Here is a 115,343-nt window from a genome sequence, read left to right as displayed (position 1 = left end):
GAAAATGCAAATGATTTTTCAAGACCCATATGCTTCTTTAAATCCGAGAATGACAGTAGCGGATATTGTGGCGGAGGGGATTGATATTCATGGACTTGCTAAAAACAATAGTGAACGAATGGAACAAGTTTATTCACTATTGGAGACAGTTGGACTAAACCGTGAGCATGCGAATCGGTATCCACATGAATTTTCAGGAGGACAGCGTCAGCGGATTGGAATTGCGCGTGCACTTGCAGTTAAACCAGACTTTATTATCGCTGATGAGCCTATCTCCGCATTAGACGTTTCTATTCAAGCACAAGTTGTTAATCTGATGAAAAGGCTCCAAAAAGAAAAAGGATTGACGTACTTGTTTATTGCACATGATTTATCAATGGTTAAATACATAAGTGACCGAATTGGAGTTATGTATTTCGGAAAAATCGTTGAGCTTGCAGATGCGAACGACTTATATTCAAACCCCATCCATCCATATACAAAATCATTGTTATCAGCAATTCCATTGCCAGACCCAGATTATGAACGAAATCGAAAAAGACTTATTTACGATCCAAAAGAACATGGATATTCAGAAAATGAAGAGATAAAACTCCGAGAAATTAGACCAGGACATCTTGTCGCTTGCTCGGAAAAAGAATACAAAGAATATAAAGCAAAGTACAGCTAAATGGCCTAAAGGGCCATTTTTTATTTTGATTAGATTTACCATTAATATCAGAGGGGTTTATTAGAAGAATATAAATATAAAGACAAACCCACTCATACAATGGAATAAACAAAAAGATTATGAAAAGTTTGTCTAATTTTGTATGATTTTCTGAAAAATTCATATAAACTGTTAGTAATAAGTGGAAAGGAAGGAGGAAAGCATGAAAAAATTTATTTCTTTTCTATTGTTTATCGCTTTAATCGGATTAGGCATAGTATATGCAAATGATACAGGCTTTGCTGAAAATAAAATTTTCATGATGGAATCACATCCTACAAGTAAATTGGTCATAACAAAAAAAGAGATCCCAGAAATGGTGACCCGGTTTGAATTTGATTCAGGCTATCAATTTGAATATCCTGACGCAATTAGAGGAATTTATGTTTCAGCACATTCTGCGGGTGGAGACCGTTTTCCACGACTCGTCCAATTTATTGATGAGACTGACCTAAATGCAATGGTAATAGATGTTAAGGACGACTTCGGATATTTGACATACGTACCTCCACAGGGCTCGAAATTTCAAGGGATAAGTAAGGATTATATTAAAGATCCAACTGCCTTACTTAAAAAGCTTGAGGAAAAGCAAATCTATCCAATCGCCAGGGTTGTTGTGTTTAAGGATTCAGTATTAGCTAAGCAGAGACCGGATCTATCCTTTAAAGAAGGCGATAAGGTTTGGACGAATGGACGAGGGGAAGCATTTGTGAATCCTTTCTTAAAAGAAGTTTGGGATCACAACGTTGGGATTGCAATTGAAGCGGCAAAGCTTGGATTCCAAGAGATTCAATTTGACTATGTTCGTTTTCCAGAAGGATTTGAGAAGCGTGATGGTTCCTTAACTTATGGCATGGGGGAATACGAAAAAGCAAACCTAGATAGTGTGCAAAAACGTGTTGCTGCTGTGACGGATTTTGTAGCATATGCAAAAGAAAAATTAGAGCCATATAATATCAAAGTTTCAGTTGATATTTTTGGATATACGGCAACATTACCTGAAGCACCTGGAATTGGCCAAAATTTCTCTAAGATATCTGAGCATGTCGATGTGATCTCTTCCATGATTTACCCAAGTCACTGGACATCATATTTTGGTATTGCACGCCCTGACTTAGAACCATATCGTTTAGTTTCTGAATATGCCAAGGTTGAAAACCATAAGCTTAATCAAATCGAAACCAGACCTATATCGAGACCATGGCTTCAGGACTTTACAGCAAGTTGGCTAGGAAAGGGAAACTATACAGTCTATGGAAAGACAGAAATAGAAGCACAAATAAAAGGATTGCAAGACCAAGGGATACATGAGTTTTTACTTTGGAATGCCGCAAACACGTATACAAAAGGTGTGGATTACACGCCATAGTAAGAAAAGCGTTAGGCGCCTTGGTAGCAGAACATCGACTAACTACCGCCACGTCCTGTGGCGAACGTCGATGTCAGCACTTCCTCGAAAATGCTATGCATTTTCTTCGTGCGATGATTATTCTGTCGAAGACTTCCTTGTCCTGTGCAAGTCAAGCATAAGACGAGCGCTGACAGAAGGTGTCTTTTACCTTCCGAAGGGATTGGCTTAGACCAAAGAGCCGATGGCGCGTGAAGTTAGACAAAAAAATGGCTGGCCCAATCGACTTTGGGACCAGCCATTTTTTTATTTTTTTCGTCCGCCTACGTTTTTCCAACCATTTTTCACATGCGAATCACGGTTAACGATATCTGTTCCAGACTTACCGCCAAAAACTCGTTCTCCCACACCATTTGCCATAACACCCATCAAAGCAGTAATTCCAATGACTAAAACAGCAATTAGACCTAGATCCATTATGTAGCTTGCCATGAATATCCCCCTTAATGAAAACGTCTTCCTTACTTCTATTCTATTCCAAGTGAAGTATTATTAAAAGAGGGAATAATGAAAATGGGAACAAACTCTTTTCATTTGCATACACTAAGGATGTCCGATTAAAAATACAAGGAGTAGAGGTATGAATTGGTACGAAAAACTTAATCAGTATTTTCCCATTGAAGAAATGAAATCAAAAGAACATATGGAAACACTATTGAAGGAAAAAGGGGATATTTATTACAAAGATGAAGGTCCTTTCCATGTTCTGATGTATGCAGAGTTAGACAGTTTTATATTTATCGATTACCTTTTTGTTTCAAAAGAATCTCGAGGACAAGGCCTAGGACATAAGCTTATCGAAAAGTTAAAGAAAAAGGGTAAACCAATAATCCTTGAGGTCGAACCCGTTAACTATGAGGACTCAGATACTGAAAAAAGACTAAGGTTCTACAAAAGGGAAGGTTTTGAGCATGCAACCTCAATTGGTTACGAACGCAAATCATTGGCAACAAATGAACGTAACCAAATGGAAATATTGTATTGGTCACCTTCAAATCAATCTGAGGAACTTATTTATGAAGCCATGAAAAAAACATATGAAGAAATCCACAAATATAAAGATAAAGAATTTTATGGGGAATCTTATCAGGATGTTAGTCAAGTATTATCATTTAACGACAAAAATGATAATCGGAACATCTTAAAAAATGTGTGACTTTTGAGACAATAGGGACTAGTCATTCCTATTGCTTTTCTATTTAGAACTATAGATGTATCAAGGTTTTAATGATTTATAAGTTTTCTTCAAAATTGTCTATCTTTCTCAGAAAATTTGAGGTATAATAATTAAAGAAATTACTTAATTAAACTAATTTTAATTTAGTATACACATCCATGACCAATCATGCTGATTGTTAAGTAATAATCTACTTTTTAAGGGAGTGATAAGGTTAATGGTTACTCTTTATACTTCTCCAAGCTGTACTTCATGCCGTAAAGCGAAGTCATGGTTAGAGGAAAATCAAATTCCATATCAAGAAAGAAATATTATTTCAGATTCTCTTTCAATCGAAGAGATCAAAGAAATTTTACGTATGACGGAAGATGGAACAGACGAGATTATTTCAACTCGTTCGAAAGTTTTCCAAAAATTAAATGTAAATCTGGAGACAATGCCTCTTCAGGATTTATACAAATTAATACAAGAAAATCCTGGCCTTCTTCGTCGACCAATTATTATTGATGAGAAGAGACTTCAGGTAGGATATAATGAGGACGAAATCCGCAGGTTTTTACCAAGGAAAGTTCGTACCTTCCAACTGAAAGAAGCACAACGCTTAGTAAACTAACATCGAGAAACTTCTACTGTAAAAACGTAGAAGTTTTTTTGTTTAATAGGACATTTTACTCGTTTTCTGACGCGTTTCATATTATAATGGTACATAAAACAGAAGCTACCCGAAATGACTTAACCTTAATTCATGCTTCTTTTTGCATGGAAAACCGGGCTAAACAACTGTTTTTAAAAAATTAACCTTTTTTATTTCCATTCTCATATCTTTTAACATAAAATAAAAGTACAAGATATAGACTTTTTTCTTATCTGTAGGTTATTCTACAACAATTATGGGAAAAGTGAATAAAAGAGCATCTGGCTCGGGGGTATAACGTCCCTTCAAAATCTGAGCAAGAAGGGAGAGGTTCTGTAATGGAAATCGAACGAATCAACGAATATACAGTAAAATTCTATATTTCATATAATGACATAGAACAGCGCGGGTTTGAACGCGAAGAAATTTGGTATAACCGTGAGCGAAGTGAAGAGCTTTTCTGGGAAATGATGGATGAAATTCATCAGGAAGAAGAATTCACGATTGATGGTCCACTATGGATCCAAGTCCAGGCGTTAGAAAAAGGGCTAGAAGTTCTTGTGACACGAGCACAGCTTTCAAAAGATGGAAATAAATATGAGCTTCCTGTTGGTGACGATAAAATTCCAGTTGATGAAAAGATTGAATCTTTACTGGATCAACAATTTCATTCAAAATACGAGGATAAAGATTTTATTGAAGAATTTGAGGAAGAAACCTTCCAATTTTTAATTCGATTCCAAGATTTTGAGGATGTTATTTCGTTAGCACATCGTATCCAGCTTGAGGGATTAAGTAATTCCTTGTACTCCTTCGAAAATAAGTACTACTTATTTATCGATTTTAACGAGGAAATCTACACTGAAGATGAACTTGAAGATATGCTTAGCATTGTGTTGGAGTACGGGCAAGAGTCGGCAATGTCTATTCATAGAATTGAAGAGTATGGTAAAAAGATTATCCACGAGAATGCGTTAAATGAATTGGTTAAATATTTCTCGCTATAAGCTAAGTCGATTTCAGTTTTGGAATCGGCTTTTTTTGTGGAGAAATGTTCATAAATTTTAAATTGTACAACCTGTTTTTCTATGCTATTTTAAAGAAGCAACTGTTAAATATAAAAAGGAGATGATGCCGTGTTTGTTGCATTACGTGAAAACGGTGAATACCTATCACTGGTGGAAAAATGGGAGCGTTCCGATTTGCTTGAGCTTCGCAGCCATGTGACATTTCATTGTCCGGCATGCCAAAGCAAAGTCCAGCTTAAGGCAGGCTTGAAAAAGACTCCACATTTTGCACATCTAAAAGGAGTAGAATGTACGGTTAAAACAGAACCAGAATCCGAGTACCACCTCGCGGGAAAACGACAGCTTTTCCAATGGTTCCAGACCCAAGGCTACGATGTCAAGCTTGAGCCGTTTTTACCAGAGATTTCACAACGTCCAGACCTCCTAGTAACCACCTCTAACAAACGCTTCGCAATTGAGTACCAATGCTCCCAACTTGATTATCCCTTATTTAAAAAGAGATCCGATTCTTATAAGAAAGAAGGTATTGTGCCTATTTGGATTTTAGGTGCAAAATGGTTTAAGCGTATGTCTACCCACTCTGTAAAACTTTCACCATTTCAATGGCTCTTTGCCACCTCTTTCAATCAACCAATCCAACCGTGTATCCTTTATTACTGCCCAGATACTTCTACATTTCTTAAACTCTCTAACCTTCATTCATTTACAACAGGTGAGGTCTTTTGCTCGATTTGTTTTTATAAAGAAAAAGGGGTTTCCTTCTTAAACCTGTTAGAACCGTACAATCATCCATTTACTTTGCACCATGTATGGGGGAGAAAAAAACAAAAGTGGAGAGCAAGTTACTCCATATACAACTCCAACCATCTTTCCTCATTTTTGACCACACTTTATCAAAAGCGAATACCACCAGCTTATTTACCGGGTGAAGCGGGATTACCTGTTCCATCAAGCTACTGGTTTCACACACCACCAATGATTTGGCAAATGTGGATTTTGCTTGATCTCTTGCTTCAACTTCGTAAAGGGGAACCTTTCTTTTTTTCTACAGTAATGGAGGTCATCTCAAAGCGAATTGATTCAAAAGATATTGTGATTAGACAGTTGCCTTTGGTGTCTCATACTCAGTATTCACTAGCGGTTGAGGAGTACTTACAGGTATTGGTGAAAGCAGGCAGTCTGAAAAAAATATCTAAAACAAAATATGAAAAAACAAAGGATTTTATTATTCCAATGAGTTTGGAGGTAGCAAGTGCCATGGACGAAAAAATGCTGGCAAGTGTTGGTAAGCATGAAGAAAATGGATTGGTACAAGATAATATTGGTAGAGATCTGAACCGAGATTGAATTCAAAAAACTTGAACTTTTTGAATAAAAAAGGAGATAATCATTAGGGTATCGAATACTTTTTAGTGAATAGGAAATAGGAGGTTTTTTAAATGGCAGAACAATCAACTGTAAAGAAACTCCCGAATCGGAATGAAATTGCCGAGCAGGATACATGGAGATTAGAAGATATTTTTGCTTCAGATGCTGAATGGGAAAAGGAATTTACTGAAGTAAAAGAGATGATTTCTGGAATTGAAGAATTCCAAGGAAAGCTTGGTGAATCTGCGGATAAGCTTTATGAGGCATTAGCTTATCAAGATGCCATTTCTTTACGAATGGGGAAACTTTATACATATGCACATATGCGTAATGACCAAGATACTTCAAATTCGTTATATCAAGGTTTATATGATCGCGCAACAAATCTATATACACAAGTAGGAAGTGCACTTTCTTTTATCGTGCCTGAAATCCTTTCTATCGATGAGGAAACAATTAAATCATTCCTATCCGAAAACGAAGAATTGAAGGTTTATGAGCATGCTTTAAACGATATCAACCGTGAACGCCCACATGTTTTATCTGCAAAAGAAGAGGCATTGCTTGCACAAGCCTATGAGGTAATGGACTCTTCAAGCAATACCTTTGGCATGCTAAACAACGCTGATTTAACTTTCCCAACCATCAAAGATGAGAATGGGGAAGAGGTTGAAATTACACATGGTCGTTATATTAACTTCCTTGAAAGTTCAGATCGACGCGTAAGAGAAGAAGCATTTAAATCTGTCTATGACACATATGGCAAATTTAAAAATACGTTTGGCAGTACATTAAGTGGAACGGTTAAAAAGGATAACTTTAATGCGCGTGTTCGCAATTATAAGTCTGCTCGCGAAGCAGCCTTGAGTAGCAATAATATTCCTGAGACCGTTTATGATAATCTTGTGAATACGATCAACGAACATTTGCCGCTGTTACATCGCTATGTCGACCTTCGCAAAAAGGCACTTGGTGTGGATGACCTTCATATGTATGACCTTTATACGCCACTTGTAAAAGATGTAAAAATGGAAGTTTCCTATGAGGAAGCTAAGGATTATATCCTAAAAGGGCTTGCGCCATTAGGTGAGGATTATTTAAATGTTTTAAGAGAAGGTTTTGAGAATCGTTGGGTGGACATTCACGAGAATAAAGGAAAACGAAGTGGTGCATATTCATCAGGAACCTATGGTACAAATCCTTATATCCTCATGAACTGGCAGGACAATGTGAACAATCTATTTACATTAGCCCATGAATTTGGACACTCCGTTCATAGTTACTATACTAGAAATAATCAGCCGTATACGTATGGAAATTATTCTATCTTTGTTGCGGAAGTGGCGTCTACTTGTAATGAAGCACTCTTGGGAGATTATTTATTAAAAACTCTTGATGATGATCAAGAGAGATTATATATTTTAAATCACCAGCTTGAAGGCTTTAGAGGAACAGTATTCCGTCAGACCATGTTTGCTGAATTTGAACATATGATTCATATGAAAGCACAAGAGGGAGTAGCCTTAACACCTGATTTGTTTACCGAAATGTATTATGATCTTAATAAAAAATACTTTGGTCCAAATATTGTCGTAGATGAGGAAATAGGCTTAGAATGGTCACGTATTCCACATTTCTACTACAATTATTACGTCTACCAATACGCAACAGGCTTTAGTGCTGCAACTGCTCTAAGTAAGCAAATCCTAGAAGAGGGTAAGCCTGCTGTTGATCGTTATATTAATAACTTCCTAAAAGCAGGAAGCTCTAACTATCCAATTGAAGTACTGAAAAATGCGGGTGTGGACATGACTTCTGCAGACCCAATTAAAGAAGCATGTAAAGTATTCGAAGCTAAACTAGCTGAAATGGAAAAATTATTGGAAAAGCAATAAACAAACATCCAATTTGGATGCCTCAGAGAGTAGACAAAGTCAGTATTGACTTTGTCTACTCGTTTTTTACAGGATATCTAGAGTAAATTACTTTACCCAGACTGTCTTGAAAACGCTTGTCAGACTAAGCGCGCAGCCGATCGAAGACGCGAATAGAAGTTGCCTTCATGAGCGGACGAGAGAGGCAAGCAACGAAGTATGCGAGCGTTTGTCAACAAGTCTGGGGCATCCGATTTTGATGCCCTTTACTATGAGCGAAACCCCCTGAAACGATTTCGATTATTATAAATAACGAATGTGACAAGTAATGAAAGAAATAAAAGAGGGGTTGTGATATAAAGGGGAATTAATTTCATTAATCCCAATATATTTAGTCCAAACGTGATGATGATCATGAAAGTCCCAATGGTTAGCCCGATTCTCCTCATCTTTACATCCTCCATACAAATGAATGTCATTTCATCGTATTTTGACCTATACTTTATATTTATGTCCAAGCATCTACTTTAAGAATAGGAATTTGACAACTTTGTGAAAAAATGTACAAATAGTTGAAAATGGTTATCAACCTTGCTATTATGTAATCAAGAAGTAATCACACAAACAACACCCCTTTGTTTGAAGTGAAATTTCTCCCATCCCCTTTATTGAAATATATAGAAAAAAGACTTGGACCATTTTGGATTCCAAGTCTTTTTCGTTATTCTATATATCTCCAGAAGGTTCCGTATTTAACAGGAACTTGTTCCACTTTTTGCTTTAATATAAGCTTTTTCATTTCACGTTCGACTTCTGGTATAGGCAAATCGTACAGTACTGAAATTTCCTTCGAGGCAACAAATTTAAAATATTTTAAGAAATCCTCCAATGGCGGGGGAGGAGTGGGTTCTATTTTTTCGCCGAGCATATCGTAAATAATATGAACATACATTTCATATGGATAGCAACCGGTGATTTTCAAACCTTCCTCTTCAATGTTCTCATTAAAGAAAACAAGTGTCGGAATTTCCTCCACTTCCATTTCAGATGTGATTTTTAAATCGCATTGGAATGCTTTTGCAGCACTAGATGAATGAAGATCGCTTTTAAATTCGTTTACATCAAGACCAACCTCATCTGCACATGCATATAATACTTCAGCGTCTGAAATATCCCGTTTTTCAAGAAAAAGATTTTCTTGGAGTTTTCGTAAAAAACGGATTCCTGCTTTTTTTCCTTGTAGTTCTGCAGCTTTAATCGCAATGGAAACAGAATGAGGAGCAGAAATCGGATTTTCAAGCCATAGGGTTCCGTCACAAGACATTCCTGATCGACTAGCAGTGCGTTCCCACACTTGAGCCATATCAGCAGGTTTTTTCCTCTTTTGAATATTCAAGGAAGCAAGGCGGCCACTTAAAATATGGCGAATCGTAAAATACTTTCCATATTCAATTGTTAGCTTTTTTAAAATGGGTTCCAATGCCCAACAATCAGGACATAGTGGATCTACAAACATATAGATTTCCAACGGTCGATTACTAGATGAATGTTTGAATCCCATATTATCAGTTTGTTTCAAGACCTTACCCCCTTTCTACTCGCAAGGAGTGTATATCATATGTTGAATGTATTAACATTTTATCAATGGACGAGATTTAACTCAAATAAAGCGCACTTTTTAGGGGAATGAAATTTATGGAATCGAAATAAAGTTGCTCGAAATGAAAAAGCTCTCCCCTTGATGTGGGAGAACTTTTATTATCCGAGATAGGTTTCTGTTACTTTTCTTACATAGTTTTGTGTTTCTTTAAAGGGTGGGATTCCACCATATTTATCAACATTTCCTGGTCCAGCATTATAAGCAGCTAAAGCAAGAGATACATTACCGTTATAGCGATCTAGCATATTTCGGAGGTATTTTGTTCCTGCTTCAATATTTTGAGTTGGATCTGTGATATCGGTGACGCCCAATCCTCGGGCTGTTGCAGGCATTAACTGCATTAGGCCAGTGGCGCCGGCATGACTTTTTGCATTCGGATTGAAATTGGACTCGTGCTTAATCACAGAACTAATTAAACGTGGATCCACATTATGTTTTTGTGCCGCCTGTTGAATCAAGTCATCATAGTTACTGGATACAGGTGCAACTTGAGAGTTCGATATATTGAGTGGCATATAATGTTTGTTGCTATATAAAGATGAGAGATCAACTTTCGAACGAATACTTTCTGTTGGCGCACCAGATGAATTAGATAGCAGCTGTAACAGCATGTCCTTAAAAATGGACTCATCATTACTCACTGTCGGTGAATTTGTTGTTGAAACATTTCGTAACGCTTGAAGCTCCATTAGTACTTTAAAGTCTATTTTCAACTGTGTTCCTCTCCTAGTAGAATTTGTTTTTTACGATCATAAAACCTACGAATTTTATTATCTGTTTTACGAATTGGTATATTGTGTTGTAATAAAAGTTCATTAAAAATTTCTTTACCGATTACTTCATCCGTTACTTCATATTCTACCTCGAAATCGCAATGGTTTAAATAGTAACTCTTATCCAAGACGAGTAAGCCCTTTTTATATTCTACTTCAGCTCGTTTCGTTTTTAGAGAACCAAAAAATGTAACATCCATTGGATTAATAGAGAGTGTTTTTAAAATGGTAGAAACCTCACCATTGATGATAGGACCACCATCAAGCATTTGCTTGGCTTCTTCTACTGTTAAAACTTGATGCGTCTCTAGTAATCCACGGCGAACGGGCTGTTTTAATGTGAGTGTATATGTTCCATTCTTTTCACGAATTCGGAGGGCAGCCCCCTGGTTTTTTAAGGAAAACTGAGCTGTATCGAAATAAAAATTTTCTTGGATTACTTTTTTCTCATCGTCGATTGAGAAGGCAGAAAGTAATCGATGATATTCGTTTTCTTCTAGCAAATTTTTAAATTCAATTTCAAGCTCTTGTGACATTTTCATCGTCCTTTTCAACAATTTGTTTTTATTATATCATGAGGTGTGACTTTTTTAGGAATTGATTAGCAGTTTCTTTAACGAATCGATGTACATATGATAAAATAGGTGTGGATTTGGAATTGAGAAAAGGAGATTACTGATGCAGAAGCATATCGAAATTAGTCAATTTAATTATTCTAACGGCAGGTTAGAGCTTAAGGCGGAGCATACAGACTTTGACACGGACGGATTGAGTGCCACTGGTCAAATGCTGGTTGATTCCGATTCACTAGCATTCATTTACAAGCTTGAAAATGAGCAGGAATTTATATATGTGAGTTTGCCATCAGCTGTCTGGCCATCATTAAAAAATGTTATTTCCGAAAAACAAAAAGTAATTTTACACCTCGAAGACAACGAACTCGAATTGATTGATATCATTCCTGAATTGGAGTACCTTTTACAAAACATTGAAGGTAATGCCAACTATGGAGATGATATGGTCGAGCTCGTTGAGAAGACATTTTTATCCTAAGTTTAGAAAAACGGGGGACTATCATGAGTAAAGACTGGGATCTTTTTTTGGCTCCATACAAGCAAGCTGTTGACGAGCTAAAAATAAAGCTTAAAGGAATGAGAACCCAATTCGAAATGCAAGGTACCCATTCCCCAATTGAATTTGTAACAGGAAGAGTAAAACCCATCCCTAGTATTTTGGATAAAGCAATGAAGAAAAACATTCCGCTCGATAAAATTGAAGAAGAGATGCAAGACATTGCAGGCTTGCGAATGATGTGTCAATTTGTTGATGATATCAAGCGTGTTGTTGAACTGTTACGGATGCGAAATGATTTGGAAATCATTGAAGAACGTGACTATATTTCACAAAAAAAAGAAAGTGGATATCGCTCATATCATCTCGTGATCCAGTATCCTGTTCAGACCATTGATGGTGAGAAGAAAATTTTAGTAGAAATTCAGGTTCGCACTCTTGCAATGAATTTTTGGGCAACGATCGAACATTCTTTAAACTATAAATATAAAGGCAGATTTCCTGAAGAAATTGAGCATCGCTTACAGCGTGCAGCGGAGGCTGCTTTTCTACTTGATGAGGAAATGTCTAAAATACGTGGCGAAATCCAAGAAGCACAAGCTATTTTTTCTCGAAAAACGGATAACAAGGATTCTGCTAATTCTTAATAGATAGGGTGTAAAACATGAAATTTGCTGTAACTTCGAGAGGTGACTCGAACTCGAATACATTAATGCAAAAAATAAAAACATATTTAATGGACTTCGGGCTCACATATGACGAGGATCAACCGGATATTGTCGTAACTGTCGGAGGAGATGGAACTCTTTTATATGCTTTTCACCGTTACCGTAGCCGTTTAGATAAAACAGCCTTTGTTGGTATACACACAGGTCATCTAGGGTTCTATGCAGACTGGGTTCCAGAAGAAATAGAGAAACTCGTGATTGCCATCGCTAAAACCCCTTATCAGGTAGTCGAATATCCATTACTTGAGGTGTATATTCGCTATATTAACGGGGGACGGGAATCGAGATATCTTGCCTTAAATGAATGTACGGTAAAAAGTGTAGAGGGTTCACTTGTGATGGACCTTGAAATAAAAGGACAGCTTTTTGAGACGTTTCGCGGGGATGGATTATGTATTTCGACACCTTCAGGAAGTACGGCATATAACAAAGCGCTTGGTGGCGCCATTTTACATCCGTCAATTGAGGCTATCCAGGTTGCAGAAATGGCTTCAATTAATAATCGTGTATTTCGAACGGTGGGTTCACCTTTAATTTTACCGAATCATCATACGATTGTCATGAAACCAGTGAATGACGTGGATTTTCACATTACGATTGACCATTTAACCCTATTACACAAGGATGTTAAATCGATTCAATGCCGCGTAGCTCCTGAAAAAGTACGCTTTGCTCGTTTTCGCCCATTCCCATTCTGGAAAAGGGTTCGTGATTCGTTTATTTCGGATTAGTGAAGGGATATAGGACTGTGGATGCTTTTACATTAGAATGGACAATATCATCACAAGATACTGGAAAACTAGTTAGAGAGTTTTTAAAAGAGCAGGCTATTTCAAAAACAGCCCTAACCGATATTAAGTTCGCAGGTGGAGGGATTTTCATAAATGGCGACCCTGTTACGGTTCGCCATCGTTTAATGGAAGACGAGGTTCTGAAAGTGGTTTTTCCTCCTGAAAAACCAAGCCTAGAGCTAAAGCCTGAAAATTTACCTTTACAGATCGTTTATGAGGATCCTTATGTTTTGGTTGTAAACAAACCACCAAACCAGCAATCAATCCCATCCCGGGAGAGCCCTACTCGAAGCTTAGCGAATGCACTTTTGTATTATTATCAATCAATTGGTCTTGATGTGACGGTTCATTTAGTCAATCGCCTTGATCGTGATACATCTGGGTTGCTGCTCGTTGCAAAGCATCGACATATCCACCATCTCTTATCAGAGCAACAAAAAGCTGGAAGTTTAAAGAGGATTTATGAAGCCGTGATACATGGTAAATTAGAAAAGGATTCCGGGACGATAGATGCTCCAATTGGCCGGAAGGATGATAGCATTATTGAGCGGCAAGTGCGTAAGGATGGTCAGAGGGCGGTTACCCATTTTCAAGTGGTGCAGGAGTTTTGTGATTGTACACTTGTGCAACTTACACTTGAAACAGGGAGAACCCATCAGATTCGCGTTCATCTTTCTCATATCGGTCATCCGATTATTGGTGATGATTTGTATGGGGGATTACGCGTTGAGATTGAAAGGCAAGCACTTCATTGCCGAGAGGTACGTTTTTGGCATCCCATGTATCAAAGAGAAGTAGTCTTTTATGCAGAATTGCCGGAAGATATGAGAGAGTTATTGGAAAAAGCGACCCTGTGAGGTCGCTTTTGTGTTAAGGGTGGTATGACATAGGTTTAGAGGTATATCAGCGAGCCGAAAAGAATAGTTGATATACCGCAAACGACATCATCGGTATATCACCAAAAGGAAAAACGATAAATGATATACCACAAACCTGTCCAAATGATACCCAACAAACGAATCGCGTCGTACACTAAGAAACCGAACAAAAGGGGAATAGGAAGCGCTTGGCTTATTATCGTACTCCTAACCTTTTATCTAATTACTCCATATCCCTTACCCAATTTCACGAAACTTCTCTGACACAAGTGGCATAGAGGAAGGCACTGAGACAGTCTCCATCTCAGGATACATTAATGCTGTTAAGCTTCCTCCAAACACGCAACCGGTATCGATATTCACTGTATGATTTACCCACCTCGGTTCCATTACAGGCGTGTGTCCATACACAATCCATGATGAGCCCTTATATTGTTTTGCCCAATCCCGTCTTTCAGGTGTTCCATCAGGGTTGTTTTTGCCAGTAATATCTCCATACAACACAAAGGTTTTAACCTTTTTATCATTGCGTCCGATATAATCCTCACGAATTCCCGCATGGGCAATGACTAATTTTCCTCCATCTAGTCGTTCATGAAGCGGGGCCATTTCATACAATTCAATAAACTGACTTCGAATCGATTCTTGTTTCTTTTTATCCAAGACCTCATATTCTGCCACTGTTGTTTCCAAGCCATGTGTAGCCTGAACCTTATTCCCAAGAAAATATCGATATAGCTTATTACAGTGATTTCCTGGCACATAGTAGGCTTTTTTCTCCTGAACTACTAGCCTGTACACAGTTTCTATCACCTTTAATGATTCTGGACCACGATCTGTTAAGTCTCCCACAAATGCTAGTACGCGGTCATTATGTAACGGAATACCAGTTTCCCACGAATAACCAAGTTTAGTCGTTAATTCTTTTAACTCCTGATAACAACCATGAATGTCACCGATTACATCTATTTTCATCAATAGCACCTCTTTACAAAAAAATCACGTCACTCCTCCATCTATTATAAGAAGAATAACGTGATTTTATTTCAATAAAATCAAATACGCTGTTGGCGTATTTGTGCGATTTTTTGGCCCACAGGAGTGGGTCATAAAGACGTTGCCACAGGATGTGGCGTTTTTAGTCTTTGAACTTACTGTGAGATAAAGTGAAACTTCAATCTGTGGAAGTTTTACCCCACAGATTGATAGTTGAACCAATCAGGCTTTTGCTGGCATTTGCCCTCTATGAGGGCTTAGTGCCAGTTAATGCTGAAAAGTTCCTTTGAAAAATCGTGGCATCCGCCGAAGGCTACAACATCATACAGTTGGGGCTAATCCCAACTGTATGATGTTAGTCAAACATAAACTTCTTCGTTCTCGAACGAACATTCAGCACAATCCCGATTGCGATCATATAGGTGGCAAGGGAACTACCCCCATAACTAATGAACGGTAATGGAAGACCCGTGATTGGTAAGATTCCAACTGTCATTCCGACGTTTTGGAATACTTGGAACGTGATCATTCCGATCACACCTGCACATAAGTAACTGCCATATGGATCGTGACTTTCAAGTGCAATATGAATCATTCGATAGATTAATAAGAAGAATAAGGAAATAATAATACTTGTTCCAATGAAACCAAATTGTTCGGCAACTACCGCAAAAATAAAATCGGTGTGTCCTTCAGGAATCGAAACCTCTGATTCCTGGAATCCTTTACCTTGAAGTTGGCCAGAACCAATCGCTAGTAAGGAGCGGACTAATTGGTGCCCCTCGTTACCAGCAGTTTCAAAAGGAGCGAGCCAGCCATAAAAACGGCTCATCTGGTAATCCTGAATTATATATTTAAAGAAAAAGTCTGGAAAATTGAAGTATAGGAAAACACCTAACGAAATTGCAAAAACAGCTGAAAAAACGGCTGCAAAAATAATTCTCCATTTAATACCGGCTACAAGAATCATTGTTGCAATGATTGACATAAAGACCATGGTCATCCCCATATCCGGTTGTAACACTAAAAATCCAATCGGAGGTGCAGATGCTAGTAAAATCTTTCCAATAAGAAGAAGGTCATCCTTTACTGTATTAATTGGATAATTTTCACGATGATCCGCAATAATTTTACTTAACACAATGATGATAATAATCTTCATTAGTTCGGATGGCTGGAAGCTTGCAAAGCCAAAGTTATACCAGCTTGTTGCACCTTTTACTTTTGAGGCAAAGGGGATGTCAACAATATATTTTTCAACAAAAAGTCCAAATAATAAAATCATCCCAAATCCATATAAGTACCAGGAAATCATTTTAAAACGGTCAAAATCAATAACCATTGTCCCGATAATAGCGACTATTCCAATTACGTACCATTGAAGTTGTTGGGCTGCGAAATTTATATTTTTAAGCTTTTCAGGTAAAAAAGGCTGTGCACTTTGGATTGCAATGGCACTAACGATGGCCATTAGAAATAATATAAACAACAATGTATAATCAATTTTTTGTGGAGTATTTTCTTTATTCATGGATAAAAATCCTTTCTAATCAGGCACGAGTTTTATATCATAGAAAACAGGGTATAAATCATTATCCAATTTTTTAAGTTGAAGTCCGGCTTCATGGGCGCATTGCGCATTTTGATGAGCCAATTCTATCTTAGCTTATTTTTGAGTGATTGCAAATCATTACATCGTGCAAACTAAAAAATTAATGATATACAAATTGCCACAAAAAGTAAATGGTTGGATGTTACATTTTATGAAATGTATGTTAAGATTTTGTTTTTCAAGTTGTAAGGGGGGGGAAGAACATGTTACAACAAGAAGTAACTGAAAAAGAGCAACAGCAATTAGAAACTGAACAATTGCTGGCAGCGTTGGAAAATGAAAGTATTGACGAATTCCGAGAAGTATTCTTAGAAATTCATCCATATGAAAGATCAAAATTCTATGCAAAGTTACCAAAAGATGCTAGAATGCGCGTATATCTTTTTTTATCACCAACTGAAATGGCAGAGGTTTTTGAAAACCTTGAGATTGATGAGAATGAATATGAAGAGCTTTTATCAGAGATGGATCCAACCTTCGTCGCGGATATGCTTTCACAAATGTATGCCGACGATGCAGTTGACGTATTGAATGAATTAAACAAGGAACAGGTTGCAAGCTATTTGACAATTATGGATGATGAAGCTGCGGGGGAAATTAAACAGCTTCTTCATTATGAGGAATATACTGCAGGTAGTATCATGACTACCGAATATATTGCGATACATGCCAATCAAACCGTAAAATCAGCCATGTACATCTTGAAAAAAGAAGCTCCTCGTGCTGAAACAATTTATTATGTGTATGTAATTGATGAAGAAAAACGACTTGTCGGTGTCATTTCTATCCGTGATTTGCTTGTTAGTGATGATGATACCATGATCCTTGAAATCATGAATGACCGTGTTGTATCCGTGTCAGTTAGTGAGGATCAAGAAGAAGTCGCGCGAAAAATGAAAGACTATAATTTCTTAGCGGTTCCGGTTATCGATTTTCAAAATCATTTATTAGGAATCATTACCGTAGATGACATTATTGATGTTATCGATGAAGAGGCGTCTGATGATTACTCGAAGCTTGCGGGTATTTCAGATGTAGATTCAGCTGATAAAAATATTTTTACATCCGCTAAAAAGAGATTGCCATGGTTGATTATTTTATCTTTCCTTGGAATGTTGACAGCAAGCCTTATTGGGCGATTTGAAGCAACATTAGATCAGGTTGCTATTTTAGCTGTTTTTATTCCGTTAATTGCCGGTATGGCAGGGAATACTGGAACACAAGCTTTGGCTGTGGCCGTTCGTCGAATTGCGATTGGTGAGGATGAGGACGAAAATAAATGGCTATTAATCCTGAGGGAAGCTGGCACTGGTGTAATAACTGGGGCCGTTTGTGGAACGGTAATAATGTTCGTTGTTTATTTTTGGAAAGGTGACTTCTTTCTTGGATTATTAGTTGGATTTTCAATTTTAATTACATTGATTGTAGCAACTCTTGCTGGTGCACTTGTACCTTTACTTATGCATCGGTTAAAGGTCGACCCTGCAGTTGCGTCGGGACCTTTTATCACTACAATTAATGACATTATTAGTATTTTAATTTATTTTGGATTAGCAACCTTTTTTATGGGATATCTGGTTTGATAAATTAAAATATGAAATATAAGGGGGTAAAACATGGAACATGGTGCTTCATTAACATCATTAGTAATTGTGATGGTGGTGGCCTTTTTGACACCACTGTTATTACATAGATTTAAACTTCGGGTAATTCCTGTTGTTGTAGCGGAAATTATTATGGGAATTATTATTGGGAAAAGTGGGTTTGACGTGGTTGAACCTGATATGTGGCTTGAAACCTTATCGACATTAGGATTTATCTTTTTAATGTTTTTGAGTGGGGTTGAAATTGACTTTTCTGCGTTTGCAGGAGGCAAAAAGAAACAAACCCTACCGAGTGGTAAGAAGGCACCAAGTACTTTTCTCGTTTCCATCATTGTATTTGCAGGAATTTTTATTTTATCTCTGCTATTATCCTATTTATTTGTTTGGACAGGATTTACGGATAATGCTTTCTTAATGACATTAATAATATCAACGATTTCTTTAGGGGTTGTTGTCCCAACCCTTAAGGATGCCCAAATCATGAAAACAAATATTGGTCAAATTATCCTGCTTGTTGCAGTAGTGGCTGACCTTGTAACAATGATTTTACTTGCTGTTTTTGCCTCTATTTACGGAGGTGGAGAGAGCAATATGTGGCTCTTGTTAATCTTATTTGGTGCAGGAATAGTCCTCTATTTAGTAGGGAAGAGGTTCCAAAATCGATCCTTCCTTGAGACGATGTCCAAGGGAACCATTCAAATTGGAACAAGAGCAATATTTGCACTCATCATGATTCTAGTAGCTCTTTCTGAAACGATTGGTGCTGAAAATATATTAGGTGCGTTTTTAGCCGGTGTATTAGTCTCATTGTTGTCACCCAATCATGATATGGTGCAGCAGCTTGATTCATTTGGCTATGGATTTTTAATTCCGATCTTTTTCGTAATGATTGGGGTGGAACTTGATATTTGGTCGCTTTTCCAAGACCCGAAAATATTAATGCTTATTCCATTATTATTTATTGCTTTAGTTATTTCAAAGATGTTTCCAATTCTTTATATCAAGCGCTGGTATGATTGGCGAACGACAATTGGAGCCGGTGCTTTGTTAACATCAACATTATCTTTGGTCATTGCAGCTGCTACTGTAGGGGAGAAAATGGGGATCATTGATGATCGAATGTCTGGTGCCTTAATCTTAGTTGCGATTATTGCAAGTATTGTTTCACCAATTGGATTTAAAAAGCTTTTTCCGAAGCAAGTGGACGAAGAACCAGTCATTCGCGTTGCCTTTATTGGTGCAAACCAAATGTCCTTACCTGTGATAAGGGAATTAAACTCCAAACTGTATGATACGACGATTTATCATACAACCCAGGATAAGATTGATAAGAAGCATTCTGATTCTGTGTTTGATATTGTAGGTCTTGAAGATTATTCAATTGCAACTTTACAAGATTTAAATGTGTTTGATGTGGATATTTTAGTAACTACAACTGGGTCAGATCAGCAGAATGCTGAAATTGCGAAATTTGCGAAGGAAAATGGAGTGGACCGTGTAATTGCACGAATCGAATCAGGTTCACTTGGTGATGAACTCAAAGATCAAAATATTGAGGTATTTTCTTTACTAATGTCGACTAATACTTTACTTCGTGCGTTGATTGAAGTACCGAGTATCATGACAATCCTAACAAATCAGGAACAGTCCTTATATGAAATTGATATGAACAATACTATATATGATGGAACCATGCTGCGAAATTTCCCGTTTACGGGAGATGTCATCTTTGTTCGGATTTTTAGAGGCAAAGACTCAATTGTTCCGCATGGTGATACAGAGCTTCAGCTTGGGGACCGATTAATTGTGACCGGCTCTAGGGAGTATGTGGATGAGTTAAGGTTTGATTTAGAATTCTAATATGAAGGAAGGGCGAGCCATCAAGTGGTCTCGCCCTCGTTTTTTACCCAACAATATTATAGCCAGAATCAACATAGATTACTTCGCCAGTCACTCCGCGTGACAGATTGCTTAGCATGGCGATGGACATGTTACCGACATCTTCTTTTGTCACATTTCGCTTAAGTGGCGCCTTTTCTTCAATCATTTTCATAATATCATTGAAGCCTGGTACACCTTTAGCAGCTAATGTTCGAATTGGACCAGCTGAAATCGCATTGATTCTAACTCCATCTTTGCCAAGGTCAAATGTAAGATATCTTACACATGCTTCAAGTGAAGCTTTTGCAATTCCCATCACATTATATCCAGGAAGTGCACGTACAGCACCTAGATATGACATTGTTAGGATCGAAGCATCTTCTGCTAAATATGGTCGCGCGGCTTTTGCTGCAGCAACCAATGAATATGCACTCGTATCTTGTGCAAACGCATATCCATCTCTTGATGTATCGATAAAATCACCTTTTAGGTCATCTGCGTTGGCGAATGCCACAGAGTGTACTAATCCGTGGATTGTGCCTACTTTTTCACCAATTTCAGTAAAAGCTTGTGAGATGCTTTCATCGCTATTCACGTCACATCTTACAATCATTTCTGCAGGGTAATTGTATTTCTCTAATAATTTTTCTAATTTTTCACGTGAACGATCAAGACGATACGTATAAATGACTTTAGCACCAGCCTTATAAAGGGACTCAGCAACACCCCAAGCAATGCTTCTTTCATTGGCTACGCCCATAACGACAATATTTTTACCTTCTAATTGAATTAAATCTTCCATTGTTACCTCCATAATGCATCAAAAATGTTTTCCTCTTATCTTATTATACCTGGTTTTAGTATCTGATACTAACTATAACATTTTTTATTAGTTTACCCAAGTAGTTGTGAGGTAATTTGAACAAATTTTTTTGGCTCTATGATATATGAATTGCTTAGACAAGTGTATCAGTCAAAAGTTACTTGTATTTGGCAATTAAGAAATGTTGCTAATGGCAGTATACTTTTCGAATGGAAAATAAGGCTGAATATACAAGTAATGCATAAAATCTTGTATATTCAGCCTTTATTTAATTCATATGCTTACTCTATTAACGCTACCCGTTAGCTTAAGTTTATTTCTTCACAATATGTTCGAAATGCGAAACAAGCTTTTATTAATCCAATGCCATTTATAGGAATAAAAACAAAAATGTTTCGGACATAATATAAGAAATCTTTGAAAGGAGGAGAGATGGTTTGTTGTCTCCTGCTCTAGTTCGAATAGGTCACTTTGTTATTGCTTGGACATCTGTTCTCTTTCTTCCAAAAAAGACTTTTATAAGATATTCATCCTCTGCAATTCTTGCATCCTTACTTGTTTTAATTTTAAGTATTTTAGCTGTCCCCCTAAACTTGTGGAGAGTGAAAGGTGGTATAAAAACAAAAATATTTAATGATTTAAGTTTTATATTCGGACCATTTTTTATCGGCACCTTATGGATTTTTCGCATGACTTACAAAAATTTTAGTTTATATATGTTATAAAATATTCTAATGAATGTATTTCTTTCATACCCTGCTAGTACCATTTACCAAAAGTTAAAGGTATTTAAATTGATCAACTTTAAACCTAAGTTTATACTTCTTACTTACATAACTTTTGAAATTGTTATTTATGGTTATCAGCTGCTTTTAGATAAAGCAGAAAAACGATCTTATTACTACCTATTTTTACCAATTCTTAAAATGTCTTCTTACTGTTAATATTGATAATAGGTAAGGAAAGATAAGTCTTTACCTATTCGCTAGGGAGATACTGTTTCTCTCTAGTTTTTTTTGTCGTATTTTCTTTCATTTAAGGATAATTTTTCTTTAATTTATTCATCTATTTATAGGTATTTTTTATACTCTTTAAGAAAATAATTACATCAATACTATATAAGGAGATGATTTTGATGACAAATAGGAATGCCATTCGAAGTTTATTAGGTATAGATGTTCGTCCTCGATCTTCTAATAAGCACAGTTACGATGTCGATTCCTTTAGTAACCCAATTATTCATAAAAAAATAAATGGGCAAGTTATTGTTCCTCTTGATATTGACAGACTATGGGGAAAATAAATTTACTTCTTTAAGCAGATTAACGAATCAAGCCCCATATTTTTCTTCTTTTAAATATTGTTGGTACATAATTTATGAGATGGAACTAACCTGATTATCAAAATTGTAATGACTCACTATAAGATAGAAGCGCCACTTGGGCGCTTTTATTTTTCTGTTTCTTTTTTCTTGGCAATATATTCGAATTGTGAAATATTTTTTTAAAATTTGACATTTATCCCTGTCGCTTTATCCTTTGTTGAATATACTGTTATTGTTCCAATAACATGAAAGCAGCGTTTGACCATGGTAACCCATTACCTTAGAAGAGTAGTGGATTCCCACCTTAATCACAGTGAAAATCCTCATATAAAGATACCTCTAAGACTGTTACATTTGATGTAATGGTCTCTTTTTGCTTCAATTTTTTTATCGAGCTCCTTTTTAATTAAATCAAATTGTTACATAATACTTTTGTCGTATATTACTGCCAATGTGTTGAAAACGGACAAATTTCTCTATTAAAATAGTAACTAAGAAGTCCTTGGACATTTGTTTATTTAAATAATTAGTCTAGGGACTTTCTTTTTCCACCTTCATTAATGTCGCTATTTTCTTTCAAAGTTCCACTAATGTCAGTGTCAACAAAATTTATTCCTGAATAATATGTTATTGCAGTCACTGCAACATGATCATCATGGGATTCCAGCCAAATCTCACGATCAGTACTTCTTTCATTAGGACTATACCTTAGTGTATAGTCCTTTTTTTCGCTTTTTGTTTCTACTTCGATATAAAAGGAAAGTTTTTTCTTCTTCAACTATCCTCCCTCAATAAAGAAAGCAAAATCTCACGATTTCTCCGTTTTTCTTAGATTTTCATATTAGTTTACCTTCTAGTAATCACTTAATAGTTCGGTGAACATTACTGAAAAGGATAAAACTGGACTCTTTGAGAAAAAAGACTTATAGCCCACTAACCAATTCCTTACAGAAATTGGTGGATGAGTCAAAATATGATCGCACTGGTAGATGTCCACATTTCTCATGGAGGTCAACCCTCCCATGCCTCACAGAGTCTTCGCTCTCAAATTCCTTCGTTCAACCTTTCCATGAGGTGGATGTCAGCCAATGCTGCCCCACAGGGTCCTTTGCCCGTAATTTAGTTGCTTTGCCGACTAATCCGTGCTTCAAATGTACCCAAATCTAACGCTACTACTATTTTTTAAATCTAATCTAAAACAGAACCAAGCTACCATTTCAACCTTTTTAGCTATTGACAAATGAGAAATAACCTTTAACATTTTTTCTTCATTAAATTCAAATTGCTTTTTGCCTATGCTAAAGAAAATTCGGATCAATTTATTACATAAAGCAATAAGGGACTGCATTTTCTTTAATGGATTATCAGAACGTTGAGTATAGTAAACATGTAATGCTTTAAAAGCTGAATTTTTTGCAACGAGAATCATACACACCCTGAACAACAGAGCCCTCAGTTTCTTCCTGCCCCTTTTTGTGATCGTTGTTTTTCCCTTGTGCTTACCAGATGTATTTTCTTTTAAACTTAAGCCAGCTAGCTTAATAATTTGTCGTGGATGAGTATAATCATTGAGATCACCTACTTCCGCAAAGAAACCGGCAACCGTATCCCTTCTAATACCTCTAATGGCTAACATTTGTGGTACCCCTGGTATTTCATCAAGTAAAATATCTATTTTTGAATCTAATTCTTCGAATTTAAGCTGAATTAACTCATATTTATCTAGTAATGTTTTGAGCTCCAGTTTAGCCATATCAGAGCCTTTGCGAAGTCCGATGGACTTACAGGCTGCTTGCACTAACTCTCGAATCTTATTAAGCCCAACACTCCGGGTAACGGCTTTTCTTAAGTGAGTAAGCAGTTCTTGTTCAGAGAAGTTTATTATTTCATGCGGTAAAGCATATAGTTTTAAGAATTGTAATGCTGCCTTTCCTTCCCACTTCTTAAAGACAGTAAGAAATTCTGGAAAGTACCGAACTATCCAGTTATGAACCTGCCCTTGGACCGTTTGGAGGTCATCCGTTAAAAGAGCGCATTTTTTTCGCCACTCGGAGTTAGGCATAAACACCCTGTGGTATTGGAGGTTCGGCGTAGCTTCCAACTTTGACCAGTTGGGCAATTACTCTTGCGTCCTTTACATCATTTTTAGTTGGTGAATTATCACCAATTCCTTGGTTTTCTTTACATGCAAGGGATTTACAGCTACAAATTTAATATCATTTTCTTTTAGAATATGAGCTAGGTTGAACCAATAATGCCTTGTCGGTTCCATCCCAACCACTGCTTTATCCATGCTTTGTTTTTTCTTTATTTCTGAAATCCACTTAAGAAAATGATAGAATCCCTCTATTGTGTTTTCAAAATAGCAAGGTGATCCGAACTCAATTCCTCTAAAGTCCTGAGCACGTGCCACATGCTTGAATTTAGCTATGTCGACCCCTATAATAAGTATTTGAGAAGTAATTTGAGCAAGCTTCTTATTTTGGTTATAATTCATTTTAGGCCTCCTGGTATTTGAGTTTTTGTCCTTTTTGCTGGCCAGCTTCAGGACACCCTCATTCTACCAAGAGGTTATTTTATTGTTCAAATCTCATTTTCACTCATTACAGGAATGCTGCCCCGTTAATGCAATAAGCACTCCTTTGTAAAAATGCATTAATATAAGTTTATATACAGTATAGTGTTTGAATGACTATTCAAAGTCCTTAATAAACATACTGCCAAAACCTACATCAATTAACTGCCAGAAACAAGTTACTCCTACTGTCACTAAAATTGTAGTCTTCTAGGCGATTCAACGATATAATACAATATAATATTCATATAGGGGGGACTTACTTGAAATTAGATGAAATCGAGAAAATGACTAACGCAAAGCTTATAGATACAATTAAAGAGAAGCTAAATAAAGGGGAGGAAGTCCCACTAAAAAAATTGAAAAAAGCCATACAAGAAATATATTCAGAGGATTCAATCGAAAAAGCTTCATTACCCTTATATGAAAGTTTAATAAAAGATGCCCCTAAAATGTATGAGTACCATCGCTTAGAAATACTAGGGTTTGAATCAAGACTTCAACAAAGATGGTTAGACGCTTTATATACATTACAATCCATCATTACTATTGCAGAAGAAGTATCAATGTCCATCTTAGATGAGTATATTGAGGATTTTAAACATGAAGATGGAAAAATTGTAGTTCCTATAGAATTGGATATTTTAGCAAAATTACATGCAAGGGCAATTGTTATTGGTAAGGAAGTTTTTACATTATTAAAATCTGGATTTGCTGATGCTGCTATATCAAGATGGAGGGGTCTTCACGAGATTAATGTAATATTTACAATACTGACAGATACCTTAAAGGAAAATGAATCTTTGGGTAAAGAGCTGGCTTATCGTTTTTTAGATAGTGCTACAATTGAACAGTTTAAAATAATACATAGAGAAAACATTATTTCCAAAGAATTCGGAAAGGATTATAAAGAAATAAAGAGTGAAAAAGAAGATATAGAAAGAAAATATGGGAAAAGTTTCTCTAAGCCTTATGAATGGGCAAGACCACTATTTGAAAATAAAAGAATGGATCAATCCATTTATTTTAGTGATTTAGAACAAACAGCTGAAATAACTAACCTTACTTCATATTATAAACAGGCTAATAGCCAAATCCATTCGACAGCATTTGGGTTATATAGAAGTCTTGGAAGTATCTATAATGAAAAAATTGATACAATCGGAGCAGTTTTTGGTCCCTCAAATTATGGCTTATCAATTCCGGGTCAACTTACAGTAGGGTCTGTAGCGGGTAGTACAATTTCATTTTTATTGGTGAATCCTACTCTAGATAAATTAATCATTTCAAATATTTTACAGTTAATGGTAAAGGATGCTCAAGAAAACTTTGATAGAATACAAAATGAAATTTTGAATGAAGAATTATCACAGTTGGATGAATAAGAAAAAAAGTTGATAGTTTAAGAAAGGCTCTTTTCTAAAAGATTGTTGCTATTAAATAGGATTCTTTCAGTATAATAAAAATGGATAATATTCTAAAACAAGGTGAATTAAGTGTTGAATATTGGCGACATCATTTTTTAGTTATTCACAATTTTAGTACCTATCTTTTTTATAGTGATTACTGTATTTTTTGTTCGTTCATCGAAAAAACGTAAAAAACAATTAGATAGAATAGAAGAAAAGCTAGATAGAGCGTCAGTGCAAATAACAAAAAAATAGGTTTAATAAGCTCGGCTTAAATAGTCGAGCTTTTATGCACTTTCCCTGATGTTACAAACAGTAGTAAAAATCACTCGTTGACAAGAGAAAAGAAGCATTTCCTTAAACGCTTTCCTGAAAAGGCATCTTCTTATTAAGGTCTAGGAAATGAAGCCAGAATAGGAAATTATCAAGATATTTGGTTGCTACGCCTCGAAAAGAAAACTATCCATCCGTTTTTTCAATCGTTTATGATACCCATCGACGTGCTGAATGTGATAAAAACCTTTCCTTTTGTATTCCTTTTTACTTACATTGATGGCTTCGTGTTGCAATCCCTTCATCATCGCAAACTTTTAATAGTTTGTAGCCGTATCTGTGTAGCCCAACACTTCGCCTAAATCAATAGCCAAAATACGACCTTTTCCTGCCTTTTGAGAGAGGAATTGACCGTTTCTATCGTGTGCAACTACAACACATATTTGATCTTTTGAGATTGGTTTGTTGTAGTATCTCTGTCCGTTTCGGAGAGCCAACGAAAGATTTGATTGTGGATTATCTGAGGCTACTAACATAGGTTATGAAATTCTCAGTAGATGGATTAAATATCATGATAAGAATGATCCGCTATAAAAAAACCCAACAGCTTCAAATCGAAAGGCATTAGTTGGCGATTGAAAAAAGATCAATGTCTAGGTCAATTTCGTACTAATTCGTTGTGGACTTTCGGATAACTAGGTTCAAAAATAATGGTTCCCTCTAAAATAAAGAGGGAAATACTCTTCATACAATACATGTTAATCCGGCTCATAACATCCCCTCGTCGTCCAAAAAATCCACAAGGGGTACAATTGGACGTGGTACATTGGTTTTTACAACTAGATAATAGTTGTAAAAAGGGGTAACAAGATTGACAGATCGAGACATAAATAAGGAAAAACTTAAGAAAAATTTCGGTAAGTTACTACGAGAATCTCGCAATGATAAAAATCTTTCCCTGGAGGAACTTGCTAAAGTAACATTTTTAGACGACAAATACATTGGAAAGATCGAGAATGGAAAAAGAGGTCCTGGTCTTCTTACTCTTTATAAACTTCGCAAGAGGGCAAATTTCAGTGTAGATGAAATTTTTGATGAAATTCCTGAAGACTTAGTTGTAGATGATTGTGATGAATAGTTACCTCCTTCTGTTTTCCATCCCAAAATGTTAGTAAAATAGCTAACCCCCGATCGTTTTTATCCTCGGTTACCCTACTTATCCCTCAAAGGAGTGTTAACAATATGTATATGATTCACAACGATTACGAAATTAATCCTGACACGTTGGCGCTGTTATCTATAGCTCATATAGATTATGCTACGATTGTTCTAGAAGGACATCAAATGCTGTACGTAAAAAAGACACCACTCCAACTTATTAAGACAGCTTGCCTTGAAGGTGGATCCACATACGAAGGCAGACGAAAAGCTGTAACCCACTTAACAGGTGCAATTCAAAAGGTGCCCATTCCAATAAACCCTCGAAGGAAAATCTTCGCATTTCCTACTCAATCCCCAAACGCGTTTGAGTGCAATTGGATTATCTACCACCATATAAAAGCAATCGTGTCAACTCAAAATCATCAAACCCAATCCATTATCCAATTCAAAAATCATTATGAACTTCCCATGAACGAATCTCACTATCTACTACAAAAACAATACACACGAACCGCCATGTGCGTCTTGCAATTTTTAACAGATGAAAATTGAAAACGAATTCAAGGATAGAAGTGTAATCTTGGATTGATTCCATGACCCTATTATTCTTGTTGGGGCGACAGACCTGGTCCTCTGCCCCAAACATAATAACTCTCTCAAATTTAATCAAAAAGGATGAAGACAAATGTATGGAAATATTCTACTTAATGAAAGACCGCTTATTATTGTTCCCTCTCTTGCCGTCACACTTGGCATAAATGAAAGCATTATCTTACAGCAGGTTCACTATTGGCTTCAGCGCAGCAAGCATATCCGACTTAATCAAAAATGGGTGTATTTTACCTATGATCAGTTAGTCGAGCAAATTCCCTTCATCTCAAAGAGTACCATTCGCAGAACCATTGCAAGATTAGAAAGCAATGGCTACCTTTCCTCACAAAACTTCAACAAGCTGAAGCTAGACAAAACGAAATGGTACACAATCAATTACGAAAATCTTAGCGAAATACACAATGAAGCGAATGCTGATGACCTTACGATTTTGGCGGACGAGCTACCACCGTCTATGCATCCTGAACATGAGATGTGTTCAGAATGGACAGATGACATGCCTGAAGTGAGCAGCCCACCTGTTCAAGTTGAGCAGACGAGTGGTTCAACATGGCACGTAGAGGAGTTCAGTTTGAACACACCAATACCAGAGATTACTACAAAGATTACTACAAAAATTACATCAGAGATTTCTTCTTCTTCTTCTTCAAAGGACTTAAAACAAAACTACAAAAAAGAAGACCCGTACCAATTTTTCGTGCAAAATGGCTTTGGAACAATCGGAAGCTTCCTCACTGAAAAAATAAAGTCATGGTGTAATGATTTATCTAACGAGCTAGTTATTGAGGCTATGAAGCTTGCTATTGAAAATTCATCCAAGCGCTGGAACTATGTCGAAGCTATTTTAAGAGATTGGGTGGATAAAGATTATCAAACTCTGAATGATGTACAAGCAGCACGTGTGGTGTACAAACACCAATTGAACACTCCTTTTAAGAAAAAGCCAATTAGACAAGAGTATATTCCAAAATGGATTCATAATCGTGATCAGGATGATGAACCTGTTCATGATACCAACTTTAAAAATGATAATTGGATGCTTGAGGAACAAAATAAAAAGCTAAAGGAACGAGGAAACTCACACTCATATGAACCTATACACAATCCTGACTTTGCAGAGAAAAAAAGGCTGTTTGAGGAGCGGCTGAAAAAAAATCAACATTATACAGCTAATTTAACAAGTAAAAACGCTTATTGATACAGATGAAGGAATCTTTCTTTTATAAAATCTGTCTATTATTTAAAAATAGAGATATAATATATAAAATACACATAGTACTTTGGAGGTATTTTTATTGTGTCGAAAGTAGTAGGTATGGTTCTCGTAAAGCCTACAGTATTCATGCAAGATTCTTCGGTGGAAATTAAAGCTGATCAACTCGGTGTTGCAACGAAACATATTTCATTATCTCCTATTCGTCTCAACTTACTTACAGATGAAATGGAACTGAAAATTAAACAATTTAAGCAAAAAGTATTTGAGGATATTGCAGAAACAGCAATTACAATAGAATGGAAAAATGGACTAGATATTGGTTTTGAAGATGATATTGCACTTTTTGGTTTTCCGAAAAAGAGGGAAACTCTTGAAGCAGTTAGTTTTAGTGATTATTTATTCTTAATGACAGAAGAAATGATGCCCGGATTTAAAGCACGTTTTTCTTTGTATGAAGAGCAATTTAATGAAATAATTATTGAAATCGCCGATTCCTATGATGATATGATAAATTCCTCATTTGTAAACATTTTCAAAGTCTTTCCTAGTGTAAAGGCTGTTGAAAGCGATTTGCGAAATGGACTTTTAGATAGAGATACTTTTAGAAACTTTTCAAAAATTAGCTGCGGGATTATTGATGTGGGCTTAAAGGTATCTGGCGTTATATTACAAAGCTGTTTACGGGAGGCTAAGCTTACAGCTTATACCATTGCTACAAGGCTAATAGCCGACCATGACAATAATAATATTGTAAACAAATTTAAAACAGTAGAGAAAGCTATTCAAAGGATGGAAAAGTACAATGTTGTTAAAGATAGTAGTATAAATGAATTAATTGAAAACTTTAAAAAGCTGCTTTCTCTTTATAATCAAACAGAAGTGAAGGAATATGATCAATATAAATTGTTGGAAGAGCTTTTACATGAGTCTAATAATATGCTTATAGGTGGTCAACAAGCCATGATTTAACTCCTAAAGGAATTTAATATGGAAATAAATTTATTAACCCTCAAAAATAAGAAACGGCTAATCAATCTTATCAGATAAGTCGTTTCATGCTTTAGCACTTTTTCGAAATGAATTTACCCAGTTTAAAGATGCATTAAAAACAATAATTAGAAGAATAAACATATATAAATATCTCTTTAACCCATGCCATAACTCAACCCATAAAATTGTTAATGAAACAATTATCAATTCGTTTATCCGAAACGCTATATAGTGACAAATATGCAAAAGTTTCAGTTTTACATTTATGATTGATAGAAAACCTGCATAACTTTCAGAACAAAAAATCCAAATAACAGCTCATTGTTGAAAAAATGCAATGACCATTAACTTGGTAAGGTTTGGGATCAGAGCAAGCGCCATTGAAAAACCCCCATCCAGCTCTACTACCGAAGTAAATACTACTAAAAATTCATCCCCACAACTTATCCTATACAAAAAATATAGTTCACCAACGATAAAATAAATCCATATAACAAAAGGAATACGTTTGAGATATAACGAATTAAAAATCAATCTTTTTCACTTACCGGTACATCTGAAAGAACTTGCTATGTAATCCAAATCAAAAAACTCCCTTTTTTGCATAGTAAGAGGTGTTTAAGGATAGGTTAATCTTGATATAAATAATTAGAATTCCGAAGGAGATAGGCGAAATGCAAAAAACGGAGAAATGGGGAGTGCTCTCACTAGCATCTATCCCATTAGTCATGACCTTAGGTAATTCTATGCTTATTCCCATACTACCGATAATGGAAAAAGAAATTGATATCACACCATTTCAATCAAGTTTAATCATAACGATCTATTCGATTGTAGCCATCATTTTAATCCCAATCGCTGGTTTTCTCTCTGATCGAATCGGAAGAAAGAAAGTCATTATCCCAAGTTTAATAATTGCAGGGGTAGGGGGATTAATTGCTGGACTAGCATCCTGGCTATTTGAAAGTCCATTTTTGATTATTTTAATCGGAAGGTTTTTACAAGGTGTTGGAGCTGCTGGTGCTTCCCCAATTGTTTTACCGCTAGTAGGTGATATGTGCAAAAGTGAGAAAGATGTGAATACAGGACTAGGATTGATCGAAACATCAAACACATTTGGAAAGGTATTAAGTCCAATTTTAGGTGCGATACTTGCAGCGTTGATTTGGTATATGCCTTTTTTTGCTTTTCCTATTTTTTGTTTGATTTCCATTTTCTTGATTCTATTTCTTGTACAAACTCCAAAGAAGAATGAAGTGGATACCACAAGCTTCTCTTTTTTTCTGAAGAAAATTAAGCGCACTCTTAAGGAAGAAGGACGATGGCTGATTTCCATTTTTATCGTCGGAGCGATTTGTTTTTATATTCTTTTTGGGATGCTCTTTTTCTTATCGTCAATTTTGGAGGAAAAGTATGGAATTGATGGGGTTATCAAAGGCTTGATTCTTGCCATTCCGCTTGGAGCGCTTTGCCTTGCATCATTTATTACCGGAAAGAAGCTTGGTGACGATAAAAACGCGATTAAATGGATTATATTTTCTGGGATTTTTGCAGCAACAATTGCTGTTTTTGGGATTTGTTATACAGAAAATCTGTATATTTTTATCGCTGCCCTTGTCATTTGTGGAATAGGTATCGGTATTGCTCTTCCAAGCCTAGATGCGCTTATCACGAATGGTACTGAAAAAGATGAAAGAGGTACGATTACTTCAATTTATAGTAGTGCCCGTTTCATTGGAGTTGCTGTTGGACCACCCGTTTTTGCCATTTTAATGAAGCTTTCACATGATATCTTGTTTTTTTCAGTCGCCGGTATTTCTGCTCTAGCGGCTGTTCTAGTCTTATTCTTTATTAAGCCGCCTAAGCGGGTCAGAACAGATTCATTATTTCAAAAAATGAAGAGATAAAGAGTATGGGGAAAGCACGTAAAATTAAATGGTGACAGCTTTCACTATTTGGAGTTCTATGTACAATTGTTAATGCCAGATAGTATAAACGAGTACATTACAACTGGCGCAGGACTAATTCGTTATCATATATGAGGCACCTCTTCTGTATGGTTATGTGATTCTCGAAAAATCAACTATACCAAAAGATGAGGTGTTTTTTTATACTTTTTTTCCTGTCAATGATCGTACTTCAAGACCTATAAGAATTACAATCGCTTAAACCCATCATATTTTTCTAGGTGCGAAAAGTTGAGTTGCTTATTATTAGATTTAGATAGTTATTTTTCGTTTTGAATGAAATTTGTGTGTAATACCAGATAAAAGAGTCCTGTCAACAAAAGAGCTTATACATAGTATGAAGCATACTTTATAATTTTTACAAAGTAGTATATATTAGCCAATTAACTAGATGGAGGAAAAGGAGGTATTAAAAATTGTCTATCGATGATCGAATCGATAATGGTAGCTTTGAAACTGGTTCTCTTATCCAATGGATTGGAATAAATGGTAAGATTACAAGTGAGTTTTCACATTCCGGTTTCTTTTCCGTAAGATTGTTAGGAGGTAACGCAAATTCTTTCATTTTTCAATTTGTTCCTGTTAAAGCCGGAGAGCAATTTGAGTTTCTTGTTTCACTTTCGAAAAAAGGAACAGCACCTAGTCCGCTTGTAAGTATCTCTGTTGTTTACTATGATGAAGTATTTAATTATTTGGGAAATGGGTTAATTCTAAATTTACCTATGGACAGGCTACCTGATGTAGAAAATGACGATTGGGTGGAGATCTATGGAAATACAACAACTGTGCCCCCAGGAGCAAGCCAGGCACTTGTTATTGTTAACAAGATACCTATGGAAGGTAGTGCAGATGTTCTTGTAGACGATTTGGCATTACTTTCGGCAGAAGTGAATGGGATATCAGGTCCTACGGGAGCTACTGGTGCAACCGGAGCTACTGGAGCAACTGGAGTAACCGGACCTGCAGCTGAAATCTCAGAAATCCTTATCATCCCTACTAGTCAAAGATATTTTTATATCGTAAGTTCAGATATTCAAACACCTCAAGATATTCCAGCAGAGCTATTAAGTGATGATAATGGAGATACCATCACCGGATTTCCTATATTAGGTCAAAATAGCTACACTCACCTTTATATCAATGGAATATTGCAACCAGGCAGTCTGTATAGCGTGAGTTCAGGGGCCTTAAATATAAATGATGAAGGTGAAACTATTTATTCTGGAACACCTATTACATTGGAGTATGTATCATATGTTGCTCAAATTATCATTTAAAATATGCGATATTACCACTAGATTAATCCATTCTTTTTAATTCAACTTGAATAAATTATAGAATGAAAGTGAGGTGATACTAGTATGCCTATTATTAAACCATTTTTAAATGGAATGAGATTTGTTGCTTCAATTGGGGATGGTACTGGTACAGGTCCGACCTTTGCAATTGATGCAACATCATTTCTAGATGACGAGGGGGTAGCCGCTACGGCATTTCCTGGATCCTTTGCATATTTCAACCTTTATCTAAATGGGATGGTCCAAACAGGTGACGTCTCTACAGTTACGACAACATCAATCACTATTCCAGATGGTGACATACTAAGTCCAGGAACTCCAGTTATAATTGAATTTGTTGTAAACTAGACATTTGCATCTGTAGACTTTATACGACGCTATCTCTTGTGTACTCAGATTTTAGTAATGATGGAAGGGTCACAAGGATATTCCTTATGGCTCTTTTTTATAGGTTCACTAAAATTTTTATTCTGGTGCCTGACCCTTAGCGCAGTAATGATTTACTGTGTTGGGGGTCAGGCTCTTTTTATTCATGGAAAACGGTTGAATTACTTGCACGTTGTTTTGATCACGCATCTCTTAAAATGCGTTCCTTTAAAGGTTTTCTTATAAAACTTTGAGTTGGTCAGATGGCTACACATTCATGCCTATTGATATTTCTTTAGTTAGTTCCAAGAAATCCCGGATTAAGGGAATCCCCGAACATATTTATAAACGCATATTCGTCTATAATTGTCGAGAATTTGCCCTACAAACAGAGCCTGAACAAATCCCTGACATGATCAGACGTGCGTTAGCTAGTGGGATAGCAGCCAGTTATGTCCTAATGGATTCTTGGTTTACATTACCTCCACTTTAAAGGACATTGTTGATTAGGGATTAGACGTAATTGGCATGGTCAAAGTAACAAAACAGCGTTATATCATAAATGGGAAAAAGGTTTCTTTAAAAGAACTTTACCGTCTCTCGGGCCCTGTTCAATCAATGAAAGGAATTCTTCGTTCCATCCATACAACTATGGCTAATGCAACACCAGTAAAAGTTGTATACGGAGAACTAATTTAATCAAAAAATGTTGGTGCAATAATTGAATATTTATAGCAATTAAGTTTAATAGAAATAAAATTGTATCAGTAAACCTGACTGTAAATAAAAATAATACTGGTTTCCAATAGATCCATAAATATTGGCATTTCGGTCACTCACTATAGGTCAAGTCAGCAAACACCATCACAATCTAGGGGTTTTTATTAATAAGAAAATAGTAACCAAGTGAGGGAAACATAGAAGGGAAGTTAAAACGCAGGGCTTTTTGTTCAAAATAAACAAAAATAAAAATGAAGAGGGTTCGAAATATATGCTTTTTTTCATTTTCTGGCCCCTTTCTTATAAGGACAAATTCCCCAAGAGTATTATTTGAATAAATTGGAATAACAACAGAAGGGGGGAGACAAGTAAATGATTAAAAAGGCTATTATACCTGCTGCAGGGTTTGGAACAAGGGGATTACCTATTACAAAAGTACTTCCTAAAGAGATGCTCCCAATTGGAGGTCGACCAGCTATTGATTACATTGTTGAAGAAGCAGTTAAAGCTGGAATTGAACAAATTCTAATGATTGTTTCGCGTACAAAAAATATAATTGTTGATTATTATGACAGATCTTTAGAATTGGAAACGTTTTTAGAACAGCAAAATAAACAACATCTGCTCGATACAATAAAGGTTCCAAATATAAAAATCTATTATACGAGGCAATATTATCCAAAGGGATTAGGGCATGCAGTCTCATTGGCCAAGGATTTTGTTGGTAATGAACCTTTTGCTATTTTACTTCCTGATGAGATATACCTCTCTAAAGAGAAGAATCCGCTAGAAGAGTTGATTGACTTCTATAAAAATTACAAAAAAAATGTAATCGCCTTACAAAAGGTTGAAGAGGAGCATCTTAAAAGTTACGGGGTTGTTAAGATAGAGAAACGGGAAAAAGGCAGATTATATAAAATTTATGATATTGTTGAAAAGCCGAAAAAAGATCCGCCATCTAACCTTGCTGTAACAGGAAGATATATTTTAAAGCCCAATATTTTCACCTTCTTAGATAGAACAATACCAGGAGTCGAATCAGAAGTTCAATTAACCGATGCAATCAAACTAATGCTACAAGAAGAACCTGCTTATGGACTTGAGGTTGACAGTGAGCGGTTTGATATAGGTAAAGAAGCTGAATATATAAATCTAGTACAAAAGGTATACACATTACAAACGGAAGAGAAGGTGGAGTAATGTGAATGTTTTAATCGTTGGGACAGGATATGTTGGAACCACCACCGGGTTGGTTTTATGTGAGAAAGGGCATAAGGTTACTGGCCTTGATATTGATGAAAGTAAGGTAAAAGCACTTTCAATGGGGAACCTTCATTTTTACGAAAAAGGGCTACAAGAATTATTAACTAAACATCTTACTCAAAAGAATATTTTATTTACAACAAATGCAAAAAAGGCAATTGAACAAAATGATTTCATTTTTATTTGTGTGGGAACTCCAAAAAACACCGATGGCAGTTCAGACTTACGCGCAGTAAATGCTGTGGCAAAAATAATTGGAAAAAGCATCAATGATTATAAGGTAATTGTTAATAAAAGTACAGTGCCAGTTGGTACTACTATTAAAATAAAAGAATGGATCAAATCTGAAAATAATGAGGTGCCATTTGATATTGTATCAAATCCTGAATTTTTAAGGGAAGGGTCAGCCCTTCACGATGCGTTATTTCCTGACAGAGTGGTGATTGGCTGTTTAACCAAAAAAGCAGTAAATATGATGAGGAAATTATATGAAGGTGAAACAGCCCCCTTAATCGAAACTACGCCAAATGCCGCAGAGTTTATAAAGTACACCTCCAATTCGTTTCTAGCATTGAAAATATCCTTTATTAATGAACTTGCACGGCTTTGTGACAAATTAGAAATTGATATCGATGAGATTTCAAAAGGAATTGGTTTAGACCATCGCATTGGACCATATTTTTTAAATGCAGGGTTAGGATATGGCGGTTCGTGTTTTCCAAAGGACATCAGTTCATTTATTACTATTGCACAAGATCAAGGAATGGACCTAAGCATTCTTAACAAAGTTGAGACAATAAACAAGTCACAACCTCTTTATTTTTTAGATAAGGTAGAGCAAGTTCTTGGTGGTTTGGAAGGAAAAAACATTGCAGTTTTAGGATTAGCTTTCAAACCAGGTACCGATGATACAAGGGAATCACCTAGCTTATTAATAATTAATGAACTTTTGAGTAGAGGATGTTCAGTAAAGGTACATGATCCAATAGTTACATTATCCAATCAAAAGGTGAAGCAATATAAAGATATCCTCGATGTAGTTTCTGACACAGATGCATTGCTGTTATGTACTGAGTGGAAAGAGTATAAACAGTTAGATTGGAGAGAGGTAAAACAGGCTGTAAGACAGCCATATGTATTTGATGGAAGAAATTCCCTAAACAAGTTTGAACTTAAAAAAATTGGCTTCTACTATGAAGGCGTTGGAAAAACTTAAAAAAACAAAAACGGTCATCATGTATCATCCGTGGTGACCATATTTTATATTAAGTAGTAAATGGTGCCAGTTTATAATTTCAATTTTGTCGGTTTCTGAGAGGAAGGAGATATAATGAATGTTTTTGAGTTTGTATTGTTAGGATTAGCAAGTTTTCGTCTAACAAGGCTTATAGTTTTTGATAAAGTTACTGAGATTATTCGTAGACCTTTTCATGAGGTGTTTGAAGAGACGTTGCCAGATGGTACGGTTGAAGAATTTATACACATAAAAGGAACTGGTTTAAAAAAGTGGATCGGAGAGTTGTTAAGTTGCTACTGGTGTACAGGTATTTGGGCTACAGCATTTCTTTATATTCTTTATGAACATTATTTTCCCGTCTCCGAACCTCTAATTCTAATTTTTGGAATCGCAGGGCTCGCATCGATTATCGAGACATGTGTAATAAAAATATTGAATTAGTTGGATAGGATAAATACACATTTTTTTTTTTATACACTCCTGTCCATACAAAATATAGACATATACCATATAGTGGAAATTAGGAACTGTAAAAAAATGATAAAGGAGGAATACAAACTAACCAAAAATTGTATTACATTACCCCATTTTTTATTAAAAGATAACTGAAAAACGATACGAGGTGGATGAATATTGGATAATCAAGTGAATGTAAACTGTCTAGAAATAGAGAACTATGTAATGAACATCAATGTTCAAGCGAATGAAAACTCTGATGTTACGGTTCAAAATGGTACATTGCTTAATCTCATTGGTAAAGGGGTACATGGAGCCGTATTTCAAGTGAATGATAATGTATGTATAAAAGTATATGGTGAGGAAGATGTATGTGCAAGAGAGCTTTATGCGTTATCTCTAGGACAAAATACAAGTGTTTTTCCAAAGGTATTTTGCAGCGGGCCTAAATATATTGCTATGGAAATGATTTATGGAATTGATTTACGAGAATATTTGCAATCACAGCCTTTAACAAAAAATTTAGCAGAAAAGCTAATACACCTACTAATTACATTCAAGAAAATTGGACTTGAAAGAATTGATCATCATAAACGGCATATTTTTGTTCAGGATGATGGGAGTTTAAAGGTCTTGGATGTTGGTACGACGGTATGGAGAAATCGCGTCTACCCATATCCACGAAAATTACTAAATAGTCTTGGAAATGAATATAAAGAAATGTTTTTAGAGTATGTAAGAGAAATGGCACCAGAGTTATTCGAAGACTGGCAGAATTATATAGAGATGGAAAAATATGCATCCTTATTACACGAAAAATACTTTTCGCAGGAAGATATAAACCCAAAGAAATTAAAAAAAGAAGCAAAAATATTATTAACAGGAAAAAAAGAATGGAATTCAAAAATTAGAGATTTAGTTAGAAAGGTTCATAAAGAGCAATGGATTAGGACCTTAATCGCAAGAGGAATGGATCTAGAATATGTTAAAACAAATATAGAAGAGCTTGAACGTGAGTATATATACACTAAGAAAAAGAAAAGTAAAAAAGAAAGTAGCTTACAAAATAAAATAGGTCAGCAAAAAATGAAAGTTTACGCTTCTAAAATGAAAACTGTGAGTTATTGATAAGTTGGTGTATTTATGTAAAGGAGGGTAAATTTGAAGGTATTAGTTATTTGGCGCCTATTAACTGTTGGGGGTGTAAATGCGGGCTGGCGTAACCGCGCAGTCTATTTCAAAAAATACGGAATCCAAACAGATTTTATGTATGTTAAAGATCTTGGTGGAATGCATATTATGGAAGATGTTGCGAATGTTTTTCTTACAAGTGATGAAAAGGAAATTATCGAGATCATACAAAAAAACAATTATGATGTGATCATTGTTTGTGACACGAAAAAGGGCTACAAGTGGATTAGAAAAGCAAAGTTCAAAGGCCCTGTATTAATCGAGGCGAGGACCCCGGAGATTATCAAATTAAATAGACACCTTCCTGATTTTGATTATGTCCAACCTGAACGTATAATAGTTCCCTCCGTTCACCAAAAACGCTTAACGTCGATTTTAATTGACTCAAAGGCACCTTATGAGGTAATTTTTAACGGAATTGATACAGAGTTTTTTAAACCACTGAGTCCTAAAGATACCCATTTAAATATTGAACCTATTCCTTCTGAAGGAAAAAAGGTAGTTGCCTATATTGGAAGATTAGATGGTCGTAAAAACTGGAAGTTACTAATGGAGATTGCCCATTTAATTAAAAATGAAAGAGTAGACATTGAAATTTGGATTATCGGTGGAGCAAACAGTGTTCAACGTGATGAATTTGAAGATTATTGGTATGAAAATAGTCTCACCGATATTGTCAAATGGTATCCGGTTGTCCCATATCACGAGATGCCACATATGTACTCAAAAGTTAAACAATCTGGTGGTTGTACAATTGCTACCACCAAAGGTGAATCTTTTGGAAACACATTTATAGAATCAATGGCTTGCGGAGTACCAGTAGTTGCACCAGGGATCTCCTCAATCCCAGAAATAATAGAGGATGGAAAGACCGGATTATTATATAAGGAGGAAAATGCAAGAGAAGCAGTAAATAAAATTTATCAAATCATGGAAGCACCTGAGTATTATCAAATATTGTCGGATAATGCTAGGGAACGGGTAGAGTCCTGTTTTTCAATTTCTGTATGTGCAGAAACCTATGTCAGATTACTTCAAGAACTGCATGGAGGTGCTCGACATTCAACCAATTAAATATCACCAATTATTTGAAGGGAAATCTAATAATGCTCACCTGTTTTCATTTGATAATGGTAAGAAGTATATTGTGAAATTTATAAAAGAAGGACAGGAAAAGATACTTTTTAATGAATGGATTGGATATTCTATTGCTCGTTATTTACAGTTGCCAGTTCCAGCTAGTAGATTTGTACAAATCCCAGAAAGCCAATTAAGTAAGTTAACCGACGCTAAATTTATAAAATATACAGATACACAATTTGCTATTGAGTATATTCCAAACTGTAAAAATGCACATGAACTAACTTCCCCTAATATCATTAACCTAGAACAACTTGCTGGAATTATTATCATGGATTACTGGCTATATAACCAAGATCGAACAAGGAAAAATGTTCTTTTTAAAGAAGAATTAGAAGGTAAACATAAGCTAATTATTATAGATCATGCTGATTTGTTTGGTTCATTTGCATGGGAAAGTATAAACCTTCCGACTTATTCCAGAAATCTGATGAAAAGTGCAGCACATGAATTAATTGCAAGCTTTATTCAAGACGAAAAGGAATTTTACAACCTGCTTTCCTTAATCCAATCAATTCCAATCCATCTTTTAAACGAGATTGTTGCCTTCACTCCTGACGACTGGGGTATTACAGATGATGATAAAAAACGAGTTGTTGATTATTTAGTATGCCGACGAGATATGGTATTAGCAAAATTAATAAGTGATTTTATTAAGGTAAGATACCGCCCGCTTCATTCGAATTGAGATAGGTGAAAGGATCAACCTCTATTTTCCTCCTCATATTAACTGTACGTATTGTTTTCTTATAGGTGATTCCAACTTGATGAAGTATATAGTGTCTTAGGAACGCGAAAATTTAAACTTTTAAGAAGCTGTTAAAAGTAAAACAGCTTCTTAAAAGTTTATTATAATTTTATTAAAAGAAAAAGTTCCCATTGGAATTTCCTTACAATATACATAACCATCTACAACAACCGATTGACTATTTTTATTCATCGAACAACGAATATCAAATTGTGGGAAGATAATACTTTCACCTGGATTCAGTGAGTCTGAATTAGTAAACTTTATCCAATATTCGCCATTTTCTTTAATTTTCTGTTTCCAGTTTTCATGTAGATAAATCCAATTAATATCCGACTCTAACAAGTTTTTTGAATTATTTATTGCTATTTTTCCACTGAGTGTACCAGCATCATGTGGTGTTATTTTGATGCAAACAATAATATCGTTTAAGTTACAAGTACCAGAATTTCTAATAATGAAATCACCTATAATTGTTACATTTTCATCTTCATTTTTGGGAAAAAGGATTGAATGAGCAAAATAGGCTTGAATGTTCGCAAAGGTTTTAGCAGGTTTTTCCTTTGGTGCTACGTCTAAATGTTTAGCTGAAACGACTTTTTGTTGAAGCTGTGTTGAGCGTTTTTTTTCCTCTTCAAGCTCGACTTCAAGTTGTGTAAGTTTTTCCTTTAATTCATAGATTTCCTTTTGATAAGTCTCCAATTGTTGATCCTCAATTGAATACAATTTTTCCTGTAAAAATTGATTTCGTACCTTTTCTTTTTCAATACTTGCTTGAAGAGATTTCAGTTTGTGCTCGTAGGCTACAATTTCAGATTGATAATGAATAATACGCTGCTTCAGTTGGATCTTATCCTCCTGACGCCCTTGCTGCTGTCTTGGTTTCAAATGGGTTCCCTCCTCTCCATTACAAGGTATGTAAGAAACGTAGAAATTGTGTTTTTGTACGCAACAAAAATAAACTAGACTGCTGATGATTCAACAGTCTAGTTTAACCAGTGCTTATTAATGATGAGCAGGAAAAACTTCTGGACATTGGGGTGGGAATTTTTCTGTTGGACATAATACAACTTCTTCTAGGATTTCTTCACGTGGCTGACAGTGCCTAGCTTCGATTTCTAGTTTCACATCAGCTTCAGTTTGAACTTCTAGGCATAGAGTAAGGTTGATATCTAGTTGGTGGATATCTGACTCACAAATTAAAGTTGCATCACATTCAGCTAATGATACATGGACGTTAAGTTCTGTTCCTTCAGGAGCACATAATAAGAATGTTTGAGTCGTTACGAAAGGAATTGGCTTTTTTGTCATACATACAACATGATCCATTTCATCTAGGATTTCTACTGTTATAAAGCCTCTAATTAGAACTTTTACCCTTTGAAGAGTTACTTGTTCACCATTAGGTAATGTTACAGTAACTGGATGGCGTTGCCCGATCTCTTGAACAGTAACTTGATTATCATTTTGGAAGCCAGCTTCAACTGGATTACCCATTGAATCACTTAAAAAGCAATTAACGGATACGTTGTGAAATTGGTCTAGAAACTCACAAAGTTCCTCTAGTGTGCGCTCTGTTTGACCGTTACATTTGAATTTCACAGGTAAATGTCTTGTGAATGAAAGGTTTACGTCAATCTGGCGAGTGATCCAATCATATATTTTCCTAGTCAGTATACAAACTTGTTCTGTGTCTTTATGATGGTTATGATGCTTTGAATCCACTTGTGTGTTCCTCCTTTTTGTTGTAATAACCCTTTGGGTATTGGGGCTACTGTATAGTATGTTTTAGATAGTCAAGTGTGCTGTGACAATAGCGGAATTTTGCTCATATGATATGTAGATTCAATATTTTATATAGAGTCACGACATATTGAAGGAGGGGTATACAGTGAATCGAAATTCGAGAGATCCAGTAATTTTACAACAAAAAATTATCCATTTACAATCGGAGCTATCAAAATATAAATCCATTAAAAAGGAAAAATTACTATTCGAAAACCAAAAATTAAGGGAACTAATTAACCAACTACGTTCAGAAAATGAGCTGCTAAAACAACAGTTTGTTTCATCTAATATGGATGAAGCAAAACAGAAAAGATCAACTGAACCAATTAAAAAAGTCGAGAAATCACGTACGGAAAGCAAACCAGTAGGCTTGGAAAATGGATGGTTCTTTCACAATCTCATACATGAAAAGAAGAAAAAATAGGCAGAACGTGGAAAACAATATTTGTTAAAGGACATATATTAATACTATATCAATCTATGGAGGAATTAAAATGGATAACAATACTAAGAAAAAACCTTCAGACAGCGTTAGGGTTTTTTCTTCCTCTAATAAAACCAAACAAATTAAGAAAAAATCTGGCGGCTGTGGGTGTAAGAAAGTACGGAAATAATTAAAGCAAAACCTCTCATCAAATTAGGGTTAGGATGAGAGGTTTTATAATTTTGACGAGTGACTGAAGTATCGCTTTGAATGGTTAAATATTGGCACAAACTACGTTTATAGATTGCCTTCCCCTAGTCGAATAACTTGACCTTTGCCATGTAGACCTTTTGTAATATTTCTAGTATCAAAAACAAGCGAACTGTACGTTAAAATATTGGCTAATGGTAGTTCGGAATGGTCAGTTAAAATGACGATACAATCCATTTCGCGTAAAATGTTTTCCGTAAGTTTCGTACTTTTAAAAATATGATTCCCAATTGATATTGAAGGTACATATGGATCATGGTAGTAAACGTTAGCTCCAACCTGTTTAAATCGTTCTATAATTTCAATTGCTGGCGAATCCCGTGTATCTGCTACATCTTTCTTATAGGTGATACCATAAATAAGAATTTTAGCGGAGGTAAGGGATTTAACGGGATTTAAAAGGTTTTTTGTACAATTTACAACATAATCAATCATTCTTTGATTTGTTTTATCTGCTAATGTGATAAATTCACTACTCGTTTCTAATTGGCCAAGTTTCCATTGAAGATAAAAAGGGTCAACAGGGATACAATGCCCACCGATTCCAGGGCCTGGATAAAACGGGGTAAAACCATAAGGTTTAGTTGAAGCCGCTTCAATGACTTCCCATATGTTAACCTTTAATTGGTCACATAGTATGGCTATCTCATTTATAAAAGAAATATTGATAAAACGGAACGTGTTTTCAAGTAGTTTAGTTATCTCAGCAGATTCTGTTGAAGAAACTGGTACTACCGTTTGGTAGACTTCTCTATAGAATGATAAACCTGCATTCAAGCAATTCTTGGTAATTCCCCCAATTACTTTAGGGATATCTTCCACTTTAAATTTATGATTACCTGGGTCAATTCTTTCTGGTGAATTCGCCAAATAGAAATCAGTGCCAACTTGTAATCCGCTTTTCTCCAAAATTGGTAATAATACTTCTTTCGTTGTACCTGGGTATGTTGAACTTTCTAGAATGACTAACTGTCCTTTTTGTAATCTGCTTTGAACTTCAGTTCCCGCACTAATGATATAACTTAAATCAGGTGTCTTTTCTTTTGTTAGTGGGGTGGGTACACAAATGATGATTGAATTTACATCTGCAAGAACATTAAAATTAGCTGTTGCACGAAAACATCCATTATCCACCACTTTTTTTAATCTATTGTCATCTATATCACCAATATAACTTTTAGATTTATGAAGCATGGATATTTTATTTTGATCATTATCCACTCCAATTACATGATACCCTTTTTCTGCAAGCATTACTGACAAAGGTAAACCTACGTAACCCTGACCAATAACTGCAATTTTTTGATTTTTTTTCTGTGGATCGTCTATACTCATTAAATAGCTCACCTCATCTCATAAAATTTACTACATACTTAAAATATGCTTTAAAGACTTGATTGTCAGGGACAAACTACCCAATAACTATAAAAATACGCTTTTTAATCAAAGCGAATTGCCTAATATGATTTCCCATATACTTTCCTTTTAAAGAAAGAAATCTTTTAACTTAAAAAATGTGAAATAAATAATAGTCAGTAGCCGTTCCCCAATTTATATAAAAGTCATAGATTATGAAAGTAAATTATTACGTGAATATAAAATGAGGAGAGAAGAAGAAATGCTTAATCTAGTTGACTTAGGGCGGCAGTTTCAAAGCGTGAAAGAAGAGATTTTACAAGAAATAAATGAAGTTATTAATAGTGGGCATTACATTTTAGGGCCAAAGGTGATGGAACTTGAGGAAAATATTGCAAGAAGAATTGGAGTCGACGAAGCAATAACTGTTGCGAATGGTACAGATGCTCTAGTTCTTACACTTGATGCTTTAGGAATAGGTGAAGGTGATGAAGTAATTACTTCCCCATTTACGTTCTTTGCAAGTGCTGAAGCAATATCACGGGTTGGTGCTAGACCGGTATTTGCAGATATAGACCCTTTTACCTACAATATTGATCCAAAAGAAATTGAAAAAAAGATTACTCCAGCCACCAAGGCAATTATTCCTGTTCATTTGTTCGGGCAACCAGCTGACATGGATGAAATCTCCGAAATATCGAAAAAATACGGTATTTATATAATAGAAGATGCCTGTCAAGCATTTGGAGCCTCCTATAAGAATAGAGAAGTAGGGAGTTTAGGGGATGCGGCATGTTTTTCATTTTTTCCAACAAAAAATCTTGGAACGATGGGAGATGGTGGAGTCATTACAACTTCAGACAAGGACCTAGCAGCAAGAATTAGAAAACTTCGTACTCATGGTACAACAAGAAAGTATTTTCACGACAGAATAGGTTATAACAGTAGACTTGATGAACTACACGCTGCTATTTTACTAGTAATCCTTCCGAGGCTCGATGGGTGGAATCAACAAAGAAGAAAACTCGCGAAGAGGTATTGGGAACATCTGAAGGATGCCCCTTATTTGCAATTACCACTTGAAGCAAGTGATCGAACTCATATTTATCACCTATTTTGCATTAATTCTAAGAATCGAAAGGAACATATGAAAAGGCTTTTAGATGCACAAATTCAGACAGGAGTATACTATCCGCAATGTTTACATTTACAAGAAGTGTACTCATTTCTTAATTATAAAAAAGGCGATTTTCCGGTGGCGGAATCGTTATCTAGGGGACTATTTGCCGTTCCTATGCATCCTTTTTTAACAGAGAATGAGCAAGATAAAATTATTTCAGTCATACTTGAAAAAGGGGAGGAGTAAATGGTAATTAGATTTGGTTTAGTTGGCTGTGGTTATATATCAAAAAAACATTTAAATGCTTTAGCAAGGTGTGAAGATGCTCGTTTAATTGCAATAAGTGATCTAAATGAATCGCGTATGGATGAGGCAAGGAGTTTTTATCAAACACAATCGGGTTATACTCATCGAATAAAATTCTTTAATAACTATGAAGATATGATTGCTGAGCAGCAGATTGATGTTATTATTATCTGCACATTTTCTGGATTGCATTCTGAGATGGCCAAAAAAGCACTTTGTTTTAATAAACATGTAATTTTAGAAAAACCAATGGCACTGTCTATCGAAGAGTCTAACGATTTAATATATTTAGCAGAAATTCAAAAAAGGCAATTAATGATTTGTCATCAACTTCGATTTCGGCCACTGATGCAAAAAATCAAAAGGATTATTGATGAAGGAAAAATAGGAAAAATAAATGTAGGGGTTGCTTCATTAAGGATTAACCGGTCATCTGACTATTTTACTTCTGCTACGTGGAGGGGCAAATGGGAAAGTGATGGGGGAATGTTAATCAATCAAGGAATTCATATTATAGATTTGCTTCAGTGGTTTCTTGGAGAGGTTAAAACAGTTTATGGTGAAACAGGTTACGAATCTACTTTAAAAGAGACGGAGGACGTTGCTTTAGGTATATTGGATTTTAAAACAAGCGCAAAGGGTATTATTGAGGCTAATATTGTTACGAAGCCACATAATATAGGCTACGCTCTATCCATCTTTGGTGAAAAAGGGACTATTTGTATTGAAGGACCAACTCTTAATAACATTAGCCATTGGTATATAGAAGGTGAGGAAACTGATATGTATGAATTGGATACCCTATTACAAGATAAGAATGAACAGATTTATATGTATGAAAACTTTATTGAAGCCTTAAAATCTCAGGATAAGAGCTTACTTATAGACGGAATAGAAGGAAAGAAAGCTCTTGAAATAATATTTGCTATGTATAAAGCGGACCTAACTAAGAAAGTCGTCGAATTGCCAATTTCCTCTTTTTCTACATCAGATATGAAAGAAAGGAAGGGATAAGGTCATGAATTTTGGAAAGGTTCTTGTAACAGGAGGAGCAGGGTTTCTAGGTTCACAATTGGTGAAAAGTCTAATGCCTTTATGTGATCATATCTTTATAATTGATGATTTATCAACAGGAAACATGGCTGCAATTCCAAACTCTGAGAATATAACGTTTTATAAAGATAGTATTACCAATGAAGAAATATTAGAAGAAGTTCTTCCTAATGTTGAATATATTTTCCATTTTGCTTGCAAAAATCTTGTCTTATCAGTCGAAAATCTTAATAATGATTTTGAAACAAACCTATACGGTGGTTATCTACTCCTACAGAAAGCAAAAGAATGCTGCAAGAGTTTAAAGAGGTTTATTTATGCCTCAACGACTTCTATATACAGTGAGGCTCCAATTTTACCAACTCCAGAATCCTACTATAATATAAAACTTCCCTATGCAGCAAGTAAATTTGCCATGGAGCATTACTGCAATGTATTTTATCAATTGTATCAACTACCTATAACGATTCTACGATTTTCAAATGTATATGGGCCTGGTCAACTTGCTGAGAATCCATATTGCGGAGTAGTAGCAAAATTTTTTGAAGCGGTAATGAATCAAAAACCAATGATTATTTATGGTGATGGGAAGCAGACAAGAGATTTTACGTATGTTGAAGATGCAATGAAAGCTGTATATTTAGCAGCTTCGAATAAAAAGGCGATAGGATCTGTATATAATGTTGGAACAGGCAATGAAACAAGTGTTATTCAACTTGCACAAGTAGTTCATAATGCAAGTGGGGAAGAAAAAGTTCACCTTCAATTTATGCCAAAACGAAAAGTCGATGTGGTTCAGAGGAGAAGTATTAATTCTAAAAAAATTCAAACAGAATTAAATTGGACAATTACTCATTCCTTAACAGAGGGAATTGAAAAGACGTATAATTGGCTTAAAACCGGAGGAGAATTATGAAAGTTTTTCACGGGACGACTGAAATTGCTGGTCAAATGGGAATTTTGAGCAGTGCCCTGTATAGAAAGGGGCATTACTCAATTGGTTTTAATACATTTCATTCCTATCTTGATTATAAAGACTATCTTGTGAATATGAATCAAGATGAACTTAGTGGTATGAATAAAGAGATTATTGACTTTTTTGACCTGTTTCATTTTCATTACGGTACCACACTATGTCCTGATTTTACAGATTTGCCAGAAATAAAAAGAAGAAATAAAAAAATGATCATGCATCATTGGGGAAATGATGTAAGGTTTCATGAGCAAGCTAAATCAAGAAATCCTTATGTATATACAGGGGATTCGCCACCAAATGAAGATATCCATGAAAAATTAATAAAAATTACAAAGTATATTAAAGAAGCAATTGTACAAGATTATGAAGTATACGAATATGTAAAAGATTATTATGAAAAGGTACATGTTCTACCAATTGCGATTGACCTTACGAAATTTCAGCCCAAATATCCACCAATCCAAAAGGAAAAGCCATTAATACTTCATGCACCCACGAATCCAGACTTTAAGGGGACGTCTTATATAGAAAGCACTTTAGAAAAACTTAAAGAGAAATACGACTTTGAGTATAGAAGAATTGAGAAAATGAAGCATGAGGACGTCATTGAGGTTTATGAAGAAGCTGATATTATTATTGATCAGGTATTATGTGGATCTTATGGGTTACTTAGTGTAGAATCAATGGCATTAGGTAAACCGGTACTGACATATATTCTTGATGATCTTATTACTACCTTCCCCGCTGAATTACCCATTATTAATAGTAATCCTGATACGTTATACGATCAAGTGAAAATGTTGCTTGATAACCCGAAACTAAGCAGAGAATTTGGAATTAAAGGGCGAAAATACGTAGAGAAGTACCATTCCCATGATGTAGTTGCTGAACAATTGCTTACTATTTATTCAAACCTAATTAAATAAAAAGGAATGTAAAATATTCCATTATTATACGAGGCTGTTTCAAAAGGTTAAATTATTTAAAGTGAAACAGCTCTTTTCTTATGTAAAAAAAACCGATCAAAAGTTCTTGTACTTATGACCGGTTAAAATTCTCTTTATGATGGAAAAGCTGCTGTTGGATAAACGGGTTTATATGTTTTCTTAATAAAAGAGTAAAGGTAAATATATTCGGTTAGATGGTTTTCATATATTTCGCGCATTGTCTGGTTAGGAAATTGAAAGACAAGAAGACTGTTATGCATATATTCGTTAAAGTAACCGAAATTTAAATAGTCTAGTAAATGCCCTTCTTTAAAAAGGATACCTTTCCCAAAAGGAATTTGTATACCAGTATGATAATATTTTGCGAAGACCGTAGTATTGGGGATCCAAGTATAATCTGGTCCTGTTTCTCCATAGTAGTTAGGATGTGTACAAGCTGCATCAAATCCAAATTCTTTCCAGTTAATACACCCCGTTGAGCCATATTGTTGTAGCCAAAGGGAGAGAAGTCCTTTTTCGTGAATAAAGGAAGTTACTCTTTTAACAAGATTTTCATCTTGTTCAGGAATCGATGCACGCTGCCATACGAATCCCTTAAATGCAAGTTTTTCATGAAGATACGTAGCATCATTCCATTTTGATAAAAATTTTGAAATCCACCATTGTATTGCTCTAACTCTATCTTCTTCATTGTTAAAGTTTAATGATCGATCGTCCAGTTCTCCGAAATTTGTCTGGTTGGTATACGGATACGGCATAGTAACCCATATATCTGTTTTTTTTCCTTGAGCTGTGTTTTTTGATACTGCGTCAAGGTTATGGTTGGATTTAAAAAGCCATTTTAATGCTAATTTCCAATCCTTTTTTTGTGGTAAATTTCCAAAATCTGTGTACATAGGAAAAATATAATGATTATCCCTTCCACTTATAGGGTTAAAGATAATACCATTAAACAAAGTATCAACTGCTTCATCATTTACTAGATACTTTAGGTATGGCTTAAGATCTTCAGTTGTCCAATTTTTAACACCATTTCTGTTTTCTTTTCCATATTCCAAGAGGCATATGTGATTTTGTACTCCAAGCTCTTCTGCTGACATGTATTCATTAGTTGTCAAATTTATCCCACCTTCTTTAAAAGTCTTATATAGCATATGAGGACTATATTTATACGGTGAGTCCGCATATCCCCAATTTGAAAAATGTGCATAACCAACTTATCCTTCTTGAATATGCTATAAGGAGAAAGGAGAGATTAGTATGAAAATTGTTCACGCTCAAACTGAAATAGCAGGACAGATGGGAATTATTTGTAAAGAGTTAAGAAAACTAGGTCATTATGCAGCTGGATACAATTGTTTTCACACGTATCTAAATTATAAAGGTGATATCCTAAATACGGACGCATTTGAATTGCTGAAAAATTTTGAATTCCTTATAGAGAATGGTGATGTTTTTCATTTTCATAATGCTAACACGTTTTTACAAGATTTTTCAGACCTTCCTTTTCTAAAGGAAAAAGGAAAGAAGATGGTGATGCATCACTGGGGAAGTGATGTTCGAACAGTCGATTTGGTTAATAGACTTAACCCTTATCCTCTTCCACCAACATATTATTCAGATGAAGAAATTCATAAACAGTTAACAAACCTTTCAGAATATATTGATACAGCAATTGTGCAGGATTATGAAGCTTATCAATATGTAAAAGATTATTATAAAATTGTGTATGTTATCCCTCTAGCATGTAATGTTGAAGATTTTCAAGTTGAATATCCTTCCGTTGAAAACAATGTCCCTCTTATTATTCATGCCCCTACGAATCGTGAGTTTAAAGGGTCTGATTATGTAGAAGACGCAGTTAATAAGCTTCGTGATAAAGGTAGTACATTTACCTATCAATTTCTTGAAAAAATGAGCCATGATAAAGCCCTTTTAGAATATTTGAAATCAGATATAATCGTTGATCAGTTACTATGTGGGACTTACGGAATGTTAAGTGTTGAGGCAATGGCAATGGGGAAACCGGTAGTAGCGTTTATAAGAGAGGATGTTCGTAAACGATTCCCTGAAGATCTTCCGATTATTCAAGCAACCCCAGAAAATCTTGACGAAGTCCTTGAGGAGTTAATTAATGATCCAGTTCGACGCCATGAGATTGGAAAGGCAGGTAGAAAGTATGTAGAAAACTATCATTCAGCAGAGCGGGTAACAAATGAATTATTAAGAATTTATGAACTATTATAGGATATAAAATGGAGCACTAGAGTGCGAAGTGACTCCCTTACAATTTTTACTATGGAAAGGGGAGTATATATGATCCATTCATCTGTGGTTTTAGGTGAAAATGTCATAATTGGTGAGAATGTTGTAATCGAAGAAAATGTAATTATAGGAGACGGTGTATCTATTGGGCATCATGTAGTAATAAAGAAAGATACAAGAATTGGAAACTTTGTTCAAATTGGTGAATTAACGGTTTTAGGAAAACCAACATCATCTAATAAAAAAATGGCTCGTAAGCCTGGTAACGCATTGGAACCTTTAGTTATAAATGACAATGTAGTCATTGGTTGTAACAGTGTATTATATCGAGGTGTAAAGCTTAACCCAGGCGTATTTGTAGGGGATTTAGCAAGTATCCGTGAAAAAGTAGTAATAGGAGAAGATAGTATTATAGGTCGAAATGCAATTGTAGAGACAAATACAAAAATTGGAGATCGAGTAACTATTCAAACGGGGTGTTATATTACAGCCGATATGGTAATTGAGGATGATGTATTTATTGGTCCGTGCTGTTCGTCTTCGAATGATAAGTATATGGGGATGGGAAATTATAAACATCAGGGACCAATTATTAAAAAAGGTGCGAAAATTGGAAATAACGCTACACTTTTACCTGCTATAACAATAGGTGAAAATGCTATTGTTGGTGCAGGGAGTGTTATTACGAAAGACGTTCCCCAAAATAAAACAGTTGTTGGCAATCCAGGTAGAATAATAAACTAATATTTATCCATTAACTTAATAGACTAGAAAACAGGCCATTATTAGCCTGTTTTTTTTAGTTTAATTAAATTTGTGCTTTTTACCAGGTGAAAATGCACTGTCAATTGGACAGATTTTACGTAATATGCATTATACTTCTACATTTAGTAGTTAATGTATGAAGTATTTTAGTAGAAAAACAGGAGGTGAAGAACATGTCTATTATTGACCTAATTGAAAATGGTGGATTTGAAAACGGTACACTCACTCCATGGTTTGGGCTTAATGCGTTTCCCACAAGTGAGTTCTCACATTCTGATTTCTTTTCTGTAAGATTGACCGGTGCAAGTACTGTAGCCTTTATTGGTCAATTTGTTCCAATTCAGGAAGGTGAACAATTTGAGTTTTTCTCTTCATTTGCAAAAGTCGGAAATTTACCAAGTCCTCTAATAAGTATTTCAGTTATATATTACGATTCTTCTTTTACTTTTCTTGGGTATGGATTAATTACTAATATACCAGAAAACAGACTACCTAATGTAGAAAATAATACTTGGTTAGAGATATACGAAAATACTACACCAGCCCCACCAGGAAGTACACAAGCTCTTGTAATAATTACTAAGCTACCTCAAGAAGGAAGTTCTGATGTATTAGTAGATGATGTAGCACTGCTTGATTCTGAGGCTATGGGATTAGTAGGGCCTACAGGACCAACGGGACCAGCAGGAGCGACAGGAGCAACCGGACCAGTAGGAGCGACAGGGGCAACAGGAGCGACAGGAGCAACCGGACCAGCAGGAGTAACCGGAGCAACAGGGGCAACTGGAGCGACAGGGGCAACCGGACCAGCAGGAGCAACAGGGGCAACCGGACCAGCAGGAGCAACAGGAGCAACAGGGGCACCAGGGGCAACAGGAGTGACAGGAGCAACCGGACCAGCAGGAGTGACAGGAGCAACCGGACCAGCAGGAGCGACAGGGGCAACCGGACCAGCAGGAGTGACAGGGGCAACCGGGCCAGCAGGAGCGACAGGGGCAACCGGACCAGCAGGAGTGACAGGGGCAACCGGGCCAGCAGGAGCGACAGGGGCAACCGGACCAGCAGGAGTGACAGGGGCAACCGGACCAGTAGGAGCGACAGGAGCAACCGGACCAGCAGGAGCGACAGGAGCAACCGGACCAGCAGGAGCAACAGGGGCAACAGGAGTGACAGGAGCAACCGGACCAGCAGGAGTAACCGGAGCAACAGGGGCAACAGGAGCGACAGGGGCAACCGGACCAGCAGGAGCAACAGGGGCAACCGGACCGACAGGAGCAACCGGACCAGCAGGAGTGACAGGAGCAACCGGACCAGCAGGAGCAACAGGAGCAACCGGACCAGCAGGAGTAACCGGAGCAACAGGGGCAACTGGAGCGACAGGGGCAACCGGACCAGCAGGAGCAACAGGGGCAACCGGACCGACAGGAGCAACCGGACCAGCAGGAGCAACAGGGGCAACAGGAGTGACAGGAGCAACCGGACCTGCAGGAGCGACAGGGGCAACCGGACCAGCAGGAGCGACAGGGGCAACCGGACCAGCAGGAGTAACCGGAGCAACAGGGGCAACAGGAGCGACAGGGGCAACCGGACCAGCAGGAGCAACAGGGGCAACAGGAGCGACAGGAGCAACCGGACCAGCAGGAGCGACAGGGGCAACCGGACCAGCAGGAGTGACAGGGGCAACCGGGCCAGCAGGAGCGACAGGGGCAACCGGACCAGCAGGAGCAACAGGGGCAACAGGAGTGACAGGAGCAACCGGACCAGCAGGAGCGACAGGAGCAACCGGACCAGCAGGAGCAACAGGGGCAACAGGAGTGACAGGAGCAATCGGACCAGCAGGAGTAACCGGAGCAACAGGGGCAACAGGAGCGACAGGGGCAACCGGACCAGCAGGAGCAACAGGGGCAACCGGACCGACAGGAGCAACCGGACCAGCAGGAGTAACCGGAGCAACAGGGGCAACTGGAGCGACAGGAGCAACCGGACCAACAGGAGCGACAGGAGCAACCGGACCAGCAGGAGTGACAGGAGCAACCGGTCCAGCAGGAGTGACAGGGGCAACCGGACCAGCAGGAGCGACAGGAGCAACCGGACCAGCAGGAGCGACAGGAGCAACCGGACCAGCAGGAGCGACAGGAGCAACCGGACCAGCAGGAGCAACAGGGGCAACCGGACCAACCGGACCAACCGGACCAACCGGACCAACCGGACCAACCGGACCAACTGGACCATAATTTGCGAAACATGAAAGTTGATTACGTTTAAATGATTAGCGATGAAATTTTATAGAGATGCTTTTATAAAAGCATCTCTTTTTTTGAAAGGAGATTCAAAAATGGTCTCAATTAGTTTATGTATGATCGTAAAAAATGAAGAAGAGGTATTAGCGAGGTGCCTTGATACGGTAAAGGATATAGTAGATGAAATTAATATTGTAGATACAGGCTCCACAGATCAGACAGTTGAAATTGCGAAGCAATATACAGACCGAGTGTTCTTTTTTGAATGGATAGGTAACTTTGCTGCAGCAAGAAATGAGTCATTTAAGCATGCCACAAAGGAATATATTCTATATCTTGACGCTGATGATGTATTGCTAGAAGAAGACCGAAGAAAGTTTAAGGAACTTAAAGAAACTTTAGATACATCCGTCGATTCTGTATCTATGTATTATGATGCTGGAACAGATGAATTTGGTAATGTAACTTTGCGTTATCGCCGTAACCGGCTGGTGAAAAGAGAAAAAAATTTCGTCTGGAAAGGAGACTGTCATCAGTATTTAGAGGTATTTGGAAAAATTATTAATTCGGATATCTCGGTGACCCATAAAAAAATTAAACATTCCGTTGGGAGAAACCTTAATATATATCAGAATAAAATTGAACGTGGTGATAGATTTTCTGCGAGAGATTATTTCTACTATGGAAATGAGCTTAGAGAAAATGGACATTATGAAAAGGCTATAGAAGCTTACGATGAAAATATCGCACTAAAAGAAGGATGGATAGAGGATAAAGTATATGCCTGTATTAATAAAGCGGATTGTTACCGTTTTATTGGAGATTTGGAGAATGAATTAAAATCATTATTTCAATCATTTGGGTTTTCAAAGACTCCACGTGCTGAAACGTGTAGTAGGATTGGATATAACTTTCAGACAAAACAAGAATATAATGCAGCAATCTACTGGTATGACCTCGCAACACAATTACATCCGGATTCAGCTAAGTGGAGTTTTAGCTATCCAGCTTACTATACATGGTATCCTCATCTACAAATGAGTGTTTGTTATTATAATTTAGGCAAACTCCAAAAATCCTATTATCATAATGAAGAGGCAGCAAAATATAGACCTCAAGATCCTAGAATTCTTCATAATAAAAATCTGTTAGAAGGAAAACTTGGAATTAGAGTAGGTATTTAAATTACAAAGGTATCTTAAAACTAAATAAATAGACTTCATAATCAGTAGTTGGAAAATATCCAACACTGATTATGAAGAAATCATAATTACTTTTGTAATAAAGAAATGTATAACGAAAGCATTTTTTGACTGTTTTTTACCATATCATGATTCATTTCAACATACAGTCTTCCCTTTACTCCAATTTCCGGAAGTATGTCTATATTCCTAAGGGTGAATTCTATAGTATCTTTTATAGTTTCAGGATTTGCTATAATAATTGGAAGGTTATTTGGATAATGGTCTTTCATAAAATCACTAATCCAACAAATCACTGGTTTACCCATGGCCATAGCCTCTACAGCAAATAACCCATAACTTCCTATATGAAGTTGGTCAATAATTAGGTCTGCAGCTTGATATATTTTGATTGCCTCTTCATGAGACAAGCCCTTTACTAATCGAAAATCAAAATCATAATTATCCTTTAATGATTCAATTGCTTCTAGGATGTATTTGGTCCCTTTGATTGCAGGAGAGGTGGGAGCGTGTACAATAAGGGGCTTTTTATTTGGTATCGAACTTTTTGTAGGTTGGTATTTATTTAAATTGATCATTGAGGGCAAGATATGAACATTTTTATAGAATTCCTTTACATACTGGTATAGCTCCATATCAAACACTACACAATTCTGGATGTTTTCGGAAAGCTTAGAAAGGTTTGTTTTTATTTGGTACTCATTTTTATTTTTAACTAATGCATAAGGGTTTAATTCGGTAGCTTTTGATAATATTCTTACATCACTTCCCCAATGCTGCATAAGAATAGCTTTTCCTGATGACTTATATAAGGGAAGATCTGACCAATCTAGTGTCAGACTTGTTCCAAAGTGAAAGTGAAATAGGTCATAATGGGGAAGGAACTCATTTGTTAATTTTCTAAGTTCCTCATTAATTAAAGGTGTGCTCCGTTGTCCTATTAAGGACCAGGTGTAATTAGAATCATAATTTAAATAATATGGATAATAATTTATTGTATGGGCAATAATCCCTTGTCTATTTAAACCTTCGGATAGTGTATGCATTTGGTTCGCAATCTCCATGCTTCCTAGAAGGACCCGAATTTTAGCATTTGAGTTTCCAACTTCCCCATGAGTCTCATTATCCCCAGAATTTAGATTATCGGTTTGCTTACTTTTCTCTCTCACACTATCTATTTCACATATCTTTTCCATAATTCTTGTTAAAATAGAGTCTTTAGGAAAGTTATTTAGTCCTCTCCACGACCATAACCATGCATTTTGAAGTTTTCCGTTGTGTATGTTTTCACAGGACCGTGTTGCATAATATCTTGGACTATTAGTTTGGAGATTTTTGTCATTTAAAAGTTCGAGTGCTTTTTGAAAGTTCCCAGCCTTAATGTAATTAATTATTTGATTTTCATTATCTTTCATTGTTATCACCACTTTCGAGGTTTTGATTACAGTTAATGTATTTTATTAAATTAAGAATAAACAAACATCATTATTAATGCATATGCTAAAAATAATTTAATTATTTTCTAGGGAAGTGAGAGTTTTTTATGAGGTATAGAAATGAATAAATTTGATAAAGAAATTGAACGCTTTATGACTGACTATTCTAAAGACCATGAAGAAGCGATCGGGAAGTTGGATAAATGGGCAGCAGAAAATGAAAAGGGATTGAACCAACTCGATAAGCAGGCTAGTGGATTTGAAAAAGAACTTGAAACAATGATGGGAAAGCTTGATGGAAGGGTTTTAGAACACGAAAAGGGATTAAACCAGTTAGATACACAGGCTAGTGGATTCGAAAAAGAACTTGAACCCAAAATGGAGAAACTCGATCAATGGTTTTCTAAGAAACAAGGAGAGTTAGAAAAAAGATGGGAGAATAATTATTTTCTTAATTTCCGCAGTTGCCCTGTGCTCCTGTCCTCACAAAAACAACCTGTAAAACATAGTTTATAATGTACTCTTTTATGAGGAGGTGCAAAATATGGGCTACGGATTCGGTGGTTGTGGATACGGCTATGGAGGCTATGGTTACGGCGGATTCTACGGCGGATCAACTTTTGTTTTAATCGTCGTATTATTCATCCTATTAATTATTGTAGGTGCTTCTTTCTATAACTAATCACAGCATTCCAAAAGTAGAAGTACGAGTCGATCGGCTCGTACTTTCTACATTTAAAAAAAAGATAGTTTTTTCCCCAACCTGCGCACCACTTGTAGGCGGGGGTCATACGATATAACACAATGTAAGGAGGCTTCGAAATGGATAATAATTTTTTTAAGAATATCGAAAAGAAAACAGGCGTAGATATGCAGGAGGTATTCAAGCTCGCAAACTCTTTGCAAAATGCAAATTTTAAAGATGAGAATACCGTTCGTAATGTAATTAGAAAGGTCTCTAAAATTGCAAAAAAACCAGTAAATCAACAACTTGAAGACAAAATTGTTAATAGCATCGTTAATGGCAAGGAAAAAATGGACTTTAACACCATTTCAAAAATGATTAACAAAAAATAAGGAAAGGGGTCTGGCAAATGGTCAGACCTTTTCTATATATACCCCTACAAATACAAGGCTAGACTCGAATTTTATAATAAAACATCAAGACGATACATATGTAATAAAAAAGGGAGGAGGGCAAAAAAATGGGCTATATATTACCAATCAACAATGAACAATATACCCAATATGTGCACCGTACCACAACCTATAAAACAAACCAAATGAAACTTCATCAAGTAAATCCGCTTGTCCTGAACGTAAATGAGCGTTCATATGATCTACACCAAGTTGACCGAAAAACATTAACGAAAAAACAAAGCCAATATATTGAAAACATTCGTGCACAATTTACCGGCGAAGGATTACTTTTTAACGAGTCTATATAAAGGAAGGCTAGAATTCTTGAACGTACAAGCCTTCCTCTTCGCGCCATTCTGCGTAAAGTAAATCTTTATACGTAGCTACACCTTGGCTTTTCAATTCCGATTGCAACCAACTTTCCGAAAAACCACTTTCCTTTAAATTCTCTTGAATTAATACACCATCACTTACCAATGTAATCGGGAGTCGAACCTTTTGTTCAGCCATTTTATAATCTTGACGGGTTGGTGGTTCATATGGAGATTTTTTTAGAACGCTGATTGAACCATCTGTTTCTAGGATGGCATACTCAGCCTCCCTAATTGAAAAAACACCCTTCGAACGAAGTAGATGCTGTAATTGGTTAATATCCAGTTTGTTTTTCTTTAAATGGTCTCGAATAATTCTGCCTTTGTGAATAATAATGGAAGGCTTCCCCTCAAGAAATGGCCTTGTTTTACGAACTTTCTGTGTAATCATCTCAATCACATAAATTAAAATCCCCCAAACCAGTATGGCAAAAAGAATTTGAAGGATCCCAACATTTTGGTCGAAAGTGGCATTTCCAACTAATTCACCAAGCACTAATGCAGAGATAAAATCAAAAGCAGTAATTTGGGTTATTTGTGTTTTTCCTAGAATTTTAGTAATAATAAGTAACCCTAGAAGTCCAATTACTAAATCAAAAGCGATTTTGAAAAATTCCAACATGCTCACCTCTCAATGGTAGAATGAGCAGAATTCACTATTTTTATCCAAAAAAAAGGATGCCTCATAGGTGACATCCTGTCTAAACTTATAATTCTTTAATCATCGTGACATGAGGTATACCAGCATCCATGAAAATATCTGATACCGTTTCATATCCTAATTTCTTATAGAAGTTTTCCGCGTGTGTTTGAGCATTGAGCTTTAATTTTGAAATGCCTCGCTCTTTCGAAATGTCCTCCATCTTTTGCATAATCAAATTCCCTGCCCCTTTTTTACGGTGTGAAGCAAGGACACAAATACGCTCTACTTTGCCGTATCCGTCAAGCTCACGGAAACGTCCAGCTCCAACAGGTTCATTATGATCATAAAGGACAATATGCGTAGCTTCATCTTCAAATTGATCAATTTCTTCTTCAAGAGGTACTTTTTGTTCATCGACGAAGACCACTTTTCGGATTGTAAAGGCATCGTCTTGTTCTTTGTTGTTAGTTACGATTCGTGCTTCCATGCTGTGTCTAATTTTCCTTTCCTAAACGAAATGTCTCATAAACGGTCCATGAACCGTTTTCAAGCTGATAAAGAAGGTGAATGCGGTCAATTTGCTCTTCGTGGTCCATTTTTAACATGCGTAATTGACCATACACATCTGAATGCTCATCACACGATAACTTTTGCCCGATTGTAATATGGGGAACAAATGCATACTCGGGTTCACCTGCAAAATAATCAGAGTGAAGGGCGTTGTGTAGTTTTTGTAATTCTTCATTCGGATCTATTTTCAAGTAAATGACATTATTTACAGGGGAAAAGGAGCTAACCTTTAAAACCTTTAATGTAAATGGTTCAACCTGTTTCGAAACCGTTTCTAATTCCCTTGTAATATCCTGGATTTCTTCATCGGATGCTTCAAATGCATTTTTAACCGTAAGATGTGGTGGAATTAATGCATAGTGTGGATCATATCGTTTACGATATGAATTAACCTTGTCTTGAAGTTTTTTGGACGGGAAGATAACAATGCCATATTTCATTTTTATTGCCCTCCTTATGGATTAATAAATCAAAACGAGAAGTACCTAATGTAGAAATACAGAAAATAATAACACAATTATATCAAATATCTGAAAATGATAGAATATAAAATAACATAATAAAATACGCCTTGGCGTATTTGCGCCCGAATTTTTTCGAGTTTGCTCGAAAAATTTCCTTTGAAAAATCGTGGCATCCACCGGAGGCTTGCACATTATTCAGCTGGGGTTTGAACCACCAAACAAAATGATAACTCTTTTTCAATTCTTTCCTCATTATAAAAGTATGGAATTTCTGCTGAATAAAGTTAAGGCAACATTTTTGAAAGGGCTCTTGGCAAATCAGGCTGCCAATACTTCCAAGTGTGGATGCCGTTGAATTCCTCATAAAAATAGGGGAATCCTTTTTTCACAAAGATGTTATGTAATTCACGATTTGGGGTTAAAAAGTCTTCAATATCTCCCTTGGTTGTTTTCACTTCGGTTTCCCCCGTTCCTATCACATGATATAAATCAAGGAGGTGTGGTTCTTCAAAATTTTCAACCTTCTGAAGGACGTGTTCATTCACAAGCGGTGATTGCAACATCACCTTTCCAAAAGTATGAGGGTATTCGAGTGCTGTTAAAAGCGATATAGTCGCCGCCAGTGAATCCCCAATTAGTGCGCGGCCTTGCCCCATTTGATACGTTGGGAACTCCTGATCAAGAAATGGCACCAGTTCCTCTCCTAAGAAGCGCTTATATAAATGATGCTGCTCACCATCTGGATGGTACTTCCTACGTCGGTCTGCAACGCTTTTATAAGGAACCCCAATAATGATGGTATTGCTAATTTCGCCTGTTTCTAACAACTTATCGGCAACCCGTGCAATCCTGCCAAGATTAAAATAATCACGTCCATCCTGGGCGATAAGAATATTGTATTTATAAAGGGGAGAGTAGGATGCTGGTAAATAAACAATCAGCTCAAGTTCTTCATTTAAAATCTTACTATGTATAGTCATTTCCCTAACTGTGCCCTTATTAACCATGATTTTAAATCCTCCAAATCAACTATTTACTCTTTAATTATACCGTTTTAAAAAGGAAAGCGACAGGAAAAATCCCTGTCGCTTCATACTGGATTAAGCTGTCGCTTCATCCATGTGTTTCTTTTCTGATTCTGCTACATAAACCGCACATGCCGCATCGCCTGTGATATTGATAGCGGTACGTGTCATATCGAGTAAGCGGTCAATACCGATAATTAAACCAATACCTTCTGGTGGTAAACCAACTGCAGTTAGTACCATCGCCAGCATGATTAAACCAACGCCTGGAACACCAGCTGTACCAACACTCGCAAGGACAGCGGTTAAGATTACCACTAAAATTTGAGAAAATGAAAGGTCAAATCCATAGACCTGCGCTATGAAAATAGTTGCTACACCTTGCATGATGGCGGTTCCATCCATATTAATTGTTGCACCTAACGGTTGAACAAAGCTACTAATAGGTTCCGGAACCTTAAGATTTTTTTGTGCGGTCTCCATTGAAATTGGAAGTGTGGCATTACTACTTGATGTACTAAATGCAACTGTCATGGCAGGTGCGAATCCTTTAAAAAATTCGATTGGGTTTCGCTTAGCAATTAACGCTATCGTACCACCATATGTGACAACAGCGTGGATGAGTAAGGCAACAAGTACGATCAAGAAATACGCGAGCATTGCTTTAATTGCAGCATATCCTTGGCCTCCAATTGCGGTTGCAATTAATCCAAACGTTCCATATGGAGCCGTCTTCATAACAAGATTAACAAGATACATCAAGATTTCATTTGCCTGTTCAAACAAATTTATAATTCCCTTTGTTTTTTCACCCAAAACAGTTAAAGCAAATCCTATAAAAATAGCAAAAGCTATGATTTGAAGCATATTTCCATCATTCATTGCGGTAAAAGGATTCGTTGGAATAATATTTATTAACGTTTCCATAACAGGAGGAGCTTCAGTTGCGCCATCGTAGGTTGCCCCTTCCGTATTAAATCCTCCACCAACACCTGGTTTGAAAATTGAGGCAAGAGCTATTGCGATTGTAATGGCAATTGTAGTTGTTGCTAAAAAGTAAGTAATTGTTTTTGCTCCAATTCTCCCAAGCTTCTTAGGATCACCAAGTCCTGTAACTCCTAGAGTAATAGATACTAAGACAATAGGAACAACAAGCATTTTAATTAAATTCAAGAAGATCTGACCTAGTGGAACAAAGACATAGGTATTTGCAAAATCAAAAGCGGCCGGTGATGTTACATTTAGAATAAGTCCAACAACCGCACCTAAACCTAAACCTAATAAAATCTTTTTTGTTAATGACATAAAAAACCTCCTCAAAGATGTAGTTGAATGTGAGTTGAAAGCAAAAGGGAATTGTGAATTGCGATGAAAAGCATATTTTTGGGAGACACAAAAGGCCACGAGAGTATGGCTCGTGGCCTGAAAGTTGATTTGCGCAACAATGCTCTCTCCAAATGCTTACGAGGTTAGCTGTCGGATTCGGATGAAGAGTATTTTCCTACCTTTAATAATAAAGGATTCACCCCGAGTGCATTTATTTTTGCACGTTTTGGTTCCCCCGTTTCCCTAAAAATGGGAATTCAGCGAATATTAAGTTAAAATTTGCCTCAATACTATATATATACAGATAAAATGACATTATGTCAATGAAAACGCATTAATTACGTTGTTAACCTTGTTAATAATTTTCAGGTATTAAATTATGAATTAATAGATTCTAATTGACAAACCTTAAATACACATGTATATTATATATTATTCTAATACATTGATTCCGTAGCTCAGCTGGGAGAGCGCTACCTTGACAGGGTAGAGGTCGTTGGTTCGAACCCAATCGGAATCATCATGTAAAGCTCCACCTTCCTTATATTTAAGGGGGTGGAGCTTTTTTATCTTTTCAACATATTAACAAGATTGAATATAAATGAATAATGTAAAAAAGTAATCCAAAGTTTTGGTACAGCCTTTTGAATTCAATCTATTTACATATTGAAATTACCTACATCAAACATGTATTTTCTGAAACTTTGAAAGGAATGTGGTGACAATGGATCAAGTCGAACTAAAAGAATATCTAATAAAACTTAGGGAAGCTGCTCAAACAAACATTTTCAAGCAAACCGAATACAATTTCAATGATCCCACAACTCTAAGTAAAATGAATTTACGGGCCTTTTTTACTTTGCATGGAATGGCTCATCCCAATTTAAACAATATTTTGCGTGAAAAAGGATTCTTGCCACTTTCAAATTGTAGTCCCCATATCATGGATACCTTAAATAAAATCATCCATCACCTTTCTAAAGAAGTTAATACCCCTTATTTGAAACATGAATACATTGACGTACACACTGCGAATTCAATAAAAGAAGAGCGTAAAGATCACTTGTTTGGAAAAACAATCAATCAAAAACATATTATGGTTACCCTTGATCGCAAAATGCTTAATACCCCTGAAGTTTTTAACGATTTGCTGCAATCCGGTATGACAATAGCAAGAATAAACTGTGCGCATGATGATTTGACAGTTTGGAAAAAGATGATCCATACATTAAGAATGGAAGAAGAAACGTTTCATGCAAGTTGTGTTAAAAAGACATCCAAATGTAAAATATTCATTGACCTTCCAGGACCTAAAATTCGAATTGGGCAAATTGTACCTAGTAAAAATAAAAAAGGAATGACAGAGAGTTTTATTAAAATAAAGAAAAATGATATTTTGCGAATTTATAAGAATGATAAATATATTGGAATTCCTAAAACGGATAAAGAGCCAGCAGCGGTTGGCGTTACATTACCTAAAGCTTTACGAAATGTGCGAATCGGTGACAGAGTGTATATCGATGATGGAAAAATATTTGCGAAGGTTATATCGAATACAGAGGAGTATATCGAGACTAAAATCCTTTTAACAAGAAAAAAAGAAGAGGCAATCTATCCGGAAAATGGCATAAATTTTCCTGACTCCCTTGTTCATTTAAACGTACCAACGGTTTCTGAATCAGATTTTAAGATTTTGAAATCCATGTATAAAGACATTGATTTAGTTGGAATTTCCTATATTAATCACCCAAAAGATATTCAAATTGTAAAGCACCAGTTAGAAATGTTGACTGAGGATAAAAAAGGAATTATTGCAAAAATAGAAACAAAAAATGCCATATTATCATTATCCAAAATAATTATGGAAGGATTAAATTACGGTTTGTTTGGAGTCATGATTGCAAGAGGGGATTTAGTAATCGAAATTGGATTGGATCAGTTTTTAAGTGCGCAAGAAGGAATTCTAGAAATCTGTCATGCAGCCCATATTCCTGTTATTTGGGCCACAGGAGTCTTAGAAAATATGAATAAAAAGAATATCCCATCAATACCTGAATTAACAGATGTACATGCTGGTTTAAGAGCAGATTGTATAATGTTTAATAAAGGTCCTTATGTTCCCAATTCAATTGAATTTTTACAAAAGCTGAACGAAATTAACCAAGACCCTCAATTTCATGTAAGAAATTCACTAGTATCATTCGTTCAATATGATTTTTGATTTTTGTAGTGCATGCAACGAGATGATGGTTCGAAAAACTCCTTCATTTGTACTAAAAAAGTTATTAGAAAACAGCCCATTTTAGATAAATGCCCAAGAATTATTACATTCGCGGAATATATTGTAATTGAAAATATGAGGAGGGATAACTTAGTATGAATGTGTATGATCAGCATCTTGTAGGAAGTCCACAAGTTCCAATGATTGATTCAAATGATAGTAGGATTTTTGGAAGACCATTTGGGTTTGGAAGACCGTTTGGCTTTGGAAGACCATTTGGCTGGGGATTTGGGAGACCGTTTGGCTTTGGATTTGGAAGACCATTTGGTTGGGGATTTGGTGCCCCATTCTTAGGAGGCGCGTTATTAGGGGGATTACTAGGAAGTACCTTAGCTGCTCCTTGGGGATATGGATATGGATATGGATATCCTTATGGGTATGGATATGGATATCCTGGGTTCTTTTATTAATATGTATTGGAGTCGGTTACCTATATGGTGACCGATTTTTTTTACAAAAGGCTCTTTTCTATTCTAAAAGATTGTTGCTTTCAGATATAAAGTGCAAACCTAGTTGATTGAAGCGTAAGGTGGCGACTCCTGCGGGAAAAGCGTGAGACTTGAGACCCCGCAGGAGTGACAGCGACGAGGAGGCTCAAGCCACGCCCGCGGAAAGCGTCCACCTGAAGCGGAAATCAACGATAAAAAACAACAAAATTTGCAAAAACAGCCTTATAAAAAAACCACCCAAATTAATGAGTGGTATCAAATATTCAAGAACGATATTTAAGCTGACTTACTCACAGCCTCTTTTCTTTCTTTTCGCTTTTTCGCGTACTCAGCAGTAGCTGTGAAAAGGACATCAGATGATGAGTTAAGGGCAGTTTCACAAGAGTCTTGAAAGACTCCAATAATGAAACCAACACCGACGACTTGCATGGCAACATCGTTTGGAATGCCGAATAAGCTTGCTGCTAATGGAATTAGTAAAAGGGATCCTCCCGCAACACCAGAAGCACCTGCAGCTGAAATCGCTGATAGAACGCTAAGAATTAGCGCTGTTGCAAAGTCAACCTCAATACCAAGAGTGTGAACTGCTGCAAGTGTTAAGACAGAAATGGTTACTGCCGCACCTGCCATGTTAACAGTACCGCCTAATGGGATCGAAACTGAATAAGTATCCTTATTTAACCCAAGCTTTTCACATAAGTTCATGTTCACTGGGATATTTGCAGCTGAACTACGTGTAAAGAATGCAGTCATTCCACTTTCTCTTAAACATTGAAAAACAAGTGGGTATGGATTTTTGCGAATATAGAAATATACAATCAATGGATTCACAACTAGTGCGATAAAGAACATACAGCCGAGCAATAGGGCAAGGAGTTTACCATATTCCATCAATGCTGTAACTCCATTTGTTACTATTGCATCGAACACTAATCCCATGATACCGATAGGAGCTAGACTAATTATCCATTTTACTACTTTTGTGATGGCATCAGACACATTGGATAATAGAGTCTTTGTTGTATCGTTTGCATTTTTTAGTGCAATACCTAGAATGATCGCCCAAGCAAGTATTCCGATGTAATTTGCATTCATTAGTGCGTTGATAGGGTTGTCCACTACATTAAATAGTAATGTTTGGAGTACCTCTAAAATGCCACTTGGAGGAGCGACTTCTCCTGCACCTGTAACGAGTGTTAGTTTAACTGGAAAGATAAAGCTTGCCACAACCGCTACAAGCCCTGCTACGAAAGTTCCTATCGCATATAGTCCAATAATAGATTTGATATTTGTTTGGGTTCCATTTTTATGTTTAGAGATGGCGTCAATAACTAAGAATAAGACCAATACTGGTGCAACTGCTTTTAATGCACCAACAAATAAAGAACCGAAAATGGTAACCCAGGCTGCTCCCTTAGGAACAATCAGGGCTAAGAGAATACCTACAATAATACCAGCAAGTATTCGTTTAACAAGGCTAATTTGATTCCATTTGTGAAACATTTCTTTCATCGTTTTTCCCCCTTCTTCATAGTTGTTCAAAAAGATATTGTAAGAATAATATTTGTAAGTTTAACATGAAAATTGTTAATTGTTAATAAATTTTAAAAAGATGGAAATTATTGTACTAAAAAATACTTTCGTTCACTCGAATCCAAAAGAATACACGTAAAAAGCCTATAGTCCAAGTGTAGTTTGGATATAGGCTTTATTTTAACATAGATTTTTATTATTTATAGACTCTAATCATGATAAATCTTTACTATCTTTCGCTCGTTTTTCGATATGCTAATATAGTGGTTTTTAAGGAAGCATAAGAGCCAATCGCAGCAGAACCATAAAACCAGCCCATGAACAGTCCTGCCGCTAGGTCGTGTCGATGGCTATAAAAAACAGAGAACATTAATCCAATTACAATAGCAAGTGTTGGCACATATTTTTTCGGTATTTTTAAAAGTTTTTTTGTGATTTGTGTGAGAATCATAACGAAAGGCACTGCAAATACAGCATCCCAAAAATTTGTATGTATAGTTGGAAAATCCACGTGATATCCTCCCTAAAGTTTAATAGGTTTGCACAAAAATCCCGTCATCTTCTTGCCATTCAGCTAAAAACACATCTTTATAATCTGTAACGTTTTGTGAATGAAGCTGGTTTCTTAACCATGTTTCATTAAATCCTAAATCTTTGATCTCATCCCATAACACTTTTCCATCTCGGATAAGGGTTACAGGCACATAAACGGGTTTTTCTGGGAGATTGAAATCTTCTACAGTCGTTTTTTGATATTTTGTCTTTTTCAAAATACTAATGGATCCATTGCCTTCAAGATAGCAAAAGGCAACCTCCCGAACGGAAAAGGTCTCGCTTTGGCGGAGCAGGCTTTGCAATTGATTAATATTCATTCTTGCCTTTTTTAGGGCTTGTTTATCAATGGTCCCGTTTTTGATAAGGGCAATCGGTTTTCCCTCAAAAATCCCTCGAAAAAGTAAAACCTTTTGACCAAGGAATTCAATGATGAATAATAATAATCCCCATAAGCACATTGAGAAAACGATATAAATGCCGTTAATGCTTTGGTCGTATAGTGCGTTTCCTAACAATTCACCAAAGACAATTCCTGAGATAAAGGTAAACGGGGTAATTTGGTTAATTATTTTACGTCCAACAATTTTAACAATGACGAATAATAGGAAAAAGCCAAGTATTAGTTCGAATGTTAAATGGGCAAATTTCATTTGAATTTACTCCAATCACTTTGTAAATCATTTTATTTATCTCCAAATAATGGTGGTTTATCCCGTTTAAGTGTGAAAACAAAAAACGACTGAATCCATCTTGGATAACAGTCGTTGTCCTTTAACATATTTTTTGTATGACATTTGGTGAGTTATTTCGAGGCGAGTTCACTAACGATGAGACCTCATAAGCTTCCATCTCTTCTGCAGCCAATGGCTTGAGTAAATCTGAGACTTTTGAAACATCATCCAACAAAGGATTTAGCCACAGCTTTTCATCTTTCTTTCGCAAAATGACAGGCATTCGGTCATGAATATCCTTCATCAGTTCATTTGGAGTTGTCGTAATAATTGAGCAAGAAAACAATGCATTCCCATCGGGAGAGTTCCAACGCTCCCAGATTCCCGCCATAGCAAAAAGCTCGTCCGATTTTAATTTAATCCGCATCGGTGTTTTCGTTTTGTCAGGGCCTTTTTTCCATTCGTAAAAGCTGTCCGCAATAACGAGGCAGCGTCTATGCCTGAATGCTTGGCGAAAACTAGGTTTATCGGCCAATGTTTCTGCACGGGCATTAATCATTTTATAACCAATCTTATCATCCTTTGCCCATGATGGAACGAAGCCCCAACGCAAATAACCAAGGCGATTACGCCTGCCATCATTAATTACAGATAGGACAGAATGAGATGGGGCAATATTAAAACTAGGGATATATAAATCTTGTTCAATTGTTGCTTCAATATCAAACCGATTGAGAATGTCATCGAACTCTGCAAATAAAGTAAATCGTCCACACATTTCTTAACACACCTCATTTTTAAATTATAATGGAGATGGTGGTTGGTATGTTGGTAGCTTTATTATGAAGGTTGTGCCTTGGCCAACGGCACTTTCCACTTCAATTGAGCCTTTTAATTGTTCTATGATTTGGAAACAAATTGTTAGTCCAACACCCGTTCCTTTGTCTTTTGTGGAATAAAAGGGTGTTCCGATTTTTGACAGTTGTTCTTTCGTCATACCCGGACCATTATCCGTTATTTTTACCGTAATATCGTTATCTTTTGAAAAGGCTTCAATCATTAACGATCCATCATTCCCAATCGCTTCAATTGCGTTTTTTATGATATTTATTAGAACCTGCTTAATCTCATCCTTATTCCCGTTGATAAACAAAAGTTTTTCAATAGAAGTTTCGACTTCAATATTTTGGATATTTGTATAGGATGTCATTAGCTCAACGGTTTTTGCAAGTTCTTCACTGATGTTTATTAATTGTGTACTACTATTATTGGGCTTTGCAAGGGATAAATAATCATTAATAATCGATTGAGCACGATTTAATTCAGAAAGGGTAATATCAATATAATTTCGCTGTTTTTCAGTAATATTGTCATCACGAATGATTAATTGTAAAAAGCCATTTACTGTTGTTAACGGATTCCGAACTTCATGGGCAACAGAGGCTGCGAGTTGGCTGATCACATTCATTTTTTCAGAACGTCTTAGTTCCCTTTGTAATTGAATTTGATGGTTTAAGTTTTCAATTAGTAGAACGACCAATAAGAGTGTAATCAAGGTAACAATTGAAAAAATGGACATCTCTAAGATTTGTTCAGTCAGGTTATTTTTTACTAGGGTGATTGCTCTCGTTATAACTATAAAACAGTATATGGTTGAAAGGAGCAGCAGTTTCTTATTTAACAGGATAGAATGATATCTTTTTAATAGGAAATAAAAAATAATTGTAATTACTGCGTAATTCATTAAGGTAATGAAAAGGCTAGAGTTTCCCAACACTTGTGAATAAACTAGCATCAACAAAATAACAGATATCCCTTGGAAAAATCCAATATAAAGAAATGCGACGAATATCGGGATGATTCTGAAATCATACGAAAAACCATTTGCATAGGTTACGGGAAATGACATTGTCAACAGAAGGATAATGACAATCATTCCGAGTAGTTTATTTGAATAATGCTTTGGTGTAGAGCTATTGTCTTGAATGACCAGTAAATAATATAGAAGAATAGGAAAAATGACGATGAGTACATGATAGAGAACATGCCCAATGTGATCAAGCAATTTTCGTGGAACCCCCTTAGTCTAAATCCTCTGAATACTACATCATTAAATTCGACATATTCTCCAATTATCCTTCATCTTCATACAAGGATATTGAACAATATTTCGGAAAAATGTAAAAGTAATTTATTCGATTCATAATTCTTTTTTTCTTGTTCTGGGTATGATACAACTAAACATATCTTTAATTTTGGAGGTTTATTATGTTTAAGAAATTATTTGGTAGTAAAGATAAAAAAAATGAGGAAATGCTAATTGCCCCAGCGACTGGTAGAATTCTGGCTTTAGAAGAGGTACCAGACCCAGTATTTTCTCAAAAAATGATGGGAGATGGGCTTGCAATTGAGCCGTCTGAAGGAAAAATCGTTTCACCTGTTAAAGGAGAAATTATACAAGTTTTCCCAACAAAACACGCAATTGGAATTAAAACAGAAATTGGTTTAGAACTTCTCATACATATTGGTCTTGAGACAGTGAACATGAAGGGGGAAGGATTTACCACTCATGTAAAAGAAGGAGACAAAGTCGAGGTTGGAACTGAATTGGTAACCTTTGACCTTAATTTAGTAAAAGAAAAAGCAGCAAGCACCATTACACCAATGGTCATTACTAATTTTGATGTAGTTGAAACGTTTGAAAAGATCGGAAGCGGGCAGGCAACTGCTGGTTCTACAGAACTTGCAAAAGTAAAGAAAAAATAAGAAGACGGTCCCGAACTGTGGGACCGTTTTTACATATAGTACTAAATGTTTATTTCGTTGCGATTTTACATAACTAGGATATGTGGAGCATAGGATTTTTAAAGAATTGTTTAAAGAATGTTGTCGCCACTTCTGTCGAAACGTCTTTGTGCCCCAAACCAAAAAAATGAGTCTTTTTACCTAATGTTAAAAAGAGGAATTTTACCATTTTTCTAGAAAGAGTATATATGCAGTCAAGCCAATGAGAGGGTATGAAATATGGAGATAGGAAGCAGAATACGTTTCTTTCGAATTCAAAAAAATATGACACAAGAAGAGCTGGCAAACGAGATTATCTCAATTTCTTATCTTTCAAAAATTGAAAACAACCAAACCTCGGCAAGTATTGAGGTTCTTGAATTATTATGTGAACGATTAGGAATCAAGCTGATAGAAAGTGAAGAATATGAGCAATTAAGGGAGCTTCATGATTGGTACCACCTAATGGTTGCACGAAAAAGGGAACCAGTGATTGCTTTTTATGAATCCTATGAAAGTAAGAATACAAATGATTCAAGGGTTGCCATTTTCTTTGTCCTCTTTGAGTTACGATATTTTATTTTTATCAAACAATTAGACAAAGCCGAAGCGCAAATTAAGAAAATTGAATTATATAAGGATATATTTGATATCCGTATGAACTATTTTTATGAAAAAATTGTAGGTCAATTTTATTATTTTAAAAGCCAATTTTCTATTGCAATGGAGCATTTTAAGGTAGCCGAAGAAATTTTAACAAGTAGTGTACATTTTGAAAGCTGGGAAACAGCTGATCTGTATTATTATAAAGGGCTAAATCATAATCGATTGGGAAAATTAGCCTTAAGTATCGTGTATATCCAAAAGGCACTAGCCATCTATCAGTCTCTTTATGATTTAAAAAGAAGTGCTGAATGTCAAATTTTACTGGGTATCAGCTATGAAAAAATAAATGAATTTGAAATGGCCGAAGAAAACTATTTATTAGCAACAAAGGTAGCTGAAGGAATAAATGATCCATCTTTATTAGGATTGATTTACCATAATCAAGCTGTCCTTTATTCTAAACTTGGAAAATCTAGTTTGGCTATCGAACAATATAGAAAAAGCCTCGAGCACAAAGAAGAGCAAATGGTTGCTGGTCGGCTACGTTCAATCCATGGTTTAATCGAAGAATACCATAAAATCGAGGATTATGATCATTGCAAAAAATGGCTTCACGAAGGATTTGCAATTGTGGAGAAGCATCAAGATTTAACTGAATTCAACATTCATTTTATCTATTATGATTATTTACTACAGAATTCTGAAAATCTAGTAAAGTTTATTGAAAAAGATGCATTGACGTATTTTGAAGGCATCGAACATCATCTCTACATAGCTTATTATGCAGAGAAACTAGGGAAAATCTATCAAGAAAATCATAAATATAAGTTAGCAAGCTATTATTTTTCAAAGGCAATCTCGTCTTTGAAAAAACATAGTCACCTATATCAATAAAAATTAAGAGTTAAAAAAGGAGATGGGAAAATGAAAAAATTAATGCTGTTATTCATGCTTGGTCTCGTAACAATTGCAGGTTATCAATTAACAGAAGATACTGCATTGGTGGACAATGACTACCCAGAAGCACAGGAAGTACAGGCATAATGAAAAAGCAGCCCGTTTTTAATATCGGGCTGCTTTCTTCATTTATAAAAAGTGATGATAATTGGAATGGTTGTTCTTGACTTCATCGACTTGCTTTTGTATTTTGCGGGAGTCGGTAGAACGATTCTTTTTTGAAATTCGGTCAGCTACAAAACCTACGAGGAGTAACCCTCCAAAAAAGACTAACAGCCAGCCCCATAATGGCATTTTTTCACCCCCATATTGTAGGGTATGAAGTTCGGACAAATTGATGAAGTAAATAAGTGAATCGTAATCTATTTTTAAAATGAAAAAAGCAACGTTCATAAACGTTACTTTTTTGGAACAAATGTAAAGATTTCATGAGATTCAAAGCTGTCTACTAGCCGGTTGAGCCAGAAATAGTATTCTAATGCTTTATTTAACTTTAAAATATCACTTTCAGCTTCTACTTTAATTTCATTGCTTACTTGCTCGTCCTTTATAAGCTCTTTAAGGTCGGATAATGATTTTTGGATGGCGCTGACATTCATGGAAATACCACTTCTCCACTTTATCGTAAAAAAATCAATAAAGGTTTGATACCAATCTTCCTCAACCTCATATAGATCTTTTCGTATCCCTTTTTTCCACACCTTATCGACCATTTTTAATTCCACTAAGTTTCGAACAGAGGTACTCATACTGGTTTTGCTCATGCCTAACTCTTGTTTCATGTCATCAAGTGTCATCGGCTCATCTTGAAAATACATGAGACCCCAGAGTCGGCCAACAGAAGGAGTTACCCCATATAAATTCATATTTTGAGCGATCGCATCAATTACACGTTCTCGAGCTTTTTCTAGTTTGTCTTCGCCTTGCAAATAGATTCACATCCTACAACAAAGTCTTTTAATATATATAGCCTACATATTTGGAGATGGATTGTAAAGGGGAGCTGCTAAAAGGATTATGGAGGATATTGGAGGAATTTTAAGAATGAAGAATGTAAAGTACGTACAGTTTTAACTTTACAAACTTTACGACCGAATATCCCGTTATATCCCTTTTGTGAAATTTGGATATTATTACTACAATTAATAGGTCATAGTTACTAATTGCTTTCTACAACGGTATTTTATTGGCTTTGTAAGAATATCAAATAATTGTTCGGGTTATATCATCAAGAAAAATTGAGGTGACAGAATGGAAAGTGAAAAACAAGTAAAAATAAAGGTTTCTAATGTAACAAAAATATTTGGACGCTCATCTAAAAAAGCAATCCAACTATTAAAAGAAGGAAAAACCAAGCAAGAAATCTTAAAAAGTACAGGCTCAACAGTGGGTGTGAATCAAGCCAGCTTTGAGGTTTATCCAGGTGAAATTTTTGTCATTATGGGTTTATCAGGTAGTGGAAAATCGACATTGGTTCGTCTTTTAAATAGATTAATAGAACCAACATCAGGCCATGTTTTTATCGATGGAAAAGATGTCGTCTCCATGAATAAAGAAGAAATCCGTGAAGTTCGTCGGAAAAAAATGAGTATGGTTTTTCAGCGCTTCGCATTATTCCCACATAAAACGGTTCTCCAAAACACGGAATATGGCCTAGAAATCCAAGGCGTACCTAAACAAGATCGCTCACAAAAAGCATTGGAAGCTCTTAACCTAGTTGGTCTAGAAGGCTATGAACATCAATATCCTGACCAGCTCAGTGGTGGGATGCAACAACGTGTAGGACTTGCAAGAGCCCTCGCTAATGACCCGGATATTTTATTAATGGACGAAGCATTCAGCGCCCTTGATCCCTTGATTCGTAAGGACATGCAAGATGAATTGATTGAATTACAAGGATCAATGGAAAAAACAATCGTCTTTATTACGCACGACCTTGATGAAGCATTACGAATCGGTGACCGTATTGCCTTAATGAGGGACGGCAATATCGTCCAAATCGGAACCCCTGAAGAAATACTTATGAATCCATCTAATGAATATGTAGAAAGATTTGTCGAGGATGTCGATTTGTCTAAGGTGCTAACAGCTGGACATATCGTCAAACGTGCCGAAACCGTTCAGGTTGATAAAGGTGCAAGACTTGCTCTTAAAATTATGAAGGATAACGGTTTATCAACTGTTTATGTCGTTGACAAGCAGAATAGGCTTTTGGGCGCTGTAAGTGCAGTAGAAGCATCGAAAGCAGTTGAGCAAAATTTAACATTGGCAGATGTCATGGAGAAAAATCTTAAAACCGTTGAAACTAGTACATTGCTTGTTGATTTATTTGATGATGTATCACAAGCGACGATTCCAGTAGCAGTTGTTGATGACCAAAATCGTCTCAAGGGAATTGTCATTCGAGGTGCGGTCATTGGTGCACTTGCAGGAAACAACACATATATAAATGACTTTGGGGCTGAACAACTCCCTCCAAGTGATGAAAGGGAGGTATTATGATGGAAGGTTTATTACCAAAGTTGCCAATAGCTGATTGGATTGACGTTTTTATCGATTGGTTAGTATCAAACTTTGAATTTTTATTTGAAGGAATTGCAACAGGACTTGAAGGATTTGTCGAAGGGATTGTTGGAGGATTAGGATTTGTCCCTTCCATTTTATTGGCACTTATTATAGGTGTAGTAGCTTGGAAAGTTTGTAATTGGAAAATTGCTCTATTTACTTTAGTAGGATTACTCCTCATTGATAATTTAGGATATTGGGACAATATGCTTCAAACAATTGCCCTTGTTTTAACCTCTGTTGGAATATCCGTTATCGTCGGAATCCCATTAGGAATATGGGCATCACAAAGTAAAACAGTGGGCAATATTGTCATACCGATACTGGACTTTATGCAAACAATGCCAGCCTTTGTGTATCTATTACCGGCAATCTTTTTCTTCAATATTGGTGTTGTACCAGGGGTTGTAGCATCTGTCATTTTCGCGATGCCACCTACGATTCGATTAACGATTCTAGGAATCACACAGGTACCAAAGGACTTAATTGAAGCAACTGAAGCCTTTGGGTCAACAACAAAACAAAGGTTATTGAAAGTGCAAATACCACTTGCGAAACCTACAATTATGGCTGGTATTAACCAAAGTATTATGCTTGCTTTATCTATGGTAGTTATTGCCTCAATGGTAGGTGCACCAGGACTAGGAGCAGATGTATACCGTGCAGTAACACAACTACAAACAGGAACTGGTTTTGAAGCTGGTCTAGCAATTGTTATAGTTGCAATCATACTAGACCGGATTACTCAAAATATAGGAAAAAAGAAACAAGGGGGAACGGCATAATGTTTAAAAAAGTAGTAAAAGCATCATTAGCAATTGGATTAACAATAGGGCTTGCCGCATGTGGTGGAGGTTCTGATAAAGCTGGTTCAACACCAGATTCAGTTGGAGAAAGTGTAGATTATAAGATTATTGGGATTGACCCAGGTGCAGGAATCATGAAAGCAACAGGTTCAGCAATTGAAGAGTATGGCCTTGAGGATTGGACATTAGTAGAAGGCTCTGGTGCAGCAATGACTGCGGCACTAAAGAAGGCTTATGACAAAGAAGAACCTATTATCATCACAGGTTGGACCCCACACTGGAAATTTTCTGCTTTTGAGCTAAAGTATCTTGAAGATCCAAAAGGAGTATATGGCGGGGAAGAAAATATTCATAGTATTGCACGCCTAGGGCTAAAAGATGATCTACCAGGGGTTCATAAATTGTTAGAACAATTCAATTGGACTGCAGATGATATGGGGAATGTAATGGTAGATATTAATGGAGGTACTAAACCTGAAGAAGCAGCTACAAAATGGATTGAAGAGAATTCTGAAAAAGTTGCAGAGTGGACTGAGGGTGTACAAGAAGGTAATGGTGAAGAAGTAAAATTAGCTTATGTAGCGTGGGATAGTGAAATCGCAAGTACAAATGTTGTTGCTAAAGTTTTAACAGATTTAGGTTATAAGGTAAAAATGAGTCAAGTAGAAGCTGGTCCAATGTGGACTGGTGTAGCGGATGGCTCAGTTGATGCACATGTCTCTGGTTGGTTACCAGTTACACATGCGGACTATGTAGAAAAATATGACGGCAAATTTGAAGACCTCGGTTCAAACCTAGAAGGCACAAAAATTGGATTAGTCGTACCAGCTTACATGGACATTGACTCAATCGAAGACTTAAAGGAATAACCTTCAGAAATAAGAAACTGTACACTCGTTTTGGGTGTACAGTTTTTTTATGAAATGGGCATAATGGCAATTGTGTTGTACATTTCTAGAAAAGAGGAACGGATCGATGCAAATCAGCAAGTTTTCAATAAAACGACCAACTTTTACATTGGTTTCTATGTTTTTAGTGATTATTTTAGGGATCGTTTCCTTAATGAATATTCCATTAAAATTAATCCCGGATATTAATCCTCCTGTTGGTGTGGTTGTAGCGAACTATTTTGGAGCAAGTCCAAATGAAGTTTCTGAAAAGGTCACCAAACCTCTTGAACAAAGTCTGTCTACATTGCCAGGATTAAAAACAATGTCCTCGACATCCCAAGAAGGTGCATCTTTCATTTTATTACAGTTTTCATGGACAACATCGATTGATGATATTGAAAACGAAATTTTAAGCCGCATCAATCAAACACAAATTACAGATGACGCGGAGTCCCCTCGATTTTTAAAATTTGACCCGTCACAGTTTCCAGTCATTCAATTGTCCTTGAGTATGGAAGGGGATGAAAAAGGCCAACAAGAGATTGCCGAAGGGTTGGTAACTGAGCTCAATAAAGTCGAAGGTGTCGCAAATGTAAATCTGTCTGGTGTTGTGTCAGATGAAATAAAAGTGGAATTAGATCAAGAAAAATTAGAAGAGTATGCTCTCACACAGACCGATATTGTTAACATCCTTCGGGCCAATGCAGTTTCACTTCCAGGAAATACAATTGAATCTGAAGGCAAGGAGCTTACGACAAGAGTTATTAGTAGTTTGAATTCTGTAGACGAATTAGAGGAGCTTGCGATTACAATTGACCCCATCTTAGGTGAAAAAGTGGTTTTAGCGGATTTAGCCGAAATTAAAATTGTCCCTGAATCACAGAATACCATTACACGAGCGAACATGGAGCCCGCCATGCTTGTAAGTGTTCTTCAGGAATCAGATGCCAATACAGCGAAAGTTTCGGAAAGTTTTCAAGTGGAATTAGAAAAAAAGCTTGCTCAGAAAAAGTATAAAAATGTTCAAGCTGATATCTTGTTTGACCAAGGAGAATACGTCAAAATAGCCATTGGCAACATCACCAGTACCCTGTTGCTAGGCGGATTATTTGCAATGATTGTGCTCTTTTTCTTCCTGAGAAATGTAAAGAGTCCACTCATCATCGGTATTGCGATTCCATATTCGGTCATTGTTACCTTTGTGCTCATGTATTTTTCAGATTTCTCATTAAATATTCTCACATTAGGTGGACTTGCCCTTGGGATTGGAATGCTCGTCGATAATTCAATCGTCGTAATCGAAAACATTTACCGCCATTTATCAATGGGGAAGGAGCCAAAGCAGGCTGCTGCAGAGGGAACAAAAGAAATTGGAACCGCAATTATTGCTTCAACCTTAACGACGGTTGCCGTTTTTTTACCTGTGGTCTTTATAACCGGTTTAATTGGAGAGCTGTTTACGGAATTTGCAGTTACCATTGCATTTAGTTTATTTGCATCCCTCATTGTCGCGTTAACTGTGGTGCCGATGCTAGCGAGTCGATTTTTAAAAAGACCAAACGAGAACCTTGAAAAAAGACGTCAGGCATCAAGAGGGATGCGTTTTTTAGAGAATGCAACAAGATGGTCATTGAGGCATCGCTTCATTGTACTGTTGATGACTCTAGTGATGTTTGGGGTAAGTCTATTTGGGCTCTTTACGGTAGGAACGGAATTCATTCCGAAAAGCGATGAGGGCTTTTTTACAATAAAAATGAAGCTTGAAAATGGTACACCACTAAATGAAACGCAAAAAGCAGTCAATGTAATTGAAAAGCAATTAGAAGAGGAACCAGAAGTTGATGTCTATGTTAGTTTAATTGGCTCAACTCAAGAAAAAAGCTTTCGAGGAGGAGGAAGTACCAACGAAGCGGAAATTTATGTGAAAATGGTTGGGTTTGAGGAACGAGAGCGATCAACGTTCAAATTTGTCGATGATACGAAGCAGAAAATCGAGTCTTCGGTAAGCGAGCTACATCCAGAGGCAGTTGTTAAATTCAATTTACAATCTTCGTCAGGTTCAACACCGAACACATTGCAGTTCCATGTAAAGGATACAGATAAGGGACGGCTCGATGAAGCAGTAGATAAAATTGCGGGAGCACTTGTAACGTTGAAGGATGTTACAGAAGTTTCAACAGATGTTTCGAAAACAATTGATGAGCTCCAAATTACGATTGATAAAGAAAAAGCGTTTGAAGAGGGGCTTGCGCCTGTACAAATTGCATCAACGGTCAATGATGTGACAAGAGGTACACGAGCTCTACAGTTAATTGATCAAGAAAAGAATATTTATCCTGTCAATGTCGGCTATAACCGAGAGTTTACCAATCATATTGATGGCCTTCGGAATCTGCTTTTAAAAACACAAGCAAATACATTTGTTCCATTAGATGAGGTGGCTGAAATTGAAATTGGTGAAGGACCATTAACGGTTCGCAGAATTGACCAACAACATGCCGTACAATTTACAGTGAAATATGTGTCGACAACCAATCTGGGCGCGATTTCGAAAAAAATTGATGAAGAGGTGGCGAGGCTGGGTCTATCAGATGAAACGGATATTGTCTACAGTGGTGATAAAGAGCTGTTGGAGTCCTCGATGGATCAAATGCTGATGGCATTTGTTCTAGCCTTAACATTGATTTACTTCGTCATGGCTGCACAATTTGAGTCATTTAAATATCCATTTGTGATTATGTTTACGGTTCCGTTAATGGTGATCGGGGTTGCGATTGGTCTCTTTTTCACAAATACTCCAATCGGAATTACCGCCATCATTGGAATTATTGTCCTAGCGGGTATTGTCGTCAACAATGCGATTGTGATCGTGGATTATATCAATAAGAAGAAAGAAGAAGGTATGGGATCTTACGAGGCTATTGTGGTGGCGGTAAAAGATCGTACACGCCCGGTGATGATGACAGCCTCAACGACAATCTTAGGTTTGTTACCTCTTGCATTTGGCATTGGCGAAGGCTCTGAAATCAACCAACCAATGGGAATAACCGTTATCGGGGGCTTATTAAGTAGCACTTTGTTGACATTATTTGTAATTCCGATCGTGTATAGTTTGTTTGATAAAGAAACGAGGAGGAGGGTTGAAGGGGATTAGGGATATGAGGTTTATGAGTAGACTTTTGGGGATATTTGGAAAATGGTATAGCTTAAAATGGAGATATGAGAGGGTTTTTGGGCATTGTTGGAAAAAGTAGTAACATAAGATGGTGATAAAAGTGGACTTATGGATATTTCTGGAAAACGTCGTAGTATAAGTGGTAGATATAAGTGGGGTTATGGATATGATTGGAAAAAGTTATGACATAAGTGCAAGATATAGGTAGACTTTTGGATGGTTTTGGAAAATGCTAAATCAAATTAGTCAGTTGAAGAGGAAATCAATCCAGAACCAACCGCCAAATCCTTTTCATAAGCCGGATGAAGAGGAAACCAAGCAAGGAACCAATCGCCAAATCCTCTTCATAAGCCGGATGAAGAGGAAACCAAGCAAGGAACCAATCGCCAAATCCTCTTCATAAGCCGGATGAATAGGAAATCAAGCAAGAACCAATCACCAAATCCCCTTCATAAGCCGGATGAAGAGCAATTCAACCAAAAAACAATTACCAAATGCCCTTCATCCAAACCGATTTCTAAAAAAATCCACTCTTACCCGGCAGCCCAGCGTCCAACTTACTTCTGCCGCAAAAACTCCAACACTGGTTCAAATGGCTGTTCATCTTTGGCATCAAAATAATGTGCAAAGGGGCAGCCTTTTTCATTGATTCGCTCAATAATCGACTCCAACGGAAAATCTTCTATGGACAAATCATCTGTTATCTCTTCCCAATAAAGTGGAGTCGCAACATACGCCCCATCATTCCCACGAACTGAATATGGAGCGACAATTGTTTTTCCCTCAGCATGCTGGACATAATCGACATATAGCCGGTTGCCGCGGTTCTTTTTAAGTCTCTCTGTTGTAAAAAGATCGGGTTCCATCGTTGTTAAATAGTTAGCGACAAATTCTGTAAATTGTCTTGTATCATCATATGTAAACTGATTTTCTGGAAGTGGAATATAGATCTGTAATCCCTTATTTCCAGATGTTTTTACAAATGAAATCAATTTAAGACCATCAAAAACTTCTTTTAAAATTGTCGCAGCCCTTTTTGCCAATGGAAAAGCATCTCGAGAAGGAGGATCCAAATCAAAAACGATCTCCGATGGTCCTTTTGAATAAATGGTTTGAAACGGGATATGAAATTCGAAACTCAATTGATTCCCTAACCATGTGAGAGTTTTTAAATCATTACAAACAATATATTCAATCCCTTCGGACATCGAGGTTTGGATAAAATCGGGTGCATAATCAGGACAATTTTTTTGGTAAAACTTTTCACCATACATTCCGTGTGGATAACGAATGACTGTTAATAAACGCTCCTTTAAAAATGGTAGCATATATGGAGAAACCTCCACTAAATAGTGGATGTACTCAAGCTTTGTAATAGATTTATCTTTCCAGAGTGGTTTTTCAGGATGGGTGATTTCGATCTCTTCAGGTAAAAGCGGTGTTTTCCGGACAAGTTTTTCCCATGTGCAGTCCTGCCACTCTACATCAAACCGGAATTTTGAAAAGCTAGGCTGCCGCAGTTGCTCTTTATACAATTCCAAATAAAAAAGCTCGACGCAAATGCCAGGTTCTACTTTAATAAAGCCAGTAGTTTCCTCAATTGCATTCGCTTGAATGACCCCAAGAAGCGCATGTCGTTCATCTGGAGAAAGACCATGTGAAAACAAGCCAATCTCATATATTTCATTCTTTTTCATTACACCAACATGGAAAAAGGCATTCTTTTTGTCGTAGCCCAGAATAAAAAAGGCGCCAACCTGCCAATTTTTTATTTTGTACCAATTTGTTGTACGCTTGCCTTCATCCCATGTACTATGAATCTTTTTTGCAATAATCCCTTCAGCATTAGCTTGAGTTGCTACTGCCCAGATTGAATGGAAATCTTGTTCATATGTAACTAATTGGATGAGTTCTTGATTGGTTGGATCAACAACACTAGGCAGTTTAACATCTGCAAAGAGATCATATAATGTCGTTTTTCGGTCTTGGAAATTTCTTTTCATGAGATTTTCGCTCCCAAACACCAATAAATCAAAAACCAAATAATGAGCGGGTTTGGATGCAGATGCTTGGGCAATTTTAGCTTCACTCTTCAATCGACCTCGTTGCTGAATAAGCTCGAAGCTTGCTTTAAAAGGTGATTCTAATATGCAAAGCTCCCCATCGAAAACAAGTGGTAGGTACGGTTTCATTACATCTGAAAGTCCTTCACATTGTTTAATGATCTCAGGAAACTGTTCATTAAGAAGGTTTCCGTTCCTACTGATCAACTGGATACGATCATTGTCCCAATGCAGCATTGCCCGGAATCCATCATACTTAATTTCGTATACCCAGTTTGGTCCAGTAGGGGCTTCAAAAATAAGAGTTGGAAGCATTGGCTTTAGCATCGTTTCACTCCTTTATTGCTACCCCTTTAGAAAGGAGACCCTATCATGTACCAACTTTTTTACGGGTTGTTCTTGTTTTTGGTTTTACAGTAGTGCTCTTATCAGTACCTGTAGGTGCCTCTTGCTTTGCTTTCGGTTTTGCATTTCCTTTTGGCGCAGCGGCTTTTTTGGATGAAGTTGTTTCTTTTGATTTTGTCCGTTCGATGCTGGCTTGTAAGGCACTCATAAGGTCTACAACATTTGTACGAGGGGCTTCCTTAGATGTCGTTCCTTCATTATTATTAATTTTTGATTCGATAAGCTCCATAAGAGCAGTGCGGTATTCATCTTTATATTTTTCTGGATTGAATTCGGTCGTTAGTTGATCAATCAACATAATAGCCGTATCGAGCTCTTTTTCATTAATTTCGACATTTTCGGGGACGCCAGGAACTTCAGCGACATTGCGAACTTCATCAGGATAATGGATCGTCTCCATCACAAGGCTGTTTTTATAGACACGGATAATCGCCATTTGTTGCTTTGAACGTATCGTAATTTCAGCAATTCCAATCTTTCCTGATGTTTGTAATGCCTCTCGAAGTAGTGCGTATGCTTTACTACCATTTTCACCCGGTCCCATGAAATAAGAGCGGCTAAAATAAATTGGATCTATTTCCTCGAGCTTAACAAAATCAATGATTTCCACGCTTTTATCCTCATGCTCGTCCTTAAGTTCTTTTAGTTCCTCATCACTCAAAATAACAAATTTCCCTTTTACATATTCATAACCCTTTACGATATCGTCATTCCCAACGTCTTTTTCGCAATTCGGACAAGTTTTTTCGTATTGAATGGGGGTATTGCATTCTTTATGAAGATTTCGGAGTTTTACGTCTTTGTCTTCAGTTGCTGAAAAAAGCTTTATCGGTATATTTACTAGTCCAAAACTGATGGAGCCTTTCCACATTGTATGCATAAGTTTTCCTACTCTCCTTTTTGTGAGTATTGTTTCCTTAAACTGGCGCAGCAATGATGGTAATATAAACCTGGGGATATTTACGAAAAAAATAATGAGTAAAAATAATATTTACCCCCTCAAAAAGAAAACCGATGACGTAAACTGTAAATGAGTCAAACATTACAAACGAAACTTGGAATGTAACCGAAAAGAAATATATGTTACAAAGCTTGTCACCTTTCAAATAAAGAGTGGTCTTTGGTATTAGTACTTTTGTAATATTTTTTGTATAAGCCTCATAATGTGAAAAATTGTTATTGAATCTCGCTTTCATCTCTTGCTACTATTAACAGATAGTACAGAGAAATTGAGGTGAAACCAGTGCTGAGTCTATTATTTAAAATTGGAAAGCGAAAAAGCACTCTGGAAGAAACCGTTATTGAGATTCAAAATGGAAATCCAAACCTACAAAATAAACTAATAGAAGACTATAAACCCTTTATTGCAAAAAATGTGTCTGCCGTTTGTAAACGATATATAAATGAATCGGACGATGAATTCAGTATCGGACTTATTGCGTTTAATGAAGCCATTGAAAAATATTCGAGTGAAAAAGGTAGCTCTTTTTTATCGTTTAGTGAACTTCTCGTTAAACGACGGGTGATTGATTTCATCCGTAAAGAAGCACGTGTAAGGAATATTAATTTTATCTCGAATGGTGAAACAGATGAGGAAGGGGCACAATCGAAAATTGAGGCTCACCTTTCTGTCGATGATTACCAAAGGAAAGTGGAGCAAGAACAAAGAAAAGAAGAGATTCTCCATTTTCATCATGTATTGCAGGAATTTGGCTTGTCATTTCACGAGTTGCTTGAAATCTCACCAAAACATGCAGATGCTAGACAAAACGCGATTATGGTATCAAAAGCCGTTGTTGAAAATGAAGAGTTAAGACGAGGGTTGTTTGATAAGAAACAGCTTCCGATTAAGCAGCTTGAATCGAAAGTAAGCGTCAGTCGTAAAACGATTGAGAGAAATCGGAAGTACATTATTGCAATGGCCATCATTTTATCTGGCGACTATGTCTATTTAAAAGATTATCTAAAAGGGGTGCTCGAAAGTTGAAAAAGGGGATCGTTATGGATGTGAACGATGAATATATTACGATGCTAACCCCTGACGGTGAATTCGTAAAAGCCAAACATTTGAAGGAAAGCTATGAAATTGGTGAGGAAATGTCTTTTTTCCCAATCAATGAACGGGTAAGCCATACTTCAAATCGTCGTTTCTTTCAGGTAAAGAAATGGCGTTACGCACTTGCAAGTTCTTTAGTTGCAATTTTATTATTATCTTTATTTATACCTTTTTCATCGAATGATGAAGTGTATGCTTACATGTCCATTGACATCAATCCAAGCTTTGAAGTGGGATTAGATGAAAACCTTCAAGTCGTAAGTCTAGAAGCTTTAAACGACGAGGCAAAGGAACTATTGGAATCCATTCCGGATTGGAAGAATAGCACGCTCGATTCCATTACGGAAAAAATCATTCAACATAGTAAAGATAATGGCTATCTTAACGATGGAAAGCAAGTTTTAATTACAACGGTTGTTGCAGACACACATAACCAAAAGGTGGACCAAGAGCTCCAGCAAGGAATTGAAGAAATTAAAGCAGAATATGAAAAAGAGCAAATTGCAGTTACCTCTGTAACCAGTACGGTTGAAACAAGAAATGCTGCTAAAGAAAAGGGTATGTCTACAGGTAAACTGTTAATTAAAGAAAACAAAGTTCCTAAACCAGTCGAAGAAATGAAGACTAAGCCTGCAGAGACAGATAAAAATACAAATAACCAGCAGGAAGACGCCCAGCAACAAAAAGATCTAAACGAGTTTAAGAATACTCAAAAACAAAGGGCAGAAGAAGTGCAAGAAGAGCTTAAAGAGAAAAAAGAACAGATAAGAGATAAAGTCAAAAACAATATAGAAAACTCCAATATGCCAGAACATATAAAAGAGAAAAAGTTCGAAAAAATGGATCAAAAGTGGGAAGAGAAACAGCGTAAGCAAGAAGAAAGACAGCAGAAACAGGAAGAGAAAAAACAAGGTAAAGAAAACAACAATCGCGGAAATAACGGAAACAATGGCAATAACGGGAATCACAATAATGGCAACAACCATAAAGGAAACGATGATTAAAGCCGAGGGATAACCTCGGCTTTTTTCCATTTTATGAAGTTTTTTATTCGCCTTTTAATTGGGACTGTGCTTGTGCCACTAGGCGTTTTGTAATTTCGCCACCTACTGAACCATTTGCACGAGACACTGTATCTGAACCAAGCTTAACACCAAATTCTTGGGCAATTTCAAACTTTATTTGATCTAAAGCCTGTTCGATTCCAGGAACAAGCAATTTGTTACTGCTTCTAGCCATGACTCTCACTCCTTTTCAATTATAGAACAACGTATAACTCGTTGTATCTTTAGTATAAGGAGATTATTAATTTCAATACTGGAAATGCATACTAAAATTAAAAGCGCAAGCGCCTTGCCCAGCCCCGACAAGCATAAGAAAAGCCGGCGGGAAGGATGCAGTTTAATCCTTCTTGCGGATTTGCTTATGACCTCGAGGGGCTAGGCGCTGGAGCTAGACATCGAAAACTTTGATAATAACCGAAAAAAGTCTTTCAAAATGAGAATGAATTCTTTAATATAAAGGAATAGATTTGACAAAGATGTTAGGGTGAAAGAAAATGTGGAAAAAAATAAATTTGTATATTAATGAGCTGACACCGGCTCAATTAATTTTTGCGTTCTATCTATTAGCCGTTACGATTTCCGTTATTTTATTAAGCCTTCCTATCGCGATTAAGGAGGGTGTTCATGTTTCTTTCATTGATACGTTATTTACAGCGGCAAGTGCAGTTAGTGTAACTGGATTAAGTGTTATATCAATTAAAGATACATACACGGTTGCAGGAATTTTTATTTTAATATTTGTGTTGCAGGTTGGCGGAATTGGAATTATGACAATGGGAACGTTCATCTGGTTATTATTTCGCCGCAAGATTGGTCTACGAGAGAGACGTTTAATAATGGCTGATCAGAACCAATCACAGCTTTCAGGACTGGTAAACCTGCTTAAACAAATTATTATCATAATGGTTGGGATTGAGTTCTTCGGCAGTTTAATTTTAGGTCTTTATTTTATGCAATTTTTTGATACGTGGCAGGAAGCTTTTATCAATGGTATTTTTGCGGCTGTTAGTGCGACCACAAATGCTGGGTTTGACATAACAGGAAGTTCGTTGGTACCGTATGCTAATGATTATTTTATTCAATTTATTACGATTATCTTAATTATTTTAGGAGCAATTGGCTTTCCGGTTTTAGTAGAAATAAAAGATTTTCTGCTTCATAAAAAGGGCAGATATCGTTTTTCGTTATTTGCGAAGTTAACAACAGTTACGTTTCTGTCACTAGTTGTTTTTGGAACCTTAGTGATTTTTCTTATCGAATACAATCATTTCTTTAAAGGAATGGCCTGGCATGAAACCTTCTTCTATTCGTTGTTCCAATCTGTTACAACCAGAAGTGCTGGGCTTGCAACGATGGATGTCAACCAGTTTTCAGAGCCTACTTTACTGTTCTTAGGTGCAATGATGTTTATTGGAGCTTCACCTAGCTCTGTTGGTGGGGGAATCCGAACAACGACATTTGCGATTAATATATTATTTTTATTTAATTTCGCAAGAGGGAATAAATCAATTAAAATCTTTAAACGTGAGATCCATGAAGAAGATATAAAAAAATCACTGATTGTGACGATTTTTGCTTTTTTCACATGCTTTCTCTCGATTTTCATATTAACCATTACGGAGAACTTTACGTTTACTCAAATTTTCTTCGAGGTTGCATCTGCATTTGGTACATGTGGATTATCGATGGGGATCACCCCTGACCTAAGTAACTTTGGAAAGTTTCTTATTATGTTTCTCATGTTTATCGGAAGGGTAGGAATCCTAAACTTTATCTTTATTATTGGAAAGAGAGGCAAGGATGCTAATTATCACTACCCGAAAGAAAGACTGATAATTGGATAATAAAAGAGCACCTATGATGGTGCTCTTTTTCAATCATTACCGTAGCTTGTGTCCTTGGACGGGTGCATGAAGGGTACCCTTTTAGGTTGTTTCTTGCTTTCCAATAGCTCACGGTTTTCAGTTGTGTTCCAGCCGATGTCATTGGTCGGATGGACCCATTCGTCACCAGCCATGATCTCTGGGTCTGTTTCATCACTCCAATTATTAAGTGGAGAATTTGGTGAATTATACAGACTGTCCCCAATTACGACTCCATGTTCATTGACAAATGGTTCTTGCATTTTAATTCCGGTCCCTTTAAAGGATGGGGATGAGATTTGATGGGGCATTGTTTCGTCTAAAATAGGTGATTCGATTTCTTCCGGTTCCTTTTTCTCTTTGGTCATTGATATACACCTCGCACTTTAGGTTTTATGTTAGTGTTAGCCAAGGTAAGACAATTTATAAAGTGGTGGACTTATGCAAATTTTTGGTCAGAGATGAGAGCCTCGACTTAAATATCTCATTTAAGACGGAAGTACCTGGATTGTCCTGAAGCAATTCAACAACTGAAGTTGAAATTTCTCCGTTGAGGTGGATTTTACCATTTATGGAGGACGTATTCATGGTGAAAACTAAAGATTAAAAGGGGGGTAACACATGAAACGGAAAGTAAAATTTGATGCTGCAAGAAAAAGCAATTTTACACCAAAAGAAAGCATGCCTGACACTGAGTTTTCTGCAGAAGCAGATTATGAAAATCCAATGAAGGGCGCAAATCGTAATTCGAAAAAAGGTAATAGTACGGGTGAATAACAAAAAGAGTCAGCTGTGCTGACTCTTTCTTTATAAAACTTTACGAGAAAAGACTTTAGCTTGTCTTTCAATTGGGTCAAAATAAACAAGCAGATACGTATCCTGAAGTGTAACTTCACCCGTTTGTTTATAAGTCTCAAGGTCAAATGGAATTTTTTCAACAACCGTATGCTTGTACAAATCTTTTTCCTGAAGCTGTAATTGTCTAAATTCCTCACCTAATGCATCTGGATTTTCCACAATCTCCTGATAGAAAGTCGCTCGATCTTGTTTGCTAACAAGGTCCTCCCACCATGGTTTACGTGGCTTGTATTTTTGGTTTCTTAAATAATCATATTTCATGATTGCTTCAATTATAGGAAGCTGCTCAATCTTTGTGTCTTGAAGAAAATCGTAGAGACGTTTAAATAAATCCTCCAGCTGGTGCCCAATTCGTGACCAGCCACGTTCATCCCAATAGGTCCCGAAGTCTTGGAAGAAATCAAATGGCGTTTCAAAGATATGGGTTACCAAATATTCCACGGTTTCATTCATTCGATGGTCATTCCAATATTTCTCAAGCACGTCTTCAACCTGTTTAATTCGTGTAATATCAGCAAAGCTCAAGACATTATTTCCAAGAATCTCATATGGTGAATGATCCATATATTTATAATCATGCTCTGCTGCACGAATTCGTACTCCAGTTCCTCGAAGCATTTTTAAAAAGCCAAGCTGTAGCTCCTCAGGTCGCATCTCAAATACATCATTAAAGGTTTTTCGGAAGGATTGGTAATCCTCCTCAGGAAGACCGGCAATTAAGTCTAGATGCTGATCAATTTTTCCACCTTCTTTAACCATCATGACCGTACGCTGTAGCTTTGAGAAGTTTTGCTTCCGTTTCACTAACTCGTTTGTTAGGTCATTTGTTGATTGGACACCGATTTCAAACCGGAATAATCCTGCAGGAGCATTTTTATTTAAAAAGTCGATGACCTCAGGGCGCATAATGTCTGCCGTTATTTCAAATTGGAAAACCGTTCCTGGTCGGTGCTCATCAATTAAAAATTGGAACATGTCCATCGCGTAGCTTCTACTAATATTGAAGGTTCGGTCAACGAATTTGATGGTCTTTGCTCCATGGTCCATTAAAAAGCGAATATCGTCCTTGACTTTTTCACGATCAAAATAGCGGACACCGACCTCGATGGATGATAGGCAAAACTGACAATTAAATGGACAACCGCGGCTTGTCTCAATATATGTTACACGTTTTGACAAATGAGGAAGATCCTCTTCAAATCGAAAAGGTGTTGGCAATTCTTTTAAGTTTAGTTTATTTCGCTGTGGATTGATCTTTAATCGTTCCTCTGTACGGAAAGCAACACCACTTATTTCATCTGTGCTTTCACCATCACGTATAGCCGTAAGTAGATCTTTAAACGTTTCTTCACCCTCACCTATGACTATGAAATCAACCTCTGGAATGCGTTCTAACCAGTCATGCACATCATAGGTCACCTCTGGACCACCTAGAATGATGACTAGCTCCGGATTTATTTTTTTGAGCATTTTAATAACTTTAATCGTTTCTTCAATATTCCAAATGTAACAGCTGAAGCCAATTACATCTGGTTTTTTTCGATACAAATCAGTAACGATGTTCATGGCTGGATCTTTAATGGTGTATTCAGCCAGTGTTACATCAAATTCAGGCGCGGCATATGCCTTTAAATACCGAATCGACAGACTTGTATGGATATACTTTGCATTTAATGTACTTACAACAATGTTCATTCTCTTGCTCCTTAATCATTTATCAAATACGCCTTGGTGTATTTGCGCCCAGATTTTCTAGGCCCACACGAGGTGGGTCACAAAGACGTTGCCACAGGAAGTGGCGTTCTTAGTCTTTGATCTTAAGCTCGAAAATTTCCTTTGAAAATCTGAGGCATCCGCCGGAGGCTTTGACTTTATTCAACTGAGGTTTCAAACTTCAGTTGAATAAAGTCAATAACTAATACATTTTACCACAGGAGGATAGCCGAACCCAATACCGGAAGCTTTTTATCGACAAATTAACAGAATTTATTCCAAAGTGTGACAATTTCTACTATAATAAGAAATAGTGAAAGCGATTTTATTTATCAACACATCAAAAATAGAGAGAGAGTTTACCAAAGGGGGCAGAAGATTGAAGGGGTCAAAAAGAAAAAAAGGGGAAAAAGTAGTGGGTAAAAAGTCATCAATTAAACTAACGGCTTGGTGGCACAACTTAAAGATAGGCTATAAATTTGGTGTTGCGCTTACCTTTACGATTCTATTATTTTGTTTATCAGCCTTCATCATTTTTATTCAACTTTTTAATATTAGCAATGAAATGAAAGAAGTGAAGAAAAGCGGAGAGCAATCAATTCTCATTACTGAGATAGCGAGCGTTTTCAATCAACTAGGAAGTGAGATTAGTATTTACATACAAGACAGCAATGGCAAACATGTGACGGCCTTTCAAGATTTAAGTAAACAATATGACGAATTATCAAAGGAACTAAAACCGTCTCTGACAACAATTGAGCTTCAACTCTATAACAAAGTTGGTGAAAATAAACAAAAGCTCACTACTTTGTTTGACGATAAAGTTTTCCCGGCAGTTGTTTCAGCGAATAAGCTAAGTTCAATTGAATCTAGCCAAGAAGCAGAGCAAATTATTAAGGATACTGTCCGACAATTGGATCAGCTACGGGCTAATATAAAAGTGAAGAGTGATCGTTCGATAACAGCAGCAAATTCAAATGTTTCCGGAACAATTGTTGTATTACTTGTTTCAATTGTGGCATCAACTATCATCGCCATTTTGAGCCTAGTTATGATTGGTCGTAATATTGGCAAACAGCTAAAAAATTTGGTGATCATTTCAAATCGTGTTGCCGATGGGAACCTAAAGGTCGAAGAGATAGAAATTAAAGGACAGGATGAAATCGGATTGTTGAGCAAATCGTTAAATGTAATGAATTCGAGCCTTCGTTCCATGATACGTGAAATAACAACTGTCTCTGACCAAGTGGCTTCAAAGAGTTCAGAATTGATGATTTCATCAAGCGAAGTGAAGGCTGCGAGTCAGCAAATTGCTTCTACTGTCCAAGAACTGTCAACTGGGGCTGAGGAACAAGCGCATTCGTCAACGCAATTAGCAAAAATGATGGAGGAATATGCTGGGAAAATCCAGACAGCTAACCAAAATGGAAGTCAAATTAATGAGTCATCTGAACATGTTTTAGAAATGACGAAAAAGGGTCATGAATTCATGAACGCTTCAACAGAGCAAATGAACAAAATTAACAGCATCATGGAATTCTCTGTGGAAAAGGTAAAAGGACTCGATGAACAAACAAAGCAAATCTCCACTCTTGTTAAGGTCATTCGCGATATTGCGGATCAAACCAATCTTTTGGCTCTTAATGCGGCAATTGAGGCTGCTCGTGCGGGTGAACATGGGAGAGGGTTTGCTGTTGTAGCTGATGAAGTTCGAAAGCTTGCAGAGCAAGTATCTCATTCAGTTAAAGACATCACTGATATTGTTAACAGCATTCAAAAAGAATCGAATTCTGTTGCCCGCGTCTTACTAGATGGATATAGTCAGGTGGATGAAGGGGCTAAACAAATTCGAGTAACAGGTCAAACATTCGAGGATATCCACGATGCAGTTACCGTCATGGTTGAACGCATCCGGAGCATTTCCGAAAACCTCGATATAATCGCAGGAAGTACGGTCGAGATCAATTTATCAATTGATAACATTGCAGCAGTTTCCGAACAATCTGCAGCAGGAATTGAGCAAACCTCTGCCTCTGTTCAGCAAACAAATAGTTCTATGGAAACGATCTCTGATCACTCTGAACTACTGTCAGATTTAGCAAGCAGACTAAACACATTGATTAGTAAGTTCAAGCTGTAGAACAAATAGCCAGTGCTCATAGAAGAGTACTGGTTTTCCTTTTTACAAAAATGTGATAAGGTTTTGTAAAATAAATGAAAGAGAAGGGAGCGTTGCTTGATGTATAAATATAGTGACATGCAAACGGATATTTTCGGAATAATCTATATCCTCGCCGGCGAAACAGAATTGCTTGATATCTCATTATCTGAAGACGACTGGGTACAGGTTAGTAAAAAAATTGATGCAACTTATGCACCTGATGATGAGGTACTTGTTGAAATTAAAAAACAACTAGATGAATATTTTAAAGGTGATCGCAAAACATTTAGTTTTCCAATTAAGTTTAGCGGGACTGCTTTTCAAGAGAAGGTTTGGAATGAACTGTTAAATATTCCTTACGGTGAAACTCGCTGTTACGCGGATATTGCAAATGCGATTGAAAATCCGAAGGCCGTACGTGCAGTAGGGCAGGCCAATCGGAAAAATCCAATCCCCATTGTTGTTCCTTGTCACCGGGTAATTGGAAAGGACAAATCACTAACAGGATATTCTGGCACAAGAACAGACCTAAAAGAAAAGTTGTTGGAATTAGAAGGTGTGTTTTGATCGGGGCAAATTTTAGGATTTTGACTAAAAACGATAGAACTGAAGTAAAGTCGATAGAATCAAAATAAAGTCGATAGAATTCAATTAAAATCGATAGAATCGAAATAAAGTCGATAGACTCAAATTAAAATCGATAGCTCGCGTAATCTGAAAAAATCCAGTGTGCCGCACACTGGATTTCCTTATTAACTCTTTATTATTTAAACAAATTTTTAATCTCGGCCTCAAGATCACCTTGTAGGATTCCTTTTTCCGTAATAATGGCTGTAATAAGTTCATTTGGGGTGACGTCAAACGCTGGATTATACACTTGAACACCTTCTGGAGCGATGCGAACTCCATGCAAATGTGTAACTTCCTCCGGATTTCGTTCCTCAATCGGAATTTCTTCACCACTTTCTAGGGACACATCAAACGTGGATAGAGGTGCAGCAACATAGAATGGAATAGCAAATGTTTTGGCTAATATCGCTAAATTAAAAGTGCCAATTTTATTAGCGGTATCTCCATTTGCTGTTATACGGTCAGCTCCTACGATGATGGCATCAATTCCTTTTTCCACTATTGTATGTGCGGCCATATTGTCCGTAATCAATGTTACATCAACACCTGATTGTAGCAATTCCCATGTGGTTAACCGAGCCCCTTGTAAAACAGGTCGTGTCTCTGAAGCATAGACTTCAAGATTTTTGCCCCGTTGTGCTGCTAAATGGAAGGGCGCAAGTGCAGTGCCGTAACGAGCAGTTGCAATAGAACCTGCATTACAAATTGTTAATACTTTAAAACCATCCTGGAAGAGTCCAAGAGCATGCTCACCGATTTGGCGACAAACCGCTTCATCTTCTGCTTGAATACGAATGGCTTCATGGATGAGTGTAGTTTTTGCTTCATTTACGGATGTTGAATCTTTAATACTAGTAACCAAGCGATTTAATGCCCAAATTAAGTTAACAGCAGTTGGACGTGAGCTCGCTAAATATTCTTTATCTTTAAGGAGTTTTTCCTTAAATTCTTCCAAATTCGTTTCTTCATAGCTCTTTGCGGATAGGGCTAAGCCAAAGGCAGCCGTAATACCAATTGCTGGAGCCCCACGTACTTTTAAAAAAACGATACTTTCCCATACATCCTCAATTGTAACTAGGTCGATAAATACAGTTTCTAACGGAAGCTTTGTTTGATCTAATAGTTTGATAGAAGTTTCATTCCACTGAACCGATTGTGGAACAGTTTTTATGTTTGTCATGATGTCACTCCTTAGCTGTTTTGTCTACATAGTTTCGTAGAATTCGCAGTTCCTTAATAGACTTACGGTCACGGATTAACGCTTTTCCTAAACGAAGGGCATGTTGTTTCGCTGAGATTCTCTCCTCGAAGTTTTCAATTCCATCCAAATCGGCAACATGGGCTAGCCCGATTGTTCTGCGAATTAACTCACAGCCTGCAAATCCGATCGCATCTTCAAATGCTTGCTCAAGAACATATTCCAAATAGCCTTCAGTATCATGGTATTGTTCCACAGCATCCTTTTTCCAAGCTTGTGTAAAGGTTGCCGAAAACACATCCCATGTTTTTTCAATATGCTGATAGAGCGGCTCACGGTTTTCGGAATTCCGTGAAATAGCATTTACTAAAAGATTGGCAATGAATTGTCCAAGGTCAAATCCAAGTGGTCCAAAATAAGCAAATTCCGGATCAATTACTTTTGTCTCTGTCTCGCTTGCAAAAATACTTCCGGTGTGTAAATCTCCGTGTAATAGAGCATCTGCTTGTGTTAAGAACTTTTGCTTTAACTTTGCAACCTCAAGCTTAAGTGATTGGTCTACCCAAATTTGCTCAACATCATTTCGTAGCTCTGCTTCAAAGCTATTCGTATCGATATCAAAAAATGGATCTGTGAAAACAAGATCCTCCGTAATTTTACAAAGGTCAGGGTTAATAAATTTTTGCACTAGCACTTTTTTCTTAAGTGGCTCTAGTCCAAAATCTGATGAATAGAATAGGGTTTTCGCTAAATATGTTCCGATGTGCTCTGATAAAAGAGGGAAGTTTTTACCCTTAATTAGGCCAGCTCTTGCTATTTGTAAACGGGAAAGGTCTTCCATTACTGTAATGGCTAGCTGCTCATCCGTATAATAAACCTTTGGCACAAGTGCTGGTACATAGTCAGCAGCCGTTAATAATGCATTTGCTTCGATGGTTGCCCGTTTAAGGGATAATGGCCAACTCTCTCCAACGACCTTTGCATATGGTAAAGCTTGCTTGATAATGATTCCTTTATCGCTATCTACAGGGGTAATATGGAAAACTAGATTTAGATTTCCATCTCCGATTTCTTTGCATTGCAGTACTGTTCCTTCTTCAAACAAGCGAAGACGTGTGGCCAATGCCACCGCTGTACTTTCTGTTAATCGTTCATAAATGGATTGATGTGAAATTGCCATTTTATATACCTCCAGTAATATATTTTTTATATTATTTTTACAGACTGACTTGAAAACGCTTGTCAGACTAGGCGCGCAGCCGAGAGAAGACGCGAATAGAAGTTGCCTTTATGAGCGGCCGATTGAGGCAAGCAACGACGTATGCGAGCGTTTTTCAACAGTCTGGGAGGCTTTTCTAATAGAAAAGCCTCTTTCACATTGAAAGAGGCTTGAAGACACAGCATCAAACCTCTTATCTGCCAGGAAATCAAATGTTTCCTGTTGGAATTAGCACCGTGCCTTGTGGGTTTTTCCCGGCGCTAAAAAGTTAGCGCCCCATTTTACAATGGAATTACGGTCGGTTGCTGGGCTTCATAGGGCCAAGTCCCTCTGCCTGCTCTTGATAAGAGATCAAGTATAACGATATTTGAATTTTTTATTAATACTGATGAGAATCATAACAACGAATACACATAATTGTCAATATATTTTTAACTTTAATCAGTCGGGTTAAGATTCCGACTGATTAAAGTTAAAGCCTCCGGCGGGTGCCACAGATTTTCAAAGGAAATTTTTCGAGTTTGCTCGAAAAAATCTGGGCGCAAATACGCCAAGGCGTATTTGATTTAATTATATAAATCCGGTCGACGATCCTGGAAAATCGGAATTTGCTTTCTAACTTCTTGCACCTTGCTAAGGTCAATTTCCCCAATTAATGTTGTGCTTTCTGTGCTTGCTTCGGCAATAATTGTTCCCCAAGGATCGATAATCATTGAATGACCGCCAAACACGTTATTAGGGTTACTACCAACACAGTTACAAGCTACAACATAGCATTGATTTTCAATTGCTCGGCTTAGGAGTAAAGTACGCCAATGCTCAAGCCGAGGAAGTGGCCACTCCGCTACCACGAATAGAATTTCAGCGCCACTTGTTGTATGTGCGCGTATCCATTCAGGGAAGCGTATATCATAGCAAATAACGCCGGCGGCTGGTATGTTCTCAATCGTGAAATCACCTTTTGCTTCGCCAGCTTGTAAATACAAATGCTCATCCATGAGTTGGAAGAGATGGAGCTTACTATATTCACTGATTATTTCTCCGTCACGATTAAAGACAAACATTGTGTTTGTAACGCCATGTTCAGTCTTTTTGGCAATCGAGCCTGCTATAATATTAACTGAGTATTGTTTTGCTAAATTTTTTATAAAAACATTTGTTTCATTCCCGTTATCATCGGCAATTTCATTTAATCTTGTTAAGTCATACCCAGTTGTCCAAAGCTCTGGGAGGACGATAATATCGGGTTTATCCTGGTTCATTGTTTTTTCGATCTCTTTAGAGATAAGATCAAAATTTTCTTGCGGTTTTCCAAATTGAATATCATACTGAATACATGCAATTTTTAGATTCATTGGGAACCTCCTGTGAAATGATACTTTACAAGTTAACTCTAACAATATATGATATTAGACTAGTATTTCAAGTATTTTGAAGAAGGTGTATACATGAAAAATTTCGAACAATCTGAAATCCTGCGAAATTTACCGAAGCAGTTTTTTGCTTCACTTGTTGCAAAGGTAAATAACGTTGTTGCCCAGGGATACGATGTCATCAATTTAGGTCAGGGAAATCCAGATCAGCCAACCCCAAAACACATCGTTGAGGCATTAAAAAGGGGCGCTGAACAACCGAAATTTCATAAATATTCTCCGTTTCGTGGACATTCTTTCTTAAAGAAAGCAGCAACAGAATTTTATCAACGTGAATACGGAGTTGAACTTGATCCAGATACAGAAGTTGCGATTCTTTTTGGAGGGAAGGCAGGATTAGTTGAGATTCCACAATGCCTATTAAATCCAGGTGATATTGCGTTAGTTCCGGACCCTGGGTATCCCGATTATTGGTCAGGAGTTGAACTCGCCCGAGCAGAAATGGCATATATGCCACTGAAAGAGGAAAATGCCTTTTTACCTGACTACTCAGAACTTGAATCAGAAACGCTTGAAAAAGCAAAAGTTATGTTTTTAAATTATCCTAATAACCCAACCGGAGCTGTAGCGACAAAGGAATTTTTTGAAGAAACCATTTCTTTTGCAAAAGAACATGATATTTGTGTCGTGCATGATTTTGCATATGGTGCAATTGGATTTGAAGGGAAAAGACCAATCAGTTTCTTAGAAATAGACGGGGCCAAGGATATCGGGATTGAAATTTACACACTTTCAAAGACATATAACATGGCCGGATGGAGAGTTGGTTTTGCGGTTGGAAACCCAAGCGTTATCGAAGCTCTAAATCTCATTCAAGACCATATGTATGTTAGTTTGTTCAGTCCAATTCAAGCAGCGGCAGCAACAGCACTAACCAAGTCACAGGACTGTGTAAAAGAACTAGTGGATAAGTACGAATCAAGACGAAACGCCTTCATCGGTGCCCTTCAGGACATTGGGTGGGATGTTAAAGCGCCTGCAGGTTCTTTCTTCGCATGGCTACCCGTACCTGAAGGATACACATCTATTAGCTTTGCTGATCTCTTACTTGAAAAGGCTCATGTTGCAGTCGCACCTGGAATTGGATTCGGTGAATATGGTGACCGCTATGTTCGGGTTGGTCTTTTAACGGACGAAGATCGACTAGTTGAAGCTGCAAACCGAATCAAAAAGTTGAATTTGTTTAAATAATAAAAAACGTTTGACAAGAAAAATAATTCCTGTCATAATCCTAATTAAATTCAGTTTAATAAAGGTTGAGGTCGTTTTTCAAACGAGGCTCAACATGCTATATAAAATCAATTTTCTTATTAAGAGCAGGCGGAGGGACTAGCCCAATGAAGCCCGGCAACCGACTTACGAAAAGGTAAGCACGGTGCTAATTCTTGCAGCGATACGCTGAGAGATAAGAAGATGTTAGTTTGCTAACCTCTTCTTATGAAGAGGTTTTTTATTTTTAGTACGTTTGAAATGAGGGTTAATCATGAGTGAAGTGATTGCTACATATTTGGTACATGATACGAGTGACAACTTAGAGAAAAAAGCGGAAGGCATCGCACTAGGTTTAACGGTCGGTTCTTGGACGACTTTGCCAAAACTTGAACAGGAACAACTTAAAAAACATAAAGGAAAAGTATTAAGCGTTGAACAATTTGATGTCGACAATCGAGCAAGTCATTATCTAGGAAAACAAGTAAAAAAAGGAATCATCAAAATTGCCTACCCAAGTGCAAATTTTAGTGCTGATTTACCAGCGATTTTAACAACTACCTTTGGGAAGTTATCACTTGATGGAGAAATTAAGTTGCTAGATTTGGAGTTTTCACATGAATTGAAAGCTACCTTTCCTGGTCCAAAGTTTGGATTAAACGGCATCCGCGAAAAACTAGGAGTATTTGATAGACCTCTAGTGATGAGCATTTTTAAAGGCGTAATTGGAAGAGACATTGAGTATCTCAAAGAACAACTTCGTGAGCAAGCACTTGGTGGAGTCCATCTCATTAAGGATGATGAAATCCTCTTTGAGAATCCTTTAACTCCATTTGAATCCCGAATTACAGAAGGCAAAAATGTGCTTGAGGAGGTTTATGCTGAAACCGGACACCGTGCCCTTTATGCCGTGAATTTAACTGGTAGAACCTTTGAATTAAAAGAAAAAGCAAGAAAAGCTGTAGAACTTGGTGCTGATCTGTTATTGTTTAATGTATTTGCATATGGACTTGATGTTCTTCAGGGCTTAGCTGAGGACCCAGAAGTTTCAGTTCCGATTATGGCTCATCCAGCAGTTAGTGGTACGCTAACGCCGTCTGAATTTTACGGATTTTCAAACCAACTACTGCTTGGAAAATTACTACGATATGCTGGTGCGGACCTTGTCTTGTTCCCTTCACCATATGGAAGTGTTGCTCTTGAAAGAGAACAAACATTGGCGATTGCAGCTGAATTAACGAAAACGGATGAATTATTTAAGGCTTCATTTCCAGTACCATCTGCCGGCATTCATCCAGGCTTGGTACCACTACTTATCAATGACTTTGGCAAGGATAGTGTAATTAATGCTGGTGGTGGTGTTCATGGGCATCCGAACGGTGCCATTGGTGGTGGCAAAGCCTTTCATGCTGCAGTCGATGCAGTCTTGACTGGAAAGACACTTGCCGAATTTGCTCAAAATCATTCAGAGCTAAAACAGGCAATTGATTTATGGGGATATAAAGAGGTACAACGATGAACAAACCAATTATCTTCTGTGATTTTGATGGCACAATTACAAATACCGATAACATTGTAGCCATTATGAAAAAATTTGCTCCGTCTGGTTGGGAGGAAATTAAGGATCAAGTTCTCTCGCAGGAAATTCCGATACAAGAGGGTGTGAGTAAAATGTTCTCTCTGTTACCCTCAGCCTGGAGGGGAGAGATCACGAATTACATCCTAAACCATGCGGAAATTCGTGATGGATTCAAAGAGTTTGTTGCATACACGAAAGAACAAGGAATTCAGCTTTACATCGTAAGTGGTGGGATTGACTTTTTTGTTGAGCCATTGCTAGAGGGTCTCATTGCTAAGGAGCAAATTTATTGTAATCAATCTGATTTTTCGAATGATAGAATTAAAATTTTATGGCCATATACGTGTGATGATGAGTGCACAAATGAGTGTGGCTGCTGTAAGCCAAGCTTGATTCGAAAGCTCACAAATCAAAATGATTATAAAATCGTTATTGGCGATTCCATCACCGATCTTCAGGCGGCAAAGCTAGCAGATAAGGTCATTGCAAGAGATTTCTTAATTGAAAAATGTGAAGAATTGGGGATTGAACATTCATCCTTTCATTCCTTTTTTGATGTGATGGAGATTTTGAAAAAGGAGGTTGTGACCAATGCTTAGGATTAAGCAATGGACAGAGCTTGCGGATATCAAGGATGAACTCGCAAATCGCGATTGGTTCATGGGGACCAGTGGAAACCTAGCAATCAAGGTCTCTGATCATCCAATCACCTTCCTTGTAACAGCAAGTGGTAAGGACAAGAAAAAGAGAACTGATGAGGACTTTTTATTAGTGGATGGGTCGGGTTTCCCTGTTACCCCTACTCATTTAAAGCCATCTGCAGAAACACTATTACATGTGGAAATTTATAACAAAACAAATGCAGGCTGCAGCCTTCATGTCCATACAGTTGATAACAATGTCATTTCTGAGCTATATGCTGATAAGGGTGAGGTTGTTTTTAAGGGTCAGGAAATTATTAAGGCACTTGGATTATGGGAGGAAGATGCGGAAATACGCATACCGATTATTAAAAATGATGCGGTTATCCCAACGCTTGCTCGAAATTTTAGTGAGCATGTTAACGGTGACTTTGGTGCTGTCCTGATTAGAAATCACGGTATCACCGTGTGGGCTAAAAATGCTTTCGATGCAAAAAAACATCTTGAGGCATACGAATTCCTTTTTAGCTATCATTTGAAACTACTAGCATTAAACCCCTAACAAATAAGGGTTTAAATAGAACAAATAATATGAAAGAGGTGTAGAAAATGGCTAATATTAAATTACGTAATACAGGTGAAAGAATAGAAGGTCAAGAAAAAGTTGCAGCGTTTTTACAAGAACAAGGAGTCCTTTATGAGCACTGGGATACTAGCAAACTACCAGGAGAATTAAGAGGAAACTGCAAAATTAACGACGAGCAAAAAGAGAAAATCCTCTCCATTTATGAAGAAGAAATCAAATCTCTTGCAGAACGTAATGGCTATCAAAAATGGGACGTCATTGCTTTATCTGATGCAACTCCAAATCTTGATGAACTATTAAAGAAATTTGAACAAGTCCATGTTCACACGGAGGATGAAGTTCGGGCAATTGTAGCTGGTCATGGAATTTTTATTATTAAAGGAAGTGAAGACACTGGTTACTTTGATGTAGAACTAGAAGCAGGTGATGTGATATCTGTGCCTGTTGAGACTCCGCACTTCTTCACTCTCATGGATGATCGTGAAGTGGTTGCCGTACGATTATTTATTGATCCTGCTGGTTGGGTGGCACATCCATTCAAAGACCCAGAATTTGCGCAAAACTAAGAAAGAAAGAGAGGACTTTATGGAGCTTTTCCATAAAGTCTTTTTTGAATCAGAATAGTAAGAATATTCTTTACATAAATGGATAAATATGTTACATTTTTGTTCATTAGATTACGAGCTTTTATATGCATATAATAAAGGTAATGAAGGAATTCTTCTATATGAATGAGGAGTGGAAAAGATGAAAATTCGCTATAATTTTGTTCAGAAACCAGATGTGAAGTATTGTGAAGACAAATTTACGGTTCAACAAGCACTTCAATTATTAAATGATACAGGATTTCGCTCGGTCCCCGTATTATCAAAAGATGGTACTGTATTTGAAGGGTTAATTTATAAAGTAGATATCTTAGAGTATTTATATGAAAAAAATGGAGATGCGAATGCAAATATATCTACACTTGTTGAAAGCAAGGATGCATTCGTTAACGAGGAAGATTCCTTTTTCAAGACGTTTTTAACGATTCGTCGTCTGCCATTTATTGCAGTTTTGAATTCGGAAAAGGAGTTTCAGGGAATCATCACACATGCGAATGTTATGGATGTTCTTGAGGACTCTTTTGGCATGAAAACGGGTGGATACACGTTAACCATCGCTACGATTGAACATAAAGGTGCAATTAAAGAACTTGTATCGCTCATCAGTGATATCAATATAGATGGCATGCTCACGCTAGATAATGGTGAAAAATATCTACGACGCATTATTTTAAATCTACCTGGTTCACTTGGCGAAGAAAAAATTCAGCAGATCAAACGTAAGCTAGAAGCGAAGGAATTTCGCGTTACACATATCGATCGAATTAAATAAAGCAATGTGTAGACCTATAAGTGTAATACTTATAGGTTTTTTCTATTAAAAACTTTGTCGACTATTGTAAAGTTCTTAACGTCGAAAATACGCGAAAAGTGAAGTGTAAGCGATGTCGTACACAATTTTGTAAATTTTTCAAAGAAAAAAATGTCTATTTTTGCGAATCTATTTACATAATTAGTAGATTTTGTAATAATTCATAGAGTAACAACTAAGGAGCATCGACCAAAGGTAGTATTGCTTGGCATACGATAGTTGTATACGGCGTTAGGATCTCCTAACGTGTGAATAAAAGGAGTGGAAACTTTGGAAGCCAGAGGTGTAGATTACAAACAGATACTATTAGACGAAATTAATAGAAAAAGAGAAGAAATGATCACTATTGCTAATAGTACGGGGTTTACAAGTAATGAAACAATCGAATGTAGTCAAGAACTTGATGAACTTATAAATATCTATCAACGAGCAGAAGCAGCAGAACGAAACCATTCACTTTTTCGTCAGTTTTTAAAAAAAGCCATGTTATTTTTCGCACTTCAAAAAGTCAGTTACAAATCATAAATGGTCAGTCTCAAACAATTCATTTACGTGAGTTGTTTATTTTTTTGTCAAAAATGTATGAAAAGGATCCAAGCATTTACTTTAAATCCGAATAAAAAGGACGCCGTGTGAGCGTCCTTCATAATTAAGCATGATTCCATTCATTTAATTTTTGGTCGGTTGGCAATAAGAAGGCCATGAACCCAAGCAATGGAAGGAAGCCCATCATGATGATGGTTGGTGTCAATCCAATCGCATCAATAATCGAACCGATTGCGACTCCCCCGATAGCACCCATACCGAAGGCAAGACCGACGATTAACCCGGACACCATGCCGATTTTTCCAGGCATCAGTTCTTGTGCATATACAACTGTAACTGAAAAGCTTGATAAAAGGATAAATCCAATCACGGTTACGAGCACTATCGCAACATGCGGTCCGACAAACGGCAAGACGAGGGCTAACGGCGCCGTTCCTAATAAGGATGCGATAATGACATTTCGTTTCCCAAATTTATCGGCAAGAGGCCCCCCAAAGAAGGTACCAAGTGCGCCAGTTGCTAAGAATAGGAAAATATAGATCTGTGCTTGTGAAATGGTATATCCATATTTTTCAATGACATAAAATGAGTAAAAGTTCGTGATACTTGACATATACCAAGTACGTGCAAAAACAAATAGTACAAGTATAACTAATGCTAGTTTAATAGCTTTCATGTTTCGTGGTACAGCTGATACAGCTTTCATCACTTTCTTTTGAATCTCCACTGTTTTCAAAGTTCGAGCATACCAGCCTGCGATATACACAAGTAAACCAACTGCAAGTGCTGCAACTAATGAAAACCAAATGGCGCCAAATTGTCCTAACGGGACAAGAATTAATGCCGTAATGACAGGCGCAAGAGCCTGGCCTGAGTTTCCGCCAACCTGATAAATGGATTGCGCCAATCCACGTCTGTTACCAGCTGCCATGTAGGCAACGCGGGAGCCCTCAGGATGGAACACGGCGGATCCAACCCCAATAAAAAGAACGGACAGAATGATAGTTATAAAGTTTGGGGCAAATGCCAATCCAATTACTCCAAAAAAGGTGGATGTTAATCCGATTGGTAAAGCATATGGCATTGGTTTCTTATCTGTATACCACCCAACAACAGGTTGGGCAACTGAAGCAGTCATTTGTAGCGCGAAGGAGATTAATCCAAGCTGTGTAAATGATAACCCCATGGAACGTTCTAAAATTGGAAACATTGCCGGGATAATGGCTTGGATGGAGTCATTCAGCATATGACAAAATCCGATGATAACTAAAATTCCATAAAGCGTTTTGTTTGCATCTGCTTCTGGACGAGTAGCCTGTGTTTTCGCTGCAAGCATGTTATAGATTTCCCCTTTGTTGACTTACCTATTGAAGGTCAATTTAATCCTTTCCTCTATGAAAAACCTTTTTTTCATTTTTGTAAAGTGAAAATTCAAAAATAATCCAGGAAAAACAAGGGAAAAATCTACCCTTTTTATTTTTCGAGTATTGCTTTACCTCGTTTGAAATTTCTGATAAATTTAATGTTAAGACAGTATTCGCGAAGTAAGGAGGAGGCATGACATGAAATATAGAAGGCTAGGTCGTTCGGGGCTTAAGGTGAGTGAAATCAGTTTAGGAAGCTGGTTAACTTTTGGTAAAACAGTAGATGAAAAAATGGCAGCGAAAACAGTTCATAAAGCATATGAACTTGGTATAAATTTTTTCGATTCCGCAAATGTCTATGAGCGTGGTGAAGGGGAACGAATATTAGCAAGTGCATTAAAAGAGTACCGACGGGAATCCTATTGTATAACCACAAAAGCATATGGTGCGATGGGAGATGGACCAAACGACAGAGGGTTGTCGAGAAAACATATCATTGAGCAAGTACATGCAAGCTTAAAACGCATGGACTTAGATTACGTAGATGTGTTTTACTGTCATCGCTATGACGAGGATACCCCAGTTGATGAAACGTTGCGTGCAATTGACGATTTGATTCGGCAGGGGAAGATTCTATATGTTGGTGTAAGTGAGTGGAGTGCTGCTCAAATTCAAGAAGCGATTGCGATTGCCGATAAGTTTTTATTAGATCGCATCATTGTTAACCAACCTCAATACAATATGCTCCATCGTGATATCGAGGATGAAATTATCCCCGTTTGCGAAAAGAATGGAATTTCACAGGTCGTGTATTCTCCGCTTGCCCAAGGTGTATTAACGGGCAAGTATCGAGGCGGTGCCGTTCCTTCAGGTAGTAGGGGGGCAAATTCCCAAGTGAATACATGGGTGAAAAACATTATTAATGGAATTGTATCAACGAAAATAGACCGACTTGAGGAATTTTCAAATGAACTAGGCGTTACCTTGCCTGAATTAGCACTAGCATGGATTTTAAGACAGCATAATGTTGCCAGCACTCTTGTTGGGGCAACAAATCCCGAACAAATCGAGGCAAATGCAAAAGCGTCTGATCTCGTCCTTGGATTTGAAGAGATTAAGAGAATTGAAGCGATTTTAACTGTGTAAAAAATATCTTATAACCACTTTTAAGTGGGTTTAAGACAAAGTCAGTACTGACTTTGTCTACATGATTATTTGCAGGATATCTTCACATAAATTACTTTTTCCAGACTGTCTTGAAAACGCTTGTCAGACAAGGCGCTCAGCCGATCGAAGACGCGAATAGAAGTTCCCTTCATGAGCGGACGAGAGAGGCAAGCAACAAAGTATGCGAGCGTTTGTCAACAGTCTGAAACCCACTTTTAAGTGGGTTTTTTGTATGGGGAAAAATATTGACCAATTCGAAGTTATTGTATAGGGTTAATACGATGAAAAGGAGGAAATAATTGTGAATTGGAATGAAGTATCTCAAATAGCTAAAGAATGGACATATGAAGCGGGTGAAATTCTTCGAAAAGCTACGCAGGAAAGTGTAAATGTAGAGTATAAAACATCTGCTGCTGATTTAGTCACGAATAAGGATAAGGAAATTGAGCAGTTTTTTATTGACCATATTAAGACGAGCTTTCCGAGCCATTTCTTTCTAGGTGAAGAGGGGCTAGCGACAAATCAGGATTTCAATCCTGAAAATGAAATTGTCTGGATTGTTGATCCAATCGATGGAACAACGAATTTCGTTCATCAAAAAAGAAATTTCGCTATTTCAATTGGAATTTATGAAAAGGGCATGCCACGGATTGGCATCGTGTATGACCCAATCGCAGATGAGATGTTCCATGCAGTAGCAGGGCAAGGGGCTTATCTTAATGAACAGCCGTTATCAAAATTGGAAGACAAAGGATTAGAAGAAGCCAATATTAGTATTTGCCAGTATTGGTTAGTCCCAAATGATAGGGTGGATCATACGATTTTTACTGAAATGATTCAAAAAGCAAGAGGAACAAGATATCTTGGCTCAGCTGCACTTGAAATCGTCTATGTTGCTTGTGGAAGATTGGAAACCTACTTTGATTTTCGTTTGTCACCATGGGACATTGCTGGTGGAATGGTCATTTTACAAGAAGTAGGTGGTGTCATGAAGACATTAGATAACCAGTCATTTTCTGTATTTTCACCCCAAATAACAATATTTTCGAATAATAATGTGTTAGATGAGATTTTTGAAACAATAAACCATGAAAATAGATAAATACTAGTATTCTTGTAATATGAATGTTAATAAATTGTAAAAAATTCAAAATATATGTCGAAATCCGTAATATTTTAATATATAATGAATGAGGTTTTACTTTTACATCATGTTTAGGAGGAGAGAAAATGAAAAAGTTATTAGCATTACTTATGGCAATTGGTATGGTTTTTGTTATTGCAGCATGTGGCTCCGATGATAAAGACAACGCCGGAGATGACAATGCAAAAGGCGGAGACGAAGGAAAGACTGAAGAAGTTACTGAATTAACAATGGGATTCATTCCTTCTCAAGAAGCTGATACAATTGCAGACAATGTTAAACCACTAGAAGAATACTTAACTGAACAGCTTGGAGTACCTGTTAAAGCAGAAGTTATGATCGACTTCGTTGGTCTTGTTGAAGGTATGAGAACTGGTAAAGTTGATATTGGCTTCACAAACCCATTTGGTTATGTACAGGCTAAGGAACGTGCGAATGTAGACGTGTTAGTAAAAGCGATTCGTCATGGATCAGATACATATAAAGCACAATACGTTGCTGCTGCAGATTCTAAGTTAACTTCTTTAGACGATGTTGTTGCTACTGAAGGCTTAACTTGGGCATATGGTGACCCACTTTCAACTTCTGGATTCCTATTCCCAGCATCTCAATTAATGGAAATGGGTGTTGAAAATCTTGATACTTTCTATAAACAAGTTGCTGTAGGTGGTCATGATAATGCTGCTCTTGCGGTATTAGATGGTTCTGCAGATTTTGCAACAACTTTCACAGATGTTCGTGACAACTTAGAGAAAGATATTCCAGATGTAAAAGAAAAACTAAAAATTATTGGTTACACGGATGCAATTCCTAATGACGGTGTTTCTGTTCGTAGCGATCTTCCAGAAGACATGAAAGCTAAAATTAAAGAAGCATTTATGTCAATTAACGATAAGCCTGAAGTGTTAAAAGTTATGAATGAAGTTTACACTTGGGACGGAATTGCGGAAGCATCTGATCAAGAATTTGACGTTGTTCGTGAAGTTTACGAGAAATTTAAAGATCAATTAGGAGAGTAATTAAAAAAATTATCCTTATTACCTAATAAAAAGTATAAAGAGAGAGGAGACATCTTCTCTCTTTTTTTAAGAAAATTTTTAATTTGAAGTTTTGTCCAAAATGGTAATGAACATCATACAGGTGAAAGCTATTAGATTTTTAATGAACGTAAAGGAGCAAGACAATGATTGAATTTAAAAATGTTTCATTAACTTATCCAAATGGGCACCAGGGGTTGAAAAATATTAATGTTACCATTAATCCTGGTGAATTTGTGGTTGTGGTTGGTTTATCTGGCGCGGGAAAATCCACTTTTATCAGAAGTATTAACCAATTGGTTAAACCTACTGAGGGAGAGTTAATTATAGATGGCAAGAACACCTTGAAATTTAAGGAAAGAGAACTTAAAAAACTACGTACAAATATTGGAATGATTTTCCAAAACTATAATCTTGTTAATCGTATGTCTGTTCTTCGAAATGTATTGACTGGCAGACTCGGTCATATTGGCACTATTAAAAGTCTATTAGGTCTTTTTTCTCAAGAAGATAAAGAGTTGGCCTTAACCAACTTGAAGCGTGTAGGTATTGAAGAAAAAGCATATTCACGTGCTGACCAACTGAGTGGGGGACAACAACAACGTGTAAGTATTGCACGAGCTCTAACGCAAAAGCCAAATGTTATTTTAGCTGACGAGCCAGTTGCAAGTCTTGACCCTCCTACATCACATGTCGTGATGAGAGACTTAAAAAGAATTAATCAAGAACTAGGAATTACGACCATTGTTAATCTTCACTTTATTGATATGGCCATGGAATATGCTGATCGCATCATCGGGATGAGGGCTGGTGAAATTGTGTTTGATGGTCCTGCATCTACCGTGAATGAAAAAACATTTGAGCAAATATATGGTCGTCCAATTAAGGATGGAGATATGCGCGGGAGTGTTGAAGAATGAGTAAACAAGTAGACTCCTTGAATAAAAAAATTCCTGTTGTTACAACGCGGGCAAAAGCTACTATTGGAAGCATTTTAACGGTAATCATTGCTTTATATATTGTTTCAGCCGTTTTTACAGAGGCTTATCCCGATGAAATTATTAAAGGGATGCCAATCGTTATCGATTTTATCGTAAAGGATTTATTTCCGCCTAATCTAGGTTACGCGGATACTGTGCTAACAAGTTTAATTGAAACATGGAATATGGCCTTTTTAAGTACAACTTTATCAGCCATTGTAGCATTGCCAATTAGCTTTTTGGCTGCGGCAAATATTAATAAAAATAAAGCTTTTTATAAAGCTTTTCGATTCTTTTTAAATATCTTACGTACGATTCCTGAGTTGATTTTGGCTGTTATTTTAGTAGCAATAGTGGGGATCGGAGCATTAGCCGGTGTGTTAGCTCTTTTTATCTTTTCAGTGGGTATTCTTGCGAAATTGATCAGTGAAACCATTGAAGCAATTGATCCGAATCCATTAGAGGCGATTCGGGCAACGGGTGGTAATATTGTTCAAGTCATCTGGTACGGTGTATTACCGCAAATTATGCCACATTTTACATCATATTCATTATATGTATTAGAAATTAATGTTCGTGCGTCTGTTGTTCTTGGATTTGTAGGTGCTGGTGGTATTGGTTTAATCCTTAAAAAACAATTAGCGATGTTTAATTTTGACAATGTATCTACAATTGTCATCATGACTTTTATAGCGGTTACGATTATTGACTTCATCAGTAACCGAGTAAGGGAGCGATTGATGTAATGCAAAAAGGAGCGCAATATTTAAAACCGCCAGCAAAAAAAGGACGATGGAAGATTGTCGTTATTTCACTTGTCTTAATCTATTTATATTATATTGCATTTACGATGACGGATTTATCCTATCGGGGTTCAGTCTTAAGCCCGATGACCATTTTTAAGAGACTTTTCTGGGATCCGTTCTTTATGCCAGAGATTCATGCGAAGATTCCTGAATATGCCTATTACATGTTAGAATCGATTCTGATTGCATATGCAGGTACACTTATTGCAGCTGTTTTAGCTATTCCATTCGGATTTTTAGCTGCGAGAAATATTTCAAAGGTCTCAACCATTGGAAAATGGATTTTAAATGGAATTCGTGCATTCCCAGAAATTATGCTTGCAATTATTTTCGTTGCGGCTGTAGGTATTGGTCCTTATGCAGGTGTATTAGCAGTTGGGATCCATTCCATTGGGATGCTTGGAAAGCTGTATTCCGAAGTAGTTGAATCCATAGATATGAAAGTACTTGAAGCACTAAAAGCAAATGGTGCAAACCGGATTCAAGTGATTTGGTTTGGAGTTATTCCGCAAATCATTCCACAGTTTTCAAACTACGCGATGTATCGTTTTGAAGTCGATGTACGTGCGTCAACAATTCTTGGTATTGTAGGTGCGGGGGGAATTGGTGCCCCATTACTTATTGCATCCATGCAGCGTAACTGGGAGCAGGTTGGTATGATGTTAATCATCATCATAATTGTGGTAACAATCATTGATGCAATCAGTGGAAAAATTCGTAGTAAAATAGTTTAAATGTTGAGCAACAGCACTTCTTGTATGAGGAAGTGCTGTTTTATGTAAAAGTGACGATTTCTTTCACGCTAAGTTGGAAAATTTGTGTATACTAAAAATGGACCCTATAACAAAACGAGGTAACAAAGATGAAATCTATTACAATTACAATCCTTGAAACGAGTGATGTGCACGGCAATATATTTCCGATTAATTATGGAAGTAATGAAACTGCTGGGCTTGGTCTCGCTAAAATTGCAACTGTCATTAAACAAGAGAGAAATCGGAATAGGAACACAATCGTTATCGATAATGGAGATTTAATTCAAGGAACCCCTTTAACCTATCATTATGTACGATCAAATAGTCATAAACAAAATCCAATGATTACATTATTAAATGATTTAAACTACGATGCTGCAGTAATTGGAAATCATGAGTTCAATTATGGAATGAAGGTGTTGCAGCAAGCGATAAGCGAATCTAATTTCCCATGGCTGTCCGCAAATATTTTAGATGAAAGAGGGGAGCCTTTTATTGGCAAGCCCTATATTATCGTAGAACTCGAGGATGGTATTAAGGCTGCGATTCTTGGTGTGACCACTCACTATATCCCAAACTGGGAAAATCCTGAACATATCAAAGGGTTAACATTTGAAGATGCGTTTGAATCCACGAAAAAATGGGTGGAGTACATTCGCAATGAAGAAAATCCAGATCTCATGATCGTTTCCTATCATGGAGGATTTGAGGCTGATCTTGATACCGGTGAACCTACTGAAAAGCTGACGGGTGAAAACCAAGGGTATCGGATTTGTAAGGAAATTGCGGGGATCGACCTTTTATTAACCGGTCACCAACACCGCTCACTTGCCGGTAAGGTAAACGGTGTGCCAATCCTGCAGCCAAGCTTTAATGGTCAAGCAATTGGGAAAGTTACACTCTTACTTACTAAAAATGATGACAGGTGGACGATTTCCGATTCAAACCCTGAACTCATCTCAGTAAAGGAAATAGAAGCAGACGAAAGTTCCCTTCAGTTAGTTAACGAATATGAAACGGAGACACAGCAATGGTTGGATCAACCAATTGGTCAAGTAATAGGTAATATGACAATTGATGATCCACTTAAGGCACGCCTTAAGGACAATGCTCTCGTTGAATTTATTAATAAAGTGCAGATGGATGTTGCCAATGTGTCAATTTCAAATACCGCTCTTTTTAATAATGTGACAAAAGGATTTCCAACAAAGATAACAATGAGAGACGTTGTCTCCAATTATATTTATCCAAACACGTTAACGGTCGTTCGAATCAGTGGTAAGGATATAAAGGAAGCATTAGAAAGAAGTGCAAGCTATTTTATGCTTGAAAATGGTGAAATTACAGTAAATCCTTCGTTCACTACCCCTAAACCACAGCATTACAATTATGATATGTGGGAAGGGATTAATTATATTTTTGATATTTCTAAGCCGATTGGAGAGCGTGTCATCAAGTTAACGTTTAAAGATGAACCCATTCAACCAGATGGAGAATATGATGTTGTCATGAACAACTACCGTGCAGGTGGTGGTGGGGATTATGCGATGTTCAAGGATAAACCCATTATTAAGGATATCCCACTCGATATGTCGGAGTTGATTGCAAATTATATTCTTGAAAGAGGGACAATTGAAGCTACAGTTGATGAAAATTGGAAAGTAATTTGGTAATAAAATGCCCACGGGATGAAAATTCCGTGGGCATTCGTATGTCTGGCTTTGGCCGCCATTATTTTTGCTGGTCGAGATTTGGCTGGATGAGTACTTCAACCCGACGATTAAGTTTTCTTCCTTCAGGTGTTTCGTTGGTCGCAACAGGCTCATATTCACCAAGACCACGAGCACTAAAAAGTCTAGGATCGAGCTTTTTATTTTCTAATAAAAGACTCATAAAATTAACCGCACGCATGACACTTAAATGCCAGTTGCTTTTAAATTCATGATTATTCATTGGAACTGTATCGGTATGCCCACTTACAATGATATTACGAGGAGGGTTCATTACCAACAGCTCCGAAATTTCACGAGCTAGATTAAGATCCTCTGGTCTCACATCAGCGCTACCGGGATCGAAGAATGCACCATCCTGAATCGTAACGAGCAACCCTTCATCGGCTAAGCGGGTTTTAAGACTTAAGTCTAATCCGTTTTCCGTGATATAGCCATTGATTTTTTTTTGTAATTCCTTTAGTTCTTCTTGTTCCTGTTTTTCTTTTTCTTTTTCATTTACAATCTCAGCATTATCAATTTCAACGGGTACAGGACTCTCATATTCTAAAAAAGAAGTACCGCCCTTAAAGACATTATTAAAGGAGCTTGCAAGTTTTTGGAATTTCTGAACATCCACATTACTTGCAGCAAACAGTACAATGAACAGCGCGAGCAATAATGTCAATATATCCGCATAAGGTACCAACCATGATTCATCCATATGCTCATCGTGTTTTGCTTTTCGCCTTTTTCTAGCCATCTATCATTTCACCTTCAGTCAAAACATTCACGCGATCTTTATTTGAAAGATACATTGAAAGCTTTTGTTCGATTGCACGTGGTGATTGGCCTTCAAGAACAGATAATACGCCTTCAATCATGACTTCTTTAATTTTAATTTCTTGCTTTGATTTTTGTTTTAATTTATTTGCGAACGGATGCCATAGTACATATCCTGTGAAAATCCCTAGCATTGTCGCGACGAACGCAGCTGCAATCGCTTCTCCAAGTGCATCTGTGTCGTCCATATGTCCCAATGCAGCAATCAGACCTACAACAGCTCCCAATACCCCAAGTGTTGGTGCATATGTCCCTGCTTGAGAGAAAATCGATGCGCCAGAAGCATGTCGTTCTTCGATTGCCTCTATTTCTTCTGTCATTACATCGCGGATAAATTCAGCACTTTGTCCATCAACTGCCATACTTAGTCCGTTTTTCAAGAATGGATCTTCAACTTCAGCGACTTTTACCTCGAGTGCTAAAAGTCCTTCTTTACGGGCAACAGTAGCCCAGTTAGAGAACATTGGAATCAGTTCTTCAACACTTAACATCTTCTTTTCTTTGAATAGGACCCCGAATAGCTGAGGTATTCTCTTTAATTCACTAGTTGGGAATGCAATTGTAACAGCCGCAATGGTTCCTAAAATAATGATCAAGAACGCAGCAGGATTTATTAAAGCTGAAAGTGGAACACCTTTTAAAACCATACCTACAAATACTGCTATTAGACCAAGAATGACTCCTATTAATGACGATTTATCCAAATTGTATCACCTATGCTTTCATACGTTGTTATGGGTATAGTGGTTAAAGACGCAAATCCGTGTGAATTAACACAAAAATCTGGTCTTAGAAGCGGAACTTCTAAATATCTTTTGAGTCTATAATTCTACTATTCTTATTATCGACAAACAACGTAAAAATTTTAGCGAAACTTATCAAATTCTCTCGAAGGTTTCGTAGTGGAAAAATTATGTAGGAGTGGTTTACAATGAAAGAGTATACATATTTTCTAATCTCTTATTGAAAAGGGGAACCTTCTATGAATTTTAACGATTTTAAGTATGTCCGTCCAAACATGGACGAAGTGGAACAAACATTTAATGTTGCGCTGGAAAAATTCAAAAATGCGGCAACACCTGAGGCACAAGATGAAGCAATGAAAGAAATCATTGCCATCCAACGTACTGTTGATACAGCTTTTAACATTTGCTATATCAGACATACAGTTGATACGAATGATGAATTTTATAAAGAAGAACAAGATTATCTTGATGAAATTCAACCATTGGTACAAGGCTTAACCACTAAGTACTACGATGCTCTTGTGAATTCAAAATTTCGTACAGAGTTAGAAAACAAATGGGGCAGGCAGCTTTTTGATTTTGCAGAAACACAATTAAAAACGTTCTCACCAGAAGTAGTTGAAGAACTCCAATTGGAAAATAAGCTTTCATCCGAATATACGAAGCTTGTTGCTTCAGCAAAAATTATGTTCGAAGGCGAAGAGCGCACATTAGCACAGTTACAACCGTTTACGGAATCAATCGATCGCGATATGCGTAAAAAAGCAAATGAGGTTCGTTTTGCATTTTTCAAGGAACATCAAGAAAAATTTGATGATATTTATGATCAGCTAGTAAAAGTTCGTACAAAAATTGCACATAAACTTGGTTATAAAAACTTCGTTGAACTTGCATATGTAAGACTATCAAGAACCGATTACAATGCAGAAATGGTTGCAAACTTTAGAAACCAAGTGAAGGATCATATTGTTCCATTAGCGGTGAAGCTTCGTGAACGCCAAGCCGAACGAATTGGTGTGGACAGCTTAAAATACTATGATGAATCATTCAGTTTTAAATCAGGTAATGCTGTACCAAAGGGTGACCCAGATTGGATCATCGAAAATGGGAAGAAAATGTATGAAGAACTATCAGAAGAAACAAACGAATTCTTCAATTATATGATTGACACAAATTTAATGGATCTAGTTGCGAAAAAAGGAAAAGCTGGTGGAGGCTACTGCACATACATCAGTGATTACCAGGCGCCATTTATTTTCTCAAACTTTAATGGAACATCAGGGGATATCGATGTGTTAACACATGAGGCAGGGCATGCATTCCAAGTATACTCAAGCAGACATTACGAGGTGCCTGAATACAATTGGCCAACCTATGAGGCTGCTGAAATTCATTCAATGAGTATGGAATTCTTTACATGGCCATGGATGGAATTATTCTTTAAGGAAGATACAGATAAATATAAGTTTTCTCATTTAAGTGAGGCCTTATTATTTTTACCATATGGTGTAGCAGTGGATGAATTCCAACACTTTGTTTATGAAAATCCAGAAGCAACACCTGCTGAACGTAACAAAGCATGGAGAGAGATTGAGAAAAAATACCTACCATTCCGCGATTATGATGGCAATGAGTATTTAGAAGCAGGTGGATTCTGGCAGCGTCAAAGCCACATTTACACAACTGCATTTTATTATATTGACTATACACTCGCGCAAATTTGTGCATTCCAATTCTGGAAAAAATCAAGAGAAAACCATGATAAAGCATGGGCAGATTATGTACACCTATGTAAACAAGGCGGAAGTAAGCCTTTTACTGAGCTAGTGAAGGTTGCAAATCTCCTTTCTCCATTTGAACAAGGAACCGTACAATCTGTCGTAGGTGAAATTGAAGCATGGCTAAATAGTGTCGACGACAAACAACTGTAAAACGTAAGGACTGTGGGGGTTTCCACAGTCCTTTTTGTTGAAATTTTGCAAATAAACTCTAGTTTATGCAAAAATGTTTGAGAAAGGATATAATAAAAACATCAAACTGAAATTGAGGGTGTTTTCATGATTCATTTAAAGACAAAACGAGAAATTGAATTAATGCGCGAAGCGGGACAAATTTTGGCAGCATGCCATAAGGAAATTCGCAAACTGATTCAACCTGGAATTACAAGTCTAGAGATTGACAGCTTTGCTGAGGATTTTATTAAAAAGAATGGTGCTACGCCTGAACAAAAAGG

The 115,343-nt window shown here is 36.9% G+C and carries 107 protein-coding genes, 1 tRNA gene, 4 pseudogenes and 3 riboswitches (2 of these 115 running past the window's edge); of the genes and pseudogenes, 74 read left to right on the top strand and 38 right to left on the bottom strand.

The window, feature by feature from the left end; all coding sequences use genetic code 11:
• Positions 1-670, top strand: partial view of an ABC transporter ATP-binding protein gene (locus DZB84_RS04755; RefSeq protein WP_116351118.1) — the 3' portion only. The gene continues 269 nt to the left of window position 1, outside the view; the window shows 670 of its 939 coding nt (coding positions 270-939); its start codon lies beyond the left edge, outside the window; the stop codon is at positions 668-670.
• 202 nt (positions 671-872) lie between these two features.
• Positions 873-2,078, top strand: a complete 1,206-nt coding sequence (locus DZB84_RS04750) for a putative glycoside hydrolase (protein WP_116351117.1) — start codon at positions 873-875, stop codon at positions 2,076-2,078.
• A gap of 285 nt (positions 2,079-2,363) precedes the next feature.
• Here DZB84_RS04750 and DZB84_RS04745 read toward each other — a convergent pair whose 3' ends face one another.
• On the bottom strand, positions 2,364-2,549 hold the full coding sequence (locus tag DZB84_RS04745; protein WP_116351116.1) for a hypothetical protein: 186 nt from the start codon (positions 2,547-2,549) through the stop codon (positions 2,364-2,366).
• A gap of 148 nt (positions 2,550-2,697) precedes the next feature.
• On the opposite strand from DZB84_RS04745, the gene DZB84_RS04740 reads away from it, so the two are divergent.
• The 5 genes from DZB84_RS04740 to pepF all read left to right on the top strand — a co-directional run bounded on the left by DZB84_RS04740 (position 2,698) and on the right by pepF (position 8,219).
• The gene (locus DZB84_RS04740) at positions 2,698-3,273 is read left to right on the top strand and encodes a GNAT family N-acetyltransferase (RefSeq protein WP_116351115.1); all 576 of its coding nucleotides are present in this window, start codon (positions 2,698-2,700) and stop codon (positions 3,271-3,273) included.
• A gap of 238 nt (positions 3,274-3,511) precedes the next feature.
• Complete coding sequence (spxA, locus tag DZB84_RS04735) at positions 3,512-3,907, top strand: transcriptional regulator SpxA (RefSeq protein ID WP_099354197.1); 396 nt, start codon at positions 3,512-3,514, stop codon at positions 3,905-3,907.
• Between the two features lie 359 nt (positions 3,908-4,266).
• A complete protein-coding gene (mecA, locus tag DZB84_RS04730; RefSeq protein WP_116351114.1) occupies positions 4,267-4,935 on the top strand; it encodes an adaptor protein MecA in 669 nt (222 codons plus the stop codon).
• A gap of 129 nt (positions 4,936-5,064) precedes the next feature.
• The gene (locus DZB84_RS04725) at positions 5,065-6,303 is read left to right on the top strand and encodes a competence protein CoiA (RefSeq protein WP_116351113.1); all 1,239 of its coding nucleotides are present in this window, start codon (positions 5,065-5,067) and stop codon (positions 6,301-6,303) included.
• 92 nt (positions 6,304-6,395) lie between these two features.
• Positions 6,396-8,219: an oligoendopeptidase F gene (gene pepF, locus DZB84_RS04720; protein WP_116351112.1), complete on the top strand. Its 1,824-nt coding sequence runs from the start codon at positions 6,396-6,398 to the stop codon at positions 8,217-8,219.
• A 700-nt stretch (positions 8,220-8,919) separates the two neighbouring features.
• Here pepF and DZB84_RS04710 read toward each other — a convergent pair.
• From DZB84_RS04710 to DZB84_RS04700, 3 genes are all read right to left on the bottom strand, one after another.
• Positions 8,920-9,759: a ClpXP adapter SpxH family protein gene (locus tag DZB84_RS04710; protein ID WP_149917163.1), complete on the bottom strand. Its 840-nt coding sequence runs from the start codon at positions 9,757-9,759 to the stop codon at positions 8,920-8,922.
• A 197-nt stretch (positions 9,760-9,956) separates the two neighbouring features.
• Positions 9,957-10,571: a lytic transglycosylase domain-containing protein gene (locus tag DZB84_RS04705; protein WP_116351109.1), complete on the bottom strand. Its 615-nt coding sequence runs from the start codon at positions 10,569-10,571 to the stop codon at positions 9,957-9,959.
• Positions 10,568-11,167, bottom strand: a complete 600-nt coding sequence (locus tag DZB84_RS04700) for a CYTH domain-containing protein (RefSeq protein ID WP_116351108.1) — start codon at positions 11,165-11,167, stop codon at positions 10,568-10,570. Before DZB84_RS04700 ends, DZB84_RS04705 begins: the two co-directional genes overlap by 4 nt.
• Positions 11,168-11,309: 142 nt before the next feature.
• Between DZB84_RS04700 and DZB84_RS04695 the strand changes: the two genes are divergently transcribed.
• Genes DZB84_RS04695 through DZB84_RS04680 form a run of 4 tightly spaced genes read left to right on the top strand, consistent with a single transcriptional unit; the run spans position 11,310 to position 14,078 of the window.
• Positions 11,310-11,684, top strand: coding sequence for a UPF0738 family protein (locus tag DZB84_RS04695; protein WP_116351107.1), 375 nt, complete (start codon positions 11,310-11,312; stop codon positions 11,682-11,684).
• A gap of 23 nt (positions 11,685-11,707) precedes the next feature.
• Positions 11,708-12,349: a GTP diphosphokinase gene (gene yjbM / locus DZB84_RS04690; protein ID WP_116351106.1), complete on the top strand. Its 642-nt coding sequence runs from the start codon at positions 11,708-11,710 to the stop codon at positions 12,347-12,349.
• Between the two features lie 17 nt (positions 12,350-12,366).
• Complete coding sequence (locus DZB84_RS04685) at positions 12,367-13,161, top strand: NAD kinase (protein ID WP_116351105.1); 795 nt, start codon at positions 12,367-12,369, stop codon at positions 13,159-13,161.
• Between the two features lie 17 nt (positions 13,162-13,178).
• Complete coding sequence (locus DZB84_RS04680) at positions 13,179-14,078, top strand: RluA family pseudouridine synthase (protein WP_116351104.1); 900 nt, start codon at positions 13,179-13,181, stop codon at positions 14,076-14,078.
• A gap of 258 nt (positions 14,079-14,336) precedes the next feature.
• Here the strand turns inward: DZB84_RS04680 and prpE are convergent, their stop codons facing one another.
• Complete coding sequence (prpE, locus tag DZB84_RS04675; RefSeq protein ID WP_116351103.1) at positions 14,337-15,074, bottom strand: bis(5'-nucleosyl)-tetraphosphatase PrpE; 738 nt, start codon at positions 15,072-15,074, stop codon at positions 14,337-14,339.
• Positions 15,075-15,450: 376 nt separating this feature from the next.
• Complete coding sequence (locus DZB84_RS04670) at positions 15,451-16,626, bottom strand: FtsW/RodA/SpoVE family cell cycle protein (protein WP_116351102.1); 1,176 nt, start codon at positions 16,624-16,626, stop codon at positions 15,451-15,453.
• Positions 16,627-16,910: 284 nt separating this feature from the next.
• On the opposite strand from DZB84_RS04670, the gene mgtE reads away from it, so the two are divergent.
• Together mgtE and DZB84_RS04660 are read left to right on the top strand one after the other, a co-directional pair.
• Positions 16,911-18,290 (top strand): magnesium transporter, encoded by a 1,380-nt coding sequence (gene mgtE / locus DZB84_RS04665; RefSeq protein ID WP_116351101.1) that lies wholly within the window; start codon positions 16,911-16,913, stop codon positions 18,288-18,290.
• Positions 18,291-18,323: 33 nt separating this feature from the next.
• Positions 18,324-20,171 carry a monovalent cation:proton antiporter family protein gene (locus DZB84_RS04660; RefSeq protein ID WP_116351100.1) on the top strand — a complete coding sequence of 616 codons (1,848 nt, stop codon included), beginning with the start codon at positions 18,324-18,326 and terminating at the stop codon, positions 20,169-20,171.
• A gap of 43 nt (positions 20,172-20,214) precedes the next feature.
• On the opposite strand, the gene fabI is transcribed toward DZB84_RS04660, so the two are convergent.
• Positions 20,215-20,994, bottom strand: coding sequence for an enoyl-ACP reductase FabI (gene fabI, locus DZB84_RS04655; RefSeq protein WP_116351099.1), 780 nt, complete (start codon positions 20,992-20,994; stop codon positions 20,215-20,217).
• 1,156 nt (positions 20,995-22,150) lie between these two features.
• Here fabI and DZB84_RS24820 point away from each other — a divergent pair.
• Positions 22,151-22,318 (top strand): hypothetical protein, encoded by a 168-nt coding sequence (locus DZB84_RS24820; RefSeq protein WP_189655145.1) that lies wholly within the window; start codon positions 22,151-22,153, stop codon positions 22,316-22,318.
• Between the two features lie 547 nt (positions 22,319-22,865).
• Here DZB84_RS24820 and DZB84_RS04645 read toward each other — a convergent pair.
• Positions 22,866-23,117: a hypothetical protein gene (locus DZB84_RS04645; protein ID WP_116351097.1), complete on the bottom strand. Its 252-nt coding sequence runs from the start codon at positions 23,115-23,117 to the stop codon at positions 22,866-22,868.
• 441 nt (positions 23,118-23,558) lie between these two features.
• Positions 23,559-24,836, bottom strand: a pseudogene (locus DZB84_RS04640) (IS110 family RNA-guided transposase); the annotation flags it as partial.
• A gap of 341 nt (positions 24,837-25,177) precedes the next feature.
• On the opposite strand from DZB84_RS04640, the gene DZB84_RS04635 reads away from it, so the two are divergent.
• On the top strand, positions 25,178-26,299 hold the full coding sequence (locus tag DZB84_RS04635; RefSeq protein WP_116351096.1) for a DUF5677 domain-containing protein: 1,122 nt from the start codon (positions 25,178-25,180) through the stop codon (positions 26,297-26,299).
• Between the two features lie 311 nt (positions 26,300-26,610).
• Here DZB84_RS04635 and DZB84_RS04630 read toward each other — a convergent pair.
• Positions 26,611-27,054 (bottom strand): annotated as a pseudogene (locus DZB84_RS04630) (IS1595 family transposase); the annotation flags it as partial.
• Positions 27,055-27,467: 413 nt separating this feature from the next.
• On the opposite strand from DZB84_RS04630, the gene DZB84_RS04625 reads away from it, so the two are divergent.
• From DZB84_RS04625 to DZB84_RS04555, 14 genes and pseudogenes are all read left to right on the top strand, one after another.
• Positions 27,468-27,734: a helix-turn-helix domain-containing protein gene (locus DZB84_RS04625; protein WP_116351095.1), complete on the top strand. Its 267-nt coding sequence runs from the start codon at positions 27,468-27,470 to the stop codon at positions 27,732-27,734.
• Positions 27,735-27,838: 104 nt separating this feature from the next.
• Entirely contained in the window at positions 27,839-28,309 is a 471-nt protein-coding gene (locus DZB84_RS04620) for a competence protein ComK (protein WP_116351094.1), read from the top strand.
• A gap of 133 nt (positions 28,310-28,442) precedes the next feature.
• Positions 28,443-29,567: a DnaD domain-containing protein gene (locus tag DZB84_RS04615; protein ID WP_116351093.1), complete on the top strand. Its 1,125-nt coding sequence runs from the start codon at positions 28,443-28,445 to the stop codon at positions 29,565-29,567.
• Positions 29,568-29,666: 99 nt separating this feature from the next.
• Complete coding sequence (locus tag DZB84_RS04610) at positions 29,667-30,554, top strand: hypothetical protein (protein ID WP_116351092.1); 888 nt, start codon at positions 29,667-29,669, stop codon at positions 30,552-30,554.
• Positions 30,555-31,249: 695 nt separating this feature from the next.
• Complete coding sequence (bcbE, locus tag DZB84_RS04600; RefSeq protein WP_116351090.1) at positions 31,250-32,482, top strand: bacillibactin exporter BcbE; 1,233 nt, start codon at positions 31,250-31,252, stop codon at positions 32,480-32,482.
• A gap of 476 nt (positions 32,483-32,958) precedes the next feature.
• Entirely contained in the window at positions 32,959-33,819 is an 861-nt protein-coding gene (locus DZB84_RS24705; protein WP_142759827.1) for an NTTRR-F1 domain, read from the top strand.
• A gap of 84 nt (positions 33,820-33,903) precedes the next feature.
• Positions 33,904-34,188, top strand: a complete 285-nt coding sequence (locus DZB84_RS04590; protein WP_116351088.1) for a DUF4183 domain-containing protein — start codon at positions 33,904-33,906, stop codon at positions 34,186-34,188.
• Between the two features lie 188 nt (positions 34,189-34,376).
• Positions 34,377-34,890, top strand: a pseudogene (locus tag DZB84_RS04585) (transposase); the annotation flags it as partial.
• Between the two features lie 408 nt (positions 34,891-35,298).
• Positions 35,299-36,126 carry a UTP--glucose-1-phosphate uridylyltransferase gene (locus DZB84_RS04580; protein ID WP_116351087.1) on the top strand — a complete coding sequence of 276 codons (828 nt, stop codon included), beginning with the start codon at positions 35,299-35,301 and terminating at the stop codon, positions 36,124-36,126.
• A gap of 1 nt (position 36,127) precedes the next feature.
• Positions 36,128-37,405 carry a UDP-glucose dehydrogenase family protein gene (locus tag DZB84_RS04575; RefSeq protein WP_116351086.1) on the top strand — a complete coding sequence of 426 codons (1,278 nt, stop codon included), beginning with the start codon at positions 36,128-36,130 and terminating at the stop codon, positions 37,403-37,405.
• A 114-nt stretch (positions 37,406-37,519) separates the two neighbouring features.
• Positions 37,520-37,867: a DUF1360 domain-containing protein gene (locus DZB84_RS04570; RefSeq protein WP_189655144.1), complete on the top strand. Its 348-nt coding sequence runs from the start codon at positions 37,520-37,522 to the stop codon at positions 37,865-37,867.
• 192 nt (positions 37,868-38,059) lie between these two features.
• Complete coding sequence (locus tag DZB84_RS04565) at positions 38,060-39,010, top strand: protein kinase family protein (RefSeq protein ID WP_116351084.1); 951 nt, start codon at positions 38,060-38,062, stop codon at positions 39,008-39,010.
• A 33-nt stretch (positions 39,011-39,043) separates the two neighbouring features.
• Positions 39,044-40,147 (top strand): glycosyltransferase family 4 protein, encoded by a 1,104-nt coding sequence (locus DZB84_RS04560; RefSeq protein ID WP_116351083.1) that lies wholly within the window; start codon positions 39,044-39,046, stop codon positions 40,145-40,147.
• On the top strand, positions 40,095-40,901 hold the full coding sequence (locus DZB84_RS04555) for a HipA family kinase (protein ID WP_116351082.1): 807 nt from the start codon (positions 40,095-40,097) through the stop codon (positions 40,899-40,901). Before DZB84_RS04560 ends, DZB84_RS04555 begins: the two co-directional genes overlap by 53 nt.
• Before the next feature lie 150 nt (positions 40,902-41,051).
• On the opposite strand, the gene DZB84_RS04550 is transcribed toward DZB84_RS04555, so the two are convergent.
• Entirely contained in the window at positions 41,052-41,849 is a 798-nt protein-coding gene (locus DZB84_RS04550; RefSeq protein WP_116351081.1) for a hypothetical protein, read from the bottom strand.
• Between the two features lie 117 nt (positions 41,850-41,966).
• Complete coding sequence (locus DZB84_RS04545; protein WP_116351080.1) at positions 41,967-42,686, bottom strand: BMQ_0737 family morphogenetic spore coat protein; 720 nt, start codon at positions 42,684-42,686, stop codon at positions 41,967-41,969.
• Positions 42,687-42,852: 166 nt separating this feature from the next.
• On the opposite strand from DZB84_RS04545, the gene DZB84_RS04540 reads away from it, so the two are divergent.
• Positions 42,853-43,173: an NUDIX hydrolase gene (locus DZB84_RS04540; protein ID WP_116351079.1), complete on the top strand. Its 321-nt coding sequence runs from the start codon at positions 42,853-42,855 to the stop codon at positions 43,171-43,173.
• A gap of 297 nt (positions 43,174-43,470) precedes the next feature.
• On the opposite strand, the gene DZB84_RS04535 is transcribed toward DZB84_RS04540, so the two are convergent.
• Complete coding sequence (locus tag DZB84_RS04535; RefSeq protein ID WP_116351078.1) at positions 43,471-44,778, bottom strand: nucleotide sugar dehydrogenase; 1,308 nt, start codon at positions 44,776-44,778, stop codon at positions 43,471-43,473.
• Positions 44,779-45,061: 283 nt separating this feature from the next.
• Between DZB84_RS04535 and DZB84_RS04530 the strand changes: the two genes are divergently transcribed.
• Genes DZB84_RS04530 through DZB84_RS04515 form a run of 4 tightly spaced genes read left to right on the top strand, consistent with a single transcriptional unit; the run spans position 45,062 to position 49,180 of the window.
• Entirely contained in the window at positions 45,062-46,165 is a 1,104-nt protein-coding gene (locus DZB84_RS04530; RefSeq protein WP_116351077.1) for a DegT/DnrJ/EryC1/StrS family aminotransferase, read from the top strand.
• Positions 46,166-47,239, top strand: coding sequence for a Gfo/Idh/MocA family protein (locus tag DZB84_RS04525; protein ID WP_116351076.1), 1,074 nt, complete (start codon positions 46,166-46,168; stop codon positions 47,237-47,239).
• A 4-nt stretch (positions 47,240-47,243) separates the two neighbouring features.
• On the top strand, positions 47,244-48,194 hold the full coding sequence (locus DZB84_RS04520) for an NAD-dependent epimerase/dehydratase family protein (protein WP_116351075.1): 951 nt from the start codon (positions 47,244-47,246) through the stop codon (positions 48,192-48,194).
• Complete coding sequence (locus DZB84_RS04515) at positions 48,191-49,180, top strand: glycosyltransferase family 4 protein (protein WP_116351074.1); 990 nt, start codon at positions 48,191-48,193, stop codon at positions 49,178-49,180. The genes DZB84_RS04520 and DZB84_RS04515 overlap by 4 nt, the downstream gene beginning before the upstream one ends.
• Before the next feature lie 134 nt (positions 49,181-49,314).
• Here DZB84_RS04515 and DZB84_RS04510 read toward each other — a convergent pair whose 3' ends face one another.
• Positions 49,315-50,319 carry a DUF4855 domain-containing protein gene (locus tag DZB84_RS04510; protein ID WP_189655142.1) on the bottom strand — a complete coding sequence of 335 codons (1,005 nt, stop codon included), beginning with the start codon at positions 50,317-50,319 and terminating at the stop codon, positions 49,315-49,317.
• Positions 50,320-50,461: 142 nt separating this feature from the next.
• On the opposite strand from DZB84_RS04510, the gene DZB84_RS04505 reads away from it, so the two are divergent.
• The 4 genes from DZB84_RS04505 (at position 50,462) to DZB84_RS04490 (ending at position 55,655) form a co-directional block, all read left to right on the top strand.
• Positions 50,462-51,448 (top strand): glycosyltransferase family protein, encoded by a 987-nt coding sequence (locus DZB84_RS04505; RefSeq protein WP_116351072.1) that lies wholly within the window; start codon positions 50,462-50,464, stop codon positions 51,446-51,448.
• Positions 51,449-51,517: 69 nt separating this feature from the next.
• The gene (locus DZB84_RS04500; protein WP_116351071.1) at positions 51,518-52,210 is read left to right on the top strand and encodes an N-acetyltransferase; all 693 of its coding nucleotides are present in this window, start codon (positions 51,518-51,520) and stop codon (positions 52,208-52,210) included.
• Between the two features lie 194 nt (positions 52,211-52,404).
• Positions 52,405-54,465 (top strand): NTTRR-F1 domain, encoded by a 2,061-nt coding sequence (locus DZB84_RS04495; RefSeq protein WP_142759826.1) that lies wholly within the window; start codon positions 52,405-52,407, stop codon positions 54,463-54,465.
• A 101-nt stretch (positions 54,466-54,566) separates the two neighbouring features.
• A complete protein-coding gene (locus tag DZB84_RS04490) occupies positions 54,567-55,655 on the top strand; it encodes a glycosyltransferase (RefSeq protein ID WP_116351070.1) in 1,089 nt (362 codons plus the stop codon).
• Between the two features lie 86 nt (positions 55,656-55,741).
• Here DZB84_RS04490 and DZB84_RS04485 read toward each other — a convergent pair whose 3' ends face one another.
• Positions 55,742-57,088, bottom strand: coding sequence for a glycosyltransferase family protein (locus tag DZB84_RS04485; RefSeq protein ID WP_116351069.1), 1,347 nt, complete (start codon positions 57,086-57,088; stop codon positions 55,742-55,744).
• A gap of 141 nt (positions 57,089-57,229) precedes the next feature.
• Here DZB84_RS04485 and DZB84_RS04480 point away from each other — a divergent pair, with 141 nt between their 5' ends.
• The 4 genes from DZB84_RS04480 (at position 57,230) to DZB84_RS04465 (ending at position 58,557) form a co-directional block, all read left to right on the top strand.
• Positions 57,230-57,625 carry a hypothetical protein gene (locus DZB84_RS04480; protein WP_116351068.1) on the top strand — a complete coding sequence of 132 codons (396 nt, stop codon included), beginning with the start codon at positions 57,230-57,232 and terminating at the stop codon, positions 57,623-57,625.
• Positions 57,626-57,653: 28 nt separating this feature from the next.
• The gene (locus tag DZB84_RS04475; RefSeq protein ID WP_026021714.1) at positions 57,654-57,791 is read left to right on the top strand and encodes a YjcZ family sporulation protein; all 138 of its coding nucleotides are present in this window, start codon (positions 57,654-57,656) and stop codon (positions 57,789-57,791) included.
• Between the two features lie 140 nt (positions 57,792-57,931).
• Positions 57,932-58,186: a sporulation-specific transcription regulator SpoVIF gene (spoVIF, locus tag DZB84_RS04470; protein ID WP_116351067.1), complete on the top strand. Its 255-nt coding sequence runs from the start codon at positions 57,932-57,934 to the stop codon at positions 58,184-58,186.
• Between the two features lie 128 nt (positions 58,187-58,314).
• A complete protein-coding gene (locus DZB84_RS04465; protein WP_116351066.1) occupies positions 58,315-58,557 on the top strand; it encodes a hypothetical protein in 243 nt (80 codons plus the stop codon).
• Positions 58,558-58,564: 7 nt separating this feature from the next.
• Here DZB84_RS04465 and DZB84_RS04460 read toward each other — a convergent pair whose 3' ends face one another.
• The 5 genes from DZB84_RS04460 to DZB84_RS04435 form a co-directional block, all read right to left on the bottom strand.
• Complete coding sequence (locus DZB84_RS04460; RefSeq protein ID WP_116351065.1) at positions 58,565-59,242, bottom strand: DUF421 domain-containing protein; 678 nt, start codon at positions 59,240-59,242, stop codon at positions 58,565-58,567.
• 85 nt (positions 59,243-59,327) lie between these two features.
• Positions 59,328-59,750, bottom strand: coding sequence for a GNAT family N-acetyltransferase (locus tag DZB84_RS04455; protein WP_116351064.1), 423 nt, complete (start codon positions 59,748-59,750; stop codon positions 59,328-59,330).
• 7 nt (positions 59,751-59,757) lie between these two features.
• Positions 59,758-60,273 carry a YjcG family protein gene (locus DZB84_RS04450; protein ID WP_116351063.1) on the bottom strand — a complete coding sequence of 172 codons (516 nt, stop codon included), beginning with the start codon at positions 60,271-60,273 and terminating at the stop codon, positions 59,758-59,760.
• A 308-nt stretch (positions 60,274-60,581) separates the two neighbouring features.
• On the bottom strand, positions 60,582-61,304 hold the full coding sequence (locus DZB84_RS04440; RefSeq protein WP_116351061.1) for an alpha/beta hydrolase: 723 nt from the start codon (positions 61,302-61,304) through the stop codon (positions 60,582-60,584).
• Positions 61,305-61,397: 93 nt separating this feature from the next.
• Positions 61,398-62,627 carry a dicarboxylate/amino acid:cation symporter gene (locus DZB84_RS04435; RefSeq protein WP_116351060.1) on the bottom strand — a complete coding sequence of 410 codons (1,230 nt, stop codon included), beginning with the start codon at positions 62,625-62,627 and terminating at the stop codon, positions 61,398-61,400.
• A gap of 137 nt (positions 62,628-62,764) precedes the next feature.
• Positions 62,765-62,921, bottom strand: a riboswitch (cyclic di-AMP (ydaO/yuaA leader).
• A gap of 174 nt (positions 62,922-63,095) precedes the next feature.
• Here DZB84_RS04435 and DZB84_RS04430 point away from each other — a divergent pair.
• From DZB84_RS04430 to DZB84_RS04420, 3 genes are all read left to right on the top strand, one after another.
• A tRNA-Val gene (locus DZB84_RS04430) sits at positions 63,096-63,168 on the top strand.
• A gap of 204 nt (positions 63,169-63,372) precedes the next feature.
• Complete coding sequence (locus tag DZB84_RS04425; protein WP_116351059.1) at positions 63,373-64,869, top strand: pyruvate kinase; 1,497 nt, start codon at positions 63,373-63,375, stop codon at positions 64,867-64,869.
• Between the two features lie 200 nt (positions 64,870-65,069).
• Positions 65,070-65,339: a hypothetical protein gene (locus DZB84_RS04420; protein ID WP_116351471.1), complete on the top strand. Its 270-nt coding sequence runs from the start codon at positions 65,070-65,072 to the stop codon at positions 65,337-65,339.
• Positions 65,340-65,654: 315 nt separating this feature from the next.
• On the opposite strand, the gene sstT is transcribed toward DZB84_RS04420, so the two are convergent.
• From sstT to DZB84_RS04395, 5 genes are all read right to left on the bottom strand, one after another.
• Positions 65,655-66,890, bottom strand: coding sequence for a serine/threonine transporter SstT (sstT, locus tag DZB84_RS04415; protein ID WP_116351058.1), 1,236 nt, complete (start codon positions 66,888-66,890; stop codon positions 65,655-65,657).
• Between the two features lie 250 nt (positions 66,891-67,140).
• Positions 67,141-67,422, bottom strand: a complete 282-nt coding sequence (locus DZB84_RS04410) for a hypothetical protein (RefSeq protein WP_116351057.1) — start codon at positions 67,420-67,422, stop codon at positions 67,141-67,143.
• 19 nt (positions 67,423-67,441) lie between these two features.
• On the bottom strand, positions 67,442-68,116 hold the full coding sequence (locus DZB84_RS04405; RefSeq protein ID WP_116351056.1) for a DUF421 domain-containing protein: 675 nt from the start codon (positions 68,114-68,116) through the stop codon (positions 67,442-67,444).
• A 121-nt stretch (positions 68,117-68,237) separates the two neighbouring features.
• Complete coding sequence (locus DZB84_RS04400) at positions 68,238-68,915, bottom strand: SOS response-associated peptidase (RefSeq protein WP_116351055.1); 678 nt, start codon at positions 68,913-68,915, stop codon at positions 68,238-68,240.
• A gap of 24 nt (positions 68,916-68,939) precedes the next feature.
• Positions 68,940-70,202, bottom strand: coding sequence for an ATP-binding protein (locus DZB84_RS04395; RefSeq protein WP_223254380.1), 1,263 nt, complete (start codon positions 70,200-70,202; stop codon positions 68,940-68,942).
• 203 nt (positions 70,203-70,405) lie between these two features.
• Here DZB84_RS04395 and DZB84_RS04390 point away from each other — a divergent pair, with 203 nt between their 5' ends.
• Positions 70,406-70,903, top strand: a complete 498-nt coding sequence (locus DZB84_RS04390) for a PTS sugar transporter subunit IIA (RefSeq protein WP_116351054.1) — start codon at positions 70,406-70,408, stop codon at positions 70,901-70,903.
• 258 nt (positions 70,904-71,161) lie between these two features.
• Complete coding sequence (locus DZB84_RS04385) at positions 71,162-72,421, top strand: helix-turn-helix domain-containing protein (RefSeq protein WP_116351053.1); 1,260 nt, start codon at positions 71,162-71,164, stop codon at positions 72,419-72,421.
• 192 nt (positions 72,422-72,613) lie between these two features.
• Here DZB84_RS04385 and DZB84_RS24815 read toward each other — a convergent pair whose 3' ends face one another.
• Both DZB84_RS24815 and cudC read right to left on the bottom strand, forming a co-directional pair.
• Positions 72,614-72,778 (bottom strand): hypothetical protein, encoded by a 165-nt coding sequence (locus DZB84_RS24815; protein WP_154670425.1) that lies wholly within the window; start codon positions 72,776-72,778, stop codon positions 72,614-72,616.
• Between the two features lie 104 nt (positions 72,779-72,882).
• Entirely contained in the window at positions 72,883-73,413 is a 531-nt protein-coding gene (gene cudC, locus DZB84_RS04380; RefSeq protein ID WP_116351052.1) for a choline uptake/conversion transcriptional regulator CudC, read from the bottom strand.
• 322 nt (positions 73,414-73,735) lie between these two features.
• Between cudC and proV the strand changes: the two genes are divergently transcribed.
• The 4 genes from proV (at position 73,736) to DZB84_RS04360 (ending at position 79,899) form a co-directional block, all read left to right on the top strand.
• Entirely contained in the window at positions 73,736-74,986 is a 1,251-nt protein-coding gene (gene proV, locus DZB84_RS04375; protein ID WP_116351051.1) for a glycine betaine/L-proline ABC transporter ATP-binding protein ProV, read from the top strand.
• A complete protein-coding gene (locus DZB84_RS04370) occupies positions 74,986-75,834 on the top strand; it encodes an ABC transporter permease (protein WP_116351050.1) in 849 nt (282 codons plus the stop codon). Before proV ends, DZB84_RS04370 begins: the two co-directional genes overlap by 1 nt.
• Entirely contained in the window at positions 75,834-76,724 is an 891-nt protein-coding gene (locus DZB84_RS04365) for a glycine betaine ABC transporter substrate-binding protein (protein WP_116351049.1), read from the top strand. Before DZB84_RS04370 ends, DZB84_RS04365 begins: the two co-directional genes overlap by 1 nt.
• A gap of 106 nt (positions 76,725-76,830) precedes the next feature.
• Positions 76,831-79,899: an efflux RND transporter permease subunit gene (locus tag DZB84_RS04360; protein ID WP_116351048.1), complete on the top strand. Its 3,069-nt coding sequence runs from the start codon at positions 76,831-76,833 to the stop codon at positions 79,897-79,899.
• 578 nt (positions 79,900-80,477) lie between these two features.
• Here DZB84_RS04360 and DZB84_RS04355 read toward each other — a convergent pair.
• Positions 80,478-82,310, bottom strand: a complete 1,833-nt coding sequence (locus tag DZB84_RS04355; protein WP_116351047.1) for a DNA ligase D — start codon at positions 82,308-82,310, stop codon at positions 80,478-80,480.
• A 43-nt stretch (positions 82,311-82,353) separates the two neighbouring features.
• The gene (gene ku, locus DZB84_RS04350; RefSeq protein WP_116351046.1) at positions 82,354-83,268 is read right to left on the bottom strand and encodes a non-homologous end joining protein Ku; all 915 of its coding nucleotides are present in this window, start codon (positions 83,266-83,268) and stop codon (positions 82,354-82,356) included.
• A gap of 354 nt (positions 83,269-83,622) precedes the next feature.
• Here ku and sigI point away from each other — a divergent pair, with 354 nt between their 5' ends.
• Positions 83,623-84,375 carry an RNA polymerase sigma factor SigI gene (gene sigI / locus DZB84_RS04345; protein WP_116351045.1) on the top strand — a complete coding sequence of 251 codons (753 nt, stop codon included), beginning with the start codon at positions 83,623-83,625 and terminating at the stop codon, positions 84,373-84,375.
• The gene (locus DZB84_RS04340; protein ID WP_116351044.1) at positions 84,372-85,448 is read left to right on the top strand and encodes an anti-sigma factor domain-containing protein; all 1,077 of its coding nucleotides are present in this window, start codon (positions 84,372-84,374) and stop codon (positions 85,446-85,448) included. The genes sigI and DZB84_RS04340 overlap by 4 nt, the downstream gene beginning before the upstream one ends.
• 43 nt (positions 85,449-85,491) lie before the next feature.
• Here the strand turns inward: DZB84_RS04340 and DZB84_RS04335 are convergent, their stop codons facing one another.
• Positions 85,492-85,683, bottom strand: coding sequence for an alpha/beta-type small acid-soluble spore protein (locus DZB84_RS04335; protein WP_116351043.1), 192 nt, complete (start codon positions 85,681-85,683; stop codon positions 85,492-85,494).
• Between the two features lie 319 nt (positions 85,684-86,002).
• Here DZB84_RS04335 and DZB84_RS04330 point away from each other — a divergent pair, with 319 nt between their 5' ends.
• The gene (locus DZB84_RS04330; RefSeq protein WP_116351042.1) at positions 86,003-87,352 is read left to right on the top strand and encodes a TrkH family potassium uptake protein; all 1,350 of its coding nucleotides are present in this window, start codon (positions 86,003-86,005) and stop codon (positions 87,350-87,352) included.
• Positions 87,353-87,381: 29 nt separating this feature from the next.
• Here the strand turns inward: DZB84_RS04330 and DZB84_RS04325 are convergent, their stop codons facing one another.
• On the bottom strand, positions 87,382-87,738 hold the full coding sequence (locus tag DZB84_RS04325) for a DUF3905 domain-containing protein (RefSeq protein WP_116351041.1): 357 nt from the start codon (positions 87,736-87,738) through the stop codon (positions 87,382-87,384).
• A 253-nt stretch (positions 87,739-87,991) separates the two neighbouring features.
• Here DZB84_RS04325 and DZB84_RS24810 point away from each other — a divergent pair, with 253 nt between their 5' ends.
• Positions 87,992-88,147, top strand: a complete 156-nt coding sequence (locus DZB84_RS24810) for a hypothetical protein (RefSeq protein WP_099354306.1) — start codon at positions 87,992-87,994, stop codon at positions 88,145-88,147.
• A 30-nt stretch (positions 88,148-88,177) separates the two neighbouring features.
• On the opposite strand, the gene DZB84_RS04320 is transcribed toward DZB84_RS24810, so the two are convergent.
• Positions 88,178-89,923, bottom strand: coding sequence for a B12-binding domain-containing radical SAM protein (locus DZB84_RS04320; protein WP_116351040.1), 1,746 nt, complete (start codon positions 89,921-89,923; stop codon positions 88,178-88,180).
• A gap of 583 nt (positions 89,924-90,506) precedes the next feature.
• Here DZB84_RS04320 and DZB84_RS25620 point away from each other — a divergent pair.
• From DZB84_RS25620 to DZB84_RS04310, 3 genes and pseudogenes are all read left to right on the top strand, one after another.
• Positions 90,507-91,124 (top strand): annotated as a pseudogene (locus DZB84_RS25620) (HAMP domain-containing protein); the annotation flags it as partial.
• Between the two features lie 9 nt (positions 91,125-91,133).
• Positions 91,134-92,081 carry a methyl-accepting chemotaxis protein gene (locus tag DZB84_RS25615; RefSeq protein WP_411266257.1) on the top strand — a complete coding sequence of 316 codons (948 nt, stop codon included), beginning with the start codon at positions 91,134-91,136 and terminating at the stop codon, positions 92,079-92,081.
• A 99-nt stretch (positions 92,082-92,180) separates the two neighbouring features.
• Positions 92,181-92,669: a methylated-DNA--[protein]-cysteine S-methyltransferase gene (locus DZB84_RS04310; protein ID WP_116351038.1), complete on the top strand. Its 489-nt coding sequence runs from the start codon at positions 92,181-92,183 to the stop codon at positions 92,667-92,669.
• 196 nt (positions 92,670-92,865) lie between these two features.
• On the opposite strand, the gene mtnA is transcribed toward DZB84_RS04310, so the two are convergent.
• From mtnA to DZB84_RS04295, 3 genes are all read right to left on the bottom strand, one after another.
• Entirely contained in the window at positions 92,866-93,912 is a 1,047-nt protein-coding gene (gene mtnA, locus DZB84_RS04305; protein WP_116351037.1) for an S-methyl-5-thioribose-1-phosphate isomerase, read from the bottom strand.
• 4 nt (positions 93,913-93,916) lie between these two features.
• Positions 93,917-95,110 carry an S-methyl-5-thioribose kinase gene (gene mtnK, locus DZB84_RS04300; protein ID WP_116351036.1) on the bottom strand — a complete coding sequence of 398 codons (1,194 nt, stop codon included), beginning with the start codon at positions 95,108-95,110 and terminating at the stop codon, positions 93,917-93,919.
• Positions 95,111-95,339: 229 nt separating this feature from the next.
• Positions 95,340-95,499, bottom strand: a riboswitch (SAM riboswitch).
• A gap of 216 nt (positions 95,500-95,715) precedes the next feature.
• Entirely contained in the window at positions 95,716-96,504 is a 789-nt protein-coding gene (locus DZB84_RS04295) for a carbon-nitrogen family hydrolase (RefSeq protein WP_116351035.1), read from the bottom strand.
• Positions 96,505-96,597: 93 nt separating this feature from the next.
• Between DZB84_RS04295 and DZB84_RS04290 the strand changes: the two genes are divergently transcribed.
• From DZB84_RS04290 to DZB84_RS04260, 7 genes are all read left to right on the top strand, one after another.
• Positions 96,598-97,773, top strand: coding sequence for a pyridoxal phosphate-dependent aminotransferase (locus tag DZB84_RS04290; protein WP_116351034.1), 1,176 nt, complete (start codon positions 96,598-96,600; stop codon positions 97,771-97,773).
• 113 nt (positions 97,774-97,886) lie between these two features.
• Positions 97,887-97,994: riboswitch (SAM riboswitch) on the top strand.
• Between the two features lie 71 nt (positions 97,995-98,065).
• Positions 98,066-99,310, top strand: coding sequence for a 2,3-diketo-5-methylthiopentyl-1-phosphate enolase (mtnW, locus tag DZB84_RS04285; RefSeq protein ID WP_116351033.1), 1,245 nt, complete (start codon positions 98,066-98,068; stop codon positions 99,308-99,310).
• Complete coding sequence (locus DZB84_RS04280; protein ID WP_116351032.1) at positions 99,307-99,969, top strand: 2-hydroxy-3-keto-5-methylthiopentenyl-1-phosphate phosphatase; 663 nt, start codon at positions 99,307-99,309, stop codon at positions 99,967-99,969. The genes mtnW and DZB84_RS04280 overlap by 4 nt, the downstream gene beginning before the upstream one ends.
• Positions 99,962-100,573 carry a methylthioribulose 1-phosphate dehydratase gene (locus DZB84_RS04275; protein WP_116351031.1) on the top strand — a complete coding sequence of 204 codons (612 nt, stop codon included), beginning with the start codon at positions 99,962-99,964 and terminating at the stop codon, positions 100,571-100,573. The genes DZB84_RS04280 and DZB84_RS04275 overlap by 8 nt, the downstream gene beginning before the upstream one ends.
• 47 nt (positions 100,574-100,620) lie before the next feature.
• Positions 100,621-101,163 (top strand): 1,2-dihydroxy-3-keto-5-methylthiopentene dioxygenase, encoded by a 543-nt coding sequence (locus DZB84_RS04270; RefSeq protein WP_116351030.1) that lies wholly within the window; start codon positions 100,621-100,623, stop codon positions 101,161-101,163.
• Positions 101,164-101,344: 181 nt separating this feature from the next.
• Positions 101,345-101,974, top strand: a complete 630-nt coding sequence (gene cbpA, locus DZB84_RS04265; RefSeq protein WP_116351029.1) for a cyclic di-AMP binding protein CbpA — start codon at positions 101,345-101,347, stop codon at positions 101,972-101,974.
• A gap of 309 nt (positions 101,975-102,283) precedes the next feature.
• Positions 102,284-102,538: an aspartyl-phosphate phosphatase Spo0E family protein gene (locus tag DZB84_RS04260; RefSeq protein ID WP_116351028.1), complete on the top strand. Its 255-nt coding sequence runs from the start codon at positions 102,284-102,286 to the stop codon at positions 102,536-102,538.
• 124 nt (positions 102,539-102,662) lie between these two features.
• Here the strand turns inward: DZB84_RS04260 and DZB84_RS04255 are convergent, their stop codons facing one another.
• Positions 102,663-103,895 carry an MFS transporter gene (locus tag DZB84_RS04255; RefSeq protein WP_116351027.1) on the bottom strand — a complete coding sequence of 411 codons (1,233 nt, stop codon included), beginning with the start codon at positions 103,893-103,895 and terminating at the stop codon, positions 102,663-102,665.
• Positions 103,896-104,121: 226 nt separating this feature from the next.
• Between DZB84_RS04255 and DZB84_RS04250 the strand changes: the two genes are divergently transcribed.
• The 7 genes from DZB84_RS04250 (at position 104,122) to DZB84_RS04220 (ending at position 111,485) form a co-directional block, all read left to right on the top strand.
• Positions 104,122-105,069 carry an aldo/keto reductase family protein gene (locus DZB84_RS04250; protein ID WP_116351026.1) on the top strand — a complete coding sequence of 316 codons (948 nt, stop codon included), beginning with the start codon at positions 104,122-104,124 and terminating at the stop codon, positions 105,067-105,069.
• Between the two features lie 322 nt (positions 105,070-105,391).
• A complete protein-coding gene (locus DZB84_RS04245) occupies positions 105,392-106,192 on the top strand; it encodes an inositol monophosphatase family protein (protein WP_116351025.1) in 801 nt (266 codons plus the stop codon).
• Between the two features lie 128 nt (positions 106,193-106,320).
• Positions 106,321-107,253, top strand: a complete 933-nt coding sequence (locus DZB84_RS04240; protein WP_116351024.1) for a phosphate/phosphite/phosphonate ABC transporter substrate-binding protein — start codon at positions 106,321-106,323, stop codon at positions 107,251-107,253.
• Between the two features lie 164 nt (positions 107,254-107,417).
• Positions 107,418-108,191 carry a phosphonate ABC transporter ATP-binding protein gene (gene phnC, locus DZB84_RS04235; protein ID WP_116351023.1) on the top strand — a complete coding sequence of 258 codons (774 nt, stop codon included), beginning with the start codon at positions 107,418-107,420 and terminating at the stop codon, positions 108,189-108,191.
• Entirely contained in the window at positions 108,188-108,997 is an 810-nt protein-coding gene (phnE, locus tag DZB84_RS04230; protein ID WP_116351022.1) for a phosphonate ABC transporter, permease protein PhnE, read from the top strand. Before phnC ends, phnE (DZB84_RS04230) begins: the two co-directional genes overlap by 4 nt.
• Positions 108,997-109,791 carry a phosphonate ABC transporter, permease protein PhnE gene (gene phnE / locus DZB84_RS04225; RefSeq protein ID WP_116351021.1) on the top strand — a complete coding sequence of 265 codons (795 nt, stop codon included), beginning with the start codon at positions 108,997-108,999 and terminating at the stop codon, positions 109,789-109,791. Before phnE (DZB84_RS04230) ends, phnE (DZB84_RS04225) begins: the two co-directional genes overlap by 1 nt.
• Positions 109,792-109,919: 128 nt before the next feature.
• The gene (locus DZB84_RS04220; RefSeq protein ID WP_116351020.1) at positions 109,920-111,485 is read left to right on the top strand and encodes a bifunctional metallophosphatase/5'-nucleotidase; all 1,566 of its coding nucleotides are present in this window, start codon (positions 109,920-109,922) and stop codon (positions 111,483-111,485) included.
• 58 nt (positions 111,486-111,543) lie between these two features.
• On the opposite strand, the gene motB is transcribed toward DZB84_RS04220, so the two are convergent.
• Entirely contained in the window at positions 111,544-112,284 is a 741-nt protein-coding gene (gene motB, locus DZB84_RS04215; protein ID WP_116351019.1) for a flagellar motor protein MotB, read from the bottom strand.
• Positions 112,277-113,068, bottom strand: coding sequence for a flagellar motor stator protein MotA (gene motA / locus DZB84_RS04210; protein ID WP_116351018.1), 792 nt, complete (start codon positions 113,066-113,068; stop codon positions 112,277-112,279). The genes motB and motA overlap by 8 nt, the downstream gene beginning before the upstream one ends.
• A gap of 278 nt (positions 113,069-113,346) precedes the next feature.
• On the opposite strand from motA, the gene DZB84_RS04205 reads away from it, so the two are divergent.
• Together DZB84_RS04205 and map are read left to right on the top strand one after the other, a co-directional pair.
• On the top strand, positions 113,347-115,041 hold the full coding sequence (locus DZB84_RS04205; protein WP_116351017.1) for a M3 family oligoendopeptidase: 1,695 nt from the start codon (positions 113,347-113,349) through the stop codon (positions 115,039-115,041).
• Positions 115,042-115,167: 126 nt separating this feature from the next.
• A protein-coding gene (gene map / locus DZB84_RS04200; protein WP_116351016.1) for a type I methionyl aminopeptidase crosses the window boundary here: on the top strand, positions 115,168-115,343 show its start. The gene runs 577 nt beyond the window's last position; 176 of the gene's 753 nt are visible here — the first part of the coding sequence; the start codon lies at positions 115,168-115,170; its stop codon lies beyond the right edge, outside the window.

Origin of the sequence: Bacillus sp. HNG (assembly GCF_003400205.1) — a bacterium.
In the GTDB taxonomy this organism is placed as follows: domain Bacteria; phylum Bacillota; class Bacilli; order Bacillales; family Bacillaceae_L; genus Ferdinandcohnia.
Note: the sequence above shows the minus strand (reverse complement) of the source record. Positions and strands in the feature narration are given on the sequence as shown.

What these genes read in the sequence shown, in the direction of transcription:
- DZB84_RS04750 (WP_116351117.1), top strand. Translation starts at nt 873, where the DNA reads ATGAAAAAATTTATTTCTTTTCTATTGTTTATCGCTTTAATCGGATTA.
- DZB84_RS04745 (WP_116351116.1), bottom strand. Translation starts at nt 2,549, where the DNA reads ATGGCAAGCTACATAATGGATCTAGGTCTAATTGCTGTTTTAGTCATT.
- DZB84_RS04740 (WP_116351115.1), top strand. Translation starts at nt 2,698, where the DNA reads ATGAATTGGTACGAAAAACTTAATCAGTATTTTCCCATTGAAGAAATG.
- spxA (WP_099354197.1), top strand. Translation starts at nt 3,512, where the DNA reads ATGGTTACTCTTTATACTTCTCCAAGCTGTACTTCATGCCGTAAAGCG.
- mecA (WP_116351114.1), top strand. Translation starts at nt 4,267, where the DNA reads ATGGAAATCGAACGAATCAACGAATATACAGTAAAATTCTATATTTCA.
- pepF (WP_116351112.1), top strand. Translation starts at nt 6,396, where the DNA reads ATGGCAGAACAATCAACTGTAAAGAAACTCCCGAATCGGAATGAAATT.
- DZB84_RS04710 (WP_149917163.1), bottom strand. Translation starts at nt 9,759, where the DNA reads ATGGGATTCAAACATTCATCTAGTAATCGACCGTTGGAAATCTATATG.
- DZB84_RS04700 (WP_116351108.1), bottom strand. Translation starts at nt 11,167, where the DNA reads ATGTCACAAGAGCTTGAAATTGAATTTAAAAATTTGCTAGAAGAAAAC.
- DZB84_RS04695 (WP_116351107.1), top strand. Translation starts at nt 11,310, where the DNA reads ATGCAGAAGCATATCGAAATTAGTCAATTTAATTATTCTAACGGCAGG.
- yjbM (WP_116351106.1), top strand. Translation starts at nt 11,708, where the DNA reads ATGAGTAAAGACTGGGATCTTTTTTTGGCTCCATACAAGCAAGCTGTT.
- DZB84_RS04685 (WP_116351105.1), top strand. Translation starts at nt 12,367, where the DNA reads ATGAAATTTGCTGTAACTTCGAGAGGTGACTCGAACTCGAATACATTA.
- prpE (WP_116351103.1), bottom strand. Translation starts at nt 15,074, where the DNA reads ATGAAAATAGATGTAATCGGTGACATTCATGGTTGTTATCAGGAGTTA.
- DZB84_RS04670 (WP_116351102.1), bottom strand. Translation starts at nt 16,626, where the DNA reads ATGAATAAAGAAAATACTCCACAAAAAATTGATTATACATTGTTGTTT.
- mgtE (WP_116351101.1), top strand. Translation starts at nt 16,911, where the DNA reads ATGTTACAACAAGAAGTAACTGAAAAAGAGCAACAGCAATTAGAAACT.
- DZB84_RS04660 (WP_116351100.1), top strand. Translation starts at nt 18,324, where the DNA reads ATGGAACATGGTGCTTCATTAACATCATTAGTAATTGTGATGGTGGTG.
- fabI (WP_116351099.1), bottom strand. Translation starts at nt 20,994, where the DNA reads ATGGAAGATTTAATTCAATTAGAAGGTAAAAATATTGTCGTTATGGGC.
- DZB84_RS24820 (WP_189655145.1), top strand. Translation starts at nt 22,151, where the DNA reads ATGACAAATAGGAATGCCATTCGAAGTTTATTAGGTATAGATGTTCGT.
- DZB84_RS04620 (WP_116351094.1), top strand. Translation starts at nt 27,839, where the DNA reads ATGTATATGATTCACAACGATTACGAAATTAATCCTGACACGTTGGCG.
- DZB84_RS04615 (WP_116351093.1), top strand. Translation starts at nt 28,443, where the DNA reads ATGTATGGAAATATTCTACTTAATGAAAGACCGCTTATTATTGTTCCC.
- bcbE (WP_116351090.1), top strand. Translation starts at nt 31,250, where the DNA reads ATGCAAAAAACGGAGAAATGGGGAGTGCTCTCACTAGCATCTATCCCA.
- DZB84_RS04590 (WP_116351088.1), top strand. Translation starts at nt 33,904, where the DNA reads ATGCCTATTATTAAACCATTTTTAAATGGAATGAGATTTGTTGCTTCA.
- DZB84_RS04580 (WP_116351087.1), top strand. Translation starts at nt 35,299, where the DNA reads ATGATTAAAAAGGCTATTATACCTGCTGCAGGGTTTGGAACAAGGGGA.
- DZB84_RS04570 (WP_189655144.1), top strand. Translation starts at nt 37,520, where the DNA reads ATGAATGTTTTTGAGTTTGTATTGTTAGGATTAGCAAGTTTTCGTCTA.
- DZB84_RS04555 (WP_116351082.1), top strand. Translation starts at nt 40,095, where the DNA reads ATGTCAGATTACTTCAAGAACTGCATGGAGGTGCTCGACATTCAACCA.
- DZB84_RS04535 (WP_116351078.1), bottom strand. Translation starts at nt 44,778, where the DNA reads ATGAGTATAGACGATCCACAGAAAAAAAATCAAAAAATTGCAGTTATT.
- DZB84_RS04530 (WP_116351077.1), top strand. Translation starts at nt 45,062, where the DNA reads ATGCTTAATCTAGTTGACTTAGGGCGGCAGTTTCAAAGCGTGAAAGAA.
- DZB84_RS04525 (WP_116351076.1), top strand. Translation starts at nt 46,166, where the DNA reads ATGGTAATTAGATTTGGTTTAGTTGGCTGTGGTTATATATCAAAAAAA.
- DZB84_RS04520 (WP_116351075.1), top strand. Translation starts at nt 47,244, where the DNA reads ATGAATTTTGGAAAGGTTCTTGTAACAGGAGGAGCAGGGTTTCTAGGT.
- DZB84_RS04515 (WP_116351074.1), top strand. Translation starts at nt 48,191, where the DNA reads ATGAAAGTTTTTCACGGGACGACTGAAATTGCTGGTCAAATGGGAATT.
- DZB84_RS04505 (WP_116351072.1), top strand. Translation starts at nt 50,462, where the DNA reads ATGAAAATTGTTCACGCTCAAACTGAAATAGCAGGACAGATGGGAATT.
- DZB84_RS04500 (WP_116351071.1), top strand. Translation starts at nt 51,518, where the DNA reads ATGATCCATTCATCTGTGGTTTTAGGTGAAAATGTCATAATTGGTGAG.
- DZB84_RS04495 (WP_142759826.1), top strand. Translation starts at nt 52,405, where the DNA reads ATGTCTATTATTGACCTAATTGAAAATGGTGGATTTGAAAACGGTACA.
- DZB84_RS04490 (WP_116351070.1), top strand. Translation starts at nt 54,567, where the DNA reads ATGGTCTCAATTAGTTTATGTATGATCGTAAAAAATGAAGAAGAGGTA.
- DZB84_RS04485 (WP_116351069.1), bottom strand. Translation starts at nt 57,088, where the DNA reads ATGAAAGATAATGAAAATCAAATAATTAATTACATTAAGGCTGGGAAC.
- DZB84_RS04480 (WP_116351068.1), top strand. Translation starts at nt 57,230, where the DNA reads ATGAATAAATTTGATAAAGAAATTGAACGCTTTATGACTGACTATTCT.
- DZB84_RS04475 (WP_026021714.1), top strand. Translation starts at nt 57,654, where the DNA reads ATGGGCTACGGATTCGGTGGTTGTGGATACGGCTATGGAGGCTATGGT.
- spoVIF (WP_116351067.1), top strand. Translation starts at nt 57,932, where the DNA reads ATGGATAATAATTTTTTTAAGAATATCGAAAAGAAAACAGGCGTAGAT.
- DZB84_RS04465 (WP_116351066.1), top strand. Translation starts at nt 58,315, where the DNA reads ATGGGCTATATATTACCAATCAACAATGAACAATATACCCAATATGTG.
- DZB84_RS04460 (WP_116351065.1), bottom strand. Translation starts at nt 59,242, where the DNA reads ATGTTGGAATTTTTCAAAATCGCTTTTGATTTAGTAATTGGACTTCTA.
- DZB84_RS04455 (WP_116351064.1), bottom strand. Translation starts at nt 59,750, where the DNA reads ATGGAAGCACGAATCGTAACTAACAACAAAGAACAAGACGATGCCTTT.
- DZB84_RS04450 (WP_116351063.1), bottom strand. Translation starts at nt 60,273, where the DNA reads ATGAAATATGGCATTGTTATCTTCCCGTCCAAAAAACTTCAAGACAAG.
- DZB84_RS04440 (WP_116351061.1), bottom strand. Translation starts at nt 61,304, where the DNA reads ATGGTTAATAAGGGCACAGTTAGGGAAATGACTATACATAGTAAGATT.
- DZB84_RS04435 (WP_116351060.1), bottom strand. Translation starts at nt 62,627, where the DNA reads ATGTCATTAACAAAAAAGATTTTATTAGGTTTAGGTTTAGGTGCGGTT.
- DZB84_RS04425 (WP_116351059.1), top strand. Translation starts at nt 63,373, where the DNA reads ATGGATCAAGTCGAACTAAAAGAATATCTAATAAAACTTAGGGAAGCT.
- DZB84_RS04420 (WP_116351471.1), top strand. Translation starts at nt 65,070, where the DNA reads ATGATTGATTCAAATGATAGTAGGATTTTTGGAAGACCATTTGGGTTT.
- sstT (WP_116351058.1), bottom strand. Translation starts at nt 66,890, where the DNA reads ATGAAAGAAATGTTTCACAAATGGAATCAAATTAGCCTTGTTAAACGA.
- DZB84_RS04405 (WP_116351056.1), bottom strand. Translation starts at nt 68,116, where the DNA reads ATGAAATTTGCCCATTTAACATTCGAACTAATACTTGGCTTTTTCCTA.
- DZB84_RS04400 (WP_116351055.1), bottom strand. Translation starts at nt 68,915, where the DNA reads ATGTGTGGACGATTTACTTTATTTGCAGAGTTCGATGACATTCTCAAT.
- DZB84_RS04390 (WP_116351054.1), top strand. Translation starts at nt 70,406, where the DNA reads ATGTTTAAGAAATTATTTGGTAGTAAAGATAAAAAAAATGAGGAAATG.
- DZB84_RS04385 (WP_116351053.1), top strand. Translation starts at nt 71,162, where the DNA reads ATGGAGATAGGAAGCAGAATACGTTTCTTTCGAATTCAAAAAAATATG.
- DZB84_RS24815 (WP_154670425.1), bottom strand. Translation starts at nt 72,778, where the DNA reads ATGCCATTATGGGGCTGGCTGTTAGTCTTTTTTGGAGGGTTACTCCTC.
- proV (WP_116351051.1), top strand. Translation starts at nt 73,736, where the DNA reads ATGGAAAGTGAAAAACAAGTAAAAATAAAGGTTTCTAATGTAACAAAA.
- DZB84_RS04370 (WP_116351050.1), top strand. Translation starts at nt 74,986, where the DNA reads ATGGAAGGTTTATTACCAAAGTTGCCAATAGCTGATTGGATTGACGTT.
- DZB84_RS04365 (WP_116351049.1), top strand. Translation starts at nt 75,834, where the DNA reads ATGTTTAAAAAAGTAGTAAAAGCATCATTAGCAATTGGATTAACAATA.
- DZB84_RS04360 (WP_116351048.1), top strand. Translation starts at nt 76,831, where the DNA reads ATGCAAATCAGCAAGTTTTCAATAAAACGACCAACTTTTACATTGGTT.
- DZB84_RS04355 (WP_116351047.1), bottom strand. Translation starts at nt 82,310, where the DNA reads ATGCTAAAGCCAATGCTTCCAACTCTTATTTTTGAAGCCCCTACTGGA.
- ku (WP_116351046.1), bottom strand. Translation starts at nt 83,268, where the DNA reads ATGCATACAATGTGGAAAGGCTCCATCAGTTTTGGACTAGTAAATATA.
- DZB84_RS04335 (WP_116351043.1), bottom strand. Translation starts at nt 85,683, where the DNA reads ATGGCTAGAAGCAGTAACAAATTGCTTGTTCCTGGAATCGAACAGGCT.
- DZB84_RS04330 (WP_116351042.1), top strand. Translation starts at nt 86,003, where the DNA reads ATGTGGAAAAAAATAAATTTGTATATTAATGAGCTGACACCGGCTCAA.
- DZB84_RS04325 (WP_116351041.1), bottom strand. Translation starts at nt 87,738, where the DNA reads ATGACCAAAGAGAAAAAGGAACCGGAAGAAATCGAATCACCTATTTTA.
- DZB84_RS24810 (WP_099354306.1), top strand. Translation starts at nt 87,992, where the DNA reads ATGAAACGGAAAGTAAAATTTGATGCTGCAAGAAAAAGCAATTTTACA.
- DZB84_RS04320 (WP_116351040.1), bottom strand. Translation starts at nt 89,923, where the DNA reads ATGAACATTGTTGTAAGTACATTAAATGCAAAGTATATCCATACAAGT.
- DZB84_RS25615 (WP_411266257.1), top strand. Translation starts at nt 91,134, where the DNA reads ATGAATTCGAGCCTTCGTTCCATGATACGTGAAATAACAACTGTCTCT.
- DZB84_RS04310 (WP_116351038.1), top strand. Translation starts at nt 92,181, where the DNA reads ATGTATAAATATAGTGACATGCAAACGGATATTTTCGGAATAATCTAT.
- mtnA (WP_116351037.1), bottom strand. Translation starts at nt 93,912, where the DNA reads ATGACAAACATAAAAACTGTTCCACAATCGGTTCAGTGGAATGAAACT.
- mtnK (WP_116351036.1), bottom strand. Translation starts at nt 95,110, where the DNA reads ATGGCAATTTCACATCAATCCATTTATGAACGATTAACAGAAAGTACA.
- DZB84_RS04295 (WP_116351035.1), bottom strand. Translation starts at nt 96,504, where the DNA reads ATGAATCTAAAAATTGCATGTATTCAGTATGATATTCAATTTGGAAAA.
- DZB84_RS04290 (WP_116351034.1), top strand. Translation starts at nt 96,598, where the DNA reads ATGAAAAATTTCGAACAATCTGAAATCCTGCGAAATTTACCGAAGCAG.
- mtnW (WP_116351033.1), top strand. Translation starts at nt 98,066, where the DNA reads ATGAGTGAAGTGATTGCTACATATTTGGTACATGATACGAGTGACAAC.
- DZB84_RS04280 (WP_116351032.1), top strand. Translation starts at nt 99,307, where the DNA reads ATGAACAAACCAATTATCTTCTGTGATTTTGATGGCACAATTACAAAT.
- DZB84_RS04275 (WP_116351031.1), top strand. Translation starts at nt 99,962, where the DNA reads ATGCTTAGGATTAAGCAATGGACAGAGCTTGCGGATATCAAGGATGAA.
- DZB84_RS04270 (WP_116351030.1), top strand. Translation starts at nt 100,621, where the DNA reads ATGGCTAATATTAAATTACGTAATACAGGTGAAAGAATAGAAGGTCAA.
- cbpA (WP_116351029.1), top strand. Translation starts at nt 101,345, where the DNA reads ATGAAAATTCGCTATAATTTTGTTCAGAAACCAGATGTGAAGTATTGT.
- DZB84_RS04255 (WP_116351027.1), bottom strand. Translation starts at nt 103,895, where the DNA reads ATGCTTGCAGCGAAAACACAGGCTACTCGTCCAGAAGCAGATGCAAAC.
- DZB84_RS04250 (WP_116351026.1), top strand. Translation starts at nt 104,122, where the DNA reads ATGAAATATAGAAGGCTAGGTCGTTCGGGGCTTAAGGTGAGTGAAATC.
- DZB84_RS04240 (WP_116351024.1), top strand. Translation starts at nt 106,321, where the DNA reads ATGAAAAAGTTATTAGCATTACTTATGGCAATTGGTATGGTTTTTGTT.
- phnC (WP_116351023.1), top strand. Translation starts at nt 107,418, where the DNA reads ATGATTGAATTTAAAAATGTTTCATTAACTTATCCAAATGGGCACCAG.
- phnE (WP_116351022.1), top strand. Translation starts at nt 108,188, where the DNA reads ATGAGTAAACAAGTAGACTCCTTGAATAAAAAAATTCCTGTTGTTACA.
- phnE (WP_116351021.1), top strand. Translation starts at nt 108,997, where the DNA reads ATGCAAAAAGGAGCGCAATATTTAAAACCGCCAGCAAAAAAAGGACGA.
- DZB84_RS04220 (WP_116351020.1), top strand. Translation starts at nt 109,920, where the DNA reads ATGAAATCTATTACAATTACAATCCTTGAAACGAGTGATGTGCACGGC.
- motB (WP_116351019.1), bottom strand. Translation starts at nt 112,284, where the DNA reads ATGGCTAGAAAAAGGCGAAAAGCAAAACACGATGAGCATATGGATGAA.
- DZB84_RS04205 (WP_116351017.1), top strand. Translation starts at nt 113,347, where the DNA reads ATGAATTTTAACGATTTTAAGTATGTCCGTCCAAACATGGACGAAGTG.